This is a genomic window from Sphingomonas sp. CROZ-RG-20F-R02-07, assembly GCF_022662335.1.
GTDB lineage: Bacteria > Pseudomonadota > Alphaproteobacteria > Sphingomonadales > Sphingomonadaceae > Sphingomonas.
On the sequence record NZ_JAKNQJ010000002.1, the window covers coordinates 1 to 115,343 of the forward strand.

Sequence of the window (115,343 nt, forward strand, 5' to 3'; positions counted from 1 at the left end):
GCGGTGCGTCGCCGCGAACCGCGGGGGCGGGGGCGGCCGGGGCCAGCGGCGCCTGCGCGCTGGCGGGAACGGCCAGGGCCGTCAGCGACAGCGCGGCGATCGCAAGGCCGGAGATCATGGCTTTCATTGCTCTATCCTGTGTTATCGCCCTTGGATGGGCGCAGAACCGAAATCGCGCCGAATTGCGGCCCGAACCGGACACAGGATGTCGCAGTGTATCGGTGCGGCGCCGAACCGGTGTCGAAACGTATCATTCCGCCGATCCTGCGGCTTTCGACATGATTCGCCCGCGACGGATCGCGCGCGCTGGGGCAGATGGGCGGGATGAAGGACGATCCGCACATCGCCGTCGTGGAAGACGATCGCGAGATCGCCGCTTTGGTCGCGGCGATGCTCGGCGCGAACGGCTTTCGCGTCTCGGTCGCGCATGACGGCGCCGCGCTGCGCATCCTGCTCGGGCGGCACGGCGATGTCGCGCTCGTGGTGCTCGACCTCAATCTTCCCGGCGAGGACGGGCTGGACGTGTGCCGCTGGCTGCGCCGCACCGGCAGCATCCCGATCGTCATGCTCACCGCGCGCGGCGATCCGATCGACCGGGTGATCGGGCTGGAGATCGGCGCGGACGATTATCTGGCCAAGCCGTTCGAGCCGCGCGAGCTGCTGGCGCGGATCCGCAGCGTGCTGCGGCGCACCGCGGCGATCCCGCTCGCCGAGCCGGCGCCGTCCGCCGACTTCGCCGAGACCCGCTTCGGCGGCTGGCGGCTCGATCATGGCCGGCGCCACCTGATCGCGGCGGACGGCACCGTCGTGCCGCTGTCGGGCAGCGAATACCGGCTGCTCGTCACGCTCGTCGCGCATCGCGGCGAGGTGCTGCCGCGCGAAGTGCTCCACCGGCTGACGGGCGGCGCCGACGACGTCGCGCTCGACCGGTCGATCGATCTGCGGATCAGCCGGCTGCGCGCGAAGCTCGGCGACGAGCTCGACGGATCGCCGATCATCAAGACGGTGCGCGGGCGCGGCTATGTCTTCAGCGAAGCCGTCGAGCGATGCTGAACGGGGCCGGGCGCTTTGCCGATTCGATGGCGGGGCGCATCTTCGCCGTGCTGATCCTCGGAATCATCGCGGCGGCGGCGGTGGCGTCGCTGCTGGCGGGTCGGGAGCGCGACGCGCAGATCGCCGCGGAGCGCGCCGACCGCGTGGCGGACCGCGTGGTGGCCGCGATCGGCGCGGATCCGCCACCGCCCGGAACGCGGCGCCTGGAACGCGTCCCGCCTGGCGTTCCCGACAGCGCGCTCGCCGGCCGTCTGGCCGATCGCCTGCCGGGATGGTCCGGCGTGGCCGTGGCGCACGTCGATCCGGCGCTGTGCCCACCCGCGCCGCCACCCGCACCCCCGCCCCCTGCCGCGCCGGGCGGTGCGCCGCCGCCCGTACCCGCGCCGGCGCCGTCCGGTGCGGGATGCTATGTCGTTCGGCTGGCTGGCCGTGCCGGAGCGCCGGTCCTGCTGGCGATCGATGCGCCACCGGCCGGCCCACGCGGCGCGCCCGTCGCCAGCCGGTCGTTCCTCGTCACGCTCGGGGTCGTGGTTCTGCTGCTCGCGCTGATCGTCGCGCGCATGGCGGCGCGGCCGATCGAGCGGTTCGGCGCGGCCGCGCAGGATCTCGCCGTCGATCTCGACGCCGATCCGCTGGTCGAGAGCGGCCCCGGCGACGTGCGCCGGGCGATCGGGGCGTTCAACGACATGCAGGTCCAGCTTCGCCGCACGCTCGACGAGCGCACCTATATGCTGGCGGCGATCTCGCACGATCTGCGCAGCCCGCTGACGCGGATGCGGCTGCGGCTCGAGGCGATCGCGGATGAGGCGGTGCGCGACAAGCTGATCGCCGATGCGCGGGCGATGGAGGCGTTGATCGCGGAGGGGCTGGAACTGGCGCGCCTCTCGAACGATCACGGCGTCGCGTTCGTGCCGGTCGACATCGGCGCGCTGGCCGCGAGCCTGTGCGAGGATGCGCAGGATGTCGGGCATCCGGTGACCTTCGATCCGCCCGCGCACCGGCTGGTGGCGCCGACCCAGCCCGAGGCGCTTCGCCGCATCCTCGCCAACCTGATCGACAATGCGCTGCTCCATGGCGGCGGCGCCGAGGTCCGGCTGGAGAGCGACGGCACGGCGCTGCGGCTCCATGTGGCGGACCGCGGGCCGGGCATCGCCGCCGCCGACCTGGAACGCGTTTTCGATCCGTTCCGCCGGCTCGACGCCGCGCGGCCGAGCGGGCGCGGCAGCGGGCTGGGGCTCACGATCGCGCGGCTGCTCGCCCACCGCATCGGCGCCGCGATCGGCCTCGCCGACCGGCCGGGCGGCGGATTGACGGCGACGGTGACGATCCCGCTTCGCCGCGCCTGATCGACGCCGCGGCAATCCCAGGCGTCAGGCGGAGGCTCTGCGCCAATCGACGGCGACGACGCGGCGTCCCTGCGGCGCGCGTTCGAGCTGGACCACCACGTCGACCAGCCGATCGATATAGGCGCGCAGTTCGCTCGTATCGATCCGCGCGCCGCCCTGCAGCGCCAGCATGCCGAGCTGATCCAGCGCCCGCTTGGGACTGTCGGCATGGATCGTGGTCAACGATCCGGGATGGCCCGTATTCACCGCGCGCAGGAAGGTGAGCGCCTCGGGCCCGCGAATCTCGCCGAGCACGATCCGATCGGGGCGCAGGCGGAGCGCGGCGCGCAGCAGATCGTCGGCATCGACATGGCTTTCGCCGAGCGCGCCGCGGGTCGCGATCAGCCCGACGGCGTTCGGCTGCGCCAACAGCAGTTCGGCACTGTCCTCGATCGCGACGATCCGCTCGTGCATGGGCACCTCGCGCAGCAGCGCGTTGACGAGCGTGGTCTTGCCCGAAGCGGTGCCGCCCGACACGATGATCGTCTTGCGGCGCGCGACGGCGGCGGCGAGGAAGCCGATATGGTCGCCCGCGGCGTGCAGCCGGTCGAGCCCCGCATCGGAATCTTCCGCCGCCCGCGCGCCGACCCCGTCGAACATCGCCGTGGCGCCGAGGTCGGCGAGCGTGAAGGCGGCGGTCACCTGGCGGCGAAAGGCCATGGCGAACCCCGTGCGCGTCGCGGGCGGTGCGACGACCTGCACCCGCGTGCCGCATGGCAGTGTCGCGGAGAGCAGCGGCTCGGCGCGGCTGATCCCCTGATCGGCGGCGCACGCCATCTGCTGCGACAAATGCCACAGCCAGTCGTCGGTGAGTGCGGGTACGGCGTGCCGGTCGATCCGGCCCACGCCGCGCTCGACCCAGATCTCGCCCGCGCCATTGACGTAGAGATCGGTGGTGTCGGGCCAAGCGAGATAGGGGCGGAGTGGCGCGAGGAAGGTCGCGAGATAATCGTCGACGGCGCGAAGGGCGGTCATCGGACCGACGGCGTGCCGGAGAAATCGAGATCGCGCGCGACGAAGACCGAGATCGCGGCGCCGGGGCGCACCGAGACGGTCGGCGCTTCGTCCGCGCCGGGGATGATCGTGGGGCCGACCGTGCTGGAGAGCTGGGGCGAGTTGGTGACGATCACCGAACCGTCGCCCCGACGCGCGGCGAGGTTGACGCCCACCTGCAACGCCGATTGCAGCGTCGCGTTGAGGAAGCGGGCGAGGAAATGCGTATCCACCTTGCCCGGCATGCCCGTGCCGCCCAGCGCGTCGGCCGCGGGCGAATCGATGCGGATCGCGACGCCGTCGGGGCGGATCAGCCGCGTCCAGGTCGCCAGCACGCGGCGCCGGCCCGAGGCGGGATCGGCGCGATATTCGCCGATCAGGCGGCTGCCGCGCGGGATCAGCACGCGGCTGCCGTCGAAGCCGCGCACGTCGCGGGCGACGATCGCGCGAATCGGGCCGGGGCGCAGCGAATTGACCGGCGTTTCGAGTGTCGCGGCCAGCACCTCGCCCTGCGCGACGATCATCGCTCGGTTGCGGATCAGGCTCGCGCGCGCGCCGCCGTCTCCCGCGATCCGGTCATTGCCCGCGCCGCCGTCGGCAGGACGCCCGGCATCATAGACCAGGGCCGATCCGCCCGTGCCGATGATCGTCGCGGTGCCGGCGCCCGGCGCCACCGGTGCGCCGGGCATGGGCGTCGTCGGAAAGGCGGCATGGGTGGGCGCGCCTTCGGTTCCGCGCGGGGCGCCGCCCATCGCCGCGGCGCGATCGGAAAATGGCGCGAGGCCCGGCATCGCAGTCGGCGCATAGGCCATCGGGCGGGCAAAGGCCGCGTCGTCCTGCGGCGCCGCGCCGTGTCGGAACGGACCGTCCGCCGGGACCGACGCGTCGATGGCGGCGAGGCCGAGCGCGCGGCCGGGGTCGCGATCGAGCGAATGCGGCAGCGGCGGCGTGCGGGCCGCGGCATAGCGTTGGTCGTCCAGCGTCGCGAGGCGCAGGCGCGGCTGCGCGTTGAGCCCGAGCAGCACGACGGTGCCGAGCGTTCCCGCCATCGCCGCCATCACCCATGTGGGCATGCCGCTGCGGGGCAGCATGACCTGCGGCCGGCAATCCTCTTCGGCGAAGGGCGCATCCATGGCGTCGGGCGTGGCGGGCGCGGCGTTCATCGCCGCACCCGATCGGCACGCGGGGCGATCCGCTGCGCGCCCGCGGTCGCATGGCCGCGGCGGAAGACGTAGCGGCGCCACACCCGGTCGACGATCAGCACGTCGCCGGCATGGCGGGTGGTGACCAGCGTCTCGTTCCCGTGCTCGTCCACCGCGTAGATCGCGGGCAGGCTGGCGGCATCGGCGAAGACGAACTGGGTGCGGACGCCATTGTCGTCCATCGAGACCGGGCGGATCTCACGCGCGCCGGACAGGCGATAGCGGCCGACGGCATCCTCCTGCACCGCCGCGGCCGGCACGTTTGGGGATGGTGCGCCCGGCAGCGGCCCCGGCCCTGCCGGGAGCGAACCCGCATAATCGAAGCGGAGCTGGAAGGCGGCCTGCGGATCGCCGTCGAAGGTCGATTGCAGCAGGAAACTGTAATGGCGTTGATCGGTGACGACTTCGACATTGGTCGAAACGCCGGTGGCGAGCGGCTTGATGAAGAGATGGTCGCCGCTCTTGCTCGGCGTGACTTCCCACGCGGCGGCATTGCCGACCGCCAGGCTTTCGATCCGTTCGTCGTCGCCCAGGATGACCGTCGCGACATAGCCGGGCGCGACGCGCAGCGTGAAGACCGCGCCGGGGACATAATGCAGCACCTGCAGCCGCGGGTCGTTCTGCGCGCCGGCGGGCGTCGCGGCGAAGGCGATCGCAGCGGCGGCGAGCGCGGCCGGAGGGTGCGCGATCCTCATTGCGACACGGCCATCGGCGGCACCGCCATCGGCACGACCGGCTGGTCGCGCGGCGGCGCGGGCGGGGGCGCTTCCGCATCCACCTTGTACGAGCCGACCGCGAAGCCGAGCGGATTCTCCAGCCGGTCCTCCACCTTCATCGGCTGGCCCGAAAAGGTGAAGGCGATCGTCGCCACATAGGGGCGGATATCGGTGTTGCGGCCGTCATAGCCGACATGCGCGACGTCGAAACGGACCTGCGCGGTGCTGGGCGACAGCATCGTCACGCTGCGGATCGTCGTCGCCAGCGCGATCTCGCGGCGCACCGATGCGAGCTGGGCCGATGGCGGATGCTGGTTCATCGCCTCGATATAGCCCGACCGCGCCGGACCGGCGGACCAGAGCGCCACCTTGCGATAGGCGGCGCGAATGCCGACCGGATCATAGCTTTCGCGCGCGACCACATATTGCGCCAGCAGCGCGCGCTGCAGCGCCTCGTTCGCGGTGAGCGCTTTGGGCTGCGACAGATCCACGCGCTCGACATAGCCGGTGGTGCGATCGACCATCACCGCGACCGGCACGACCTGCTTCAGCGGCAGCAGCATCGCCAGCGACACCGCCTCCAGCGCGGCGATCGAACAAGCGAGGCCCGCGATCGTCCAGGCGATCCGGCGCGAGCGCGCCGACGCGGCGTCGCGATCGTCGGCCCAGCTGCGGGCGACATCGAAATAGGTGCTGCTCTGTTCGTTCATGATGGCAGATCCAGGCGCTTTCCGGGAACGGCCCGGCGACCGGCGGCGGATCGGCGCGCGCTGTCGATGAACTGGGTTCCGCGCCGGATTTCGACCGCTGCGCCCATCGGTGCGGGCAGCGCGGGTGCCGGCGTGGCGCGGGCGCGGGCGGGCCCGTCGCCGGGGACGAGTATGCGGGCCTGGGCGGCGCGCGCGATCGCCTGCGCGCGCGACGGGGCGAGCGGCACCGGCGCCGGGGCGGCGCGCGGAGCGGACGCGACCGCGAACGCGGGCGCAGGCGATCGCGCGTCGGCATCGGCGGCGGCGGGGCCGTGCGGCCGGATCATGCGCTCCACGCGGGCGGGAAGGTCGAGCCCCCCGGCCATGCGCTGCACCGCGACGATCAGCGCGACGTCGACCAAGGCGAAGATCCAGACGATGGCGCCCAATCCCGGCACGTCCGCGGTGCCGGCGCGCGCCGCCGCGACGACCGGGCCGGCGAGCGCCTGCAATTCCAGCGACAGCGACAGCGGGATGACGAGGCAGGCGAGCGCCGCGCCGACCAGCGCGCGCAGCCAGCCGACGAACAGCCCCTGCGCGGTCTCGAACAGCCACGCCGCCATGGCGAGCGGCCCGATCGCGAGCAGCAGGCCGAGCACGAACCGCGCCGCGATCCACGAGCCCGCACCGGTGACCGCAAGAATGCCGGCGGCGGCGTGGCGCCCCGATCCGGGCAGGCCGTCGCTGACCGTGACGGGCATTTCCGATCCGCCTGCCGCAGGCGGCCTGGCGGCGGTGTTGGCGGGCGCCGTCGCCGCGGCGGGCCGTGCGGGCGGGACGGTGTCGATCGCGTCATAGGCGTTCTGCAACCGGTCGACGAGCGATCCCGTCTCGATGCCCGCTGCGGGAAACATCACGTCGGCGAGTTCCGCCGGGCCCTGCATCGCGACGCGGTAGACGAGCCGGTCATAGGCGGGCCAGCTTGTCGCGAGCGCGATGACGAGACCGAAGCGGATCAGCAGCGCAACGGCGTCGGCAGGCAGCAGCGATCCGCCGCCGGCGAGCAGGCGATAGCCCTCGCGCGCGACCGCGATGGTCAGCAGGCCGGTGAGCGTCGCGGCGAAGAGGCCGCTGGTGGCAAGGCCGTGCCAACCGTCGCCGCTGAGCGCGGCGGTGCGGCAATCCGCCATGCCGATCAGGCTGCGGATCAGCGCATCGGGATCGACCGTGCCGCACGCGCCGCTCATGCCGCCGCATCCAGCAGGCGCGGCACCCAGGCGAGCGGATCGTCGCCCACCTCGGCACGGATCGCGTCGAGCCGGCGCACCGTGCTCTCGCGGCCCGACAGGATGGTCAGCAGGTCGCGCTCGCCCGAAAGGTCGAGCTGCGCGACGACGCTGTCGCGGCCATGTTTGACGAGGAACGCGCGCGAGCTGTCGGGCAGCATGCGGACGAGATCGAATTCGTGCCGGGTGAGGCCGAAGCCGTCGCAATAATGTTCGGGTCGGGCGCGGGGATTGGGCATGAAGATCTGGGTCGCGGCCTGCTCGACGATCGCCGAGGCGATGCGGCTGTCCAGCGCATCCTCCGCGCTCTGCGTCGCGAAGCCGACGATGCCGTTGCGCTTGCGGATCGTCTTTTCCCAATCGCGGATGCGCGCGACGAACACGTCGTCGTCCAGCGCCTTCCACCCTTCGTCGACGACGATGATCGTCGGCGATCCGTCGAGCCGCTCCTCGACGCGGTGGAACAGGTACATCATCGCCGGCGTGCGGGTGCGCGGATCGTCGAGCAGCCGCGTCATGTCGAACCCGATCACGCGCTGGTCGATGCTCAACGCGTCGCGACCATTGTCGAAGAGCCAGGCATGTTCGCCAGACCCGATCCATGGCGCGAGGCGCGCGCCGAGATCGCCGGCATGCGGGCGCGTGCCGCCGCGCAGCAATTGCGCGAAGACGCCGAGCCGGCGCAAATGGAAAGGCGCCTCCATGTTGATCGCGACCGCGCGCTCGATCAGCGCCTGGTCTTCGGGCGACAGAGGGCGGCCATCGTCGACGAGACGCCCGACCCAATCGACGAGGAAGCGGCGGTTCTCGCTGGTATCGGGCAGCAGCAGCGGGTTGAGCCCCGACGGGCGGCCCGGCCGAAGCACGTCATAGGTGCCGCCCAGCGCGCGCAGGAACGGTTCGGCACCGCGATCCTTGTCGAAGAACACGACGCGGGGGCTCAGCCGCTGCGCCTGGGCGAGCAGGAAGTTCAGCACCACCGTCTTGCCCGAGCCGGAGGGCCCGATGACGGTGAAATTGCCGAGATCGCCCTGATGGAAGTTGAAATGATAGGGCCCCGCCGCAGTCGTCTCCAGCAGCGCGATCGCCGGGCCCCAGTGGTTGCCCGTCGCCTGGCCGACGGGAAAGCTGTGCCAACTGGCGAGGCTGGCGAAATTGCGCGTCGAGATCAGCGCGCGGCGCGCGATGAACGCGTCGTTGCCGGGGAATTGTGCCCAGAAGGCGGGCTCCAGCCCGATATCCTCGCGCACCGCGACCATCGCGAGATCGGTGAGCGTCGCCTGAACGTCCGCCACCGCGGCGTCGACGGCCGCCGGGGTGTCGCCGTGAACGGCGATGGTCAGATGATGTTCGCCGAAACCCGCGCGGCCCGAGGCGACCGCGTCGCGCGCCTCGACCAGTTCGTCGCGCAGGCCCAGGGCGGCATCGTCGGCGGCGAGCATCCGGCGCAGCGTCAGGTTGAGCCGCGACAAGGCGGCGGCGCGCTCGACAAAGGCGAAGCTTTGCGTGATCGTCATCTCGATCGGCAGCCGGTAAAGCGAATCGAGCATGCCGGGCGTCGTCAGGCCCGGATAGTCCTTCACCGAGACGATCGCGGAGAAGCGCCGACCGCTGTCGCCGGTCGCGGCGAGTTCGAGCGTCTGCGCGCCGAAGCTGACGCGGCGCGCGGGCAGATAGTCGCCGACGTCGCCGTCGGGCAGGCGGACGCGGCGCTGCTCGCCATTGTAGAGCGCGGCGAGATATTCGAGCGGCTCCGATGCCGGCCCCTGCGCGGTGTCGTAGGTGTCGAGCGTGGCCGGACGATAGGCGGCGAGCGACGACACCAGCGTCTCGCGTGCGGCGTCGAGCGCGCGGATCTCGGCGACGCGGGCGGCGGCGCGCTCGTTGGGGCCGGCGACGCGGCTGCCGATCCAGCGGCCGATGCCGCGCGCGCGCGCCTCCGGGCGACGCAGGATGGCGAGATAGAGGCTGTTCGCGAACAGCGCGCGGGCCTCGCGCCGGTCGTTCCAGATCGCCTCCACGGTGTTCGAAAAGGCATCGGGAAACACGCCCGGCAGCATCGGGCGCACGCGGCGGCGCAGCACATGGTGGTAGATCGCGAAGCGCGAGGAGCCGATCGCCTGGAGCATCGCATCGCGCAATTCCTTGCGGTAATCGATCTCTTCGCTGTCGGCGGTCTCGAACAGGAAGCCGTCGAGCCGCAGCACCTGCATCAGCCGGCCATCGCGCAGCAGGATCGTGTGGCGATCGAGCTGCGCCGCATAGGGCAGCATCGATCCCGCCGATTTCTCGGCCGCGATCGCGGTGCGCCCCGGCGCTACGGGCGATAGGAGTTGCATTGCCAGAATCTGTGGTTCTTGACCCGAGGGCAGCGGCGCAGGCGCACCATCCACAGATCGATCAGGCGCGGTTCGCGCAGGCAGCCGAGCCAGCCGATCGCATGGACGATGATACCGGCGACCAGCACCAGCGGCGTGCGGAAGATCAGGAACAGCTCCAGCATCAGGATGACGTTGCCGATCACGAAGCCGAACGGCACGCCCGCCAGCATCGTCGGACGCGTCATCGCGACGAACAGGGGATCGCTGTTCAGGCCGTTCACGGGCGGCGTACCTTAAAAGCCGGTCTGGGCGGCGGACTGGATGCCGGCGACGATGCTCGCCGCGCCGAACAGGATGAAGCAGCCGACGATCACCGCGGCGCCGTGGCGCCAGTTCATCCGGCCCGTCAGCATCATCATGCCGACGAACGCCACCGCGATCACCGCCACGGCGGTCGCGACGGTGCCGAGCAGCGTGCCCTGCAACCACTGGACCGCGCCGACGATCGCACCCGATCCGGCAGGATCGCCCGTCATCTGGGCCTGGGCGGGGGCGGCGGAGGCGGCGAGAGCGGCGAAGGCGCTGCCGATCCCGAGCCACCGGCGGTGGCGCGTGCCTTCGGGAACAAGAGGATAGGGCATAGGGGTGATGATCCTCGGACGGGCGCAACCGCCAGACGGCTGCGCACCCATGATGCTAAGCTGCGATGCTTAAATGGCCGTTAAGCCGACTGATCCCGATCAAGGTAGCGGCGCGGTGACGGTGAAGCTCGAATTGGCGTGTGCGTCCGCGCTGTCGTCGTTCTGCATGATCCACAGCCCGTAATCCTTGTGCCGGATGAAATAGCCCGGCCAGGACAGGGACTCGAGCGACACCGCCGACAGGCTCGTCGCCCCGTTCAGCGACGGACGCACGCAGAAGGTGGCGTCGCGCCGATTGGCGGCGACGCCGTCATCCTTCATGAGACGGAGCTGGAAATTGGCGTGACGCAAGAAGAAGCCGGGATAGTTCTTCGACTCAAATGACACGCAGGTCGTGTCGGCGAGCCCCGGCCGGACGATGAACGACGCGTCGAGCTTTTCGCCCGCAGAACTGGCGCTGCCGATCTGCGCGATATAGCCGATGAAATTGGCATGGCGCACGAGATAGCCGGGTTGGCTCATCGCCCCCATGCTGGCCGCCGCCTGCGGCACCAGCCCGGCAGCGCTCGTGCGGAAGGTCGAATCGGCCGCCGCGCTCGCGGTGCCGTCATATTTGATCAGCCACGTCTCGAAATTCTTGTGCCGGATGAAATAGCCGGGCCAATCGAGCGATTCGAACGACAATGTCGCGGGATCGGCACTGCCGTTCAGCGCGCCGCGCGGACAGAATGTCGATCCGCGCTGCGACGCAGCGCTCGTATCGCCCAGCTTCAGCTTAACGCGAAAATCTTCGTGCTGCAGGAAATAGCCCGGGTAATTGACCGCTTCGAACGAGAGGCAGGTGGCGTCGCCACGCCCCGCGCGCACGATGAACGATGCGTCGAAGCGGCTGAGCGCATCGCTCCTGCTGGTGATCGGCGCGATCATGCCCAGGAAATTCTGATGGCGGATGAGATAGCCCGGCCACGTCGCCGGTTCGAACGCGATCGACGCGCCCAGGCTCGGGGCCTGCTTGGCGGGGACGATCTGCCCTCCCTGGGTGGGCGTCGTGCCGCTACCCGGAGCCGCCGCGCCGATCGCCACGATCGTCGCGGCCGACGGCACGCCGGCGGTGTTGACCACCGACAGCTCGTAATAGCCCGGCGGAGCGAGGTTCGGCGATGCCGGCACCGTCACGCCGATGCCGTTCGCGATCGGCGTGAAGGCGAGCTTCATGCGCCGCTGGTTGGAATTGAAACCGTGCGTCACCGCCGCGGTGGCGATCAGCGACACCTCGCGGATCGTGCCCGCGCCGCCCGTCTGCAACTGGATCACGTCGCCGTAATTCGCCGTGTTCTTCGACAGGCTGATGATCTGCGGGCGGGCGGCGAGCACCGAGCCATTGCCCTGTCTGGCGAACAGATAGGCCGGATAATAGATATCGGCGTTGAGGTTCGTGACCGGACCCGGGATGCCGCCGCCTCCGACCAGCACCGCGCCGTCGAGCAGGAGCATCGCCGACGAATGATAGCTGCGATAATTGGCGCTCGCCGCGCCGACCGTCCAGCTGCCGGTGCCGGGATCCCAGGTCTCGGCCGAATAGACGCCGGCCGCCTGGCGATCGCCCTGCCCGGTGCCGCCCGTCACGACGACGCGGCCATCGGGCAGCACGGTGGACGTGGCCCATTGGCGCGCCGCGTTCATCGGCTGCCCCTCCGTCACCTTCACCGTGCCGCTGGCGATCTGGGTGATGTCGAACAGCGTGGCGCTCGCGCTCGAGAGCGAATCATAGCCATTGTAATAGCCGCCGCCGCCGACCTGCAGGATCTTGCCCGTATCGTACATCACCGCGGTCGAGGTCGGGCCGGAATTGATCCGCGAGGTCATGCCCGGCGGCGTCTTGAAGTCGCCGATGGTGCGGATCGCGCCGTTGCCGTCCAGCCGCATTTCCCAGATCTTGTCGGTGGAGATGCCGAACAGCGTGCCCGCCGGCGACACCCATTGGCGCGGATACCACCAGCGCGCGTTCTTCGCGCCGAACGCGTCGGTGCTGTACGCGCCGATCAGGCTGCGCCATCCCTGGCCCGGCGTATAGACTTCGGGCGTCGAGGAGACGTCGTTGGCCGCGTCGGCGCGGTTGGGATCGGCGCTGGTATAGGGAGCGCCGCCGCCGGTGATGATCGCGCGGCCATCGGGCAATTTGGTCATCGTCGCGTACCAGCGCTGCGCGGTCAGGTCGTAGTCGCGCGCCGGCGTCGAGGTCTTCCAGTCGACCACCATGCTCTCGCGGCTGGAATAGCCGCTGGTGCTCGAAGCGCCGCCCGACGTGAGCAGCCGGCCATCGGACAACAGGGTGGCCGAGGAGCAGAAGCTGTCGACATTCTGGGCATTGGGCACGATCTGGAACGCGCCAGCGGCAAGGCCCTTGTGCGGATCCCAGAATACGAGCGTGCGGCCGTCCTGCACGGTGCCGCCCTGCGGCGCGCCGAGCGTGAGGATCCGGCCGTCGGGCAGCATCGCCGCATGGATCGCGACGATCGGCCATGCCGCGGTCTGCGACCACATGCCCGCTTGTGCCGCATTGGCGGGGATGGCCAGATTGGCGAGCAGCGGATCGGCAGTCGCGTCGGCGACGATCGGGTAGATCGCGGCGGGAGTCTGCGCCTGTTGCGCCTGCGCGGCCAGCGGCGTCAGCGCCGTCGCCGCGACGATGGCGGCGCGCCGCGTCAGGGAGCACAGCGACGAACGGGGGAAGGGAGCCATGGCGTAGGGGTTCCGGTGCAGAGGGGTTGGAAGGGCGTCGGAAGCGTCAGCTTCGCGTCGCGGCCAGCGTCAGCAGGTCGGCGCGCAGCCGGGCGTCGGAGAGTGGCGCACCGGCATAGCGCTGGATCATCCGGTGGCGGGCGTCGAACATCCACAACTCGCTGGAATGGAAGCCGAGGCCGCCGCCGCCGGGGCGCATCGCCGAGAAGGTGGACGTCAGCCGCGCGACATCCTGCGGGCGGCCGGTGACGAAGCTCCAATGGCGGGTGTCGGCGCCGAACCGGCGGGCGAAGCGGCCAAGCGCGGCGGGCGTGTCGTTCTGCGGATCGACGCTGACCGACAGCAGCGCGACCGTGTCGCGCAGCGCCGGGGGCAGATCGCGGTCGAACCGCGCGAGCTGCGCGGTCTGCATCGGGCAGGTCGAGCCGCAGCGGGTGAAGATGAAGTTGACCAGCACCGAGCGACCGGCGAACCGCGCTGCGGTCACCGGACGCCCGGCCTGATCGATCAGGCCGGGCAGCAGCGGCGTCAGCGTGTCGACATCGGCGGCCGCCGTCCGTGCCGCGATCGACGCGGACGCAAGTGGCAGGATGGCCGCGACGACCGCCATCAGGACGACCAATGCCACATGCATGGCGCCTCCCCGGCCATCAAGGGCGCGCGGCATGGACACGCCGTCCGGGTTCATCGATGGCGTGGGCCGCGATCCGCGACGTGCCGCTGCGATACGAGATGCCATGATGCTCATGGTAACGCCCGATGCCACGGAAGCGTTAACACGAGCTTGTCTAGACAGGGTTAAGCATTCTTCCGAAAAATGGTCTTTGCGTCGTGACCGATTCATGACACGGGGCGGCATGCTGAAATTCCGGATCAAGCGCGAAGCTGAGCAGAACATGCGTGCGGCCAAGCGGCTGGACGAGATCGTGATTTCCATCGGGGCGCTGGGCGACGAGGACCTGCTCGATCTTGCCGACATCTTCCGCCACCAGCCGGAAACTCCGATCTTCCGATGGGCCTCCACGGAGATGGCGCGGCGTAAAATAACGCTGTGATGCCGTATGTTAGGCCGATCGCCTGTTTGGCCATCGGCCGCGAGACCATCGGCGCTTCACATGCCGGAGGGAACCCGATCGCCCCGATAGCGCTTCACAGCATCTCTATCGAGGAAAGCCGATCGTGCGTGCGCAAGACAAAGAAACCACGGCCAAAATCCTTCGCGGTGCGCTGTCGGGGCTGATCGCGGGGGCTACGGCCTCGTTCGTCATGGATCGCTTTCAGGCCGCGGTCGCCGCGATGGCGTCGAAGGACGGCGATGGTGACGCGGAGCCCGCGACGGAGAAGGCGGCGGACGGGATCGCGCGGACGTTGACGGGGGGTGCGGTGCCCCAGGCGGACAAGCCGCTCGCCGGGCAAACGGTCCATTATGCGCTCGGGATCGGCCTCGGTATCGCTTACGGCATAGCGGCCGAGTTTCAGCCGGCGGTCACCACGGGCTTCGGCGCCGTCTTCGGCTTGGGGACGGCCACCGTGATGGACGAGGCCGTCGTCCCCGCGCTCGGGCTGGGACCGGCGCCGTGGAAGGCGGGGAGCGGCACCAATCTCTACGCCTATGCATCGCATCTGGTCTTCGGCGGAACGACCGAGCTTGTTCGGTCGCAGGTGGCGAGCACGCTTCGATCCTGAACGGCGGCCCCGCATCTCACGACCGTCAGCCGTCTTCGGCGCATCATCGACCAAGGAATATACCCATGACCCTGTCCCGACGCGACCTGATCGCCACCGCTGCGGCTGGAGGAACGATGCTGGCCACCAACGCGGCGGCGCAGAGTGGCCCGCAACCCGTCCAGGGCGGGCAGGGGGCACCGATCATCGGCCCTCGCAACCCGGCGCGCGAGGCCGAGGATCCGAATACGATCAGCCCGCCCAGCACCGATCATGGCACCATCCCCAACCTCAAATGGTCGTTCGCTGACAGCCATATGCGGCTGGAGGAAGGCGGCTGGGCGCGCCAGACGACGACGCGCGAGCTGCCGATCTCCAAGGAGATGGCGGGCGTCAACATGCGGCTCAAACATTATGTCGTCCGCGAGATGCACTGGCACAAGGAGGCGGAATGGGCCTTCATCCTGAAAGGCAGCGCGCGCATCACCGCGGTCGATCAGGAAGGGCGCACCTTCGCCGACGACGTGCACGCGGGCGATCTCTGGTATTTCCCGGGCGGCATCCCGCATTCGATCCAGGGCCTGCCGAGCGCCGACATCGACGGCGTCGAGTTCCTGCTGGTGTTCGACGATGGCGATTTCTCGGAAGATTCGACCTTCCTGCTGACCGACTGGCTGGCGCACACGCCACGCGACGTGCTCGCCAAGAATCTGGGCGTTACCGAGGATCAGCTCGCACCCCTGCCGAAGAAGGAGCTGTACATCTTTCCGGGCGCCCCGCCGTCGCCGACGCTTGCGGGCGACACGATGCACGGCAACGGCAAGGTGCCCGAAAGCTTCAGCCATCGCATGACCGCGCAGGCCCCGATCAAGCTGAAGGGTGGTGAGGTGCGCATCACCGACACGCGGCAATTCCCCGCATCCAAGACCATTTCCGCCGCGCTGGTTGATCTCGAGCCGGGTGCCTTGCGCGAACTTCACTGGCACCCGAACGGCGACGAATGGCAATATTATATCGAGGGCCAGGGGCGGATGACGGTGTTCGCCAGCGAGTCCAAGGCGCGCACCTTCGATTATCAGGCGGGTGACGTGGGCTATGTCCCGCGGGCGATGGGCCATTATATCGAGAATACCGGCACGACGCGGCTGCGCTTTCTCGAGGTGTTCCGTGCGCCGCTGTTTCAGGATCTGTCGCTTACCCAGTGGCTCGCGCTGACGCCGCATCAACTGGTCCAGTCGCATCTCAAGATCGATCGCGCGCTGATCGACGGCCTTCCCGCGACCAAGCAGCTCGTAGTTCGCTGAGCCTGGGCAGGGGTTGCAAGACGAGGCGGCGAGCGGCGGGCGGCAGGCGGCGGCCGCTAAAACTAAGGTTGTGGCGCGCCCATCGGCGGGCCATGCGCCACGAGGTGACCCGTCTTTCCCGTCCGTTGCCCTTCGCGCTGCTGCTCCTCGCGATCCCGACCACCGTCTCGGCGCAGACCGCGGCGACCGATCCCGCCCCCGAACCCGATATCGTCGTGCTCGGCCGCGGGCTCGACCTGCCGCCGGGGACGCCCGCTTACGGCGCGACGATCATCGATCGTGACCGGTTGACGACCGATGCGTCGGGCCGTGTCGAGGACGTGCTCGCCGATGTCGCGGGGCTCCAGCAGTTCCGCCGGTCGGACAGCCGCTCCGCCAATCCGTCTGCGCAAGGGGTGACGCTGCGGTCGCTCGGCGGCAACGCCACCAGCCGGACGCTGGTGCTGCTCGACGGCGTGCCGATCGCCGATCCGTTCTTCGGCTATATCCCGTTCAACGCGCTGTCGCCCGAGCGGCTGGCCGCGGTGCGAGTCACGCGCGGCGGCGGTACGGGGGCGTTCGGGGCGGGCGCGGTCGCCGGCACGATCGAGCTGGTGAGCGCAGGGCGCGCCGACCTGCCGCTCGTCAGCGGCGAGGCGTCCTATGGCAGCTATGATTCGCAGCAGCTCGCCGCCACCGTCTCGCCGAATGTCGGCGCGGGCTATGTCTCGCTTTTTGGCCGCTACGACCGGTCGGACGGCTTCTACACCACGCCCGCGGACGAGCGCGTCGCAGCGACGGTGCGCGCCGGCTATCGCGACTGGACGACGGGCTTCCGCGCGGTCGCGCCGATCGACGCGCAGACCGAATTGCAGGCGAGCGGCACGATCCTGCGCGACGACCGCGTGCTGCGCTTCGCCGGCGCCACGTCGTTCTCGAACGGCGAGGATGCGAGCGTCCGCCTGATCCATCGCGGCGCCTGGCAGGTCGAGGCGCTCGCCTATCTCCAGGCGCGCGACTTCGGCAACGAGGTGGTTAGTTCGACCACCTACCGCGTGACGCTCGACCAGCGCCGCACCCCCTCGACCGGGATTGGCGGCAAGATCGAGATCCGGCCGCCGGTCGGCCCCGATCACGTCCTGCGGATCGGCGTCGACACGCGGCGCGCGGACGGCACCCTGTACGAGGACGCGTATGGCGCGACCGGGCTCGTCACCGCGCGGCGCACCGCTGGCGGCGAGACGGGCACCACGGGTGGGTATGCGGAGGACGACTGGACGATCGGGCATCTGGTGCTGACCGGCGGCGGGCGGATCGATCGCTGGACGATCGATGACGGCTTCTTTCGCCAGACGACGGTGACCGGCACGCCCACGATCACCAGCGCCTATCCCGATCGCAACGGCACGATCGGCACCGGCCGCGTCGGTGCGCTGTTCCATGCGATGCCCGCGATCGACCTGCGCGCCGCGGCCTATACCGGTTTCCGCGTGCCCACGCTCAACGAGCTGTATCGCCCGTTCGTGGTGTTTCCGATCACCACCCAGGCGAACGCCAATCTGAAGCTGGAGCGATTGAAGGGCGTGGAGGGTGGGATCGATCTCCATCCGGCCGCATGGGCGTCACTGTCGCTAACCGGCTTCTACAACCGGCTGGAGGATGCGGTGGCCAACGTCACGATCGGCACCAATTTGCGCCAGCGCCAGAATGTCGATGCGATCGTCGCGAAGGGGATCGAGGCATCGGCGAGCCTCCGCCACGACGCGGTTTCGCTGACCGGGTCCTACGCGTTCAACGACAGCCATGTCCGCGCGAACGGCGTCCAGGCGCAGCTCGACGGGCTCGATCCCGCGCAGAGCCCGCGGCACGCCGCCAGCGCCACGCTCGCCTGGTCGCCGGCGGGCGGGCCGTCGCTGTCGGGAACGGTGCGCTATATCGGCCGGCAATATGAGGACGATCTCGAAACCGCGGTGCTGCCCGCAGCGACCGTGATCGACGCGGTCGCGGGCGTCCCGGTCGGCCACGGCGTGTCGGTGGTCGCGCGGGCGGAAAACCTGTTCGACGCGACCGTCGTCACACGGAATTCCGGCGGCTCCATCGACCTCGGCACGCCGCGTACGCTATGGATCGGCATACGGATCGGGAGAGCGCGATGACGGGCGATGTGGTGGCGGTGCCGGACTGGGCGGAGGAAACCGGGATCGGCGCGTCCGATTATGCCGCCCTGTACGCGCAGGCTGAAGAGGCGCCGGAGCGGTTCTGGCTGGATGCGGCGACGCGGCTCGACTGGATCCGGCCGCCGGGCGTCGCGGACGAGAGCAGCTTCGCCGAAGCCGATTTCCGCGTCCGCTGGTTCGCCGACGGCACGCTGAACGTCGCCGCGAACTGCCTCGACCGGCATCTGGCGCAGCGCGGCGCGCAGACCGCGATCGTCTGGGAACCCGACGAGCCGTCGGAGGCGGCGCGCACGCTCACCTATCGCGAACTCCACGCGGAGGTCTGCCGCTTCGCGAACGTCTTGAAGCAGGCGGGCGCGACCAAGGGCACGCGGGTGACGCTCTACATGCCGATGATTCCCGAAGCGGCGGTCGCGATGCTGGCCTGCGCGCGGATCGGCGCGGTGCATTCGGTGGTGTTCGGCGGCTTCTCGCCCGATGCGCTCGCCGGGCGGATCACCGATTGCGGCTCGACCATCCTCGTGACCGCGGACGAGGGGCGGCGCGGCGGCAAGCGCGTGGCGCTGAAGGACAATGCCGACAAGGCCGCCGCGCTCGCGCCGGGGCTGGAGCGGATCGTCGTCGTCCGCGCGACCGGCGCCGACGTCGCGATGACCGAAGGCCGCGACATCTGGTATCACGAGGCCGCCGCTACGGTCGCCGCCGAATGCGCGGCCGAGCCGATGAACGCGGAGGATCCGCTGTTCATCCTCTACACCTCGGGATCGACGGGCAAGCCCAAGGGCGTGGTCCATACCAGCGGCGGCTATCTGCTCTGGGCCAACCTCACGCACGCCTGGTGCTTCGATCCGCGGCCGGGCGAGATCTTCTGGTGCGCCGCCGATGTCGGTTGGGTCACCGGGCACAGCTATATCGTCTATGGCCCGCTGTCGAACGGCTGCACGACGCTGATGTACGAAGGCGTGCCCAACTGGCCGAGCGCCAGCCGTATCTGGGAGGTGATCGACCGCCACCGCGTCGCGACGCTGTTCACCGCGCCCACCGTGCTGCGCGCACTGATGCGCGAGGGCGATGCGCCGGTGAAGCGCACCAGCCGCGCGTCGCTGCGCCTGCTCGGTTCGGTCGGCGAGCCGATCAATCCCGAGGCGTGGCGCTGGTATCACCACGTGGTCGGCGAGGATCGTTGCCCGATCATCGACATGTGGTGGCAGACCGAGACGGGCGCGGGAATGATCGCGCCGCTGCCCGGCGCCACGCCGCTGAAGCCCGGATCGGCGACCCGGCCGCTGCCCGGCGTCTTTCCGCAGATCGTCGACAATGAGGGCGCGGTGCAGGACGGCGCGGCGGAGGGGCCGCTGGTGATCGCGCGGAGCTGGCCGGGGCAGATGCGCGGCGTGTGGGGCGATGCCGAACGCTTCTTCGAGACCTATTTCCGCACCTTTCCGGGCACCTATTTCACCGGCGACGGCGCCCGGCGCGATGCGGACGGCTATTACTGGATCACCGGGCGGATCGACGACGTCATCAACGTGAGCGGCCACCGCATGGGCACCGCCGAGGTCGAGAGCGCGCTGGTGCTGCACGCACAGGTCGCCGAAGCCGCGGTCGTCGGCTTTCCGCACGACATCAAGGGGCAGGGCATCTACGCCTATGTCACGCTCAACGCCGGTCTGGAGCCGTCGGATGATCTGCGTCGCACGCTGATCGCCTGGGTGCGCAGCGAGATCGGGCCGATCGCCGCGCCCGACGTGATCCAGTTCGCCCCCGGCCTCCCCAAGACGCGATCGGGCAAGATCATGCGCCGCATCCTGCGCAAGATCGCGGAAGGCGACGTATCGTCGCTGGGCGACACCTCGACGCTCGCCGATCCGGCCGTCGTGGACGATCTCGTCGCGAACCGCGCACGGCCCTGAGCTGCCGGCCCCGCATGAAATCGATCGACAACCGCGTCCGGCAAGCCGATCAGGACTATCCATGAACAAGGGGATGACGGCGATGAGAATTCTGGGTCTGGCATTGGTCACCTGCGCGGCGCTTTCGTTGGCGGCATGCGACAAGAGCGGCGACAAGAAGCTGGCGGACCGGGTGGAGAACCACGCCGATGCGCAGGCCGACGCCCTGCAGAACCAGGCCGCCGCGCTGTCGGCGGAGGCCAAGCAGGTCCGCAAGACGGGCGAGCGCCGCGCCGACGCGATCGACGCGGCCAACCTGAACACCGCCGCCATGAGCAACGCGCAAAAGGCCGCGATCGTCAACGGCGCGGCACCCGCGGTCCAGTGATCGCCGCCGCCGGGGCGGCCCGTCCGGCTGGCGGATCGCGGTGACCGCCCGTCTGCGCCAGCTCCTCGTCAATATCGGCGAAAAATTCTGGCTGTTGCCGGCGATCCTTGTGGTCGTTGGCATCCTGCTGGCCGTCGGGCTGGTCGATCTGGATCGCAGCGGGCTCGTTCCGCAGTGGCTGATCGAAAGCCCCTGGCTGTACAATGGCGGCGGCACCGGCGCGCGGACGCTGCTCGGCGCGGTGGCGTCGTCGACGATCGGCGTGGCGGGCACCGTGTTCTCCATCACGATCGCATCGCTGTCGCTCGCCGCCGGCCAGATGGGGCCGCGGCTGCTGCGCAATTTCGTGCGCGACCGTGGCAACCAGTTCACGCTCGGCGCCTTTCTCGGCACCTTCTCCTATGCGCTGATGGTGTTGCGCAGCGTGCGTACGCAGAGCGAGGGATCGTTCGTCCCGCACGCGTCGATGACGGTGGGCATCCTGCTCGCCTTTCTGTGCGTGGGCGTGCTGGTGTTCTTCGTCGGCCACATGGCGGGGCGGATCAACGTCGATACGGTGATTGAGCTCGTCAGCGCCGATGTGCGCCGCGCAATCGACCGGCTGACGACGACCGAGCCGGTGCGCGGCGATGCCGGTCCGGTCTTCACCGCCGCCGCGGCGAGCGTGCCCGATGGCCGGCGCGGTTATCTGCAGGAACTCGACGCCGGCCGGCTGGCGGATTGGGCGGCCGCGCACGGCGCCGCGATCCGGCTGCTCGTCCGTCCTGGCGACTATGTCTTTCCTGGCGCTGCGATCGCGCTGGTCGAGCCCGCGATCGAGGGTGCGGAACGCGCGATCCGCCATGCCACTGCGCTGGGAAGCCAGCGGGTCAGCAGCGTCGATCTCGAATTCGCGGTACGGCAGCTGGTGGAGATCGCGGTGCGCGCGCTGTCGCCCGGGATCAACGATCCGCACACCGCGCTCAGCGTGCTCGACCGGATGGGCGCGGCGTTGTGCGACATGGTGCCGCGCCACCTGCCCGACGGCGTGGTGATGCGCGACGGCCGCTCGTGCCTCGCCTTTCCCGTGGTGTGCTATGACGGGCTGGTGGATTCGATGTTCCACATGATCCGCCAGAATGCGGCGGGCAGCCCTGCGGTGCTGATCCGGATGATCGAGGTGATGACGGTGGTCGTCGGCTATGAGCGCCGGCCCAATCGCGGGGCGGTGCTTCAGCGGCATGCCGATCTGGTGCTGGCCGATGGCGAGCGCGATATCGCCAACCCGGACGATCTGGAGGAATTGCGGATGCGGCATACGCGGTTCGCGGCGATGCGCTCGGGCGGCCCCGTGGCCGTCGCGCGGGGCCGGGCATGAGCGCCACGAACGGGGGAGCACACCGATGTCGATGATCCACGGCGTGACGATCACGCCGTTCGATGCCGCCGCGATCCTGATCGTGCTGGCCGCGGTGCTCGGCTTCATCAACAACCTGTTTCTCCACCTGCCGCAATCGATCGGGCTGACGGTGATGGGCGCGGTCGCGTCGTTGCTGGTCGTGGGTCTGGATCGGCTGATCCCAGGCGGCAACCTCGGCCACGGCGTCACGCGCTTTCTCGACGGCATCGATTTTCACAAGACGCTGATGGACGGCATGCTGTCGTTCCTGCTGTTCGCGGGTGCGCTGCATGTCGATTGGCGCGAGATGCACCGGGGCCGCGCGGCGGTGATCGTGCTCAGCACGGTCGGCGTGCTCGTCTCGACGGTGCTGATCGGAACGGGATTTCACCTGCTGACCGGCGCGATCGGCTATCCCGTGCCATGGCTCTGGGCGTTCACCTTCGGCGCACTCATCAGCCCGACCGATCCCGTCGCGGTGCTCGACATCCTGAAACGCACCGACGTGACGCCGACGCTCGAGGCGACGGTCGCCGGGGAGAGCCTGTTCAACGATGGCGTGGGTGTCGTGATCTTCACGATCCTGTTCGCCGCCGCGATGGGCACCGATCCGCTGTCCGCCGGCCACGCCTCCGTGCTGTTCGTCCAGGAGGCGGGCGGTGGCGCGGTGCTGGGGCTGCTGATCGGCTGGATCGCGATGCGCGGCATGTGCCGCATCGACGATTACAAGGTGGAGGTGATGATAAGCCTGGCGGTGGTGATGGGCGGCTATGCGGTGGCGAGCCGGATCGGCGTCAGCGGCCCGGTGGCGATGGCGGTCGCCGGCCTGCTGATCGGCAACCACGGCGTGGCGCACGCCATGAGCGAGAATACGCGCGATTATCTGCTGAAATTCTGGTCGGTGATCGACGATCTGCTGAATGCCGTGCTGTTCCTGCTGATCGGGTTGGAGGTGGTGACGATCCCCTCCGAAATGCCGCTGTTGATCGCCGGTGTCGCCGCCATCCCGCTGGTGCTGCTGGCGCGCACGCTGTCGGTGTTCGGGCCGCTGATCGTGGTGAGGCCGTTCCTGTCGCTCGGGCCGCTGGCGCCGGTGACGCTGATCTGGGGCGGGATGCGGGGCGGCATCTCGGTCGCGCTCGCACTCAGCCTGCCGCATTCCGGCGCGCGCGATCTCGCGCTCACCGCCACCTATATCATCGTTCTGTTCTCGGTGATCGTCCAGGGCGGCAGCATCGAACGCGTGCTCGGTTGGTGTTCGCGGCGCGTGGCTGGAAATGCAGGGTCCGGAAACGCCGGAGCCGGCGAACCGCGATGATGCTTGCCCCGGCGGGGCCGCAGCGCCGATAAGGCGCGGATGGCCTTGTCGTTCGAAAACATCTCCCGCCGCATGGCCGGCTTCGTCGACGGCCGGTTCAGCCGGAGCCGCCAGGCGCTCTCGCGGCTCCGGCGGCGGCTGGCGACCGGGATCGGCGCCGTGGTGCTGGGGCTGGCGGCGCTCGCCTTCGCCAAGCTGGGCGATCTGGCGCAGCAGCTCTTCGGCCATCTTCTCGCGACGCTCTCCTACGGGGTGCTCCTCCTGACGCCGGCGATCTTTGCGGGCGTGGTCTATGCCACGATGCGCTGGGTGCCCGATGCGCGCGGCTCGGGCATCCCGCAGGTGATCGCCGCCGGCCGCGATCCGCAGCGCGAGGCCCTGGGGCCGCTGGTTTCGATGCGGACCGCGCTCGCCAAGGTGGCGATGACGCTCGCCATGCTGCTGGGCGGCGGATCGGTCGGGCGCGAGGGGCCGACCGTGCAGTTGAGCGCCGCGATCATGGTCGCGGTGCACCGGCTGCTGCGCGTGCCGATCGGCGCGGGCGTGCTGATCGCCGGCGGCGCGGCGGGGGTGGCGGCGGCGTTCAACACGCCGCTCGCCGGCGTCGCCTTCGCGATCGAGGAACTGGCATCGGCCTATGAGCAGAAGGTGGCGGTCCTCGTGATGGCGGCGGTGATGATCGCGGGGCTCGTCAGCCTCGGCATCGCGGGCGACTATGTCTATTTCGGCACGATGGGGCAGACGCTGGGGCTGCGCACCGTCCTGCTCGTCACGCCCGTGGCGGGGATCCTCGGCGGCGCGTCGGGCGGCATCTTCAGCCGCGTGGTGCTCGAATTCGCAGCGCCGTCGCGGGGCTGGATCGCGCGGTTGCGCAGCCGGCCGGTGATGTTCGCCGCGGGCTGCGGCCTGGTCGTGGCGGCACTCGGGCTGGTGAGCGCGGGTGCGACCTGGGGCACCGGTTACGCGGCCACCCGCCAGCTCGTCGAAAGCCACGGCCAGCCTTTGTGGTTCGGGCCCGCCAAGTTCCTGGCGGCGCTCGCGACCACGCTCAGCGGCGCGCCGGGCGGCGTCTTCGCGCCGTCGCTCGCGGTCGGCGCCGGGGTCGGCAACGTGCTGACGATCCTGTTCCCGCACGATCCGGCGGGGGCGATCGTGCTGCTGGGGATGATCGCCTATTTCGTCGGCGTCGTCCGCGCCCCGCTCACCGCGGTCATCATCATCAGCGAGACGACCGCGAGCCGCGGCCTCATCATCCCGCTGTTCGCGACCGCGCTGCTCGCCGATGTCGTCGGCGCCATGGTGTGCCCGACGCGGCTCTATCATGGCCTTGCCAAGCCCTTCCTGCGCGGCACCCCGGCCAAGCCCGACATCGCGGCCTGACCGCACGGGCGCCGGCCTATCGAGGGAACCGTCGGCGGGGCCGGACGGTTCGTCACACTCTTTCCCTGCCGGAGGACGTGCGCGGTTGATGCGGTGCCCGGCCTTCGCCTAAGGCTGTGCGCATGACCGACATTCCCAACACGCAACCCGACAGCCGCGAAACGACGATCCTCGACGCGCCCGACAAGATGGTCAAGGTGCGCGACCTGTTCGGGATCGACAGCGACATGCAGGTGCCCGCGTTCAGCGAAGCGGACGAGCGCGTGCCCGATCTCGATCCCGCCTATGTGTTCGATGCCGACACGACGGTCGCGATCCTGGCAGGCTTTGCGCACAACCGCCGCGTCATGGTGCAGGGCTATCACGGCACCGGCAAGTCGACGCACATCGAGCAGGTGGCGGCGCGGCTCAACTGGCCGTGCATCCGCATCAACCTCGATGCGCATATCAGCCGCATCGATCTCGTCGGGCGCGACGCGATCGTCCTGCGCGACGGCCAGCAGGTCACCGAATTCCGCGAGGGGCTGCTGCCCTGGGCGCTGCAGACGCCCACCGCCCTGGTGTTCGACGAATATGATGCGGGCCGCCCCGACGTGATGTTCGTGATCCAGCGCGTGCTGGAGACCGAGGGCAAGCTGACCCTGCTCGACCAGAATCGCGTGATCCGCCCAAGCCCCTGGTTCCGTCTGTTCGCCACCGCCAACACGGTGGGCCTGGGCGACACCAGTGGCCTGTATCACGGCACGCAGCAGATCAACCAGGGCCAGATGGACCGCTGGAACATCGTCGTGACGCTCAACTATCTGCCCGCCGCGGTCGAGGCGCGGATCGTGCTCGCCAAATCGGGCGAATATGACAAGCCCGACGGCAAGAAGGCGGTCGACAACATGGTCCGCGTGGCGGACATGACGCGCAAGGGCTTCATCAACGGCGACATCTCGACGGTGATGAGCCCGCGTACCGTCATCACCTGGGCGCAGAACGCGCTGATCTTCGGCGATATCGGCTTCGCCTTCCGCCTGAGCTTCCTCAACAAGTGCGACGAGGCGGAGCGGTCGCTGGTCGCCGAATATTATCAGCGCGTGTTCGGCAAGGATCTGCCCGAAAGCGTGGTGGGGAAGGCTTGAGCGCATGACTCGCGCCGAAGCCCTGAAACGACTGCGCGACCATCGCCAGGATCTCTATGCGATGGGAATCGAGCATGTCGCGATCTTCGGCTCGACCGCGCGCGACGAGGCGACGCCATCGTCGGACCTCGATCTGGCGGTAACGCTGCGCGCGGACATGCGATTGGGGTGGGATTATTTCGACCTCGATCAGCGTGTCGGGCAATTGCTGGGGGTTTCGGTGGACGTGGTGTCCGACCCCGGACGCCGACCCCGGCTGCAGGCTGCCATCGAACGCGACCGTATCGATGCTTTCTGAACGAACCGCGGATCGCCTGCGCGACATCATCGACGATGCCCGGCGGATCGGCGACTTCCTCGGCACCATGACGCTGAACGATTTCCTGGCGAGCGAGCGCACGCTTTTCGCAGTTGAGCGGCTGTTGCAGCGGATGACCGAAGCCGCCATCCAGATCGAGCCCAAGGATGCCGAGCGGCTTTCGGCGGCCTTGCCGATCGCGAAGATGCGCGGATTGGGGAATCGGCTGCGCCACGAATATCGCGACTTGGACAGGGCGGTCGTGTTCGAGATCGCTCGGGCGGAGGTGCCCGCGCTGGCTGCCGCCGCGCAACACGCGCTGGACGAGGGCTGATGGCCAACGAAACCCCTCTCGACCGGTTCAAGGCGGTACTCGGCGGAACCGCACGCGCGATCGCGGCGGAGCCCGAGATCGAGCTGGCCTTCACCGCCGACGCGCCCGCGCAAAGCGGCAAGCACATCAAGGTGCCGATGCCCGCGCGCGCGCTGCCCGCGGATCAGGTGGCGGAGGCGCGGGGCTTCGCCGACGGCTTCGCGCTGCGGCTGCGCCACCATGATGCGCCGCTGCATCTGCGCGCCGCGCCGGCCGAGGCGGTGGCCCGCGCCGTGTACGACGCGGTGGAGACGGCGCGCGTCGAGGCGCTGGGAAGCCGGGGCTATCAGGGCATCACCGCCAATCTGGCGATGGCGCTCGACGTGCGGCTGCGCGCCGACCCGATCACGCGCGCGCGGGGCCGCGACGAGGTGCCGCTGTCGACCGCGCTGGCGCTGCTCGTCCGCGAGCGGCTGACGGGCGAGGCGTCCCCCGCGGTCGCCGCGCCGGGGCTGGCGCTGGTGCGCGAATGGGTCGAGTCGAAGACCGACCTCGACGCGCTGGCGCTCGCGCTCGACGACCAGCGCGCGTTCCAGGGGCTGGCCATGAAGATGCTGGCCGATCTCGAACTCGTCGAGGGCGAGCCTGCCACCGACGACGCCGACGAGGGCGGCGACGAGGACGAGGGCAGCGAGGAACAGGCGCAGGACGACGACGCCGACGAGGGCGAGGAACAGGGCGGCGAAGGCCAGGCCGAGATGGAGGCGCGCGGCGAATCGCGCGAGAGCGACGACGAGGGCGAGGGGCAGGACACCAGCGAGGACTCGCTCGACGACATGGACGGCGAGCCGGGCGACGATGGCGAGGAGGGTGCGCAGCCGGTGCGCCCCAACCGGCCGTTCGCGGACCCGTCCGCGCAGTTCGACTACAAGCCGTGGACGACGCAGTTCGACGAGGTGATCGCTGCGAGCGAACTGTGCGATGCCGACGAACTGGCGCGGTTGCGCGGCTATCTCGATCAACAGCTCGTCCATCTGCAGAGCGCGGTGTCGAAGCTCGCCAACCGGCTCCAGCGGCGGCTGATGGCACAGCAGAACCGCAGTTGGGACTTCGATCAGGAAGAGGGTCTGCTCGACGCCGCGCGGCTGGCGCGCGTGGTGGTGAGCCCGGGCCAGTCGCTCAGCTACAAGATCGAGCGCGAAACCGATTTTCGCGACACCGTCGTCACGCTGCTGATCGACAATTCGGGATCGATGCGCGGCCGTCCCATTTCGATCGCGGCGATCAGCGCGGACATCCTCGCGCGCACGCTGGAGCGGTGCGGCGTGAAGACCGAGATCCTGGGCTTCACCACCCGCGCCTGGAAGGGCGGCCAGTCGCGCGAGACATGGCTGGCGGCAGGCCGGCCGCCGCAACCCGGACGGCTGAACGACATCCGCCACATCGTGTACAAAAAGGCCGACGAGCCGTGGCGCCGCGCGCGCAACGCGCTGGGGCTCATGATGCGCGAGGGGCTGCTGAAGGAGAATATCGACGGCGAGGCGTTGCTCTGGGCGCATGCGCGGTTGCTCGCACGGCCCGAGGAGCGGCGGATCCTGATGGTGATCTCGGACGGCGCGCCGGTCGACGATTCGACGCTCAGCGTCAATTCGGGCAGCTATCTGGAGCGCCATCTGCGCCAGGTGATCGGCTGGATCGAGACGAAGTCACCCGTCGAACTCGCCGCGATCGGCATCGGCCACGACGTGACGCGCTATTATTCGCGCGCCGTCACGATCATGGATGCCGAGCAACTGGGCGGCACGCTGATCGAGCAACTGGCCGCGCTGTTCGATACGGATTGAGGGCCGTCTGCGTAGAGTTGACGACGCTATCTGGCTCCGTTCACCCTGAGCTTGTCGAAGGGCCTGTTTCGGACAAGATGGCCCGATGGCGGAGCGGGTGCTTCGACAAGCTCAGCACGAACGGATTGGGAGATTGGATCCAGCCGACCCCCGGCCGCTCCAATCAGGGTCGGGCGGCGCGGGCGGCCTCGGCGCCGTTGGTCAGGTCCGAGGCGCTCCAGCCGCCGCCCAGCGCCTGGACGAGGGCCACCGCGGTCGTCTGGCGGTCGAGCTGCGCCTGGATCAGCGCGCGCCGGGCGGTGAGCGCGGTGGCCTGTGCGCTCACCACGTCGGTAAAGACGACGATCCCCGCGCGATACTGATCGCGCAACGAGGCTTCGGATTTGTCGGCGGCGAACGAGGCGGTGCGCAGATACGCCTCCTGCCGCGCCAGGATCTGCGACGCGATCAGATCGTCCTGCACCTCCTGAAAGGCGGTCAGCGTCACTTGCCGGTAATTCGCCACCGCCGCGTCATAGGCGGCCCGCGCCTGCGCGACGCGGGCACGGCGGGCGCCGAAATCGAGCAACGTCTGCGCCACCTGCGCGCCGAGCGACCAGAGCGAGGCGGCGGACGAGAACAGGCCGGACAACGCGTTGTTGTTGAAGCCGCCCTCGGCCGAGAGGTTAACGGTCGGGAAGAAGGCGGCGCGCTGCACGCCGATCTCGGCATTGGCGGCGGCGACCGCGCGCTCGGCCGCGGCGACGTCGGGCCGGCGCTGCACGAGCGTCGCGGGCACGATGGCGGGCACCGCGGGGACGGCGGGAGTCCAGTTCGGGCCCATCGACGCCAGGGTGAAGCTTGCCGGGTTTTCGCCGACCAGCACCGCGATCGCATCCTCATATTGCGCACGCGTCCGCCGTTCGCCCTCCAGATCGGATTGCGCGGAGGCGAGCTGCGATTGCGCCTGATAGCTGTCGGTGCGCGCGACGATGCCGGCATTGTAGCGGTTGGTCGCGATGGTCAGCGAACGCTGATAGGCGTCCGCCGTCGCCGCCAGGCTCGCGATCTGCGCATCGACGGCGCGCAGCGACAGATAGTCGGTGGCGAGTTCGCCCTCCAGCGCGAGCCGGGCATTGGCCAGATCGGCCAGCCGCGCCTGTTCGGTCAGCCGGGCGTTGCGCGTGGTGTTGGTCAACTGGCCGAACAGGTCCGGCTGCCAGGCCGCATCCAGGTTCACGCGGTAATTGGTGGTGGTGCGGCCACCGGTGGTGATCGTGCCGGTGGTGGTTCCCGTGCTCGTCGTGGTGCCCGCGCCGGTTCCCGTTCCAGTGCTGCCACTGGCGATCGTGCCGCCGGTGACGACCGCGGTGTTGCCGCCCGAATAGGTGTGGGTCACCTGGCCGTTCGCCGTCACCGTGGGGAAGAGCGCGGCACGCGCCTCGCGCGTGGCGGCGCGTGCCTGGCGAGAGGTGGCGGCAGCTTGGGCGAGCGTCTGGTTGTGCGCCACCGCGCGCGCGACGAGATCGTCGAGCGTCGGATCGGCGAAGCCCGTCCACCAGTCCGCGCGAGGCTGGTCGTCGGCGGGGCTCGCCATCTGCCAGCCGGGCGCGGTCTTCCAGGTGCCGGGCACGCCCAGCGCCGGTCGGTCATAATGCGGCGCGAGCGAGCAGCCGGCGAGGGCGCCCGTGGCCAGAAGGGCGATGGAACGGCGGAGGATCATGCGGGTCGCTCGCTGAGGCGCAGCCGCCGTTCGCGCCGCCGCGTCCGCCGCGTGGCGAGACGGTCGAGCGCGACATAGACGACGGGCGTGGTGAAAAGGGTGAGCAATTGGCTGGCGATGAGGCCGCCGATGATCGCGACGCCGAGCGGCTGACGCAATTCGGCGCCCTCGCCGAAGCCGATCGCCAGCGGCAGCGCGCCGAGGGCTGCGGCCAGCGTCGTCATCAGGATCGGGCGGAAGCGCAGCAGCGAGGCTTCGCGCGCGGCCTCCTCGGCGCTGAGCCCGCGGTCGCGCTGCGCATGGATCGCGAAATCGATGATGAGGATCGCGTTCTTCTTCACGATGCCGATCAGCAGGAACACCGCGATGAGCGCGATGATCGAGAAATCCATGCCCATGATCATGAGGCCCAGCACCGCCCCGACGCTGGCGGCAGGCAAGGTGGAAAGCACCGTCAGCGGATGGATCAGGCTTTCGTAGAGGATGCCGAGCACGAGGTAGATGGTGACGAGCGCGGCGAGGATCAGCAGCGGCTGCGATCCCTGGCTCTGCTGGAATTGCAGCGCGGTGCCGGCGAACGCGCCGTGCACGGTGGTGGGCATCGCGATCCGCGCCTCGGCGGCGGTGATCGCGGTCTGCGCGTCGGACAGCGCCTTGCCGGGCGCGAGATCGAACGAAACGGTGGCGGCCACCTCGGTGCCCTGATGGTTGACGCTGGCCGCGGTCGGCGCCTGACCGAAGCGGGCGATGGCGGGCAGCGGCACCATGTTGCGCACCGTGTTGGCGAGCGCGGAGCCGGTCGACGGGTTGCGCAGCGCGGGGTTGGTCGAGACGGTCGCGGTGGCGCTTTGGCCGGAGGCGGTGCTGGCAGTGCCGTTCGCCACCGCGACGCCCGTCCCGGTGGCGGCGCCGTTTGCCGCCCCTTGCGTCGTCAGCCCCGACGACAGGCTGCTGCCGCTGCCGCCCGCGCTGCCCGACGTGCTGGCAACGCTGGTCGTGGCCGACGCCGTGGCACCCGCCGGCACGCGGATGTCGGGCAGCGCCTGCGGCCCCTGCGCATCGGCCTGCCGCCAGCCGAGGATCACGCTATACTGGTTGATGTCTTCATAGATGGTCGCGACGTTGCGCTGGCCGAACGCATCGTACAGCGCATTGTCGACGTCGCGCGGGGCAATGCCGACGCGCGAGGCCGCATCCTTGTCGATCGTCACGAAGCTTTCGACACCGTTCTCGGCCAGATCGCTGTCGACGTTCTTCAGGACCGGGCTGGCCTCCAGCGCCTTGGTCAGCTTCTGCGACCAGGTCTTCAGGTTCGCGGTGCTGTCCGCCATCAGCGTATATTGGTAGGTCGCGTTGCCCTGCCGTCCCCCCGCGCGCAGATCCTGTACGGGGTTGAGGAACAGGCGGATGCCCTTCACCGGCTGGAGATGCTGCTGGAGCCGCGCGATCACCTTGGTGCTGGTCATGCCGTGGCGCTGGCCGATGGGTTTCAGGCCGACCATGATGAACGCGCCGCCCGCGCGATTGCCGCCGGTGAAGCCGACGACGCTCTGCACCGCGCGATCGGCCTTGATGATGCCGATGATCTGGCGCAGCTTGTCCTGCATCGCCTGGAACGACACGCTTTCGTCGGCGCGCACGCCGGCCATCAGCAGCGGCGATTCCTGCTGCGGGAAGAAGCCCTTGGGCACTTCGATATAGAGATAGACGGTCAACCCCACGACCGCGACGAGCAGCAGCAGCATGAGCCGCTTCATCTGCAGCGCCCAGTCGAGCGCGCGGGCATAGCCGCGCTCGACCCGCACCCAGCCGCGCTCCAGCCATTGCGACGCGCGGCCCGGCCGATGCTCGGGCGAGACAGTGTCGGCGCGCAGGAACCAGGCGCACAGCATCGGCGTGGTGGTGAGCGACAGCACCAGGCTGATCATCACCGCCACCGACAGCGTCACCGCGAATTCGCGGAACAGCCGCCCCACGATCCCGCCCATGAAGAGGAGCGGGATGAACACCGCGACGAGGCTGAGCGAGATCGACAGCACGGTGAAGCCCACCTCGGACGCGCCGCGCAGCGCGGCGTCGAACCGGTTCATCCCCGATTCGAGATGCCGGGTCGTGTTCTCGAGCACGACGATCGCGTCGTCCACCACGAAGCCGGTCGCGACCGTGATCGCCATCAGCGACAGATTGTCGAGGCTGAAGCCGATCAGGTACATCACGCCGAACGTGCCGAGCAGCGACACGATCGTGGCGACGGCGGGGATCATCGTTGCGCGCACGTCGCGCAGAAACGCATAGACGACGATCACCACCAGGATCAGCGCGATGACGACGGTGATCTCGATCTCGCGGATCGACGCGCGGATCGAGCTCGTCCGGTCGCTGGCGACATCCAGCCGGATGTCGGCCGGGATCTGCGCGCGGATGCCGGGCAGCTCCGCGGTGATGGCGTTCACCATCTGGATCAGGTTGGCGCCCGGCTGTTGCGTGATGTTGACGATGATCGCGCGCTTGCCGTTGTAGAGCCCCAGCGTCCGCGTGTCGGCCACGCTGTCGGTCACTGCGGCGATGTCCTCCAGCCGCACCGCGCCGCCGTTGCGCCAGGCGATCACCAGCGGGCGGTAATCCGCCGCCACGCGCCCGGCGGCGTTGGTGTAGATCTGCCACGATCGGCCGTTGGTGCCCTGCACCAGCCCCTTGGGACGGTTCGCGTTCGCCGCCTCGATCGCGGCGCGCACGTCCTCCATGGCGATACCGTAGCTGTTGAGCCGGTACGGGTTCACGTCGACGCGCACCGCGGGCAGCGATCCGCCGCCCACCTCGACGTCGCCGACGCCCGGGATCTGGAGCATGCGCTGCTGGATGATGTTCGACACCGCGTCGTACACCTGGCCCGCGGTGCGCGTATCCGAGGTGAGCGCGAGCGTGACGACCGGCTGGTTGGCCGGGTTCACCTTGCGATAAGTGGGGTTCTGCTTCAGCGTCGCGGGCAGGTCGACGCGCGCGGCGTTGATCGCCGCCTGCACCTCGCGCGCAGCGCCGTCGATATTCTTCGACAGATCGAATTGCAGGATCACGCGCGTCGAGCCGAGCGAACTGGACGACGTCATCTCGTTCACGCCCGAGATGGTCGACAGCCGGCGTTCGAGCGGCGTCGCCACGCTCTGCGCCATCACCTCGGGGCTGGCGCCCGCCAGATTGGCGGACACTGCGATCACCGGCAGGTCGATCTGCGGCAGCGGCGCGATCGGCAGCGAGAAGAAGCCCGCGATCCCCGCCAGCGCCAGCCCCACCGTCAGCAGGATCGTCGCGATCGGCCGCCGGATGAAGGGCGCGGAGAGGTTCACGGGCGGGCTTCCGGCCCGACATTGGGGGTGGCCTTCACGCCCCAGCCGCGCGCGGCGAGCCGCTGCTGCGCGCGATCGAAATAGAGATAGACGATCGGCGTCGTGAAGATCGTGAGCAACTGGCTGACCAGCAGCCCGCCGAAGATCGCGATGCCCAGCGGCCGGCGCAGCTCGGCGCCTTCGCCCAATCCCACCATCAGCGGCACCGCGGCGAACAGCGCGGCGAGCGTCGTCATCAGGATGGGGCGGAAGCGCAGGATCGCGGCCTGGCGGATCGCCGCGATCGGCGCGAGCCCCTCGTCGCGTTCGGCCGCGATCGCGAAATCGATCATCATGATCGCGTTCTTCTTCACGATGCCGATCAGCAGCACGATGCCGATGATCCCGATCACGTCGAGATCATGGCCGGTGATCCACAGGGCGAAGAGTGCGCCGACCGCGGCCGAGGGCAGGGTCGACAGGATCGTCACCGGGTGGATGAAGCTTTCGTAGAGCACGCCGAGCACGATGTAGACGCACACCAGCGCGGCCAGGATCAGCCAGAGCTGGTTCGAGAGCGACGAGGCGAACGCGCCCGCCGCGCCGAGGAAGGTGATCGTCACGCCGCGCTTCAGTTGCAGGTCGTCCACCGCCTTCTGGATCGCATGCGTCGCGGTGCCGAGCGAGACGCCGGGCGCGGTGTCGAAATTGACCGTGGCGGCGGGGAACTGGCCGACATGCGTGATGGCCAGCGGCGACTGCCCCTCGGTGATCCGCGCGACGGCGTTGAGCGGCGTCGCGCCGCCCTGTGCGGGCAGATGGAGCAGCCCCAGTTGCTGCGGATCGGTGACGAGCCCCGCGGCGGCCTCGAGGATGACGCGATACTGTGTCGTCTCGGTGAAGATCGTCGAGACGATGCGCTGGCCGAACGCGGAATAGAGCGTGTCGTCTACGCTGGAGGCGGTGATGTTGAGGCGCGCCGCGGTGTCGCGGTCGACGGTGACGACGGCGGACGCCCCCATTGCGCCCGCATCGGTGGAGATATTGGCCACCTTCGTCACATGGCCGAGCGCCGCGGCGATCCGCTTGGCCTCGGCGGTGACGTCCGCGGTGTTCGAGCCCTGCACGGCGATCCGGTATTGGGTGGGGCCGCTTTCCGCGTCGATCGTCAGATCCTGCGTCGGCTGGAGATAGAGCGTCACGCCGGGAATGCGGTCCACCGCGTCCTTCAGCCGCGCCATCAGCCGCTGCTGGTCGTCATGGCTGGTCTTCAGGTTGACGAGCATCGTGCCGGTGTTGAGCGCGGCGTTGTTGGCGCCGTCCACGCCGACGAACGACGACAGCGATTCGACGTCGCCGTCCTGAAGGATGGTCCGCGCCGCCTGGAGCTGGAGCGCGGCCATCCGGTCATAGGAGACGCCGGCGGACGCGACGATCCGCGCCTGCAACTGGCCGGTGTCCTGCGTCGGGAACAGCCCCTTGGGGATGACGAGGTACAGCCCCACCGTCAGCGCGAGCGTGGCGATGGCGACAAGCAGCGTGGCGAACCGGCGCGCGAGCACGAAATCGAGCGCGCGCTCGTAACGGCGCTCCACGCGCTCGAACAGCGCCGCCGATCGCTGCGCGACGCGGCTCGGGCGCTCGTCGCCCGGTGCCTTCAGCCAACGGGCCGACAGCATCGGCGTCAGCGTCAGCGAGACCACCGCGGAGATCAGGATCGTCACCGCCAGCGTCACCGCGAATTCGCGGAACAGCCGGCCGACGATGTCGCCCATGAACAGCAGCGGGATCAGCACCGCAATGAGGCTGACGGTAAGCGAGATGATCGTGAAGCCGATCTCGCCCGCGCCCTTCAGCGCCGCCTCGAACGGCGGAATGCCCTCCTCGATATGGCGCTGGATGTTCTCGATCATCACGATCGCGTCGTCCACCACGAAGCCGGTCGCGATTGTCAGCGCCATGAGGCTCAGATTGTCGAGGCTGTAGCCGAGCAGGTACATCACGCCGAATGACCCGATCAGGCTGATCGGCACGGCGAGCCCGGCGACGAGCGTCGCGCGCGCCGAATGGAGGAAGAAGAAGATCACCAGCACGACGAGCGCGACCGCGAGGACGAGTTCGAATTCGACGTCGTGCACCGAGCTGCGGATGCCCGTGGTGCGATCGGCCAGGATCGTGGCATGCAGCCCGGCCGGCAGGCTCTTCAGCAGTTCGGGAAGCTGCACCTTGATCGCGTCGGTGGTGGCGATGACATTGGCGCCCGGCTGGCGCTGGACGTTCAGGATGATCGCCGGCGTCGTGTTGGCGAGCGCCCCCAGCCGCGCGTTCTCCGCACCCTCGGTCACCTGCGCCACGTCCTTCAGCCGCACCGGCGCGGCGTTCTGATAGGTGACGATCAGGTTGTCGTAGTCGTCGACCGATTCGAGCTGGTCGTTGGCGTTGATCTGGTAGGATCGGTTGGGCCCGTCGAAACTGCCCTTGGCCGAATTGGCGTTGGCGTTGGTGATCGCGGTGCGGATCTGCGCCAGGCTGAGCCCGTAGCTCGACAGCTTCTGCGTGTCCGCACGGATCCGGATCGCGGGCTTCTGCCCGCCGGCCAGTCCGACCAGACCCACGCCGGTGATCTGGCTGATCTTCTGCGCCAGGCGCGTGTCGACGATCGACTGGACCTGGGTGAGCGGGATCGTGGTCGAGGTGATCGCGATCGTCAGGATCGGCGCGTCGGCGGGGTTGATCTTGGCATAGACCGGCGGCGCGGGCAGGTCGGCTGGCAGCAGCGCCTGCGCCGCGTTGATCGCCGCCTGCACCTCCTGCTCCGCCACATCGAGCCCTTCGGCGAGCGTGAACTGGAGCGTGATGACCGACGCGCCCGACGCGCTGGTCGATTCCATTCGCGCGAGGCCCGGCATCTGCCCGAACTGGCGCTCCAGCGGCGCGGTGACCGTCTGGCTCATCACCTCGGGGCTGCCGCCGGGATAGAGCGTCGTTACCTGGATCGTCGGATAATCCACCTGCGGCAGCGCGGACAGCGACAGCAGGCGAAAGCCGACGAGCCCGGCCAGCACGATCGCGACCATGAACAGCGCGGTCGCGACCGGCCGCAGGATGAAGAGGCGGGACGGGCCCATGGTGGCGATCAGCCGCGCTGACGCCGGCCGTGCCGTCCGCCGCCACCCGTCGCCGGCGCATCGCCCGGCAGCGCCACCTTCGCGCCCTCGGTCAGCCGGTCGCCGCCATCGGTGACGATCGTTTCGCCGAGCGCCAGCCCCGAGACGATCTGCGTCCGGTCGGCGCCGACGATCCCCGTCGTCACCTTGCGTTCGGTGACGGTGCGGTCCGGCTTCAGCAGCCAGACGAAGCTGCCGTCCGGCCCCGAGCGGATCGCGGCGGGCGGCACCGTGACGGCATCGGCGACGGTGTCGATGGTGAGCCGCACGTTGACGAACTGGCTGGGGTAGAGCTGGTAGCGTGCGTTGGGGAAGCGCGCCTTGCCCTTGATCGTGCCCGTGGTGGTATCGACCGCGTTGTTGAGCGTGGAGAAGCGCCCGGTGTCGAGCGTCTGTGTGCGCGTGCTGTCGAGCGCGATCGCGGGGATCTCGGCACCGGCGGCGATGCGCTTCTGGATCGCGGGCGCCTGTTGCTGGGGCAACGCGAACTCGACGTCGATCGGCTGCAGCGTCGTCACCACGACGATTCCGTTGGTGTCGCCCGCGCCGACATAATTGCCGATATCGACCACGCGCAGACCGACCCGGCCCGATACCGGCGAGACGATCCGGGTGAAGCCCAGATTGATCCGCGCCGCGTCCACCTGGCCCTGGTCGATCGCGATCGTGCCCTGGAGCTGGCTGACGAGCGCGGCCTGCGTGTCACGGTCCTGCCGCGCGATCGAATCCTGCTTCAGCAGCGTGTCGTAGCGTTCGAGCAGGACGCGCGCGTTCGCCAGTTGCGCGCGGTCGCGGGCGAGCGCGCCCTGCGCCTGGAGCAGCGTGGCGCGATAGGGCCGCGGATCGATGACCGCCAGCGGCTGGCCCTTCGCGACATTCTGCCCCTCGCGGTAGAGGATCTGGACGATCGTGCCCGATACCTGCGGCCGCACGGTGACGGTGGCGGCGGGCGTGACGGTGCCCAGCGCCTCGACCTGGATCGGCAGATCGGCCTGCGCCGCCTTGGCGGTGCCGACCGTCGTCGGCTGCTGCATGCCGCCGCCGGGCCCGCCACGCCCGCCGCCGCCACCGCCGCGCCGCCCGCCACCACCGCCCTGTCCACCCGAGTTCGACGCGCTGTTGTGCGACAGGAACACGGCGAAAGCGATGAGCAGCAACAGCCCCAGGATGCCGCCGATCCAGCTGATCGTGCGACCTCGCGCGGACAGGCGCCTTGGCAGCGGGTCCGAAACGGCGCCGGTCTGCATCGCCGACGGGTCTTGGGGATCATATTCGGTCATGCTGACTCCGTCGCCGTCGACCTGATCTTCACCGCCCGAGGCGGCACGCTGTCAAGCCGCCGCCGCTGCTTTCGTGTTGCCGTAAGGACGATCGCGTTGAACCGTGGATGAATGCCCGGCCATTCAGCGCGTGGCGGCGACCCAGGCGTCGATCTTGGCCTCCAGCACGGGCATCGGCAGCGATCCCGTGTCGAGCACCTGCGCGTGGAACGCGCGCGGATCGAACTTCGCGCCCAGCGCCGCCTTGGCCTTGTCCTTGGTGCGCTGGATCGTCAACTGGCCGATCTTGTAGGCCAGCGCCTGTCCCGGAATCGCGATGTAGCGCTCGACCTCCGCGGTGGCGTCGGTGCGCGCCATCGGCGAATTGGCGAGCATATAGTCGATCGCCTTGTCGCGGCTCCAGCCCTGCGCGTGGATGCCGGTATCGACCACCAGCCGCATCGCGCGCAGCATCTCGTCGTTGAGGCCGCCCATCCGCTGATAGGGATCGGTTTCCATTCCCAGATCGTGCCACAGCGATTCCGAATAGAGCGCCCAACCCTCGACATAGGCGGTGTTGCCGCCGAAGCGCATGAAGGCGGGCAGCGCCACATTCTCCTGCGCCAGGCTGATCTGGAAATGATGGCCCGGCACCGCCTCGTGCAGGAACAGAGTCTCCATCTCCCACATGTAGCGCGAGGGCAGGTCGTAAGTGTTGTAGTAGAACACGCCTGGCCGCGATCCGTCGGGCGTGCCCTGCTGGTAGGATCCGCCGGCGTCGGTCTTTTCCTTGTACGCGGGCACCGGGCGGATCTCGAGCGGGGTCTTGGGCGTCAGCGAGAATTGCTCGGGAATGCGCTGATACACGCGCCGCCCGATCGCCTCATAGCCCGCGCGGAGCTGTTCGGCGGATTTGGGCGCAAAGCGCGGATCGGTGCGCAGGAAGGTGAAGAACTCGGGCAGCGTCCCCTTGAAGCCCACGGCGACGCGCTGCGCCTCCATCGCCTTGGTGATGCGCGCGACTTCGGACAGGCCGAGATCGTGGACATAGGTGGCGGTGAGCGGCAGCGTGGTGTTCTGTTCGATCAGATAGGCATAGAGCCGGTCGCCGCCCGGCATGCCCGACAGCCCCACGCTGTCGCGTGCGGCGGCGAGATAGGTGCCGCTGAGGAAATCGCGCATCCGCCGTTCGGCCGGGATCACCACGTCGCGGATCTGCGCGGCATAGGCGGCGCGCAGCCGCGTTTGATCGGCGGGGGTGATGGTGGCGGGAAAGCGCTTGAGCGGGGCGTAGAAGGTCGATCCCTCGACGCCTTGCGCGATCAGATTGTCGAACTGGCCGATCATGTTGCGCACGACCAGCTTGGGCTGGACGATGCCCGCCTGCATGCCCTGGCGGAATCGGCCGATCGCCTCGTCGAGCAGCACCGCATATTGCGCGTTGCGCTTCAGGTTGTTCTCGTAATCGACCAGCGTCTTGAACGGCGCGGCGCCCTGGCCCGAAGCGAAATCGGGATAGAAGGTCTGGATGCCGTAGAAATGGTCCATCGGCCGCACGACGGTGAGCGCGACGAGATCGGGCTGGAGCCCGCGCAGGCCGATCGCGGTCTGGTTCTTGAACACGTCATAGGCCACTTGGTCGACATGGCTGAGCCGGGCGCGGTCGATCCGCGACAGTGCGGCGAGATCGCTCTCCGCGGCAGCCTTTTCGGCGGCGATCGATGCGTCCGAGAAGAAATCGCCCAGCCGATCGGCATAGCGCAGGTCGCCGCGGCTGATCGCGCTCACCGGGTTGCGCTTCAGGCTGGCCTCGTCGCTGTCGTAGAACAGCCGCTTCAGCGTCGCATCCTCGGGCCCGTCGCCCGGCAGCGGCACGGGCGGCGGCAGCGCCTGCGCGAAGGCCGGGGCGGCAGTGGCGGCGAGCAGGGCGGCGATCAACAGGCGCAAGCGGCGTTTCCCTTCGAAGGATTCGCCGTCGTTATGATCGCGGGTGGGCGCTCCGCCAAGCGGTTTGAAGCGCCGCCCTATTCTTCTGCGACGCCGGTATGCACGTCGAACTGCGTCAGCGTCGCCGGGCCGAAGGTGGTGGTCAGCGCGGTGTCGGTCGCGTCGCGGCCGCGCGCCATCAGGATGCGCCCGATCCGCGGCTTGTTGTGGCGCGCGTCGAACGTGTGCCAGGCGCCGCCCAGATACACGTCGAACCAGGCGGAAAAATCCATCGGACCGGGGATCGGCGCGATCCCGATATCGCCCAGATAGCCGGTGCAATAGCGCGCCGGGATGTTCATGCAGCGGCACAGGGTGATCGCCAGATGCGCGAAATCGCGGCACACGCCCTGCTGCTCCTGATGAGCGTCCCACGCCGTCTTGGTCGAGCGGGCGTGATGATAGCCGAACTCGATATGGTTGTGGGTGAATTCGACGATCGCCTGCACCCGCTCCCAGCCGGATTTCACATGGCCGAACAGCCCCCAGGCGGTGTCGGACAGCCGGTCCGTCTCGCAATAGCGGCTGCCGAGCAGATAGATCAGCACGTCGTCGGGCAGGTCCTCCACCGCATGCTGCACCGCATCGGGGCTCTGCAGATCGGGCTCGCCGCTGTCGTGGATGGTGAAGTCGCAGCTCAGCGTCAGGCCACCGACCGGCACGGTGACGCGCGTGCAGACATTCCCGAACGCATCGAGATAATCGTACATCGGCACATCGGGTGTCGCGACGATCCGCTGCAGCGTCCGCAGGTCCTTGTTGCGCGACGGATGGATGCTGAGCATCGCCATCATCGGCGTGGGGCTCTCGGTGTCGAAGCGGATGTCGTAGCCGGCGCGGATCAGCATGTCGCGATACTCCTGGGGGTGGGGGCTGCGGATTGCAGCGCCGGCGGATCGACGGTGATGTCGACCGATATGGTCATGTCGAGGAAGCTGCCGGGAAAGCCGCTCCAGGTGCCCGAGATCGGCACCGCCTGGTAAAGATCGCGCGCGATCGCGACGCGGATCAGCCCGCGGTTGCCGACGATCCCGTTGGTGGGATCGAATTCGACCCAGCCCGATCCGGGCAGATACACGCGCACCCAGGCATGGGTATTGCCCCCGCCGGTGCGCTGCTCGCGGCGCGTGGGGCTGTAGACATAGCCGGAGACGAAGCGCGCGGCGAAGCCCAGCGCGCGGACCGCCTCGATCATCAGCATCGCATAGTCGCGGCAGGTGCCCTTGCGGCGCTCCAGCGTCTCGATCGGCGTCTGCGTGCCCTTTTCGGGGCGCGCGACATAGGTGAAGTCGCGGCGGATCGCCGCCGTCATCGCCGAGAGCATCTCGAGCGTATCGGTCTGCCCCGACGCGCTGACGAAGCGTCGCGCCCAGGCGTCGATCCGGCGCTGCGGATCGTGATGCTGGCGCTCGATCGAACGCAGCAGATCGGGCATTTCCTCGGACGAATAGGTGAAGGGATAGAGCCGGGCGTAATCCTCGATATCGACGTCCTGCACTTCGGCGGGGCGGTGATCGAGGCGGATGCGGCTGTCGAACACCAGCTCGGCGGCGGTGCGGTCGAACGTGGCGATGGCCACCGAATTGCCGAACACGTCCTGCAGCCAGCGGATATCGGCGGGTTCTGGCGTGATCGCGAGCGTCGCGTCGACGAGATGCTGGTCATAGCTTTCGCGCGGGCGCACCATGATCCGGTGCTCGCCAAACGCCACCGGTTGGCGGTAAGTGTAGCGCGTGATGTGCGAAAGGGTGAGCAATGGCATCGGTACGTACCCCGTGAGCGACGAACCGACCGACCGGCTGCTGGGGACCGATGATGCCGCGCCGGTCCAAACAATCAACCCCAAAGGGCGATCATCGTTCCTGCTGATCGGCGATCACGCCGGCAATGCGATCCCGCAGCGGCTCGGCACGCTGGGTTTGGAGCCCGCCGAGCGCGTGCGGCACATCGCGTGGGACATCGGCATCGCCACGCTGGGCGCGTTGCTCGCCGAGACGCTCGACGCGGTGTTCGTGCGCCAGACCTATTCGCGGCTGGTGGTGGACTGCAACCGGCGGCACCAGGCGCCCGATGCGATCGCGCCGGCGAGCGACGGCACGGTGGTGCCGGGCAATGCCGATCTGACCGAGGCCGATCGCGCCCGGCGCTTCGCCGAGATCCACGAACCCTATCAAGCGGCGATTGCCGCAGAGATCGCGCGCCGCGATGCGGCGGGGCAGGCGACGATCCTCGTCTCGCTGCACAGCTTCACGCCGGTGATGCGCGGCTTCGCGCGGCCCTGGGAGGTGGGGATCCTGCACGATGCGGGAAATACCGGCTTCTCGCACGCGATGCTGGCCGCCCTGCGCGCGGAGGGCGACCTGACAGTGGGCGACAACGAGCCATACCGGATGGACCTGATCGACTATACCATTCCCCGCCACGCCTATCCGGCGCTTCGCCCCTATGTGGAGATCGAGGTGCGGCAGGATCTGATCGGCGACGCGGCGGGCTGTGCCGCGTGGAGCGAGCGGCTGGCCCGCGTCCTGACGCGCGCGGCGGGGTAGGGGGGCGTTTCCGACGATCGTTCCCCGGCCTTCGCCGGGGAACGAGACGGGGATCAGGGCCCGCCCGCCACCTGCGCGCGATAGGCCGCGACGATCTCCGCGGCGATCGCGTCCGGCGTGCGCATCGCGCCGTCGGCCATGGTGGAGACGGTGGCCCAGGCGCCCAGCATCCCGGTCGCGCCGATCGCGGTATAGTTCGCCCGCACCCGCGCCTGGAGCGCATCGTCCGCCTCGTTCTCGTCCAGCCCGCGGTCGGTGTAGGAGCGCTGCTGTTTCTGAAGCACCTGCCGGCGCGCGCGATCGAGCGGGGTGTCCAGGAAGATCGAGAGATCGGGCGCGGGCAGCGCGAACTGCACCGTCTCCAGCGCAACGATCCACCGCATCAGCGCCGCCGCCTCGTCGGCGGGCACCTTGGATGCCTGATAGACCATGTTGGATGCGATGTAGCGATCGAACACGATCACGTCGTTCTCCGCCGCCGCGCGCGCCAGGTGGTCGCGCGATTCGTAGCGGTCGAGCGCATAGAGCACCGCCGCCGCCTGGGGCGAGGCGGTGCGCGGCAGTCGGCCGGACAGCAGCTCGCCGAGCATGTGGCCGCCCATCGTTTCGGCATAGCGCGGGAACGAGATCACCGTCGCGCGCGTGCCGGCGGCGTTCAGCCGTGCGGCGACGGCGGCGGATGCGGTGGCCTTGCCGGCGCCGTCGGCGCCCTCGATCGCGAGAAGGAAGCTCATGGCCAATGCCCTAGCGCAAAGTCGCGCGCGGAACACCGTGCGGCGTGGCGATCAATCGCGCCGCCAGAGCTGCGTCTTGCAGAGGAAGCGCCCCATGAGGCAGCCCTTCACCCGGATCGTCTGCGGATCGGCGAGCGTGATGGTCGAATCGAAGCTGCGGCCCATGTCGGGCACGAACAGCGTGCCGCTCCACACATTGTGCCCGCTCGGCTTGTAATCGCGCAGCAGCGCCACGCCGATCAGCGCCGCGCCGCTGCCGCGTTTCGCATCGGCCTCGGCGGCGGCCGAGGCGCGCACCACCCATCCGCAGGTGGCGGCGCCGCAGGGGCCGGTGCGCACGGCGACGCTGTTGCTGGGATTGTGCCACACCCCGTCGATAACCGGCGCGGGCGCGGGCAGGGCGGCTGCCATCAGCAGGGCTGCGATCATCGGGGCTCTCGAACACAGGAGGGAACGCGCCGGCGCGCGTCGTCAGCCCGCCCGCCCTGCACGGACCGCGATGAACGCCGCGTGGACGGCGGATGACGAGCGCGTCACCCCTGCGCCTGCGCCTGGTGGCGCGCATGGTGGCGGATCACCTCGTCGATGATGAAGCGCAGGAACTTCTCGGAAAATTCGGGATCGAGCCGCGCTTCGGTGGCCAGCCGCCGGAGCCGCGCGATCTGGCGTTCCTCGCGGCCCGGATCGGCGGCGGGCAGGCCGGTCGTCGCCTTGTGCCGCCCCACCGCCTGCGTGACCTTGAACCGTTCGGCGAGCAGGCAGACGAGCGCGGCATCGATATTGTCGATGCTCTGGCGATAGCCGTCCAGGATCTCGTCGGGCATCGTCGGCAGCTCCCATCATGGTGATGCGCCGATGTTGCCGGGTTCGGCCGCCCCGGGCAAGCGCCGGTACGAGGCCACAAGGCTTGCCTTGCGCCGCCCCAGCCGTCAGAGGCTCAGCGCATCATGAGCGCCACGATCCACCGCCTCGACTCCCGCCAGCCGCCGTCGCTCGAGCCGATGGTGAAGCTGGTCGCCGGCGACATGAATCAGGTGAACGCGGTGATCCTGTCGCGGATGCAGTCGGACATTCCGCTGATCCCCGAACTGGCCGGCCACCTGATCGCGGGCGGCGGCAAGCGGATGCGGCCGATGCTGACGCTCGCGAGCGCGCAGGCGATCGGCTATACCGGCACGCGCCACCACCGGCTGGCGGCGGCGGTGGAGTTCATCCACACCGCCACGCTGCTGCACGACGACGTGGTCGACGGATCCGATCTGCGCCGCGGCAAGCGCACCGCCAACATCATCTGGGGCAATCCCGCGACCGTGCTGGTCGGCGATTTCCTGTTCTCGCGCGCGTTCGAGCTGATGGTGGACGACGGCAGCCTGAAGGTGCTGAAGATCCTGTCGAGCGCGTCGGCGATCATCGCGGAGGGCGAGGTGAACCAGCTCACCGCCGCGCGCCGCATCGATCTGGCCGAGGATCGCTATCTCGACATCATCGGTGCCAAGACCGCCGCGCTGTTCGCCGCCGCCTGCCGGATCGCCGCGGTGGTGGCCGAACGCCCCGAGAGCGAGGAGATCGCGCTCGACACCTATGGCCGCAATCTGGGCATCGCGTTCCAGCTCGTGGACGATGCGATCGATTACGTCTCCGATGCGGGCACGATGGGCAAGGACAGCGGCGACGATTTCCGTGAGGGCAAGATGACGCTGCCGGTGATCCTGGCGCATGCCCGCGGTTCGGCGGACGACCGGCGCTTCTGGAAGGACGCGGTCGAGGGGCGGCGTTCCACCGATGCCGATCTGGCGCATGCGGTCGGCCTGATCCGCGCGACTCGCGCGATCGACGACACCATCGCGCGGGCGCGCCATTACGGTCAGCGCGCGATCGACGCGATCGCCGGGCTCGCATCGGGCAAGGCCAAGGACGCAATGACCGAAGCCGTCGAATTCGCGGTCGCCCGCGCCTATTGATATCGAGTTCGATGACGATACCGCCACCCGTTCGCCCTGAGCTTGTCGAAGGGCCTGTCCGGAATGCGAAGGCCTATGCGGAGAGAAGGTGCTTCGACAAGCTCAGCACGAACGGTAAGGGAACCGGGGCCATCTGGCGTCGTCGATCCTAACGGCAGAAGCCCGCATGATCGTCCTCCAGATGGAGGTGGTTGCGGTGCGCGGCGTTGTAGTCGGGGCTCAGCACCGTGCCGAATCGTTTGCAGGCGGAGACATGGACCGTCTGGAGAAACCCGCGCACCTGCGGATCGGGTGAGTTCCAGTCGTTCAGGACCGTGATCCGGCGGCCGTCCTTCAGCACCACGCCGCCGAAATCCACCGCATTGGCGATCGCATGGCCCGAGCGGCGATCGGCATTGCGCACCGAGCCGACGACGTTGCGGCAGGCATAGCTGCCCATCCCCTCGACTCGCGCGATCTCGCTGCCGAGCATCTGATAGGCGGCGGGCGCCAGCGCGTTGCGCGTCCAGCTCGCGAACGCGCGCGCCTCGCCGCAGCGAAGCGCGGTGATGCCGGTGACGGGCACGCCGATGTCGATCAACTGCACCGCGCCGAACACGCCGCAGCCGGTGCCGTAATCATGATCGGGCAGGGTGCGGTAGGACACGCCCATGCGGGTGAGGTCCGCCTCGCACTGCGCGGTCTCGCGAATCGCGGGCCGCGCCGGCTGGCCACGCGTGGCGGCGGGATGCTCGACCCGGCCGCACCCCGCAACGAGGAGGGCGAGGAGCGCCCATCGCATGTCCGTTCGCGTCATGCGTGGCGAAGCATCGTTCTTCATGCGCATAGACGTAGAGAGAAGACCTGCCCGCCGACAAGCTCGGCACGGACGGGAAAAGCCACCGCTCGTCCGTGTCCGGCCATTCTGCTTGCCACAATGCTCCTGCATCCCTAACGCCGTCGACGGGCCACGCCGCCCCAACGCGGCGCGTGCTCTCTGTGAGGAGAGAGACATTGACGGATACGCTTACCGCCCCCGAATCGGGCGCGACGACGAAGCCTGCCACCAAACCGGCACGCCCCTATTTCTCCAGCGGCCCCTGCGCCAAGCCGCCCGGCTGGGACGCGGCGAAGCTGGCCACCGCGTCGCTCGGGCGCTCGCACCGTTCCAAGATCGGCAAGCAGCGGCTGCAATATGCCATCGACCTGATGCGCGAGACGCTGAAGCTGCCCGACACGCACCGGATTGGCATCGTGCCGGGCTCCGACACCGGCGCCTATGAGATGGCGATGTGGACGATGCTGGGCGCCCGGCCCGTCACCGCGCTCGCCTGGGAGAGCTTCGGCGAAGGCTGGGTGACCGACGCGGTCAAGCAGTTGAAGATCGATCCGACCGTCATCCGCGCCGATTACGGGCAATTGCCCGATCTGGCCGCGGTCGACTGGTCGAGCGACGTGCTTTTCACCTGGAACGGCACCACGAGCGGCGTGCGCGTGCCCGATGCCGACTGGATCCCCGAGACCCGCGAGGGCCTGTCGTTCGCCGACGCGACCTCGGGCGTCTTCGCCTATGACATCGACTGGGCGAAGATCGACGTCGCGACGTTCAGTTGGCAAAAGGTGCTGGGCGGGGAAGGCGCGCACGGCGTGCTGATCCTCGGCCCCCGCGCGGTGGAGCGGCTGGAAAGCTATACGCCCGCCTGGCCGCTGCCCAAGGTCTTCCGCCTCGTGTCGAAGGGCAAGCTGGCCGAGGGCGTGTTCAAGGGCGAGACGATCAACACGCCGTCGATGCTGGCCGTCGAGGACGCGATCTTTGCGCTCGAATGGGCCAAGGGGCTGGGGCCGGACGGGCTGATCGCGCGCAGCGACGCCAACGCCGCCGCGCTCGACCGGATTGTGGCGGAACGCGCCTGGCTCGGCCATCTCGCCGCCGATCCCGCCTCGCGTTCCAAGACCAGCGTGTGCCTGACCGTGGAGGGCGCGGACGAGGTGCTCATCAAGGCGATGGCGTCGCTGCTCGAAAAGGAAGGGGTGGCCTTCGACGTGGCGGGCTATCGCGATGCGCCGCCGGGCCTGCGCATCTGGTGCGGCGCCACCGTCGACACCGCGGATATCGTGGCCCTCGGCGCTTGGCTCGACTGGGCCTACGCGACCGCCAAGGCGGGCTGAACCCACCCTCTTCCGTTCGCCCTGAGCTTGTCGAAGGGCGTGTCACAAACGTTACCGTTCCGGGCATGGGCTTCGACAGGCTCAGCCCGAACGGCCTCTAGGATATTTCCATGCCCAAAGTCCTGATTTCCGACAAGATGGATCCCCGCGCCGCGCAGATCTTCCGCGAGCGCGGCGTCGAGGTGGACGAGATCACCGGCAAGACGCCCGACGAACTCGCCGCGATGATCGGCGAATATGACGGCCTTGCGATCCGCAGCTCGACCAAGGTGACCAAGGCGATCCTCGAGCACGCCACCAACCTGAAGGTGGTGGGCCGTGCCGGCATCGGCGTGGACAATGTCGACATCCCCGCCGCCTCCGCCAAGGGCGTGGTGGTGATGAACACCCCGTTCGGCAATTCGATCACCACCGCCGAACATGCCATCGCGCTGATGTTCGCGCTCGCGCGCCAATTGCCCGAGGCGGATGCCAGCACCCAGGCGGGCAAATGGGAAAAGAACCGCTTCATGGGCGTCGAGCTGACCAGCAAGACGCTGGGGCTGATCGGTGCGGGCAATATCGGCTCGATCGTCGCGGATCGCGCGCGTGGCCTCAAGATGAAGGTGGTGGCGTTCGATCCGTTCCTCACCCCCGAGCGCGCGATCGAGATGGGCGTCGAGAAGGTGACGCTGGACGAGCTGCTCGCCCGCGCCGATTTCATCACGCTGCACACGCCGCTGACTGACCAGACGCGCAACATCCTCTCGGCCGAAAACCTCGCCAAGACGAAGAAGGGCGTGCAAATCATCAACTGCGCACGCGGCGGCCTGATCGACGAGGCGGCGTTGAAGGCGGGGCTCGATTCGGGGCAGATCGGCGGCGCCGCGCTCGACGTGTTCGTCGAGGAGCCGGCCAAGGCGAGCCCGTTGTTCGGCACGCCCAATTTCGTCAGCACGCCGCATCTGGGCGCCTCCACCACCGAAGCGCAGGTCAACGTCGCGATCCAGGTCGCCGAGCAGATGGCCGATTTCCTGATGTCGGGCGGCGTCACCAACGCGCTCAACATGCCGAGCCTGTCGGCGGAAGAAGCGCCGAAGCTGAAGCCGTACATGGCGCTCGCCGAAAAGCTCGGCAGCCTTGTCGGGCAGCTGGCGCATGGTTCGATCTCGGGCATTTCGGTCGAAGTCGAGGGCGCTGCGGCCGCGCTCAACCCCAAGCCGATCACCGGCGCGGTGCTGGCGGGCTTCATGCGCGTCCACACCGATACGGTGAACATGGTCAACGCGCCGTTCCTCGCCAAGGAACGCGGGCTCGACGTGCGCGAGGTGCGGCGCGAGCGCGAGGGCGATTACCATACGCTCGTCCGCGTGACGCTCAAGACCGATGCGGGCGATCGCTCGGTGGCGGGCACGCTGTTCGGCGATCAGGCGCCGCGGCTGGTCGAGCTGTTCGGCATCAAGGTCGAGGCCGATCTGGCCGGGCCGATGCTCTATGTCGTCAACGAAGATGCGCCGGGCTTCATCGGCCGGCTCGGCACCACGCTGGGCGCCGCCGGTGTCAACATCGGCACCTTCCACCTCGGCCGGCGTCAGGCCGGCGGCGAGGCGGTGCTGCTGCTGTCGGTGGACGAGGCGGTCACCGCCGACCTGTTGACCCAGGTGCGCGCGCTGCCCGGCGTAAAGACCGCGATGGGCCTGGTGTTCTGAACCCGGCGATGCGGGGAGGATTGCGCTTGGAGCCGCTCGCGCTATCAGCCGCTTCATGACCGCACTCCTCCCCGAAGGCTTTCACGATCGCCTGCCGCCCTTCGCCGATGCGGCCGCGGCGCTCGAAGCGCGGGTGCTGGAGGCGGCGCGGCGTCACGGCTATGAACGGGTCGACCCGCCGCTCGCCGAATTCGCCGAAGGGCTGGGTTCGCGGCTGAAGGCGGGCGGGCTGCACGATGCGGTGCGCTTCGTCGATCCGGTGTCGCAGCGGACGCTGGCGATTCGGCCTGATCTCACCGCGCAGGTGGCGCGGATCGCCGCCACCCGGATGGGGCACCATCCGCGCCCGGTGCGGCTCAGCTATGCCGGATCGGTGCTGAAGCTGCGCGCCTCGCAACTGGCACCCGCGCGCGAGCTTCGCCAGATCGGCTGCGAGCTGATCGGCCTCGATTCGGTCGCGGCGGCGGGCGAGGTGGTCGGCGTCGCGGTCGCGGCGCTCGCGGCGGCGGGCACGGGGCCGGTGTCGATCGATTTCACGCTGCCCGATCTGGTCGATACGCTCGCGGCGGGGCCGTTGCCGGTGCGCGACATCGCCGGCTTGCGCGACCGGCTCGATGCGAAGGATGCGGGCGGGGTCGCCGCGCTCGCGCCCGATTATCTGCCGCTGGTGGCGGCGGCAGGGTCGTTCGCCACCGCCATGGCGCGGCTGCGGGCGTTCGATGCGCATGGCGTCCTCACCTCGCGGCTCGATGCGCTGGCGCGGATCGCGGCGGCACTGGGCGATGGCGTGCGGCTCACGCTCGATCCCACCGAGCGGCACGGGTTCGAATATCAGAGCTGGCTCGGCTTCTCATTGTTTGCCGACGGCATCGCGGGCGAAGTGGGGCGTGGCGGCACCTATACGATCGTCCACGAGAACGGCAGCGAGGAGCCGGCGACCGGCTTCTCGATCTATGCGGACGCGCTGGTGGGGCAGGCGGGCGGCGGCGAGCGGCGTCGGCTCTTCCTGCCGCTCGCTACGCCGGCCGCGCAGGCTGCGGCGCTCCGCGAGGCCGGCTGGGTGACGGTGGCGGCGCTGGAGGCGGACGATACGCCCGAAGCGCAACTGTGCACGCATGTCTGGCGCGAGGGGCAGGCAGTGCCGCTCGGCGGTTGACACGGGCGCCGGGCAGCCGCTAGGCGCGCCTCCGCAATCATTGGACACACCCGTCGCGCCGAGTCCTGTCGAAGGGCGCGCGGGTCCGCTCGGCAGGCGGAGCTTGGTACATGGCGAACGTGGCAGTCATCGGCGCGCAATGGGGCGACGAGGGCAAGGGCAAGATCGTCGATTGGCTCGCGAGCCGCGCCGACATGGTGGTGCGCTTCCAGGGCGGCCACAATGCCGGCCACACGCTCGTCGTGGGCGACAGCACCTATAAATTGTCGTTGCTCCCGTCGGGGCTGGTGCGCGGGACGCCCTCGGTGATCGGCAACGGCGTGGTGCTCGATCCCTGGGCGCTTCGCGACGAGATCGCCCGGCTCGGCGCCCAGGGCGTGGTCGCCACGCCCGACACGCTGCGCATCGCCGACACCTGCGCGCTGATCCTGCCGTTCCACCGCGACCTCGACGCGCTGCGCGAGGATGCGAGCGGCGCGGGCAAGATCGGCACGACGCGGCGCGGCATCGGCCCGGCCTATGAGGACAAGGTCGGCCGCCGCGCCATCCGGGTGTGCGATCTGGCGCATCTGGACGATCTGGGCGCGCAGCTCGACCGGCTGACCGCACATCACGACGCGTTGCGGGCGGGTTTCGGCGAGCCGCCGATCGATCGCGCGCGGCTCCTGTCCGATCTGCGCGAGATCGCGGGCTTCGTCCTGTCCTTCGCCAAGCCCGTCTGGCGCGACCTGAACGCGGCGCGCGCGGGCGGCAAGCGGATCCTGTTCGAGGGCGCACAGGGCGTTCTGCTCGACAACGATCACGGCACCTATCCCTTCGTCACCTCGTCCAATACGGTGGCGGGGGCAGCGGCGGCGGGATCCGGCATCGGTCCATCGGGCGTCGGCTTCGTGCTCGGCATCGCCAAGGCCTATACCACCCGCGTCGGCTCCGGACCGTTCCCGACCGAGCTTCACGACGATGTGGGGCAGGGGCTCGGGCAGCGCGGCCATGAATTCGGCACCGTCACCGGCCGCAAGCGGCGCTGCGGGTGGTTCGATGCGGTGCTGGTGCGGCAATCGGCCGCGGTCGGCGGGATCACGGGGATCGCGCTCACCAAGATCGACGTGCTCGACGGGATGAACTCGGTGAAGATCTGCACGGGCTATCGGCTGCGCGGCGAGACGCTCGACTATTTTCCCGCCCATGCCGCGGATCAGGCGCAGGTGGAGCCCGTCTACGAGACGATGGAGGGCTGGCAGGGCACGACCGCGGGCGCGCGGAGCTGGGCCGATCTGCCGGCGCAGGCGATCAAATATATCCGGCGGATCGAAGAGCTGATCGCGTGCCCGGTCGCGCTCGTCTCCACCAGCCCGGAACGCGCCGACACGATCCTGGTGCGCGATCCCTTCGCCGACTGACATGAAAAACCCGGCCGAGCGGGGCTCGGCCGGGTCCGTTATTTTCGTTCGCGGAGCGCGATCAGCGCGGCGGAGTCGTGGTGCCGGTCGTGCTCGTGCCGTTGTTCGAACCGGTGGCTCCATCCATCGTGCCCATCGTTCCGGTCGTGCCGCCCATGGTACCCGTGGTGCCCATCGTGCCGGTGCTCGTACCACCGCTCATCGTGCCCGTGGTCGAGCCGCCCATCGTGCCCGTGGTGGAGCTACCCATCGAGCCCTTGCGCGAGCCACGACGGCCGGTCGAACGCGTCTGAGTCGTGCTGCCGGTCGACATGCCGGTCGTTCCGCTCTGCATCGACGTGCCACCCGAAACCGAACCGGATGCCGAACCAGCGGTGCCACCGGTCGTCTGTGCCATTGCGGCGGCGGGAAGGATCAGCGCCGCAGCGCCTAAGGCCATGATGATGCGCATGTTTTCTCTCCAGGATTGACAGAAGCTCCAACGGTTGGATCGTCCGTCCGTTCCCTGGTCAGCCGCATTGGGCGCGGTGGAGGAGCGCCTGATCCGCCAGAACGAGCGCGATCATCGCCTCCACGACGGGCACGCCGCGGATACCGACACAGGGGTCGTGGCGCCCCTTGGTCGCGATCTCGGTCGCGCTGCCGTCGCGGGCGATCGTCGGCATGGGCGTGAGGATCGAACTGGTCGGCTTGAACGCGACGCGCAGCCGGACGGGCTGACCGGTCGCGATCCCGCCCGCGATCCCGCCGGCATGGTTGGCGAGGAATTCTGGGCCACCGCCCGTTCCCGGCGGCGCGGGCCGCATCGGATCGGCATTGGCCTCGCCGGACAGCGCGGCGGCGGCGAACCCGTCGCCGATCTCGACGCCCTTCACCGCGTTGATCCCCATGCATGCCGCCGCAAGCTCGCTGTCGAGCTTGGCGTAGAGCGGTGCACCCCAGCCGGCGGGCACGCCCCTCGCCTCTGCCGCGATCACCGCGCCGAGCGACGATCCGGCCTTGCGCGCATCATCGACCAGCGCTTCCCACCGCACGGCCGCCTGCGCATCGGGGCAGAAGAACGGGTTGGCATCGATCTGCGCATCGTCGAAATTGGCCGGATCGATCGCGTCGCCGCCGATCGCCTCGACCCAGGCGCGGACGCGGACCTGCGGGATCACCAGCCGGGCCACCGCGCCCGCCGCCACGCGCGAGGCGGTCTCGCGCGCGGACGAGCGGCCCCCGCCGCGGGGATCGCGAAACCCGTATTTGGCGTCATAGGCGTAATCGGCATGGCCCGGCCGATAGGCGCGGGCCACCTCGGAATAATCCTTCGATCGCTGATCGACATTCTCGATCATCAGGCTGATCGGCGTGCCCGTCGTATGCCCCTCGTACACGCCCGACAGGATGCGCACCGCATCGGGCTCGCGGCGCTGCGTCGTGAAGCGCGAGGTGCCGGGGCGGCGCCGGTCGAGCCAGGGCTGGATATCGGCTTCGGCGAGCGCGATCCCCGGCGGGCAGCCATCGACCACCACGCCGATCGCCGGCCCGTGGCTTTCTCCCCAGGTGGTGAAGCGGAAGACGCGGCCGAAGCTGTTCCAGCTCACGCCAGCGCGATGTCCGGCGCGTCTTCGGCCTTCATGCCGATGACGTTGTAACCCGCGTCGACATGGTGGATTTCGCCCGTCACGCCGCTCGCCAGATCGGAGAGCAGGTACAGGCCGGCGCCGCCCACATCCTCGATCGTGACGTTGCGCTTCAGCGGGGAATTCAGCTCGTTCCACTTCATAATATAGTTGAAGTCGCCGATGCCGCGCGCCGCCAGCGTCTGGATGGGGCCCGCCGAGATCGCATTCACGCGGATCGCGTCGCGGCCCAGATCGACCGCGAGATATTTGACGCTCGTCTCCAGCGCGGCCTTGGCGAGCCCCATGACATTGTAATGCGGGATGACCTTCTCGGCGCCGTAATAGCTGAGCGTCAGCAGGCTGCCGCCATCAGGCATCATGCGCGCCGCGCGCTGCGCCACCGCCACGAACGAATAGACGCTGATGTTCATCGTCATGGCGAAATTGTCGAGCGTGGTGTCGGCGAAACGGCCGCGAAGCTGAGTCTTGTCGGAAAAGCCGATCGCATGGACGACGAAATCGATCGTCGGCCAGGCATTGCTCAATTCGGCGAAGGTGGCGTCGAGCGCATCCATGTCGGACACGTCGCAATCGAAGAGGCGCGCGACGCCGAGTTGCTCGGCGAGCGGGCGCACCCGCTTTTCCATCGCTGCGCCCTGATAGCTGAACGCGAGTTCGGCGCCCGCGTCGGACAGCTTCTTCGCGATCCCCCATGCGAGCGATTTGTCGTTCGCCAGACCCATGATGAGTCCGCGCTTGCCCGCCATCAAACCGTTCACGCGACCACTGCCTCCATCGTTGTGCCGTGGGGCGTCTGTAGCGCCGGTTCGGGTGGTTCCGCCAGCGCCGCGTTCAGATGCGCACCGAAGACGAGGCCGAGCCCGATCAGGTAGAAGAACAGCAGCGCGACGATCACGCCCGCCAGGCTGCCATAGGTGAGGTCGTACCCACCGAGCCTCGCCAGCACGAGCGGCAGCGCCGCCGTCATCGTCACCCACCAGACCGTGGTGAACAATGCGCCCGGCCATTTGCGGCAGTTCGTTTCGCGATATTTGGCCGGCGTCACCGAATAGAACAGCATGTAGAGCGCGCCGAACATCACGAGGCCGGGGATCGCGCGCGAAATCCCGATCCACGTCGCGGCGTTCTGCGCGAACGGCAGCAGGCGATAGATGAACTGTTCGACTGCGGTGAGGATGCCCTGAACGAGGAACGACACCAGCGCCAGGATCACCGACGCGATGATGGCGAACGTCGTGCCCAGACGCGAGCGCCACAGCGGCGTCTTGCTCGTGGTGCCATAAGCACGGCGGAAGATGTCGCGGATCGTCTCGACGAAGCTTCCGACCGTCCAGAGCCCGACCAGACCGCCCAGCCACAGCAACGACCCGGTGCGCGCCGCCAGCACGTCGGCGATCGGCTTGCGCAGCAGATCGCCGACATTGGGCGGCAGCACATGGAGGAACGAGCTGACCGCACGCTGCGTCTCCGTGCTCTGCCCGAGCAGCGACAGCACCGCCGCCGCCACGATGAAGAACGGAAACAGCGTCATCAACGCGAGATAGGCGAGGTTCCCGGCATAGATGAACCCGTCATTATAGACGCCCAGACTCGTTCGCTTGAGCACCTGGAAGGCATAGCTGCCGGGCCCGATCTTCGCGAGCTGGTGATCGATCCGAGCGCGAGGGCCCCGGTTCTTGGCCCGGTCTTCCGGGGTCAGCGCATTGGGCTCGTCCATGGGCGTCAGACGCCCATGGCGGCTCTGGGGTTCCCGGCATTCGCCGGCGACCAATGTTCGACGAATTCCCGCAGCGCCGGATCTTCGCCGGGCACGTCCACCATCAGCGTGATGAGCTGGTCGCCGCGGCCACCGCCTTTCTTGTGAAAGCCCTTGCCCTTCAGGCGCAACGTCTTGCCCGATGTCGTGCCCTTGGGGATGGTCAGGTTCACCGGCTTCTCGACGGTCGGCGCGCGGATCGATCCGCCCAGCACCGCCTCGGCAAGCGTGATCGGCAGATCGAGCCGCACGTCGTCGCCGTCGCGGATGAAGAAACGGTGCGACTGCACCTCCAGCGTGACGATCGCATCGCCAGCCCCGCCGGGGCCGCTCTCGCCCTTGCCGGCCAGCTTCATCTGCGTTCCGGTCTCGACGCCGGGGGGCAGCTTCAGGTCAATCGACTTGCCGTCGCCCAGCGTCACGCGCTGCGGGTTGAGCGTCGCGGCATCGATGAAGGGCACCTGGAGCCGATAGGCGATGTTGGCGCCCTTGGGCTGCGGCCGCCGCCCGAAGCCGCCGGCGAACCCGCCGCCGCCCCGCTGGCCGCCGCCGAACAGCCCCTCGAAGATGTCACCCATGTCCGCTTCGCCGCCGCCGAATTCATAGCCCTGGCTGCGAAAGCCGCCGCCGGCACTAGCGGGCCGGCCGCCGCCGCCCTGGCCGAAGCCGAACGGCGCGGCGGGATTGCCGTCGCCATCGATCTCGCCGCGATCGAAGCGCGCGCGCTTGTCCTTGTCGTTCAGCAGGTCATAGGCGTTCGTCACCTGGCTGAAGCGCTCGGACGCCTTGGGATTGTCCTTGTTGCGATCGGGATGCAGCTCCTTGGCGAGCTTGCGATACGCTTTCTTGATGTCGGCCTCGGTCGCGCTGCGGGCGACGCCCAAGGTCTGGTACGGATCGGCCATTCTGTCCCCGTTCGGTGTGTTACGGGGATATGTAGGTCATGGGGGCGGGCGCGCCAATCCCGGCCGGCGTTTCGATCGGCGCCACGTCCACGCTGACCGTCATGTCCTGCGCCGCGGATCCCAGCACCACGCCGTCGACGGGCGCGATCTCGGTATAGTCGCGCCCCACCGCCATGACGATGTGATCGGCCGCCATCCAGATGCCGTTGGTGGGATCGAGCCCCACCCAGCCGATCGCGGGGCCGCACCACAGCAGCACCCAGGCATGGGTCGCATCGGCACCCACCAGACGCGGCTGGCCAGCCGGCGGGATCGTGCGGATATAGCCCGAGGCATAGGCGGCCGGCAGCCCCGCGCCGCGCAGGCCCGCGATCATGATCTGCGCGAAATCCTGGCAAACGCCGCGGCGCTGGACGAAGGCGTCGTGCGGGGTGGTGTCGACGAAGGTCGCATCGCCGTCATAGACGAATTCGCGCTGGATGCGCTGCGCCAATGCCATCCCCGCCTCCAGCGCGCCGCGACCGGGATCGAGATCGGGCGCACACCAGTCTGCGATGGCACGGTCGAGCGGGATGAGGGGCGAGGGGTAGAGATAGCCGGCGGGACCCGCCGCGGAGGCATCGCGGCTGAGCCGCGCCATCGCCGCGACGTCCGCCAGCGTCGGATCGTCGGGGGAGGGAATGGGGATCAGCCGATCGACCATGATTCGCGACACGCTTTCGATCGTCAGCGTGCGGACGGGCGAATCGACCACCAGCCGGGTGACGTTGGCGAGCCCGGCCTCGGCATGCGCGGGAAAGGTGTGGCCGGCCGGGTGGACGCTCAGCGTATAGGAATCGAGCCGCTGCCCCGGCCAGTCGATCGGCTTCAGCCGCAGGTTGCAGCGCGCGAACTTGACGTTGGCGCCGTAATCGAAGGTCGTGATGTGGCGAATGTCGTAGATCATGCGAGCGTCAGGCCGGTTTCGCGCAAGGGTTCGGCACCTTGCAGGAAATAGCGCCGTGCGATCGCATCCGACAGCGCGCCCAGCCGCCGTTCGATATCGCCCAGCATATCGGCATCGAGCCGGGCGGCGGTCGTGGTGGCGGGAATGGCATTCAGCGCGATGCCCTGGGCCTGTTGCGGCTCGGCCATGCCGTCGTCGTCGAGTACGGGCAATTCGGACAGGCGCTCGACGATCCGCTGCGTCTGATAGGCGAGCGCACGCGGGTTGCCGGGATCCAGCGCGACGAGATCGACCACGGGCACGCGCGCGATCCCGGTGAGGTAACGCTGGCGATAGCTGATCTGGCTGTCGGCGAGATCGAGCAGCGTGGACAGATCGTCCGCGCGGGCACCCGCCATGCCGAACAGGCGGCAGGCGCGCGCGATCGTCGTCGCCCGTTCGATCCGGCGGCCGAGATCGAGGAACCGCCAGGCCGCGGTCCGCCCCATATGCTCGGCCGAGAGCCCGGCGATCGCGGCATAGCGGCGCTGGAGCGAGCCGGCGCGGTCGAGCAGCCCCCGGTGCGTGGGAAAGGGCGCCTCGAGCAGCCGGATCATGTCCGCCGACAGCCGGTCGCGCGAGCCGTCGCCGATGGCGCGCGCGTGGCGGTTGAGCGCCGCCACCGATTGCCAAGCGCTATCCTCCATCGCGGTGCGGGCGAAGGCCTGAAGGTCGGCGCGGCGCAGCGACGGCGGGTGCGGCGCGGCGCCCGCGCCCGCGATCAGCCCGGCCAGGCGCCCCACCGTCTCGCCCGCGAGCGCCGCGCCGCCATCCGCATCGATCGAATGGCCGAGCAGCACGCGGATCGCGCCGAGCAGCGCCTCGCCGCGTTCGAGATAGCGGCCGAGCCAGAAGAAATTGTCCGCGACGCGGCTGGGCAGCGTGCCGGGATTGCGGCGGATGTGGAGCGAGTCGCTGGCGGGCAGCAGCGAGACGGGCGCGACGGGTTCCGGCCCATGGACGCACACATCGGCGGACCAGGTGCCTTCGCCCATCACCGCGGCGCGGACATCGGCCAGCGCGCCGATCCGCGCGAAGCCACCGGGCAGCACCGTCCAGCCGCCATCGGCCCCGCGCGCCGCGAACACCCGGAGCGTAAAGGGGCGGGCAGCGAGCGCATCCTCCACGACGACGGGCATGGTCGAGAGATGGACCATTTCCTGCCCGACATAATCCTGCGGGCGCCGGGCCATATCCGTGAGCAGCGCCGCGCGCGCATCGCCCGTGATCTCGGCCCCCGGCACCGGCAGTCCGCCCGGCAGGCCGAGTGGCGCGGCGGCGAAGGCGGGGCCGATCAGCAGCGAATCGAAGTCCTCGCGCACCCGCGCCGCCTCGTGCGGCTGGCCGCACCACCAGGTCGCGATATTGGGCAGGCGCAGATCCTCGCCCAGCAGCCGCTTGGCGAGCGCGGGCAGGAACGCACCGAAGGCGGGCGCTTCCAGGACGGCAGAGCCCGGCGCGTTCGAGATGACCGCGTTTCCGGCCGCATAGGCGTCGATCAGCCCCGGCACCCCGATCTGCGAGCGCGAATCGAACGCCAGCGGATCGAGCATCCGCGGATCGACCCGGCGCCACAGCGCATCGACGCGCTTCAGCCCGGCGATGGTGCGGACATAGAGCTTGTCCTCCAGCGCGGCGAGATCGGCGCCCTCGACCAGCAACAGCCCCAGATAGCGCGCGAGATGCGCCTGTTCGGGATACGTCGGGTTGTAGCGGCCGGGCGTCAGCAGCCCGATCCGGGGATCGCTGCGCTTGCACAAGGCGGCGAGCCCTTCGCGGAAGGCGGCGAAGAAGGGCGCGTGACGCTGCACGTTCAGCCGCGCCTGCAAGCCGCCGAGCGTGCGCCCCAGCGCCAGCCGGTTTTCGAGCGTATAGCCCGCGCCGGCGGGGGCGCGCAGATGATCGGCCAGCACGAACCATTCGCCGGTGGGCCCGCGGCCGAGATCGATCGCGACGAACTGCAGGTGCCGGCCGCCCGGCGGTTCGATCCCGACCATCGGCCGCAGGAAGCCGGCGCTGCCGGCGACGAGCGCGGCGGGCAGCAGGCCGCGTTCGACGAGGCGGGCGGGGCCGTAGAGATCGGCGATCACCGTCTCCATCAGTTCGGCGCGCTGGATCACGCCGCGCGCGATCGCGTTCCACTCCCCGGTGCCGATCAGCAGCGGTACCGGAGAGACGGGCCAGGGCCGTTCGTCCGCCTCGCCGACGATGCGGAAGCCGGTGCCGATATCGGCGGCGTGGCGCTGTACGCGTTCGCGGGCATGGCCGAGATCGTCCGAGGCGACGCTCGCCAGTTCCTCGAACATCGCGGGCCAGGCGGGATCGTCGCTGCCACCGAGCACGTCGCCGGCATGCGCGTGGGTGCGATACTCCGCGATCCAGCGGCGGGCGTGGACGCTCGCGTCGAACAGGGGGGCGGGATCGCTCGCCATCGCCAATGCTTGTCCGATCCCCGTTTGCACCCCGCCTTTGCTGGACGGTTCATCGGATCGAGGCAACCGTGAAATGCGCGCGCGCTACAGGTCGGGCAGGGTCTGGTCCGCGACGCCCCATCCGGCGAGCGCCGCGGAGGCCGCCCGCGCGATCAGTTCGTCCGCGTCGGTCACATGGTAGCGCGCCGCGGTGTCGAGGTCGCGCAGCTCGGTCCAGGAGACCGGCGCGGCGACGGGCGCTCCGGCGCGTGCGCGCGCCGAATAGGGCATGATCGCGGTGGCGCCACGCTGGTTGCGCAGCCAATCGATGAAGATCCGCCCCTTGCGCTTCGCCTTGGCCATCACCGCCACGAAGCGTTCGGGCTCGGCACCCGCCAGCGCGCGGGCGAACCGGTCGGCGAAATCCTTCACCTGCGGCCATTCGGCCTCGGGCGTCAGCGGCACGACGACATGGACGCCCTTGCCGCCCGACAGCATCGGGAAACTCGCCAGACCGATCTCTGCCAGTTGGTCGCGCAGATGCTCTGCCGCCGTCTTCGTTTCGCCGAAGCCCAGCCCCTCGTCGGGATCGAGGTCGAACACCATGCGATCGGGCCGTTCGAGCGCGGCATTGGCCGAGCCCCAGCCATGAAATTCGATCGATCCCATCTGAACGCACGCCACCAGCCCGTCGGCATCGTCGACATAGAGGTAATTCTCGGTCGATCCGTCCTTTTCGCGGATCGGCACTTGATGGACCTGTTCGCCGAAGCTGCCGGCATCGTGCTTCTGGAAGAAACAGGCGCGGCCACGCCCCTGCGGGCAGCGGACCAGGCTGACCGGCCGGTTCGCGACCCAGGGCAGCATGATCGCCGAGACCTGCGCGTAATAATCGGCGAGCATGCCCTTGGTGATATCCGAATCGGGAAAGATCAGCCGGTCGCGGCTGCTGACCTTCACATGGATCTCGGGCGCGGTATCGACCACAACGGGCGTCTCTGCCACCACCGCGTCCGCCGGCTTGTCCGCGCGCAGGCCGAGAAAGCTCGAATGGCGCAGCACGCCGTCGGGCGTAGTTTCGGCAAAGGCGACTTCGGCGACCATTTCGGGCTTCACCCAGCGCGCGCCGCGCACCGCGGCCTTGGGCGCCTTCACCGTCGGCGTGTCGGCGGCGACGGCGTCGAGCCGTTCACGCAGATCGTCCATGGTCGCCTGGTCGAAGCCGGTGCCGACTTTGCCCGCATAGACGAAACCGTCCTCGCCCTTCACGCCCAGCAGCAGCGACTTGAAGCCGCGCTTCTTGTCGGATGGTAGCCAGCCGACGATCACGAATTCCTGCCGGTGCGTGCATTTGGTCTTCAGCCACGCGGTGGTGCGCTTACCGACATAGGGCGCGTCGGCGCGTTTCGAGACCACGCCTTCCAGCCCCTCGCGACACATCGCTTCGAAAAGCTTCTCGCCCGCGCCGACGATGTGGTCGGCGAACTGGATGCGCTCGCCGCCGGGGATCAACGGGCGCAGCCGTTCCTTGCGATCGAGATTGGCAAGCGGCGTCAGATCCTCGCCATCCTGCATCAGGATATCGAAGGCGAAGAACGTCATGTCGCCCGCGTTCGCGATCGCGTCCTTCAGCGTCGAGAAATCGGGTTTGCCGTCCTTATAGGCGACGATCTCGCCATCGATCAGCGCGGTCCTCGCAGGGAGCGCCGCGGCGGCCTCGGCGATCGCGGCGAACTTGTCGGTCCAGTCTAGCCCGGTGCGGGTGAAGACCTTCGCCTTGCCGTCCGCGATGGCGATCAGCGCGCGATAGCCATCATATTTCACCTCGTGCAGCCAGGCCCCGCCGGCCGGCACCGCATCGACGAGCGTGCAGAGCTGAAGGTCTCGGAAGAGGGGCGGCACGGCATCATCCCCGGCATGCTCGAGCCGGGTGGCGCGCTTGGGCTTGCGCGACGGTGATGGCGAGGCAGGGGGCGCGGCCTTGCCCTCCGCGATCTCCGCCATGGTACGGCCGGTGGACACGCTGGTGAGCGCATCCTCGACCAACAGGTCGGTGCCGCCCGCGTCCGCATCGGCGACCTTGCGCAACAGCCAGTTCTCGCCGCGCTCCTTGCCGCGCGGTTTCAGGCGGACGAGGATCCATTCGCCCTTCATCCGCTCGCCTTCGAGGATGAAATGAAGATGGCCCTGTTCGATATCCTTCGCGCTCTTGCCCGCGACCGGTGCCCAGGTGCCGCGATCCCACAGCATCACCGTGCCGCCGCCATATTCCCCGGCCGGGATCGTGCCCTCGAACGTCGCATAGGAGAGCGGATGATCCTCGGTGCGCACGGCCAGACGCTTCTCGTCCGGGTCGAGGCTCGGGCCGCGCGTGACCGCCCAGCTTTTCAGCACGCCGTCCACCTCCAGCCGGAAATCCCAGTGGAGCCGGCTGGCGTCGTGCTTCTGCACGATGAACGAATTGCCATTGCCGGGCGCGAGCGTGCCCGCGGGTTCGGCGGTCTTCGCGAAATCGCGCTTGGCGTTGTAGCGCGCGAGCGGATCGGGCTTGGCGTCAGGCACGTTTCTTGGCCGGTGGCTTCCGGGCGGCGGGCTTCTTTTCGGCCGGCGCCTTGTCCGCCGGCGGCTTTGCGGCGGTCGGCTTCCTGGCTGGTGTCTTGTCGGCCGTGGCGCCGCCCATCGACTTCTTCAGCGCCGCCATCAGGTCGACGACGTTCGATCCCGATTTGGTCTCGCCCTTGTCCTCGATGATCGTCTCGCCCTTGGCCTTGCGCTTGCGCTCCACCAGATCCTTCAGCGCATCGACATAGCGGTCGTGAAACTCCTGCGGGTGGAAGGCCGCGGTCTTCTTGTCGATCAGCGCCTGGGCAAGATCGAGCAGCTCGGGATCGGGCTTGTCGTCGGGGATCTCGCGGAAATAGCCTTGCGCCTTGTGCACCTCGTCGGCGTAGCGCAGCGTTTCCAGGACCATGCCGCGCCCGCACGGCTTCAGGCTCACGACATATTCGCGGCCGCGCATCGCGAGCTGGCCGAGCCCGACCTTCTTCGACTGGCGCAGCGCCTCGCGCAGCACGATGAACGCCTCCTCCGCCAGATCGTCGGCGGGGACGACGAAATAGGGCTTTTCGTAATACAGCACGTCGATCTCGCTCGCATCGACGAACTGGGTGAGTTCGAGGGTCTTTTTCGATTCGAGCTTCACCGCGTCGATCTCGTCCTGCTGGAGCAGGACATATTCGCCCTTCGAGACTTCATAGCCTTTCATGATCTCGTCGGTGTCCACCGGGCCCACGCCCGTCACCACCTTCTCGTAATGGATCGGCTGCCCCGAGGGTTCGTGGATCTGCTTGAAGGAAATCGCCGCGCCGGATTTGGTCGCCGAATAGATCTCGACCGGGATCGACACCAGCGCGAGCCGGATCTGTCCCTGCCAGTAAGCGCGCGCGGCCATGCCTGTTCCTCGTTGCGGATCCGATTCAATCATCGGCAGCGGGAGTCGTTCCGCCGGTTTCGCCGGGCACGCGATCCCGCTATGGGGCGGCGATGGCCGACGATCCCTTTGCGCTGTTCGATAGCTGGTTCGCCGAAGCGAACGCGAGCGAACCCAATGATCCCAATGCGATGGCGCTCGCCACCGTCGGTACGGACGGCCGCCCGTCGTCGCGCATGGTGCTGCTGAAGGGGCATGGCCCCGATGGTTTCGTGTTCTACACCAATCGCGAAAGCCGCAAGGCGGGCGAGTTGGCGCAGAATGCCGAGGCGGCGTTGCTGTTCCACTGGAAGTCGCTGCGCCGGCAGATCCGGATCGAAGGATCGGTCGTGCTGGCGAGCGACGCCGAGTCGGATGCCTATTTCGCCTCGCGCGGGCGTGATTCCCGGCTCGGCGCCTGGGCATCGGACCAGTCGCGGCCGCTTGACGCGCGCGAGACGTTCGAGGCGCGGTTCGCCGCGATGCAGGCGCGATTCGAGGGGCAGGACGTTCCCCGGCCGCCGCATTGGGGCGGCTACCGCGTGGTTCCCCGCGCGATCGAATTCTGGCAGGATCGCGCGCACCGGCTGCACGAGCGCCGGCTGTTCACGCGCACCGATACGGGCTGGAACGAGGGATTGCTGTTCCCATGACTCAGGACGAACGCAGGAAGGTGATCCCGCTCGCGACGCGCGCCGCGCTGGCGAGCGTTGCGATGGCGACCGCGCTGCTCGTGCTGAAGGGCGTGGGCGCGTGGTTCACCGGGTCGATCGCGATGCTCGGGTCGCTCGCCGATACCGGGCTCGATCTGCTCGCCAGCCTCGTCACGCTGTACGGGGTCCGCCTCGCCGCGACGCCCGCCGATCACGACCACCGGTTCGGCCATGGCAAGGCGGAGGCGCTGGCGGCGCTGTTCCAGGTGGGGCTCATCACCGCCTCGGCGGTGGGCATCGCGTGGCGCGCGATCCTGGCGTTCGGCGAGAATACGCCCACCAGCGACGCCAATTTCGGCATCGGCGTCTCGGTCGCGGCGATCGCGGCGACCGCGGTGCTGCTCTGGTATCAGCGCCAGGTGATCCGCCGGACGGGATCGGTCGCGATCCTGGCGGACAACGTCCATTATCAGTCCGATGTGGCGCTGAACGGATCGGTGATCGTCGCGCTGGTGCTCGATCAATATCTGGGCTGGCACAAGGCCGATCCGGTCTTCGGCATCGTGATCGCGCTGTGGCTCGCCTGGGGCGCGTTCCAGGCGTCGTCGAGCGCGATCGATCAGTTGATGGACAAGGAATGGCCCGAGGATCAGCGCATCGCGTTCCTCGACGTGGCGGCACGGCAAGAGGGACTGAAGGGCATTCACGATTTCCGCACCCGCCGTTCGGGTGCGCATGATTTCGCGCAGTTCCACATGGAGGTCGATCGCGATCTGACGGTGGGCGCGGCGCATGATCTGGTCGAGGCGGTCGAGCATAATCTGCGCCGCGCCTTTCCCAAGGTGGAAGTGCTGATCCACCTCGATCCCGAAGGCCATGTCGATACCGACAATCCGCTGATCGAGGCGGACGTGACCCCCCATTGGTTCGGGAAGCGAATCTGATGCGCATTCCCTTCACCCAGATCGATGCGTTCGCCGATGGCCCGTTCGGCGGCAACCCCGCGGCGGTGATGCCGCTGGCCGCATGGCTGGACGATGCCGTGCTGCTGGCGATCGCGGCCGAGAACAACCTGTCGGAAACCGCCTTCCTCGTTCCCGCGGACGGGACGGAGGCGGATTTCGAGCTGCGCTGGTTCACACCCGCGGCCGAAGTCGCTCTATGCGGCCACGCCACCTTCGCCAGCGGCCATATGGTGCTGTCGTCCGATCCCGCGATCGATCGCGTGCGCTTCGCGACGCGGCGCACCGGGATCCTCGAAGTGGCGCGAGACGGCGCCGGCTATCGGATGCGGCTGCCGGCCTGGGCCCCGTCGCCGCGGCCACTCGACTCGATCGTCGCCGCACTCGGCCTGGCGCCCGAAGCGGTCGAGGCGACCTTGTGGCACGAGAAGGGCTATGCGCTCGTCATCGTCGGCGACGAAGCGCGCGTGCAGGATTGCGCGCCCGACATGCGCGCGCTGGCGGCCGAGGGCGGGATCGTGGCGATCGTCGCTGCGGCAGGCGCCGGTGGCGCCGGCGCGACCGACATCGTGAGCCGGGTGTTCGTGCCCGCCTTCGGCATCGACGAGGATCCGGTGACGGGCTCTGCCCATGCGGTGATGGTGCCCTATTGGGCGCAGCGCCTCGGCCGCGGCCGGTTCACCGCGTTCCAGGCGAGCGCGCGGGGTGGCCGGCTGACCTGCACGCTGGCGGGCGACCACGTGATCCTCGGGGGCACGTGCGTCACCGTGATCGAAGGCGCGTTCCTGCTGCCTTAACGCCCCGGCTTGCGACTCCGGCCGCGCGTCATCGGATCGGGCTTTGTCGGCTTCACCCAGCCTTCGGGCGGTGTCATCCGCTGCTGGCTGGTGCCGAGGCCCATCGCGCCCGGCTGTTGGCGCGTAAGGCCGGCGGTGTCGGCCGCGCTATCGTCGGCGCCGCCGCGCAACAGGCTGATCCGGTCGCGCAGCCGCTGCGCCTCCTCGAAATCGAGCCGCGCGGCAGCGGCCTCCATCGCGGTGCGCAGCTCCTCGATGGTCATGCCGCGATCCGCGCCGCCTCGGTCGCCGCGATCCAGCCGCCGCCGAGCACCCGTTCTTCCGCATAGAGCACCGCGGCCTGGCCCGGGGCGACGCCATATTCGGGCGCGTCGAACACCACCCGGTCTCCCACGAGGCGCGCGGGCACGGGCTTGGCCATCGAGCGCACCTTGGCGGTGAGCGGCCCCATAAAATCGCCGCCCAGCCAGTTCATCCGCTCGATCCGCGCCGCGCCGACCGCCAGTGCGGCACGCGGGCCCACGACGACGCGCCGCGTCTCGGGTTCGAGCCGTACGACATAGAGCGGTTCGGGCGTGCCGCCGATCTCGAGCCCGCGGCGCTGGCCCACGGTGAAGTGGATCAGGCCGCGATGCTCGCCCATCTTGGCACCGGCGAGATCGACGATGTCGCCCGTGGTGTCGATGCCGGGCCGCAGCTTCTTCACCAGCCCGGCATAATCGCCGTCGGGGACGAAGCAGATATCCTGGCTGTCCGGCTTGGCCGCGACGCCCAGGCCGATCTCGGCGGCGATCTCGCGCACCCGCGTCTTGGGCAGGGCGCCCAGCGGAAAGCGCAGATAATCGAGCTGCGCCTGCGTCGTCGCGAACAGGAAATAGCTTTGGTCGCGCGCCGGATCCGCGCCGCGGTGGAGTTCGGCGCCGTGCTGGCCCTCGATCCGGCGGACATAATGGCCGGTGGCGAGGCAATCGGCCCCCAGATCGCGGGCGAGCGCCAGCAGATCGGTGAATTTCGGGCCCATATTGCACTGGACGCAGGGGATCGGAGTGCGCCCGGCGAGGTAATCGTCCGCGAACGCGTCGACCACCTGCGTGCGGAAGCGCGTTTCATGGTCGAAGACGTAATGGGCGATGCCCAGCCGGTCGCACACCGCGCGCGCATCGCGGATGTCGCGCCCGGCGCAGCACGATCCGGCACGCCCCACCGCTTCGCCATGATCGTAGAGCTGAAGCGTGACGCCGATCGTCTCCGCGCCCGTCGCATGCGCCAGCGCGGCCACCACCGAACTGTCGACGCCGCCCGACATCGCCACCACGATGCGCTTGGTGCCCGCCGCGGGGCCGAGCTGGAAATCCACCTTGTCCATGATGCGAACGCTCTACAGCAGGCGGCGCGGCCATGCAAAATCGCGTGGGTTCACGAAGCGTTGCACCGGGCTTTACCCCGCCTTCACCCCCTCGCGCCTAGAGCGGCGATCCCGAACATGACGATGGTGCCCGCGCGTTGGATCTGAGCTTTCCCCGTTTCGACAAATCCCGCGAGCTCGGCACGTGCGAGCTCGCGGTGCTGCGCGGGGATCTGTCGGTGCTGCTGGTGGGGATCGTCGCACGCCAGGTGTCCAGCCCCACCGCGGGGATACAGGCGCTGTTCCTGCCCGACCCCGACTCGCGGCTGTTCGCGCCGCTGGACGGCGCGTTCAACGGCCAGATGGCCCGGGCGCTCATTCGCTGGAAAGACGGATGAAGACTGCGTTTACCCAAGGATTTCAGGCGATCTTCAAGCCCGCCCGTTATCGCCGAGCATGGAATTTGGAAGGGGTTTCCGGCCCCATCGAGGTTGAAGAATGATCGAGAACCAGAAAATTCGTCCTGCCAAGGTCATCGGTCCACTGGGTGAGGAGCTGACGCTCGACTCACTTCCGCCGCCGTCCACCACGCGTTGGGTGGTACGCCGCAAGGCCGAGGTGGTGGCCGCGGTGAATGGCGGGCTGCTCTCGGTGGATCAGGTGTGCGATCGCTATGGTCTCACGCCCGAGGAGTTCGCCGGATGGCAGCGCGCGATCGATCGATCGGGCATGCCGGGGCTGCGCGTCACGCGCATCCAGCACTACAAGTCGCTCTACGAACGTCAGCAGAAATACTGAGGCCGCGCATTAACGAAACGCACACGGAACAATTGCGCGAGCTCGCGAGTCTCACTCCCATCGCCCGGCTTACGGGTTCAACGGAGGGAATGCGACATGGGTATCATCATCTGGCTCATCGTGGGTGGCGTCGTGGGCTGGCTGGCCAGCCTAGTCATGCGCACCGATGGCCAGCAGGGCATCCTGCTCAACATCGTCGTCGGCATCATCGGGTCGGTGATCGCGTCGTTTCTGTTCGGTGGCGGGATCAACCAGGTCATCACGATCACGACGTTCATCTATTCGCTAATCGGCGCGATCATCCTGCTCGCGATCGTCAATCTCGTGCGTCGCGGCACCGTCCGCTGACACCATAAGGTTCGTCACGAAAAAGGGCCGTCCGGGCGACCGGGCGGCCCTTTTCTCATTGGGGCTCAGTCGAGCAGGAAGCGCACCGACAGCGTGACGGTCACGTCCTTCTCGCCGGCGGCGATCGGCGTGCTGTCCTTCATCGCCATCGTCCGCATCATCGCCATCGGCGGGTTGCCGCCGCCCGCATTCTCGCCGTTTTCGGCAATAGAGATCATTCGCACGACATGCAGCCCGGCGGCGCGCGCATAAAGGTCGGCGCGGGCGCGGGCGCGCTTCACCGCATCGGTGCGCGCCTCGTCGAGTGCGGCATCGGGCTGGTCGATCGAGAGATTGGGACCCTCGATCTGGTTCGCGCCTTCGGCCACCAGCGCATCGAGGATCGCGCCGGCCCGCGCCACGTCGCGGAAGCGGATCGTGACGCCGTTGCTGGCCTGATAGCCGGTGACGACGGGGGGCTGGTTCTCGGCATAGCGATATTGCGGATTGAGCGAGACGTTGGCGGTCGCCACGTCGCGCGGCGCGACGCCCGCCTTCTTCAACGCCGCCAGCACGCGCGTCATGCGCTGGGCATTGTCGCCGAGCGCGGCGGCGGCGGCGGCCGCCTGCGACACCACGCCCGCGTGGATCGTCGCCACGTCGGGCACGCGCATGGTACGCCCCTCTGCGGTCACGTCGAGCAGCGTGCCGGCGGCGGGAACGAGCGGCTCGACCGTCGCCGGCCCCTGCGCGGAGGCGGCGCCGGCGAGGGGCAGGGCGGCAAGCGCCGCGAGCAAGGCGGGTTTCAGGGCAGGCATCGTGTATCTCCCGGTCACGACAGAATGTTGCGTCGATAGCGCCGCTCGTGCCCCGGAGCCAGCGAACCGATCCTGAACGGACGCTTCACCTTGCGGAAAGCGCTGCTTTCGCACACACCCGCCTTCGAGTGCGCGGGGGCCACTTGAGCATAGTGACTTATTGGGCTAACACAGCTTGAGGCCGGGTGGCTGGCGGGACGGGGATGGGCAGGCGATGAATTACGAACCGCGGCAGATCGGTGGCGAGGAACAGATGGCGCTGCCGGACTATACCGCGCCGCGCAGGGGCCGGCGGACGGGGATCATCGCCGTCCTCGTCGTGCTGGCGATCGCGGTCGCGTGGTTTGCGATGCATCGCAAGGCGCCCGTGGCGGCCAAGCCCGGCGAGCAGGTGCCCAACGTCTCGGTCGTGGTGCCGGGCCGTTCCACGATCGACCGCACGATCTCCGCGAACGGCACGCTGGCCGCACGCCGCGAGATGCCGGTGGGCGTGGCGGGCGAGGGCGGCGCGGTGACGCGCGTGCTGGTCGAGCCGGGCACCTGGGTGCAGGCCGGGCAGGTGCTGGCCACGGTTGATCGCTCGGTCCAGACGCAGACGGCGAGCTCGATGCAGGCGCAGGTCGCGGTGGCCCGAAGCGATCAGGTGATCGCGCAGGCCGAGCTCGAGCGCGCGCAGCAACTCGTCGATCGCGGCTTCATCTCCAAGGCCGATCTGCAGCGCAAGGTGGCAACGCGCGACGCCGCGGCGGCGCGGGTGGCGGTCGCGCAGGCGTCGCTTCAGGAAACGCGCGCGCGCAACGGCCGGCTCGATATCCGCGCGCCGGCCGCCGGGCTGGTGCTCACGCGCACCGTCGAATCGGGGCAGGTGGTCAGTTCGGGTTCGGGCGTGCTGTTCCGCATCGCACAGGACGGGCAGATGGAGATGCGTGCCGCGCTCAGCGAATCGGATCTCGCCGGGCTGCACGTCGGCGCCCGCGCCACCGTGACGCCGGTCGGCAGCACCCAGGGCTTTCCGGGATCGGTCTGGCAGGTCTCGCCGGTCATCGATCCGCAGACCCGCCAGGGGATCGCGCGCGTCGCGCTCGCCTATGCGCCCGAACTCCGTCCCGGCGGCTTCGCGGCCGCCACGATCGTCAGCGGCGCCAATGTCGCGCCGCTGCTGCCCGATTCGGTGCTTCAGAGCGACGACAAGGGCAATTTCGTGTATATCGTCGGCGCCGGCGACAAGGTGGAGCGCCGCAACGTGCGCGTCGGGCCGGTGTCCGATGCGGGCGTGACGATCCTGTCGGGGCTGAACGGCACCGAGCGGGTGGTCGTCTCCGCCGGTGGCTTCCTGGCGCCCGGCCAGCATGTGAATCCCATCGTCGAGAAGGCGCACTGAGCATGAGCTTTCGCAACATCTCGGCCTGGGCGATCCGCAACCCGGTGCCGCCGATCGTCCTGTTCCTGGCGCTGACGCTGGCGGGCATCCTGAGCTTCATGCGCATGGACGTGAACGACCAGCCGGACATCGATTTCCCGGTCGCGATCGTCATCATCAGCCAGCCGGGCGCCGCGCCCACCGAGCTGGAAACCCAGGTGACTCAGCGGATCGAGGCCGCGGTGCGCTCGCTCCAGGGCATCGACGAGATCGACTCGACAGTGACCGAGGGCCAGTCGCAAACCGTGGTCCAGCTCGCGATCGGCACGCCGATTGACCGCGCGGTGAACGACGTGCGCGATGCGATCGCGCAGATCCGCGGCAACCTGCCCGAGGGGATCCTGGAGCCGCAGGTGTTCCGCGCGAACACGACGGGCAACGATCTGGCGAGCTATTCGGCGGTCGCGACCGACATGACGGTCGAACAGCTCAGCTGGTATATCGACAACACGGTGGCCAAGGAGCTGCTGTCGGTGCCCGGCATGGCCGAGGTGGACCGCAACGGCGGCGTCAGCCGCGAGATCCGCGTGATCCTCGATCCGCTGAAGCTGCAGGCGCAGGGCCTGACCGCGAGTTCGGTCAACGCGCAGCTTCGCGCGGTGAACCTGAATGCCGCGGGCGGCCGTGCGCAGATCGCGGGTTCCGAACAGTCGGTCCGCGTGCTGGGCAACGCGCGCAACGCGAACGATCTGGGGATGACTCAGATCAACGTCGGCAATGGCCGCACCGTGCGCCTGTCCGACCTGGGGGTGGTGCGCGATCTGTTCGCCGAACGCCGCAGCCGCGCGGCGGTGGACGGCCGCCAGGCGATCAGCTTCGATTTCCAGCGCGCCAAGGGTGCCTCCGACGTCACCGTGTTCAACGAGGCAGTGAAGAAGCTGGAGGCGCTCGAGAAGCGCAATCCGTCGGTCCACTTCATCCAGCGCCAGAACAGCGTGAAGCGCACCGAACAGCAATATGACAGCGCGATCGAGGCGATGATCGAGGGCGCGGTGCTCGCCGTCATCGTCGTGTTCCTGTTCCTGCGCGACGTGCGCGCCACCGCGATCTCGGCGCTGGCGATCCCGTTGTCGGCGATCCCCACCTTCTGGTTCATGGATCTGATGGGCTTCACGCTCAACCAGATGACCTTGCTCGCGCTGTCGCTGGTGGCGGGCGTGCTGGTCGACGATGCCATCGTGGAGATCGAGAACATCGTCCGCCACATGCGGATGGGCAAATCGGCCTATCAAGCGTCGATCGACGCGGCCGATGAGATCGGTCTCGCCGTCCTCGCCACCACCATGTCGATCGTCGCGGTGTTCCTGCCCGTGGGCCTGATGCCGGGCGTGTCGGGCCAGTTCTTCAAGAATTTCGGGCTGACGGTCGTCGCCTCCGTGCTCATGAGCCTCGCCGTCGCGCGCCTCATCACGCCGATGATCGCGGCCTATTTCCTGAAGGCCCACGGGCAGGCCAGCCATGGCGAGGGGCGGCTGATGGACGGCTATATGGCCACGCTGCGCTGGACGCTGCGCCGCGGCGCTCCGGCCGGCGCGGTCGCGGGCTTCGGGCGCCGGTTGCTGGCGCGCGCGCGCGACCATCGGCTGTGGGTCGCCGGCTTCGGCGTGTTCGCCTTCCTGATGACGGTGGTGATGTTCGGCGTGCTGCCGATGACGTTCCAGCCGTCCACCAACGAGGATACCTCCACCGCGACGATCGAGATGGTGCCGGGCACCACGCTCGACCAGACCGATGCGGTGGTGACGCGCGTCGCCAACATGCTGCGCGCGCGCAAGGATGTGGTCGAATCGGTCTATGCCCGCACCGGTTCCAATGGCGCGGTGAACACCGGCCGCGTGACCGCCACGCTGAATGACAAGCGCACGCTGACCAGCACCGAGTTCGAACGCAGCATGGCGCCACAACTCGCCGCCATCCCCGATGCGCGCGTCGCATTCCGCTCGCAGTTCAGCTTCGGCGGCAGCAGCCGCGATCTGAACGTGACGCTGGGCGGCGACGATCCTGTGCTGCTCCAGAACACTGCCAACCGCATCGTCGCCGAGATGGCGAAGCTGCCGACGGTCACCGCCCCGCGCGTCAGCGGCAATCTCCAGCGGCCCGAGATCGTCATCAAGCCGCGTTTCGACCTGGCGGCGAATCTGGGGGTGACGACGCAGGCGCTCTCCACCGCGATCCGGATCGCCACGCTGGGCGATATCGACCAGAACAGCGCGCGCTTCTCGCTTTCGGATCGTCAGATCCCGATCCGCGTGGCGCTCGACGAGAATGCGCGTTCCAGCCTGTCGACGATCCAGAACCTGCCGGTGCAGACCGCGACCGGCGGGTCGGTGCCCCTGAGCCTCGTCGCGGATATCGGCTTCGGTTCGGGGCCGACGAAGATCGACCGCGTGAACCAGCAGCGCCAGATCTCGCTCGGCGCGGATCTCGCACCCGGCGTGGTGACGGGCGTCGCGCAGAAGCAGATCCATGATCTGCCCGCGATGAAGAACCTGCCGCTGGGCGTGACCGAACTGACGCTGGGGCAGAGCAAGTGGCAGGCGGAAATGCTCGTCAACTTCCTGGTCGCCGTCGTGGCGGGCACGTTCCTCGTCTTCGCGGTGCTGGTGCTGCTCTATCGCCGCGCGCTGCCGCCATTCGTCAACATGGGCTCGCTGATGCTGGCGCCGCTGGGCGGCCTGCTGGCGCTGTGGGCGACGGGCAATCCGCTGTCGCTGCCCGTGTTCATCGGGCTCCTGATGCTGCTCGGCATCGTGGCGAAGAATTCGATCCTGCTGATCGACTTCGCGCTGGAGGAGATGAACAAGGGCGTCGACGTGCTGAGCGCCATCCTCGACGCCGGGCACAAGCGCGCGCAGCCGATCGTCATGACGACCGTGGCGATGGTGGCGGGCATGATCCCGACCGCGCTGTCGCTCAGCGGCGACGGATCGTGGCGCGCGCCGATGGGCATCACCGTCATCGGCGGCCTGCTGCTGTCGACGTTGCTTACGCTGCTGATCGTGCCGGCGACCTTCAGCCTCGCGGTGGGGATCGAACGCTTCGTAGGGCCGCGGCTCGGCCGACGCCTGCTCACCTATCGTCCCGGCGACGATGGTTCGCGGGTGATCGAGGGGCCTGCGCATCCCGGCGCGATCGGCTTCCACGATGGCCCGCATCCCGCCGAATGATCCGGTTCGATCGGCGTCCGTCCTGAACAATCCCGCCGCTGGGGGATTGTCCGGGGCATGACCATGCCTGCCCGATCCGCCAGCGAAGCGCCCCCCGCCGGGCTGGTCCGGATGCGGATCATCGCGACCGGATTGCTGATCGCGATGGCCGCGCTGTTCCTGCTGGCGCGCGGGCTCGACGCGCGCCATCCCGGCTGGGGCCCGAGCTGGGGCTATGTCCGCGCCTTTGCCGAAGCCGCGATGGTCGGCGGCCTGGCGGACTGGTTCGCGGTGACCGCGCTGTTCCGCCACCCGCTCGGGCTGCCGATCCCCCACACCGCGATCGTGCCGCGCAACAAGGATCGGATCGGCGACACGCTGGCGCAGTTCCTGCGCGCCAATTTCCTGATCCCGGCGGTGATCGCCAGGCGGATGCGGCGGCTCGACGTGGCGGGCGCCATCGCGCATTGGCTGACCGATCCGCCCGAGGGCGCTGGCGGACGTTTTCGCGGCGGCGCGTCGCGGATGGTGGCGCAGGTGCTGGAGGGGCTCGATCCGGCGCGGCTGGGCGGCATGGTGAAGGGCGCGGTCGTGACGCGGCTGCGCGAGACCGAGGCCTCCCCGATCCTCGGCCAGTTGCTGAAGGCGGCGATTGCCGAGAACCGCCACGCGCCGATGCTGGAGGCGGCGATCCGCTGGGGTGCCGCGACGCTGCGCGAAAACGAGCAGCTCGTCCGCGCGATGGTGCATGATCGCGCCGGGTCGATCCTGCGCTGGACGGGTCTGGACGAGACGGTGAGCGACAAACTGATCGCCGGGCTCGACAAGCTGCTGGACGACATGGCCGCCGATCCGCAGCACCCGCTCCGCCAGAAGGCCGAACTCGGGCTCGATCGGCTGGCCTGGGATCTGCAATATGACCCGGCGATGCGCGAACGCGTCGAGGGGATGAAGGCCGCGGTGATCGACAATCCCGCCATGCAGCGCTGGATCGAGGGGCTGTGGGAACAGGGGCGCCGTGCGCTGCTGGCCATCGCCAACGATCCCGAGGCGGCGATGGCGGGGCCGATCGGCGCGCTGCTGCGGCAGGTGGGCGACACGCTGCAACACGACCCGCGGCTGGGGCCGACGATCAACCGCTTCGTCCGCCGTGCCGTCGTGGGCATCGCCGCGGACTATGGCGACGGCATCGTCCGGCTGGTGTCGGAGACGGTGCGCGGCTGGGATGCCCAGACGATCACGCGACGCCTGGAAAATGCGGTGGGGCGCGACCTGCAATATATCCGCGTCAACGGCACGCTGGTGGGCGGCCTGGTCGGCGTCGCGATCCATGCGGTGGACGTGCTGCTTTAGCGCAGGTGACGTCAGGGCGATCCAGCCTCTCGGTCCATTCGTGCTGAGCTTGTCGAGGCACCTTGTCTGCCGTCGAGCATGTGCGTGTGGAACAGGCCCTTCGACGAGCTCAGGGCGAACGGATCGCGGTGACGGTATCAAACGCTAGCGACGGGCGGATCGATGCGACGGTTCGGTTCGTCCTACGCCGCATCCACCTTGCCGATCCCGCGACTTTGACGCAAAGGTGATGGCGATGAGCGCGACAGCCGATTTCAAGCAGGACGGCACGGGCGGCGGAACGTTGCGCTTCAGCGGCAACCTCTCGCTCGCCTGTATCGGCGATCTGCCGCAACGCCTCGAGGCGCTGGACGGCACCGTCAAGCGTGTCGACCTGTCGGGCGTCGAGCGGATCGACACCGTCGGCGCCTGGGTGGTCCACCGTTTCGCCGCGCGCCACGACGCCACGGTCGAGGGGCTGGGCGAGGATAGCCGGCATCTCATGGACCAGGTGGTCGCGGCCGATCAGCCGGTGGCGATGCGCCCGCAGCATGTCGGCGCGTTCGTGCGCGTGCTGGGCGAGATCGGCAACGCGGTGGCGCTCACCGGGCGCACCTTGCTCGGGCTGCTCGGCTTCCTCGGCGCGACCAGCCTGGCGATGGGGGCGATGATCCGCCACCCGCGCCGCTTCCGCTTCAACGCCGTGGTCCAGCAGTTCGAGGTGGTCGGCGTGGCTGCGCTCGCGATCATCGGCCTTATGAGCTTTCTGATCGGCGTCGTCATCGCGCAACAGGGTGCGGTGCAGCTGCGCCAGTTCGGCGCGGAGGTGTTCACGATCAACCTGGTCGGCCGGCTGACGCTGCGCGAGATGGGCGTGCTGATGACCGCGATCATGGTCGCCGGGCGTTCGGGCTCGGCCTTTGCGGCGCAGCTCGGAACGATGAAGCTGACCGAGGAAATCGACGCGATGCGTACGATCGGCGTGTCGCCCATGGAGGCGCTCGTCGTTCCGCGCACGATCGCGGCGATCATCATGATGCCGCTGCTCGGCTTCTATGCCTCGATGGTGGCGCTGGTCGGCGGCGGGCTGCTGGTGTGGATCACCATCGGCGTCCCGCCCGTCACCTATGTGCAGCGCATCCGCGAGGTCGTGCCGATCACCGATCTGTTCATCGGGCTCATCAAGGCGCCCGTGTTCGGCGCGATCATCGCGATCGCTGGCTGTTTCCAGGGCATGCAGGTCGAGGCCAACGCCGAACAGGTCGGCCTGCGCACCACGTCGGCGGTGGTGCAGGCGATCTTCCTCGTGATCGTGCTCGATGCCTTTTTCGCGGTGTTCTTCACCTGGGTGGGGTGGAACTGATGCCGCAGGTGGGCAAGGGTTCGGACGAGATCCTCATCTCGGTCAAGGGGCTGAAGAACCGCTTCGGCGAGCAGCTCGTGCACGACGGCGTCGATCTGGACGTGCGGCGCGGCGAGATCCTGGGTGTCGTCGGTGGCTCGGGCACGGGCAAATCGGTGCTGATGCGCTCGATCATCGGGTTGCAGACGCCCGAGTCCGGCGAGATCACGGTGTTCGGCGAACATATCATCGGCCGCGAAGCGACCGAGGCGACCGACGTGCGCAAGCGCTGGGGCGTGTTGTTCCAGGGCGGCGCGCTGTTCTCGACGCTGACCGTCGCCGAAAACGTGCAGGTTCCCTTGCGCGAATTCTACCGCGAGCTCGATCAGGCGCTGCTCGACGAGATCGCGTCGTACAAGGTGGTGATGACGGGCCTGTCAGCCGATGCGGGGCCGAAATATCCCGCCGAGCTGTCGGGCGGCATGAAGAAGCGCGCGGGGCTGGCGCGCGCGCTGGCGCTCGATCCCGAACTGCTGTTCCTCGACGAGCCGACCGCGGGCCTCGATCCGATCGGCGCGGCGGCGTTCGACACGCTGACGGAGTCGCTCCAGAAGACGCTGGGGCTGACCGTCTTCCTCATCACGCACGATCTCGATACTTTGTACGCGATCTGCGACCGGGTGGCGGTGCTGGCGGACAAGAAGGTGATCGCGGTCGGCACGATCCCGGAATTGCTCGCGCTCGACCATCCGTGGATCGAGGAATATTTCAAGGGGCCGCGTGGCCGCGCTGCCGTCGCCACGCAGGAGGCGCATGCGCGTGCCGACGAAGAGGCCGCCCGGCACCCGACCGAGGTGCAGGTCAACCAAACCGCCGAGGATCGCGCGCCTGCGACCTATGCCGAAGACAATGCACCCGAGAACCGCCGCGCGGCTGCCGGGAAGGAAGCAGGGGCTAGCTGATGGAAACCCGTTCGAACCATGTGCTTGTAGGGGCCATCGTGCTGATCCTGCTCGCCGTGCTGGCGCTCTTCACCGTCTGGATCGCGCATCTGGGCGGTTCGTCGGAGAAGGAGTATGACATCTTCTTCAAGACGTCGGTCGATGGCCTCGCCAAGGGTTCGGCGGTCACCTTCTCGGGCGTGCCGACGGGGCAGGTGAAGGAGATCGCGCTGTGGAAGCCCGATCCCCAGTTCGTGCGCGTGCGCGTGACCGTCAACAACGATACCCCGATCCTCCAGGGTACGACCGCGACCATTTCGGGCGTGGGCTTCACGGGCGTCAGCCAGGTGTCGCTCGACGGCGCGCGCAAGGGTGCGGCGCCGATCGGCTGCCCGGAAACCAATCCGCAGCAGCTCTGCCCGTACGGCGTGCCCGTGATCCCGACGAAGCAGGGCGGCCTGGGCGCGATCCTCAATTCGGCGCCGCAGCTTCTCGAGCGGTTGTCGACGCTGACCGAGCGGCTGACGGGCATGCTGTCGGATCGCAACCAGGCGTCGATCGCCGGCATTCTCGACAACACCAACCAGTTGACCAAGGCGCTGGCGAACCGCGGTCCCGAGATCGCCGCCACGCTGGCGCAGACGCGAGTCGCGATCCAGCAGGCGGGCGACGCCGCCCAGAAGATCGGCCAGCTGGCCGAGACGAGCAACGGCGTGCTGACCGATGACGTGAAGCCGGCGATGCAGAACCTCAACCAGGCGATCGCATCGGCCAAGCAGAGTGCCGACACGCTGAACGCGGCGGTGGGCGATGCGCGGCCGGGGCTGCAATCCTTCTCGAAGCAGACCATCCCCGAAGTGGGTCAGTTGGTTCGCGACCTGCGGATCATGGCCGAATCGCTCTCCTCCGTCGCCAACAAGGTGGATCAGCAGGGCGCGGGCTCGCTGATCGGCCAGCAGAAGCTTCCGGATTATAAGGGCAAATGACGATGAAGACGCCGTTCCTCCTCCTCGCTGCCCTGCCCCTCGCCGGCTGCATCAGCTTCGCCGCCAAGCCGCCGCCCTCGCTGCTGACGCTCAGCGCCGATGCGAGCGTTCCCGTCGGGCAGGACCAGAGTTCGGGCACCGCCAAATCGGTGACGATCCAGGTGCCGTCGGTGCCGCAGAGCCTGGCGACCGCGCGCGTGCCGGTGCAGGCAACGCCCACCTCGATCGCCTATGTGAAGAACGCGCTCTGGGCCGAGCCTCCGGCGCGGCTGTTCGCTCGGCTGCTGTCGGACACGATGACGGCGCGTACCGGGCGGGTGGTGCTGTCCGGCGCGCAGTCAACGATCGATCCGGGCGCACGGCTGAGCGGCGAATTGCGCAGCTTCGGGCTCGATGCCGCGACGCAGAGCGCGGTGGTGGTGTTCGATGCGTCGCTGATCCGCGTGAACACGACGACGATCGAAAAGCGGCGTTTCGAGGCGCATGTGCCGGTGGGCGCGATCGACGCGACATCGGCCGCGCCCGCGATCAGCCAGGCGGCGAATCAGGTCGCGGTGCAGGTCGCCGACTGGGTAGGGCGGTAAGCCCGCCGCTCCGCCCGATGCGGAGCGGCCGCCCGGCGCGGCTCAGCGGTTCATGACGCTCCGTACGCCCTGAGCCGGTCGAAGGGTCTGTTCCGCAAGCAAAGGTCCGCCCACGAAGAGCGTGCTTCGACAGGCCCGGCACGAACGGGTTTGCAGACCGATCGGACCAACGTCACACCCGTTTAACCCAGCCCCTCGAGCTGCTCCGCCAGTTCGAGCCAGCGCATCTCGGCCGCATCCTTCTCGGCGCGGGCGGTTTCCACCGCCTTGGTCAGCCGCACGAAACCCGCATGATCGCGCGTGTAGAGATCGGGCTTGCCCAGCGCCGCCTCGTCGCGGGCGATCTGCGCGTCGAGCGCCTCGATGCGCGCGGGGAGCTGGTCGTAATCGCGCTGGTCCTTGTAGCTGAGCTTGGTGCGCGCCGGGGGTGGTGGAGCGGCCGGGCTGGGCTTGGCCGAGGCGCGTTTCGCCTCGGTCGAGGGCTTGCGGCGGCGTTCCCAATCCTCGTAGCCGCCCGCCACCACATCGACCGTGCCGCTTCCGTCCAGCCCCAGCGTGATCGTCACGGTGCGATCGAGGAAATCGCGATCGTGGCTGACGATCAGCACGGTGCCGTCGTAATCGGCGATCACCTCCTGCAACAGGTCGAGCGTCTCCAAGTCGAGATCGTTGGTCGGCTCGTCGAGCACCAGCAGGTTCGACGGCCGCGCGAACTCGCGCGCCAGGAGCAGCCGCGATCGCTCGCCGCCCGACAGCGACCCGATCTTCGCCTCGACCATGTTCGGATCGAACAGAAATTCCTTCAGATAGCCGTGGATGTGCTTCTTGGTGCCGAGCACCTCGATCCAGTCTCCGCCATCGGCGACCACCTCGCGCACCGTCTTTTCCGGCGCCATCAGGCTGCGCTGCTGATCGATCACCACCGCGTCGAGCGACTTGGCGAGCTTGATGCTGCCGCCATCGGGTTCGATCTCGCCGGTGAGCAGCTTGAGCAGCGTCGATTTGCCCGCGCCGTTGCGGCCGACGATCCCGATCCGGTCGCCGCGCGTGACGCGCAGGGTGAGGTCGCCGATGATCGTGCGGCGCGACTCCCCGGCGCCGAAGCCCTTGGTCACATGCTTGGCGTCGATCACCACCTTGGATTTGGCGTCGTCGGTGCCGGTGACGAGATTGGCCGATCCTTGCGGCCCCATCATCGCCGCGCGTTCGGCGCGCATCTCCTTCAATTGCGTCAGGCGGCCTTGGTTGCGCCGCCGCCGCCCCGTGACGCCGCGCAGCAGCCAATGCTCCTCGATCTTCAGTCGAGCATCGAGCCGCTCGGCCTGGCGCGCCTCTTCGGCATAGACCTGCTCGGTCCAGGCCTCGAACCCGCCGAAGCCGATCTCGGCGCGGCGGATCGCGCCGCGGTCGAGCCACAGCGTCTGGCGGGTGAGGCGGGTGAGAAAGGTGCGATCGTGGCTGATGACGACGAAGGCGCCGCGGAAGCGCTTCAGCCAATCCTCCAGCCATTCGATGGCGGCGATATCGAGATGGTTGGTCGGCTCGTCGAGCAGCAGCACGTCCGGGTCCTGCGCCAGCGCGCGGACGATCGCCGCGCGCCGCCGCTCGCCACCACTGGCGGATGCGGCATCGCGGGACAGGTCGATGCCGAGCTGGTCCGCGATCGCGTCCGCCTCGTGAGGCAGGGGCGCATCGGCGCCTCCCATGACATAATCGCGCAGCGTCGCGACGCCGCGCAGATCCGGCTCCTGTTCGAGCATCACGATGCGCGTGCCGGGTACGACGGTGCGGCGGCCCTCGTCCGCATCGACGCTGCCGCCGATCAGCTTCAACAAGGTGGTCTTGCCGGCGCCGTTGCGGCCGATCAGCGCGAGCCGGTCGCGCGGGCCGATATGGATGTCGAGGTGGCGAAAGAGCCAGCCGGAGCCCTGAACGATGCCGAGGTCTTCATAGGATAGAATGGGTGCTGCCATGGCCGGGCGGCCTAACGATGTAGCGACGCGAAATCGAGGCCTAAGCGCGGCCGGACGGGCAAGGGCGCGCGGCTTCGCGTTCACAGGCTGTTCAATGCGGCATGGCTATGCCACCTCTCATGACGATGCCCATCGCCCTCCTTCTTGCGCTGACCGCGCAGCCGATGCCCGAACAGGCACCGGACCAGCGCCATAGCGACCAGATGCGCGCCTTCGAGGCACGGCGGGAGGGGCGGCTGCTGCCGCTGCGCGAGATCGAAGGGCGCGTCGTGCCCACGATGCGCGGCGCGCAGTATCTCGGCTTTGACTTCGATGCGGGGGCCGGCATTTACACGCTGAAGTTCCTGCGCAATGGAGCCGTGATCTGGGTCGAGGTCGATGGCCATTCGGGGCAGATCGTCGGCCGCACCGGCCGCTAGAATTCCATGCAATCCGGGAGAGACACATGCGCGTTCTGATCGTCGAGGACGAGCCCCATCTCGGCCAGCAGTTGAAGGCCACGCTGGAGGGTGCAGGCTATGCGATCGATCTCGCCACCGATGGCGAGGAGGGCCATTTCCTCGGCTCCACCGAAAGCTATGACGCGATCGTGCTGGATCTGGGCCTGCCCGAGATCGACGGACTGACCGTGCTCGATCGCTGGCGCAAGGAGGGCCGCACCGCGCCGGTGCTGGTGCTCACCGCGCGCGACAGCTGGTCGGACAAGGTCGCCGGGCTCGACGCCGGCGCGGACGATTACGTCGCCAAGCCGTTCCAGACCGAGGAGCTGATCGCCCGGCTGCGCGCGTTGATCCGCCGGGCGAGCGGCAACGCCTCGTCCGAGCTGACCGCGGGCGACGTGCGGCTCGACACGCGCAGCGGCAAGGTGACCAAGGCCGGCGATCCGGTGAAGCTGACGGCGCAGGAATACAAGCTGCTCAGCTATCTGATCCACCACAAGGGCAAGGTGGTGAGCCGCACCGAGCTGATCGAGCATATCTACGATCAGGATTTCGACCGCGATTCGAACACGATCGAGGTGTTCGTGACGCGCATCCGCAAGAAGCTCGGCCAGGACGTCATCACCACGATCCGCGGCCTTGGCTACAGCCTCGAAGATCCCGACGCGTGAGCGCTGCGGTGGGATGACGGGCGTGGACGAGGCGCGATCCTCCGCGCGCACCACGGGCTCGCTGTCGCGGCGCATGATCCTGATCGCGGCGGCGTGGATCGCGCTGTTGCTGTCGGGCGGGGGCTTTGCGCTCGACCGGGTGCTGGCGAGCGCCGTGACGCGCAATTTCGACGACCAGCTCGAATATGTCCTCACCGCCCTGATCGTGTCGTCGGAGATCGGCCCGGACGGCGAGGTGATCTTCAACCGCGAGCCTGCCGACCAGCGTTTCCTCGAGCCGTATTCGGGACTCTACTGGGAGGTGTCGGCGACGGGGCGAGAGCCGTTCCCGTCGCGCTCGCTCTGGGATCGGCGGCTCGGCTATGGCGGCCCGCATACCGATCGCAGCGTGCATTCGTACGACAGCGACCAGTTCGCCGGCGAACGGCTGCGCATCCTCGAACGCGACGTGACGCTGCCGGGCTCCAAGGTGAAATGGCGCTTCCAGGTGGCGCAGACCCGCGACGGGCTGGACGCGCAGATCGCGGCGCTTCGGCGGACGCTGGTGCGCAGCTTCGCCCTGCTGGGCCTGGGGCTGATCGTGCTGGCCGCGCTCCAGACCTTCTATGGCCTATGGCCGCTCCGCCGGGTGCGCGAGGAGATCGCGCGGATGCGGGCGGGTCAATCGAGCCGCATCGGCAGCGCCATGCCCATCGAGGTGGCGCCGATGGTTGAGGAGCTGAACGCGCTGGTGGCGCATAACGAGCGCCAGGCGGAGGAGGCGCGGCGTCATGCGGGCAATCTCGCCCATGCGCTGAAGACCCCGCTGACCGTGCTGATGAACGCCGCGACCGCGCATGCGGACGATCTGGACGAGACGGTGATCCGCGAGACGCGGACGATGCGCCGCCAGGTCGACCACCATCTCGCCCGCGCCCGCGCCGTCGGTCGGCGCGGCTCCGCGCACAGCCGTGCCGAAGTGTGGCCGAGCCTCGAATCGGTCGAGCGCGCGGTGGGGCGGCTGTATCGCCATGTCCGCATCGACGTGGACGGGCCGCGCGACCTGTCGGTCCATGTCGAGCGGCAGGATCTCGACGAGATGCTGGGCAATCTGATCGAGAACGCCGCCAAATATGGCGGCGGCAGCGTATTCGTGACGGTGGGCGCCGAGGCCGGATTTGTGGAGTTCCTCGTCGAGGATGACGGCACCGGCATCCCTGAAGAGGAGCGGACGCGGATCTTCGATCGCGGCGCGCGGCTGGATACGAGCAAGCCCGGCACCGGGCTCGGCCTCGCGATCGTCCGCGACGTGGCGGAGATCTACGAGGGCACCGTCAGCCTGGAGGAGAGCGAGGATCTCGGCGGGCTGCTCGTGCGACTGAGGCTGCCGGCAGCGCCCTGACGCAAGCCGCTCAGGCCGCCTGACGCAAGTCCTGCATCGCGGCGGCGGCGATCGACAGGCTGTGCTTGCGGGCGTCATGATCGTAGATCGCGCTCGTCAGCATCACCTCGTCCACGCCGGTGCGCGCGACGAAGGCGCCGATCTCACGCGTGACCTTGGCCGGCGCCCCGATCGCGGAGCAGGACAGCACGTGATCGAGGATCGCATTGCCCTGCGCGCCGAGACTCTCACGATAACCCGCGACGGGCGGCGGGAGCTGGCGCGGATTGCCGGTGCGAAGTGCCACGAACGCCTGCTGCTGCGAGCTGGCCAGCAGTTCGGCCTCCGCGTCGGTATCCGCGGCGAAGACGTTGAAGCCCGCCATCGCATAGGGTCTGGCAAGCTGCGCCGAGGGGCGGAAGTCGCGGCGATAGATCGCCAGCGCCTGATCCAGCACATCGGGCGCGAAGTGCGAGGCGAAGGCATAGGGCAGGCCGAGCGCGGCGGCGAGCTGCGCGCCGAAGGTGCTGGAGCCGAGGATCCACATGTCGGGCCGCGCACCGGCGCCCGGCGTCGCGACGATCCCGGTCTGGCCGTCGTCGGCGAAATAGCTTTGCAGTTCGAGCACGTCCTGCGGGAAAGCGTTGGCGTCGGTCTCCAGCGTGCGGCGCATGGCGCGAGCGACGCGCTGGTCGGAACCGGGCGCGCGGCCGAGGCCCAGATCGATCCGGCCGGGGAACAGCGCGTCGAGCGTGCCGAATTGTTCGGCGATCGTCAGCGGTGCGTGGTTGGGCAGCATGATCCCGCCCGCGCCCACGCGGATGCTGCGCGTGGCGGCGGCGACATGGCCGATCACCACCGCGGTGGCCGCACTCGCAATCCCCCGCATGCCGTGATGCTCCGCGCACCAATAACGGGTGAAGCCGAGGCTTTCCGCGTGAACGGCAAGGTCGGCGGCTTTGGCGAGGGCCTGTCCCACGGTGCCGCCTTCGACGACGGGGACGAGATCGAGCAGAGCATATCGGGTCATGGAGCGAAGATGGGGAGGCGACCGGGCAAGGTCCAGTGCGCCCGGCCTCGCGGGCCTCAGAACCCCAGTGCGTAGCGGACGGCCAAGCCATAATCGGGTGCGAGCGCGGCGACGTTGCCGGGATCGCGCCGCCAGAACAGGTTGGTCTGGATCGAGCCGGCATAGAGCGGCCGGCTATAGCGCGCCTCGACATCGACTTCGCGGCCGGTGGGCGAGAGGTTCAGCCGCTCGGTTGTCCATCCCGTCACCGCGGCGCTGGCATAATCATAGGCGGTGGGCAGCGCCAGATCGAGCCCGCCATGCGCGACGCGGAGCGGCTGCGCCACGCGCAGGCCGACGCTGTCATGGCCGAAGACGCCATCCTTGCCGATATCGGCCGCATAGGAATCGGTCCGCAGCGCTCCACTGCCCGGCAGGTCACTGCGCAGCGCGGCGCCGGTCCAGCCCTGACGCATCGATCCGCCGAGCGACCAGCCGGCGCCCATGTCGAAGCGGGCGGCGGCATCGACGAACCAGCTCGACGCATGTGCACCGCCCAGGCCGCTGCCGAAGCTCGCCCCCAGCACGGTGTCGTGCTCGTCCAGCCGACTGGCGGTGACCAGCATGGCGAGCGCGCCGAAATGCCGGTCGAGCGACAGGCCATACCGCGCATAGCCGGTGCGCCGCCACCGCTCGGCACCCGCCAGCACGTCGACGTCGCGCGGCGACAGCACCGCGCCCGTCTCGCCCTCCACCGATACGCCCCAGGCGCCGAATTGCTGGCGCAGCGCGCTCGCGCCCTTCGCTGCGGTGCCGAAGCCCGTGCCGTCGTCGCGGGCGACCAGAAAGGCGGGCGAGGATTGGCCGGCGAGTTGGGCTGTGATCCCGCTTGCGCCGCTCGCGAAGGCGAAGCCGAACGCGGCGCCGCTGCCCAGCCGCTGAGTCACGGTGCCGGCGATCGCGCGCGCCATCTGCGCGTCGGTGCTGGTGAGCGTGGTGCGTTCGATCCCGACATCGCCGTTGATGCGCGGCGCGAGCGTGAGCGAGACGGTCATGCCGTTGGCGCTCATGCCGACATTGCGCTGGGTCGATTGCAGCATGGCCGCCAGGCCGCGCTGCGGCTGCGCGCGCCGGAGCGTCTGTGCGAGATCGAGCGAGAAGGCGCGGCTATAGCCATCGAGGATCACCGCACCCAGCGCGCCCGAGGTGGCATCGCCCATCGGCGCGGAGAGCGTGCCGTTCACCGCGGTGGAGACCGCCTGTTTCGATCCGGCCACGCGCACCGTGCCGGCGGGCTGGAACGCCTTGGTGAGATCGAGCACGCCCTGGCCGTAGATCGGGTCGACTCCCGCATCGCCGGCGTCGCGTGCGGTGGAGAAGAGCAGGTTCACGATCTGCGCGCCGGTCAGGTTCGGAAAGGCCTGCGCGAGCAGCGCCACCGCACCCGCGATCTGCGGCGTTGCGAACGACGTGCCCGACCAGAGATAGGCGGTGCCGGTCTGGTCGGGCGCGCGGACGCGCTCGCCCACCGCGGCGAGATAATGTTGCGCGGTGTCGCCCGCGCGGTTGCTGAAGCTGGAGATCGCATCGGCCCCCGCGGTCGCGCTGCTGTTCGCGCCAACCGACCCCGCCACGATCACGAGATTGCGCGATACCGCGGCGTTGTTGGCGAACTCGGCGGAAGCCTCGGGATTGGCGGTGCCGTCATTGCCCGCCGCGATCACGATCACGATGCCGGCCGCGGTCGCGCGGTTGATCGCGGCGATCAGCGCGTTCGAGGCAGCGTCCGCGCCGCCGAGCGAGATGTTCACGACCCGCGCGCCGTTGGTGCGCGCCAGATCGACGCCGCGCGCGATATTGTCGTCGTTGAACGAACAGTTGCTCCCGTCGGTGCTGGTGCTCGCCGCCGCCGATGTGCAGGTGCCCGGCGTGTCCGCCCGCAGCACCAGCACGGTCGAGTCGAACGCGACGCCTTCGGTTCCCGTGCCGTTCATTCGCCCAGCGAGCGTGAACGCCACCGCCGTCCCATGGCCGCTTGCGTCGACGATCCCCGAACCTCCGGCGACGTTTTGCGAGGCGGGCGAGATCCGGTCGCCGAATTCCGCGCTGCCGGTGTCGATGCCGCTGTCGATCACGGCGGCGACCACGCCCTTGCCGGTCGCACCGGCGTTATAGGCGGCCAGCGCGTTCATCGACGTCGCGCCCACGGTCGCGCGATATTCGGCGGTGTCGTAGCTGGTCGTGGCGGTGGGGGTCGGCGTCGCGGTTGGTGTGGGTGTGGGTGTGGGTGTCGGGTCCGGGGTGGGGGTCGAGACCGGGGTCGGTGTGCTGTTCACGCCACCGCCACCGCCGCAACCCGCGAGCATCACGCTCGCGCCGATCGCCGCCGTGTGCATCCACCACGCCCTGATTCGCGCCATGCCCCGTCCCCTACGCCCCGCCGCCCTCACCCCGGGCGGCACCGGCACGTCATAGCGTTCATCGGTTTGCCGTCCGTTAAGCACGGCCATCATGCGCGCTTCTTGCCGCCGAGGATATGCCTGCCTACAGCCGGCGCGTGATCGCCGCGCTCGCCTCCATCCGCACCTGGATCTTCGATCTGGACAACACGCTGTATCCGGCGCGCGCCAATCTGTTCGCCGGGATCGATGCGCGGATGACCGCCTTCATCGCGAATCGGCTGGGTGTCGATCCCACCGCGGCGCACCGCATCCAGAAAGGCTATTTCCTCGATCACGGCACCACCCTGTCGGGGCTGATCGCCGAGCACGACGTCGATCCGCACGAATTCCTCGCCTATGTCCATGATGTCGAGATGGGCATGCTGGAGGAGGACGCGCCGCTTGCTGCCGCCATCGCCCGGTTGCCTGGCCGCAAGCTCGTCTTCACGAACGGCGATACGCCTTATGCGATCAGGGTGCTCGGTCGCCTTGGCCTCGGCGAAAGCTTCGAGGCGATCCACGACATTCACGCCATGGGGCTCGTGCCCAAACCGCACCCGAGCGCCTACGCCGGGCTGTGCGCCACCCTCGCGATCGACCCCGCCACGGCGCTGTTCGTCGAGGACATGGCGCGCAACCTAAAGCCGGCCAAGGCGATCGGGATGACGACGGTGTGGATCGACAACGGCTCCGAACAGTCCGCCGATCCCGATCGCAGCTATATCGACCATATCGTCCACGACCTGCCGACATGGCTCCACCAGATATTGGAACCCGCATGACCGACCTCGCCACCACGATCGATGCCGCCTGGGACGACCGCGCGAGCCTGGGTCTCGATACGCAGGGCCCCGTGCGCGACGCGGTCGAGGCGGCGCTCGCGTTGCTCGATTCGGGCGAGGCGCGGGTCTCGGAGCCGGACGGCGATGGCTGGCGCGTCAACCAGTGGCTGAAAAAGGCGGTGCTGCTGTCGTTCCGCCTCAACGACAATGCGCTGGTCGAGGGTGGTGCGGCCGGGGCACCGGCGTTCGACAAGGTGCCCTCCAAATTCGCCGGCTGGGGCGATGCCGAATTCCGCAACGGCGGGTTTCGCGTCGTGCCGGGCGCGGTCGTCCGCCGCGGTGCCTTCATCGGCAAGGGCGCGATCCTGATGCCCAGCTTCGTGAACATCGGCGCGCATGTCGGCGAGGGGACGATGGTCGATACCTGGGCGACGGTCGGCTCGTGCGCGCAGATCGGGCGCAACGTCCATCTGTCGGGCGGCGCGGGTATCGGCGGCGTGCTGGAGCCGCTGCAGGCAGATCCGGTCGTCATCGGTGACGGCGCGTTCATCGGCGCGCGCGCCGAGGTGGCCGAGGGCGTCCGCGTCGGCGAGGGCGCGGTGCTGTCGATGGGCGTGTATCTCGGCGCATCGACGAAGATCGTCGACCGCGCGACGGGCGAGGTGTTTCGCGGCGCGGTTCCGCCCTATGCGGTGGTGGTGCCGGGTTCGATCGGCGGGGGCGACGGCAAGCCCGCGCTCTATTGCGCCGTGATCGTCAAGCGCGTCGACGCGCAGACGCGCAGCAAGACCAGTATCAACGAACTGTTGCGGGATTGACGGCTCGACAGCGGGGAGCCGGCTGCTTATCGAACGCGCAAACAGCATGAGGGGAACGCCATGACCGCCGCCAGCCAGGTACTCGACCGAGTCCTCGTGCTCGAAATGGTCCGCGTGACCGAGGCGGCGGCGATCGCCGCTTCCACGCTCGTCGGGCGCGGCGACGAGAAGGCGGCGGATGCGGCGGCGGTCGAGGCGATGCGCGAGGCGCTGAACTCGCTCTACATGGACGGCACCGTGGTGATCGGCGAGGGCGAGCGCGACGAGGCGCCGATGCTCTTCATCGGCGAGAAGGTGGGCTCCGCGATCGGCAAGGGCCCCAAGATCGACATCGCGCTCGATCCGCTGGAGGGAACGACGATCTGCGCCACCGCCGGGCCGAACAGCCTCGCCGTGCTGGCGATCGCCGAAGAGGGCGGCCTGCTCAACGCGCCCGACGTCTATATGCACAAGATCGCGATCGGGCCGGGCTATCCCGAGGGGCTGATCGATCTCGACCGGACGCCGACTGAGAATGTCGTCGCGCTGGCCGCCGCCAAGGGTGTGGCGCCGGGTGACATCATCGCCTGCGTGCTGGATCGTCCGCGTCATGCCGACCTGATCGCCGAGCTGCGCGGGCTGGGCTGCGGGATCATGCTGATCGGCGACGGCGACGTGGCGGGGGTGATCGCGACGACCGATCCCGAGACGACGATCGACATCTATATCGGATCGGGCGGCGCGCCCGAGGGCGTGCTGGCCGCCGCGGCGCTGCGTTGCGTCGGCGGGCAGTTCAAGGGGCGGCTGATCTTCCGCAACGACGACGAGCGCGCGCGCGCCGCCAAATGGGGCGTCACCGATCTCGACAAGCAATATGACCTGACCGAGCTGGCTCGCGGCGACTGTATCTTTGCGGCGACCGGCGTGACCGACGGGTCGCTGCTCGCGGGCGTGAAGCGCAAGGGCGGCAAGATGACGACCGAAAGCGTCGTGATGCGCGCGTCGTCGGGCACCGTGCGCTGGGTGAAGGGCGAACACCGGATCTGATCCGGCGTGCTTGCCGGCGCGCTGCTGATCGTCGCGCTCGGCGCGCTCGGGTGGTTCCAGCGCGGCGACCGGCGCGAATTCGCATTCTTCAAGGCGCTGGCGGCGAGCGATGCGCGTCAGCAGCGGTTTCGCCTGTGGATCGTGAAGGCGGCGATCGCGTTCGCGATGCCGGCGTTGGTCGGGCTTGCATGGCTCGGGCGTCTGGACGCGATCGCTCTCCTTCCGCCGGAGTTCGATCCGCTGCGCGCGGCACTGCCGTCCTTCCATCATGGCACCGGCTCCTTTTTGTGGGGCATGGTCGGCGGGGCCGCGGTGGGCGGTGTCGGCGTGGCCATATGGGCGGCGGTGCGGCGGGGGCGGGGGCGGGGGATGCCTGGGCCGATCGGCGATACCGCCGCGCTGATGCCGCGCAACCGGGCGGAGATCGGCCATGCGGCGCTGCTGTCGATCACGGCGGGGATCACCGAGGAACTGGGGTTCCGGCTCTATCTGCCGCTGCTCGTCGCGCTCGTCACCGGCAGCGCGGGGCTGGGGTTCGGGGTCGCGACGGTCCTGTTCGCGGCGATGCACCGCTATCAGGGCTGGGCCGGTATTCTTGCGACGGGCGCGATCGGCGTGCTGCTGGCGGCGATCTATCTGGTGACCGGAAAGCTGTGGGTGGCGATGCTGCTCCATATGCTGATCGATCTCAACGGGCTGGTCCTGCGCCCGCTGCTCGGCGGCGCGGGGCGGGTCAGCGCTTCAGGCGCCAGCCCGTCTTGAAGATCCACGCGATGATGGCGAGGCACAGCGCCAGGAAGCCGGCCGTCACCGCGAGGCTGAGCCCCACGTCCACATCGCCCTTGTCGAAGAAGCTCCAGCGGAAACCGCTCACCAGATAGACGACCGGATTGAACAGGCTGACCGTCCGCCAGGGCTGGGGCAGCATGTCGATCGAATAGAAGGCGCCACCCAGAAAGGTGAGCGGGGTGATGAGCAGGGCGGGCACGAACGACAATTGCTCGAACCCGTTCGCCCACACCCCGATGATGAAGCCGAACAGGCTGAACGCGATCGCGGTGAGCAGCAGGAACGCGATCATCGCCCCCGGATGCGCGATCCGCAGCGGCACGAACAGCGAAGCGGTGGCCAGGATGATGAGGCCGAGGATCACCGATTTGGTCGTCGCCGCGCCGACATAGCCCAGCACCATCTCCATCGCCGAGACGGGCGCCGACAACAGCTCGTAGATCGTGCCGGTGAATTTGGGGAAGTAGATGCCGATCGAGGCGTTGGCGATGCTCTGCGTCAGCAGCGACAGCATGACGAGGCCGGGCACGATGAAGCTGCCATAGCCGACGCCGCCCACCTGGCTCATCCGGCTGCCGATCGCGCCGCCGAAGACGATGAAATAGAGCGAGGTCGTCAGCACCGGCGTGACGAGGCTCTGCCACAAGGTGCGCAGCGCGCGCGCCATTTCGAAGCGATAGATCGCCCAGACGCCATGAAGGTTCATCGCACCCGCTCCTCGACCAGATCGACGAAGATGTCCTCGAGGCTCGACCGGCTGGTTTCCAGATCGTCGAAGCCGATGCCAAGCTCGCCCATCCGGCGCAGCAGCGAGGGGATGCCGGTATGCTCGCCGCGCGCGTCGAAGGTGTAGCGCAGGCGGCGCCCGTCATCGGCCAGCGCCAGATCCCAGTCGCCAAGACCTTCCGGCACCGCCGTCATCGGCACCTCCAGCCGCAATTCCAGCGCACGCTTGCCGAGCTTCGTCATCAGCGCGCGCTTCTCGTCCACCAGCAACAGCTTGCCGCCCGCGATGACACCGACGCGATCGGCCATCTCCTCGGCCTCTTCGATATAATGCGTCGTCAGAATGATCGTGGTGCCGCGCGCGCGAAGCCCGTGCACGAGCTTCCACATGTCGCGCCTGAGCGCCACGTCGACGCCCGCCGTGGGTTCGTCGAGGAACAGGATCTCGGGCTCGTGCGCCAGCGCCTTGGCGATCAGCACGCGGCGCTTCATCCCGCCCGACAGCGTCATGATCTTGGCGTCGCGCTTGTCCCAGAGCGAGAGGTCGCGCAGCACCTGCTCGATATAGGCGCTGTGGCCCGATCGTCCGAACAGCCGCCGGCTGAACGTGACGGTGGCGAGCACCGTCTCGAACATGTCGACGTTCAGCTCCTGCGGCACGAGCCCGATCCGCCGGCGCGCGGCCTTGTAGTCGCGGATCGCATCGTGCCCGTCGACCGTGATCGTGCCCGACGACGGCGTGACGATCCCGCAGACGATGCTGATGAGCGTCGTCTTGCCCGCGCCGTTCGGCCCCAGCAGCGCGAAGATCTCGCCGCGCGCGATCGCCAGATCGACCGTGTGGAGCGCGGTGGTGCCGCCGTCATAGGTCTTGGAAACGCCGGCGATGCGGAGGATCGGTTCGCTCATCTTGTCCCCCGTGCGGCGGCGATCGCCGCCTCGACCGTCTCGATCGGCAGCGCACCGGCCAGCACCTGATCGCCTACCACCCAGGCGGGCGTGCCCGCCATCCCCAATTGCCGGGCGAGCGCCAGATTGGTGCGGATCGCCTGCGTCACGGCGGGGGTGGAGCCGGCCGTCGCCAGCGCCTGCGGATCGAAGCCCGCGGCCCGCGACGCGGCGGCGAGGCTGGCCGGCGTGATCGGCCCGGCGGCGTAGAGCGTGTCGTGGAACGGCTTGAACTTGCCCGCCAGCGCCGCCGCCACCGAAAGCTGCGCCGCGGTGCCGCTCTGTTCGGACAGCACGGGCAGGTCGCGGAACACCACTTTCAGCTTCGGATCGCGCGCGACAAGTTGCTGGATCATCGGCAGGCTCGCGCGGCAATAGCCGCAATTATAGTCGTAATATTCGACGAGCGTGACGTCGCCCTTGGGGTTGCCGATCCAGGCATCGCCCACCGGCGTCACGATCTGCGCGCGGTTGGCGGCGATCACCTGGCCCGCGTCGTTCGCGCGCAGCTTCTCCATCGCCTCGGGGATGATCTGCGGGTTGGCGAGCACATAATCGTGGACGATGCGCTCGGTGCGCGCGCGCTGATCGGTACGGTCGTACGCGAGCAGCGCAAGGCTGCCGCCGATCGCGCCGAGCAGGGCGGCGGTGAGGAGAGGCCAGGATTTCATCGGCGTTTCTTGTACTTCTTGGGATTGTCGTCGAATTCGTTCTGCGCCGCGGTGGCGATGTCCTGCGCGCGGATCCAGTCGGTCGAATTGGGCGGCAGGTTGGCCAGCGCATCGTGCGCGCTGCGGTTGGCGGTGCGCAGGTCGCCCGTCAGGCTCGCCTGTTCGGCGGTGGCGAGCGCGGCGCGCGCGCTGTCGCCGCTGGCCTCATAGGCGGTGCCGAGCTGATACCAGGCGAAGGGATTGTCGTCGTCGCGCCCGACGGCGGTGCGCAGCACGCGGATCGCCTCGGGATAATTGGCGCGCTTCTCGGTCGCGATCAGCGCATGGCCCAGCGTCGTCGCGATCAGCGGATTGTCGTGGCTGCCCGCGACCGCCGCGCGGAGCGGCGCGAGCGATTCCTGCGGCTGCCCGGCCTCGAGCAGGATCTGACCCTGGATTTCGAGAAAATAGGGGTCGGCCGGATCGGCGCGGACGAGCGCGTCCGCCTCGGCGGCGGCTCTGTCGGGATAGCCGGCCTTGTGATAGGCATAGGCGCGCGCATAATGCGCATAGATCGTCGTGTCGGTCAGCGGATAGTCGCGCAGCGTCCGTTCGGGGCTGAGCACATAGCCTTCGAGCTTGGCCTTCACCCGCTTGAAGCGCTCCTCCAGCGGGCGGTCGGGCGGGTTGTTCCACGCCGGCGACGCCTGAAGATCGGCAGACAGCGCCTGGATGCGATCGCCCGACAGCGGGTGCGTCTGCATGTACGGATCGATGTTCTTCAGGCCATAGGCATATTCCTCGTTCTGCAATTTCTTGAAGAACGCCAGCATGCCCTTGCCCGAGATGTTCGCGCCGCGCAAAAAGCGTGCGCCGGTGGCGTCCGCGGTCGATTCCTGCACGCGGGAAAAGGCGAGATATTTGCCCAAAGCGGCGGACTGGCCCGCCGCCATGATCCCGGCGCCCGCATCGCCGCTGCCCGCCGCCATCGCGGCGAGGCCCAGCACCATCGACAGGATCTGGATGCCGAGCGCGGGCCGCGTGCCGCCGTCGGACAGGATGACATGGCCGTCGGCGACATGGCCCAGCTCGTGCGCGATCACGCCCTGCACCTGATTGGCGTTGTCCGCCGCCTGGAGCAGGCCGGAATTGACATAGACGGTCTGCCCGCCCGCGGTGAAGGCGTTGATCGCGGGATCGTTCAGCAGCACGACCTTGGCGTTGCGCGGCGACAGGCCGGCGGCGACGATCAGCGGGTCCGCCATCTGCTTGAACATCGCCTCGGTCTCGGCATCGCGCAGGATCGACTGGGCGGCGGCGGGCTGCGCGGCCAGCAGGAACGCGGCGGCGCAGGCCGCGACGATGCGGCGGATCATGCGGTTTCGCCGATGGCGAAGTGGAGGAAGTGGAGGCGTGCGCGCCGGTTTCCACTTGCCCCGCCAGGGACGGTTCCCGCGTGGGTGCGGCGGGCGGAGGACGGGGCGGCCATGCCGCGCATAGCAGCAGATTTCGGCGATGTAGGACAGCGGGAAATGGCGGGCGTCATGGCGGGGAAGGCTGGATCATGGCGCGTGAATGGCCCGTGAAGCGGGCGTGTCGTGTACCCCCACTTGTACCCCGGCGAAGGCCGGGGAACAGGTGGGGGACGCTGCTTGGCAAAGCGTGGCGCCTGTCATCGGCCTCCCCCACCTGGGCCCCGGCCTTCGCCGGGGAACAGGGTGGGGGAGAGCCAAGGCCACATGCCCCGGCCGGGCCCTCCCGCGCCGAAGCGCGGGAGGGTAGGGCGGTCACGCGCCGAAGGTGCGCTGCCACCAGCCGCGGCGGGGCTGTTCGCCCGCGCCGGTTTCGGCGGGTTCGGCCTCCGCGGGCGCCTCGGGGGCGACCTCGGGTTCGGCCTCGGTCTGCGGCGAGAGCGCGGAGACCGGCGCACCTTCGTCGGCGGCGTCGGCGATCGGCGTCTCGGCCTTTTTGCGGCGCGTGCGCTTGGGCTTCGCCGCTTCGTCGACGACGGGTGCCGCCTCGGTCGCGGGCGCTTCGACCGGCTCGGCCGCGGCCTTGCGCGGGCGACCGCGCTTGGGCTTGGGCGCCTCGTCGGCCGGTGCTGCCTCGATCACCGGTGCGGGCGCGGCGGCACGGGCACGCGGACGGCGGCGCGTCTTGGGCGCCTCCGCCTCGGGCTCGGTCACCGTCTCGGGCTCGGGCTCGGGCTCGACTGGTTCGGGCGTCGCCGCCACCGGGGTCGGCTCGGCCTCGACGGGCGTCGCATCCTCGGCGAGCGCGTCGATCGTCACCTCTCCGGCGATCTCGGCATCTTCCGAGCGCGGCGCCTGCTCGCGCGCGTCGTCGCGGCGACCGCCACGGCGACCGCGACGGCCACGACGGCGGCGGCCTTCGCCTTCGCCGGCGGGCTGTTCGCCACCGTCACGGGCTGGTGCCTCGGCGGCTTCGTCCTCGGCCATGTCGGTCGCGTCGCCCGTATCGAGCGCGGTGCCCTCGGCCTCGTCGCCTTCGCTCTCGGCGTCGGTCCCTTCGGCGCCCTCGCCCTCGCCCTCGGGACGCGCACGGCCGCGACGGCCGCGACGGCGGCGGCGCTTCTTGCCGCGCGCATCGTCGCCCTCGCCACGCTCGTCGCGACGTGCGGTCTCGCGCGGCTCGCGGGCGTCCTCGACGGGCTCGTCGTCGGCCTCGACCTCCTCCTCGTCGAGCTCCAGCTCCTCGGGATAGTCCTCGTCGTCATCCTCAAGGATGAGCGCCTCGATCTTGGGGGCATGCTCGGGCGGCGGGCCGCTGGCCTCGACCGACATGCGCGCGCCCTCTTCCTCGCGGTCGGGCACGATCTCGACGACCACGCCATAGCGGTCCTCGATCTCGGCGATGTCGGCACGCTTGCGGTTGAGCACGTAGATCGTCGCTTCGTGGCTCGCGCGCAGCGTCAGCACCGAGCCGCGACCGCGGGCGGCCTCGTCCTCGATCATGCGCAAGGCCGACAGGCCTGCCGACGAGGCGGTGCGGACGAGCCCGGTGCCCTCGCAATGCGGGCAGGCGCGCGTGGAGGCTTCCAGCACGCCGGTGCGCAGGCGCTGGCGGCTCATCTCCATCAACCCGAAGCTGGAAATGCGGCCGACCTGGATGCGCGCGCGATCGTTCTTGAGCGCCTCCTTCATGCACTTCTCGACCTTCCGGACGTTGGAATTGTTGTCCATGTCGATGAAGTCGATGACGACGAGGCCCGCCATGTCGCGCAGGCGGAGCTGGCGGGCGATCTCGGTCGCGGCCTCCAGGTTGGTCGCGGTCGCGGTCTGCTCGATATTGTGCTCGCGCGTCGACCTCCCTGAGTTGATGTCGATCGACACCAGCGCCTCGGTCGGGTTGATGACCAGATAGCCGCCCGATTTGAGCTGCACCACCGGGTGGTACATCGCCGAGAGCTGCTCCTCGACGCCGGCGCGCTGATAGAGCGGCACGGCATCGGCATAATGCTTCACCTTGCGCGCATGGCTCGGCATCAGCAGCTTCATGAATTCGCGGGCGTGGCGATAGCCGTCCTCGCCCTCGACGATCACCTCGTCGATATCCTTGTTGTAGATGTCGCGGATCGCGCGCTTGATGAGATCGCTGTCGCCATAGACGAGCGCGGGCGCCGCCGACTTCAGCGTCTCCTCGCGAATGCCGTCCCACAGCCGCGCGAGATAGTCGAAGTCGCGCTTGATCTCGACCTTGGTGCGCTGCAGCCCGGCGGTGCGAACGATGCAGCCCATCGAGGGCGGCAACTGCATGTCGGCCATGATCGACTTCAGCCGCTTGCGATCGCCCGCGTTGCTGATCTTGCGGCTGATGCCGCCGCCATGGCTGGTGTTGGGCATCAGCACGCAATAGCGGCCGGCCAGCGACAGATAGGTGGTGAGCGCCGCGCCCTTGTTGCCGCGTTCCTCCTTCACGACCTGCACCAGCAGCACCTGGCGGCGGCGGATCACGTCCTGGATCTTGTAGCGGCGGCGCAGGTTCATCCGGCGCTCGCGCAGCTCCTCGACCGCCTCGCTGTCGGCCGACTTGCCGCGGCGCTTGGCCGCGGGCGTGCCGTCCTGGCCCTCCGAATCATGGTCGTGCTCGTCATGATCGGGCTCGTCCTCGAACCCGTCCCCGTCACCCTCGTGATCGTCGCCGTCGTGATCGTCGTCATCCTGCTCGGCGCGCAGCGCGGCCTCTTCGGCGGCGTGCTCGGCCTCTTCGCGCAGGAGCGCGTCGCGATCCTCCTTGGGGATCTGGTAGTAATCGGGATGGATCTCGCTGAACGCGAGGAAGCCGTGGCGGTTGCCGCCGTAATCGATGAACGCCGCCTGGAGCGACGGTTCGACGCGGGTCACCTTGGCGAGATAGATATTGCCCTTGAGCTGCTTGCGCTCGGCGCTCTCGAAATCGAATTCCTCGATCCGGTTATTCTTGACGACGGCGACGCGGGTTTCTTCCCGGTGGCGCGCATCGATCAGCATGCGTGTGGTCATAATGATGTCTCCACGCGCGCGCCGGGCCGTGGGGCTGCCGTCGCGCGCGATGATGTGGTGCGGCGGAGCTGGGCTCCGTCCCGCGGATGAGCGAAGATGCCTCTGTCCGCCGCGCAGCCTCGGGCAAGCGGCCCGGAAGCGCCCGCGCGACGACGACCCGTCCGGCGAAAGCCGGTCGGTCGGTCGAGCGGGGGGAATGCGTCATGCGTACGTCAACCTGGTTGGCGCCGCCCGAAACAGGGCGGCCCGTCGGCACCGGCGTGTCGCCGGCCGCAATCGCGCGAGCGATCAGGCGGAAGAACGACACATGGGTGCAACGACCTGACTAGCATCGCGCTCGCACAATCGCAACCGGCGGTAAGTTGCCGCATTGCCGGCAAAAACATGCCGAATTGCCGGTTAACCGGTTCGGGAAAGGCCCTCTTCGCGCCTCGCTGCCTATTCCGTGGCTCGACAACGATCAAAGGCTCGAAAGGGGTTCCATGGTTTTTCGCTGGACCGACCGGCCTGCGGCGCGGCATCTGCGCCGGGTGGCTGCGTTGTTCGCCTTGCTGTTCGGCTGGTTCGGCGCGCTGCCGTCCTTCGCCGCGACGATCGAGCGCGTCGCGGTGCGCGGCGGGCGGGTGATCGTCGACTTCGATTCGCGCGTCGACCGCGCGACCACCATGGTGGTGGACGGGCGCAACCAGATCGCGATCGACGTGGGCGACGCCGCGCCCGGCGCGGCGGCGACTGGCGCGGGGATCGTCAGCCGCGTCCGCCAGACGCGCACCGCGGACGGTACGCGCATCCTGCTCGATCTCGCCAAGCCCGCGATCGTCTCGGACGGTGGGTTCGACAGCGCCGGGCGTGAACTCACCCTGTCGCTCCAGCCGGTCGATGCCGCCGCCTTCACCGAAGCCGGGATCGCCGGGCCGCTGAACTTCTTCCCCTTCCGCTGGGGAACGCGGCCGGGTGCGCGCTACAAGGTGTCGGTGCCGGTGCCGCCGGCGGCCAAGGCGCCGCCGCTGCCCCGCGTGGCGGGCGACGACACGCGGCCGCTCGTCGTGATCGATCCCGGCCATGGCGGCGTCGATCCCGGTGCGATCGGCCCGTCCGGGCTGCGCGAGAAGGACGTGACGCTGCGCGTCGCCAAGGCGATCCGCGACGAATTGCTGGCGAGCGGCCGGGTGCGCGTGGCGCTGACCCGCGACGACGACCGCTATCTCGTGCTGCGCGAACGCTATGGCATCGCGCGGCGGCTGCACGGCGATCTGTTCATCTCGATCCATTGCGACAGCGTGGGGGCAGGCGATGCGACCGGCGCGTCGGTCTACACGCTGTCGGACGTGGCGTCGGACAAGGAGGCCGCCCGGCTGGCCGCGCGCGAGAACAAGGCCGACATCATCTCGGGCGTGAACCTGGGCGACGCGCCGGCCGACGTCTCGTCGATCCTGATCGACCTGACGCAGCGCGAGACGATGAACTCGTCCGCAGGCTTCGCCCGGCTGCTGGGGCGCGAGGCCAAGCCGCTGATGCCGCTGAAGGCGAATTTCCACCGCATGGCGTCGCTGATGGTGCTGAAGGCGCCCGACATGCCCTCGATCCTGTTCGAGACGGGCTATATCTCGAACCCCGCCGATGCGAGCTTCCTCGACAGCGCCGATGGCCGCCACCGGATCGCGGAAAGCGTGACCAACGCGGTGGAGGCGCATTTCGCGCGGCGCATGGCGGCGAAATAGGCTAGCCGCGGGGCGGGCGCCGGCCCGGTGCCCATGGGGTGACCTTCGCCGGGCAGAGCCGGAAGGTCGAGCCCGATATGGCGAATGCCCGTCGTGAACGGACCATCAGCCGCAGCGTTTCGGTGCTGCGCGTGCCCGGCCCCACGCCCACCCCGATGCAGGAATTGGCCAGCATGTAATGCGCGCCATGCCGCGCCAGCACGCGGATGCGGCAGGCATGCGAATGCGGATCGCCCAACCCCACGCCGTCATAGCTGCGCATCACCGCGAAGGGCGGATCGGCGCACGGGGTGCCGGCCTCGACATAGATGCCGTGCGCGAGCGGCAGCGGCTCGGCAAGCGCCGCCGCGGGCCCTTCCAGCGCGCCGAGCGTGAAGGCGAGGGTGAGGACGAGGTGTGACGGGCTTCGCATCGGATGAGTCCTTTTCCGTGTATCTGACCCCCATCGATCGGTGCTTTCAAGCCTGCGCGAACCTGCTAGATGCGGGCGCCAGTCCATGGCGTCCGAAGCTCCTCCTCCCGCACGATCCCGGCTCCGCCGCGCCTGGGGGCGCTGGTGGGTGAAGCTGCTCGTCATCGTCGCGGCGCTCGCCGCGATCGGCTATGCGCTGCTGTGGGTGATCGTCATCCGCCACTTGCCCTCGGTCGATTCGCTGCGCGCCTATGAGCCGCCGCTGCCGACCAACGTGCGCGGCATCGATGGCACGCCGATCCACAGCTATGCCCGCGAACGCCGCGTCGAACTGGGCTATGCCGAATATCCGCCGCTGCTGATCCGCGCCTTTCTGGCAGCGGAGGACAAGTCGTTCTTCGAGCATCACGGCGTGGATTTCACCGGCCTTGCCGGCGCGGTGATCGACTATACGTCGAAGATCGGCACCGGCCGGCGGGCACGGGGTGGCTCCACGATCACCCAGCAGGTCGCCAAGAACCTGCTGATCGGCAACGAATATTCGCCCACCCGCAAGTTGAAGGAGGCGATCCTCGCGATCAAGATCGAGGACACGCTGACCAAGCCGCAGATCCTCGAACTCTATCTCAACCAGATCGCGCTCGGCCGGAACGCGTTCGGCGTCGAGGCCGCGAGCCACGCCTATTTCGACAAGGAACTGACCGAGCTGGATCTGGCGCAGCTCGCCTATCTGGCGATCCTGCCCAAGGGGCCGTCCAATTACGATCCGGTGCGCAACGCCGATCGCGCGCTCGTGCGGCGCAATTACGTGCTGGGCGAGATGCTGAAGAACGGCTTCATCACCCGCGCGCAGCATGACGAGGCGGTGGCGGAGCCGCTCGGCACCGTGCTGCGGCGCAAGCCCAAGTTCGAGGCGGTGGGCGGCTATTTCGTCGAGGAGGTCCGCCGCCAGTTGATCGACAAGTTCGGCGAGACCGCACGCGACGGGCCGTACGGCGTCTATCAGGGCGGGCTGTGGGTGCGCACCTCGCTCGACACGCGGTTGCAGGATCTGGCCGCGCAGGCGCTGCGCGACGGCCTGCTGCGCTACGATCGCGGGCGCGGTTGGGCGGGGCCGATCCGCCATGTCGAGATCGACGGCGACAATTGGCTCCAGCCGCTGCTCAACACCAATATCGGGCTCGATTATTCGGACTGGCGCGCCGCGATCGTGATCGCGCGCGATCCCGAGGGCGCGCGGATCGGCTTTGCCGACGGCCAGACCGGCACGCTGCCGCGCTACGCGGCGCAGATGCCGGTGCGCGGGCGCGGCGGCAGCGCGTTCGGCGCGATCAAGGCGGGCGACATCATCGCGGTGGCGCCCGAGGGCGGCGCCTGGGCGCTGCGCGCGGTGCCCAAGGTCTCGGGCGGCTTCGTGGTCGAGGAGCCGGGCACCGGCCGCGTGCTGGCGATGCAGGGCGGCTTCGACAACCGCTTGCAGGCGTTCAACCGCGCCACGCAGGCCGAGCGCCAGCCGGGTTCGACGATCAAGCCGATCATCTATTCCGCCGCGCTCGACAACGGCATGACGCCCGCGACCATCCTGCTCGACGCGCCGTTCTGCGTCTATCAGGGCGCGCGGCTCGGGCAGAAATGCTTCAAGAATTTCGGCAACGAGGGCGGCTCCGGCCCGCACACCATGCGCTGGGGCATCGAACAGTCGCGCAACCTGATGACGGTGCGCGCCGCCGCCGCGACGGGCATGCCCAAGGTGGTGGAGCGGATCAAGGCGATGGGGATCGGCAGCTTCCCGCCCTATCTCGCCTATGCGCTGGGTGCGGGCGAGACGACCGTCGCGCAGATGGTGAACGCCTATTCGATCCTGGAGAATAACGGCCGCGGCAACACGCCGACGCTGATCGATTTCGTGCAGGACCGCCACGGCAAGGTGATCCTGCCCGAGAACTGGCGCGCCTGCGACGGCTGCAACGCGCCCGACTGGAACGGCAAGGCGATGCCGCGGCCGCCGTCGCACCTGCGCCAGGTGATCGACGCGATGACCGCCTATCAGATGGTGCACATCACCGAAGGCGTGATCCAGCGCGGCACCGCGGTGACGCTCGCCGATCTCAACCGCCCGATGTTCGGCAAGACGGGCACCAATTCCGGCCCGACCGACGTGTGGTTCGTCGGCGGCACGCCGCAGTTCGTGGGCGGCCTCTATATCGGCTACGATCACCCCGTGAGCCTCGGCGGCTATGCGCAGGGCGGCACGATCGCGGCGCCGATCTTCAAGCAGTTCGCGATCAAGGCTTATGAAGGGCTGGAGAAGATCCCGTTCCGCGCGCCGCCGGGCATCCGCATGGTGCGGATCGATCGGGCGAGCGGCCGGCCGGTCTATGGCGCCTGGCCGGACATGAGCGACCCCCGGCCGGCGGTAATCTGGGAGGCGTTCAAGCCCGAAAGCGAACCGCGCCGCGCGGCGCGCCGCGAGGCGACGCCGGGCGCGACGCCCACCGCCGCGCCGCGCGCCAAGGCGGCAAGCGACAGCGATTTCTTGCAAAGACAGGGCGGAATCTACTAGCGCCCATTCCTATATAGCGTGGTGACCCGCCACATCGACGTCATCCCCGCGCACGCGGGGACCCATCTTCCCCGGTCCCTCGATCGAACGGTACGAGATGGGTCTCCGCTTTCGCGGGGATGACGGCAAAGGAGATTACCGATGCGCGCCGAAGCGCAGGCCCATGTCGACACCATCAACGATGCGCTGGCGCTGCTGCGCCGGTTCCTCGATTGGGACCGCGCGCTGCGCCGGCTCGACGAGCTGAACGCGCGCGTCGAGGATCAGGCCCTGTGGAGCGATCCCAAGGCCGCGCAGGAGGTGATGCGCGAGCGTCGCCGGCTGGACGAGGCGATCACCGCGACGCGCGCGATCGAGAGCGAGCTGGCCGACACCGTCGAGCTGATCGAGATGGCGGAGGCCGAGGGCGATACCGCGATGGAGACGGACGGCGTCGCCGCGCTCGCCGAGCTCGCCGCACGGTCGGACCGCGACAAGGTGAAGGCGCTGCTGGCGGGCGAGGCCGACGGCAACGACACCTATGTCGAGGTGAATGCGGGCGCGGGCGGCACCGAGAGCCAGGACTGGGCGGGCATGCTCAGCCGGATGTATTCGCGCTGGGCCGAGCGCCACGGGCTGAAGGTCGAGCTGATCGACCAGCATTCGGGCGAGCAGGCCGGGATCAAATCGGCCACGCTGCTGCTGAAGGGCGAGAACGCCTATGGCTATGCCAAGACCGAAAGCGGCGTGCACCGCCTCGTCCGCATCAGCCCTTATGACAGCGCGGCGCGGCGCCACACCTCGTTCGCGAGCGTCTGGGTCTATCCCGTCGTCGACGACAATATCGAGGTCGAATATAACGAAAGCGACCTGCGCATCGACACCTATCGTGCGTCCGGCGCCGGCGGCCAGCACATCAACACCACCGATTCGGCGGTGCGCATCACGCACATCCCGACCGGTATCGTGGTCCAGTGCCAGAACCAGCGATCGCAGCACAAGAACAAGGCGGAGGCCTATAACCAGTTGCGCGCGCGGCTCTACGAACGCGAACTCGCGATCCGCGAGACCGCGGCCAATGCCGAGAATGCGGGCAAGACCGATATCGGCTGGGGCCACCAGATCCGCTCCTATGTGCTGCAGCCCTATCAGATGGTGAAGGACCTGCGTACCGGCGTCGTCTCCACCAGCCCGTCCGACGTGCTCGACGGCGATCTCGACGCCTTCATGGCGGCCGCGCTGTCGCAGCGCGTGACGGGCGAAGTCGCCGATGTGGAGGACGTGGATTAAGTGCCGGTCGCGCGTTTGCCCCTGTCCCCGCCTCGAACGCGCTTTCCGCTCCGGACGCGGCACGGGGTGGCCGTGGCGATCGCCCTTCTCCTCGCCGCGTGCGACGGCTCCAAGCCGCTGATCCACCACGAACCCGAGCAGCCCGGCCCCTTTCCCGCCGCCGATCGGCCGGTCGCGGGGATCGTCTCGTCGCGCTGGTCCACCGAGGAGGATCGCGACCGGCTGAACGAGGCGCGCGAGGTGATGGACAAGGGTGGCGTGGCGCGCGGCATGACCGTCGCCGATATCGGTGCGGGCGAGGGCTATTACACGATCCGCCTGGCCGCCCGCGTCGGCAAGACCGGCCGCGTGCTGGCCGAGGACATTTTTCCCGCGGTGCGCGATACGCTGGCGGAGCGCGCGGCGCGCGAGCGACTCGACACGGTCAGCGTGCGGCTCGGCGAGCCCGACGATCCCAAGCTGCCGCCCGCCAGCTTCGATCGCGTGCTGATGGTGCACATGTATCACGAGATCGCGCAGCCCTATGCGTTTCTCTGGCACCTGCGCCCGTCGCTCAAGCCCGACGGGCTCGTCGTCGTGGTCGATGCCGATCGCCCGACGCAGAATCACGGCACGCCGCCCGCCCTGCTGAAATGCGAGTTCGCCGCGGTCGGCTATGCGGAGGTGGCCATGAAGGACATGCCGTCCGCCGGCGGCTATCTCGCCACCTTCCGCGCGGTCGGCCCGCGCCCCGCGCCCGCCGCGATCAAGGCCTGTCGCCTGGGCTGAGGGCGTGGCTTCACCCTACAGCATCCCCATCGCGCGCATGCTCGTCGCCGCCTCGCCCGCCAGCACCAGATGGTCGAACAGCACGACCCCCACCGCGTCGAGCGTCCGCGCGAGCAGGCGGGTATAGGCGTGATCGGCGCCGCTCGGCTGCGGATCCCCGCTGGGGTGGCCATGCACCAGCACGACGCGCGCCGCGCCGAAGCCGATCGCGTCGCGCACCACGGTGCGCAGCGGCACGACGAGATGGCTCCGCCCGCCGGCGACGTGACGCAGCGCGAGAAGCCGCCATTTCGGATCAAGATACGTCACCGCGGCGATCTCGCGCGGCGCCCGGCCGATCCCGGCGAAGCGGCGGGCGAGCGATTCGGCGTCGAACGGGGCGGGCGGCGGCGTCACGCACCCGGGTGCCCGCCGGCCCCGGTCCGCGCACGCGCAACCGCCTCCGTTCCGGCGCTTGGCGGATCGCGATCGCCCGCGTAGGCAGGCGGCCATGCGCCAATATCTCGATCTCATGGACCGCGTGCTCTCGACCGGCGTCGAGACGATGGACCGCACCGGCACCGGCACGCTGAGCGTGTTCGGCGCGCAGATGCGCTTCGATCTGGCGCAGGGCTTTCCGGTGCTGACCACCAAGAAGCTTCACCTGCGCTCGATCATCGTCGAGCTGCTGTGGTTCCTGCGCGGCGACACCAATGTGCGCTGGCTGCAGGAGCGCAAGGTGGCGATCTGGGACGAATGGGCGGATGCAGAGGGCGATCTCGGCCCCGTCTACGGCAAGCAGTGGCGCGACTGGGTGGCGGCGGACGGCCGCCATGTCGACCAGATCGCCGAGCTGATCGCGCAGATCCGCACGAACCCCGCCTCGCGCCGCCAGATCGTGACGGCGTGGAATCCGGGCGACCTGCACGCGATGGCGCTGGCGCCGTGCCATTGCCTGTTCCAGACGCATGTCGCGAACGGCCGGCTGAGCCTGCAGCTCTACCAGCGGTCCGCCGATATCTTCCTGGGCGTGCCGTTCAACATCGCGAGCTATGCGCTGCTGACGCACATGCTGGCGCAGCAATGCGGGCTGGAGCCGGGCGAGTTCATATGGACCGGCGGCGATTGCCACCTTTATGCCAACCATCTGGAGCAGGCGCGGCTGCAACTGACGCGCGATCCCGGTGCCTTGCCGCGGCTGGAGATCCGGCGCCGCCCGCCGTCGATCGATGCCTATGACTATGAGGATTTCGTCCTCCACGATTATGTCGCGCAGGCGCATATCAAGGCGCCGGTGGCGGTGTGATCGTGCTTCACGTCGCCCGCGCGGACAATGGCGTGATCGGCCGCGACGGCGTGCTGCCGTGGCGTATCCCCGCCGACCTGAAGCGCTTCAAGGCACAGACGATGGGCCGGCCGATGGTGATGGGCCGCAAGACGTTCGAGAGTTTCCCCGCGCTGCTGCCGGGCCGGCGCCACATCGTGTTGACCCGCGACACGGGATGGCGCGCCGAGGGCGCGGAGGTGGCGCATTCGGTGGCCGAGGCGCTGGCGCTGGTGGGGCCGGACGCGGCGGTGATCGGCGGCGCGGAAATCTATGCGCTGCTGCTGCCGCATGCCGCGCGGATCGAACTGACCGAGGTGCATGCCGCGCCCGTGGGCGACACGGTGATGCCGCGCTTCACCGGTTGGCGCGAGATCGCGCGCGCGGATCATCCGGCGGAGGGCGATCGCCCAGCCTATAGCTTCGTCACGCTGGAGCGCTAACGCGCCGCCTCAGCCGAGCGCCGCGCGCACCCGCGCCGCGACCGCATGGCCGTCCTCGCCCGCCTGCCGCATCGCCGCCAGCGACGGCGCGCCGGTGCGCTTGGCGAGGCGCACGCCGTCCGGGCCCGTCATCAGCGGATGGTGGTGATAGCGCGGCGTCGGCAGCCCGAGCAGCGCCTGCAACAGCCGGTGGACATGGGTGGGGGCGAACAGATCGTCGCCGCGCACCACGTCGGTCACGCCCTGCGCGGCATCGTCTACCGTCACCGCGAGATGGTAGCTGGAGGCGGCATCCTTGCGCGCCAGCACCACGTCGCCCTGCGCGAGCGGATCGGCCGCCACGGTCTCGCCATGGTCCGTCCAGATCAGCGGCCCCGCGCGCGTGTGCGCCGCCGCCATGGCGAGCCGCCACGCATGCGGCCGTGCGGGATCGGGCGCGACTAGCTCGCGGCAGGTGCCCGGATAGACCGCCACGGCGCCGTGCGGCGCGGACGCGCTGGCCGCGATCTCGGCACGGGTGCAGAAACAGGGATAGACGAGGCCCCGCGCTTGGAGCGTTGCGAGCGCGTCGTCGTAAAGCGCGGTGCGCTGCGACTGGAACGACAGGCCGTCCCATGCGAGCCCCAGCCAGGCCAGATCGTCGAGGATTCCGGCGACATGCTCGGGGCGCGAGCGGGCGCCGTCGATATCCTCGATCCGCAGCAGGAAACGCCCGCCGCGCCCGCGGGCGAAATCATGCGCGCGGATGGCGGAGGCGGCGTGGCCGAGATGCAGCCGCCCCGTCGGGCTCGGCGCGAACCGCGTGACGATGGCGCCATCCGCCCCTTGACCCGCCATCCCGGCCCGTGCTGTCATGCCTCTGTCATCGCGATCGGCCATGCCGCGTGCAAGGCCATGATGTGGGAGGAGCCGTGTTTCATCCCGACCTGATCCGCCATCCGGAGGGCTGTCCGGCGCTGGTGCTGAACGCCGATTACACGCCGCTGTCCTATTATCCGCTGTCGCTCTGGCCATGGCAGACGGCGGTGAAGGCGGTGTTCCTTGATCGCGTGGATATCGTCGCGCATTACGAGCGCGAGGTGCACAGCGCCAATCTGGCGATGAAGCTGCCATCGGTGATCGCGCTGAAGCAGTTCGTGCGCCCCTCCGAATTTCCCGCCTTTACCCGCTTCAACCTGTTCCTGCGCGACCGTTTCGCCTGCCAATATTGCGGCCATCACGGCGATCTCACCTTCGATCACGTCATCCCCCGCGCGCAGGGCGGCCGGACGACCTGGGAAAATGTCGTCACCGCCTGCGCGCCGTGCAACCTGCGCAAGGGCGGCCGCACCCCTAAACAGGCATCGATGCCACTCTACGTCACCCCGATCCGGCCGACGAGCTGGCATCTGCAGGAACATGGCAAACGCTTTCCCCCGCACTATCTGCATGGCACATGGCGCGACTGGCTCTATTGGGATGTCGAGCTGGAGGCATAGGCGCCGCTGGGCGGTGGGGGACGGGCGAATGCGGTGGACGACGATCGCGGTGCTGGCAGGCGCGATGCTGATCGCGGGTTGCGGGCCGACGAAGAAGGAAAAGCGCGCGATGGCGGATGCCCGCGCGGCGAACTTCGTGCCGCCCTCGGTTACCTCGCGCGCCGATTTCGGCCGCCAGATGGAACGCCGCTTCCACGAACTCGATCACAATGGCGACGACGTGCTGACCCCCGACGAATATCCCCGCCGCGACTCGAAGCTCGCCGGGCTCGACCGCAACCATGACGGGCGGATCACGCAGGGCGAGTTCAGCGAGGGCATGATGGCGCGCTTCGACAAGGCCGATCTCAATCACGATTCCGCGGTGACCTCCGACGAGCGCGCGGTGCTGGCGAACGAGCGCTAGGGCGCGGCGACGCGAATCGATCCCGCCTCGAACCGTTCGTGCCGGGCGTGTCGAAGCATTCCCAGGGCCGGTGGGCGTCCGTGTGTGGAACAGGTCCCCTTTGTCGGAGATCGGTACAGGCTTCGACGAGCTGAGGTCGAACGGCGTGAGAGACGCCACCACCACAGGTCGGCCCTCGCCAATCCGCGATTGACCCGGATCGCGCGGCATCGCAGCATGCGGGCATGACCATACGCCCGCCGATCGCCAACAATCCCGATGTCCGCTATCTCGGTGCGCTGCTCGGCCGCGTGATCCGCGATCATGGCGGCGAGTCGCTGTTCGAGGCGACGGAGGCGATCCGCAAATCCTCCGTCGAGCGATACCGCGACGGGGCGGACGGCGCGCCCGCACCCGACGTCGCGCTCGGGCGGCTCGGCCTCGACGAGACGCTGGCGTTCGTTCGCGGCTTCATGCTCTTTTCGATGCTCGCCAACCTCGCCGAGGATCGCCAGGGGATCGCCGCCGAGGAGGGCGCGACGCTGGCCGCGGCGCTCGATCGGCTGGCGGGCGAGGGGATCGACGGCGACGCGGTGCTCGACCGGCTGGGCCATGCGCTCGTCGCGCCGGTGCTGACCGCGCACCCGACCGAAGTGCGCCGCAAGAGCATGATCGATCACCGCAACCGTATCGCCGAGCTGATGCTGGTGCGCGATGCGGGCGCCGAGACGACGCCCGAGGGCGACCTGGTGGACGACGCGATCCTGCGCCAGATCGCCCTGCTGTGGCAGACGCGCGTGCTCCGCCGCGAGAAGCTGGTCGTCACCGACGAGGTGGATACCGCGCTCAGCTATCTGCGCGACGTATTCGTGCCGGCGCTCCCCGCGCTCTATCAGCGCTGGGATCGCGCGCTCGGCCGTCGCAGCCCCAGCTTCCTCAAGCCCGGAAGCTGGATCGGCGGCGACCGCGACGGCAACCCGTTCGTCACCGCCGATTCGCTGAAGGTGGCGCTGGCCAAGGCGAGCGAGGCGGTGCTCGTCTCCTATCTCGATAGCGTCCATGCGCTGGGCGCCGAACTGTCGATCGCGTCCGCCGATGTCGATGCCGGCGTCGCGGCGCTGGCCGAGGCGAGCGGCGATGCCGCGCCCAGCCGCAGCGACGAGCCCTATCGGCGCGCGCTGTCGGGCATCTATGCGCGGCTGGCGGCGACTCACGTCGCGCTGACCGGCCGGCTCGCGCCCCGGCCCGGTGCGCTCAAGGGCGAGCCCTATCCCGATCCGGCGGCGTTCCGCGCCGATCTGGCGACGATCGCGCATGCGCTGGCCGCGGATGGCGGCGCGCTGTCGAGCGGCGGAGCGCTCGGCCGGCTGATCCGCGCGGTCGAGATCTTCGGCTTCCACCTCGCCACGCTCGATCTGCGGCAGAATTCGGCGGTGCACAAACGCGTCGTCGCCGAATTGCTGAAGGCGGCGGGGGTGGAGCCGGACTATCTGGCGCTCGACGAAGACGCGCGCGTGCGGCTGCTGCGCGCCGAACTCGCCAGCGCCCGGCCGCTCGCCAGCCCCTATATGGACTATTCGGACGAGACGCGGGGCGAACTCGCGATCGTGCGCGCGGCGGCCGAGGCGCATGCGCGCTATGGGCCGGCCTGCATTGCCAACTACATCGTCTCGATGGCCAAGTCGGTGAGTGACCTGCTCGAGATCAACCTCCTGCTGAAGGAATTCGGCCTCTACCGGCCCGGCGATCCGGCGAGCGCCGCGATCATGGCGGTGCCGCTGTTCGAGACGATCGAGGATCTGGAGGCGGCGCCCGAGGTGATGGCGGCATGGTTCGCGCTGCCCGAAATGGCCGCGGTCGCGCGCGCGCGGGGCCATCAGGAGGTGATGATCGGCTATTCCGACAGCAACAAGGACGGCGGCTATCTCACCTCCACCTGGAGCCTGTCGAAGGCGTCGACCGCGCTGAAGCCGGTGTTCGAGGCGGCGGGCGTGCGCATGCAGCTCTTCCACGGCCGCGGCGGCGCGGTCGGGCGGGGCGGGGGCAGCGCGTTCGCCGCGATCCGCGCGCAACCTGCGGGCACGGTGCAGGGCCGCATCCGGATCACCGAACAGGGCGAGGTGATCGCCGCCAAATACGGCACCCGCGAAAGCGCGATGACCAATCTGGAGGCGATCGCCGCCGCCACGCTGCTCGCCACGCTGGAGCCCGAGCCGCTGTCGCCGTCCGAAAGCGCGCGCTTCGCGGGCGCGATGGACATTCTGTCGGCCACCGCGTTCCATGCTTACCGCGACCTCGTCTATGGCACGGAGGGCTTCCGCACCTTTTTCCGCCAGATGACGCCGATCGCCGAGATCGGCAGCCTGAAGATCGGCAGCCGCCCCGCGAGCCGCACCAAGTCCGACCGGATCGAGGATCTGCGCGCGATCCCCTGGGTGTTCAGCTGGGCGCAGGCGCGCGTGATGCTGCCGGGCTGGTACGGCGTCGGCGCGGCGCTGGCCGCGTTCCCCGACAAGGGGCTGCTGGTGGAGATGGCTGAGGGCTGGCCGTTCTTCGCCGCCTCGCTGGCGAACATGGAGATGGTGCTGGCGAAATCCGACATGGGGATCGCCGCGCGCTATGCCGAGCTGGTGGAGGATCCCACGCTGCGCGGGATCTTCGGCACGGTGCGTGACGGGTGGCAGGCGACGCATGACGGCTTGCTCGCCGCGACCGGCCAGACGCGGCTGCTCGCCAAACATCCGCAGCTCGAGGCGTCGATCCGGCTGCGCCTGCCCTATATCGAGCCGCTGAACCTGCTCCAGATCGAACTCCTCAAACGCCACCGCGCGGGCGAGGAGGATCCGCGGATCGGCGAGGGCATCCTGCTGTCGATCAACGCCATCGCGACGGCGCTGCGCAACAGCGGGTAGATCGTCGCCGTTATCGGGAGCGGTTCACGCGGAGGCGTGGAGGCGCCGAGTTTGGGTCGCGCCGCTGGCAGGATGTTCGACAGCTTTGCGTCTTGGCATCTTTGCGCAAAACAGCGTGTCCGCGACCCATCCCCCGCCGCCGCCAGGATCGAGCCGGTTCAGCCACCGACCGGCGATCCGGCCTCGAGAAACGGTGCCGCTATATCGGGCCGGACGCGCAGCAATCGGCCGCTGGCGCGGTCGATCAGCACCCAGGTCGTCACCGCCTCCACCTTGGTGCGACCGTCCGCGCCGGTGAAGCGCATGTGGCGGTCGTAGCGGGCGCCCTGGGGCGGCTTGTCGACCCAGGTTTCGGCGGTCACGCTTTCGCCCGCGGCGATGTTGCCGCGGTAATCGATTTCGTGCCGCGTCACGAGCCAGGCATAGGCGGCCTTGTGCTCGGGCGGCGCGACCGCCTCCCAATGCGCCGTCGCCACGTCCTGGATCCAGCGCACCCACACCGCATTGTTGACATGGCCGAACACGTCGATGTCCGCCGCCGTCGCGGTGATGGCCATGGCGAAGCGCGGCCGCACCGTCATCCCGCGATGCCCATCTGCCACAGCACGAACGCATGCTCCTCCGCGGCCTCGCGCAGGCTCTCGAACCGGCCCGACTTGCCGCCATGGCCCGCGCCCATATTGGTCTTGAGCAGCAGCACCGTGTCGTCGGTCTTGGTCGCGCGCAGGCGGGCGGCCCATTTCGCGGGCTCCCAATAGGTCACGCGCGGATCGTTGAGGCCGCCCGAGATGAACAGCGGCGGATAGGCCTGCGCGCGGACATTGTCATAGGGGCTATAGCCGCGGATGCGATCGAACGCGTCGGCGTCCTCGATCGGATTGCCCCATTCGGGCCATTCGCCCGGCGTCAGCGGCAGCGTGTCGTCGAGCATGGTGTTGAGCACGTCGACAAAGGGCACATCGGCGATCACCGCGCCCCAGAGTTCGGGATCGGAATTGACCACCGCGCCCATCAGCTCGCCGCCCGCCGAGCGGCCCGCGATCGCGATCCGGCCCGCGCTGGTCCAGCCGTCCGCGACCAGTCCCTTGGCCACGTCGACGAAGTCGTCGAAGGTATTCTGGCGCTTCTCCAGCTTGCCGTCGAGATACCATTGCTGGCCCAGATCGTCGCCGCCGCGGATATGCGCGATGGCATAGGCGAAGCCGCGATCGAGCAGTGAAAGCCGCCCGGTCGAGAAGCCAGGCGGGATCGCATAGCCGTACGCGCCATAGGCATAGAGGAACAGCGGCGCGGAACCGTCGCGCGGGAAGCCTGCGGGATAGACGATCGACACCGGGATCTCCGTCCCGTCGCGCGCCGCGATCTTCAGCCGCTCGGTGGCGTAGCGCGACGCGTCATAGCCGCTGGGGATTTCCTGCACCTTCAGCACGGTCTTCTCGCCCGTCGCCACGTCGTAATCATAGACGGTGCCGGGCGTGACCATCGATTCATAGCCGAGCCGCAGCACGGGCATGTCATATTCGGGATTGTCGCCGAGGCCCGCGGCATAGCTCGCCTCGGGAAAGTCGATCGACCGGCCGAGCGTCGGGTCCTCGTAACGGTGGATGGCGATCCGGTCCAAGCCGTCCTCGCGGCCCTCGACCACGAAATAGTCCTGATAGCATTCCACGCCCGTCATGTAGAAATGCGGGGAGGGCGGGATCAGCTCGGTCCAGGCGCCGGGCTCTTCCACCAGTGCGGTGCACAGGCGGAAGTTCGGATCGGTGTCGTTGGTGTGGATGAACAGCGTGCCGTCATGCTCGTCCACGTCATATTCGCGGCCCTCCCGCCGCGCCGAGACGAGGATCGGCGTCGAGAGCGGCTCGTGCGCGGGCAGCAGATAGAGTTCGCTCGTCACGTGATCGCTGGTCGCGATGACGATCCATTTGCGCGAGCTCGTCTCCGCCACGCCGACGCGGAAGCCCTCGTCGTCCTCGTGGAAGATCTCGATATCCTCCGCAACCGGCGTGCCGAGCCGGTGGAAGCGGACATTGTCGGTGCGCCACTGATCGTTGGCGAGGCCGTAGAGAAAGCCCGCATCGTCCGCGGTCCACACGATCTCGGACAGCATGCCGGGGATCACCTCGGGCAGGTGCTCGCCCGTCTCGAGATCCTTCACGCGCACCTCGAACCGCTCGGCGCCGCTGTCGTCGATCGCATAGGCGAGATAGCGGCCGTCATTGCTGACCGAAAAGGCGCCGAGCCGGAAATACTCGTGCCCCTCGGCCAGCGCGGGTTCGTCGAGCAGCAGCTCGTCCGCGCCCCCCAGGACAGGCTTCCTCCACCATTGGCGATATTGGCCGCCGGTCTCGAACGCGGTCCAGTAGAGCCAGTCGCCATCCTTTTGCGGGACGGAGCGTTCGTCTTCCTTGATGCGGCCCTTCATCTCTTCGTAGAGCGTGTCGACCAGCGGCCGGTGGGGCGCCATCATCGCCTCGAAATAGGCGTTCTCGGCCGCCAGATAGGCGAGCACGTCGGGGTCGTTCACCTCTGGATAGTTCGGGTCCTTCAGCCAGGCATAGGGATCCTCGATCGTGCGGCCATGCACGGTGAAGCGGTGGGGGCGGATCGCGGCGACGGGGGGCGTGGGATCGGTCATGCGCGGCTTGTAGCGGCGGACGAAGCGGGGGGACAGGGCGCGTGCGCCGCCCCGCTCACACCGGCTGCGGGCGCATGAGCGGCGCGTGGCGATCGACCAGGATCGCGCTCGCCGCGTTCAGCCCGATCACCTCCACCGCGATGCCGTGCCGCCGCAATTTGCCGACCACATCCTCCAGCGCGCCCACCGCGGTGACGTCCCACAGATGGGCTTGGGCGAGATCGATCCGCACCTGCCTCGCCGTGTCGCGCAGGTCGAAGCGGTCGGCGAAGATGTCGGCGCTGGCGAAGAAGATCTGGCCCGACACACGGTACAGCCGCGTGTCGCTGGCGGGATCGTAATCGACCGCGACCTGCATCAGCCGCGTCACCTTGAACGCGAAGAACACGCCGCTCAGCAGCACGCCGACGGCAACGCCCGCGGCCAGATCGTGCGTCGCCACGGTGACGAGCACGGTCGCCACCATCACGATGCCCGACACCTTGGGATGCCGCGCGAGATCGCGGAGCGATCCCCAGGAGAAGGTGCTGATCGAGACCATCACCATGATCGCCACCAGCGCGGCCACCGGCACCTGCGCAACCCAGGGGCGCAGCGGCACCATGACGACGAGCAGGAAGACGCCCGCGACCAGCGTCGACAGCCGCCCGCGCCCGCCATAGCGGACGTTGCCGACCGTCTGCCCGATCATCCCGCACCCGGCGATACCGCCGAACAGCCCGGCGGCGACGTTGGCGAGGCCGAGCCCGGTGCATTCGCGCGCCTTGGAACTGGTCGTCTCGGTCAGGTCGTCGACGACGCTCGCCGTCATCATCGATTCGAGCAGCCCGACCGCCGCCATCGCCAGCGCATAGGGCGCGACGATGGCGAGCGTTGCCCAGGTGGCGGGCAGATGCGGCAGGGCGAAGGACGGCAGCGATCCCGGCAGCCGCCCGAGATCGGCCACGGTGCGCAGCGGCATCGGCACGGCGACGGCGATGCCGGTCAGCACGACGATGCAGACGAGCGGGGAGGGGATGGCCGTCGTCAGCCGCGGCAGCAGATAGATGATGGCGAGGCCCAGCGCTATCATCGCATAGCTGTGCCAGTCGACGCCCAGCATCTGCGGCACCTGCGCCGAGAAGATCAGGATGGCGAGCGCGTTGACGAACCCGGTGCGCACCGAGCGCGAGACGAAGCGCATCAGGATGTCGAGCTTCGCCAGCCCGAACACGATCTGGAACACGCCCGCCAGCAGCGTGGCGGCGAGCAGATACGGCAGGCCATGCGCATGGACGAGTGCGGCGGCCACCAGCGCCACCGATCCCGCCGCGCCCGAGATCATCGCCGGCCGGCCGCCCGCGAACGCGATCACGATGCCGATGACGAACGAGGCGAACAGCCCCACTTGCGGATCGATGCCCGCGACGAACGAGAAGGCGATGACCTCTGGGATCAGCGCAAAGGTGCCGACCATGCCGGCAAGGATGTCGATCCGGGCGGCGCGAACGCCACCGAACCATTCGGCGCGATACCGGGCGAGAGAAGAAGAGGTCATGAACAGATATCCGCATTGACCGCACAGACGGGCATCACGCGCGGCGATGCGAGGCAGGACTGGGCGGGTTGCGTTGTCCGGCGGATCGGCGGCCGGAAGAGCCACCCGGATTTGCACCGGGTCCAGGCGAATGCCCCCCATTAGGCGCAAACCCGCCGCCGCACAACGGCGGGGCGCCAACACCATCCATTATGATCGACGATGAGCGGGGGCGTCGCGCGAGCGCCGCAATTCGACCACCATCCTCGGGTCTCCTCATGATCGAGCGGGGGGAAGACCGATGACGGCTCGACGGCAACGACGCATGTGCTGCACCCTGGCCGCCGCAGCGGTCGCCTGGCCCGCCATGGCGGCGGCGCAACAGGCCGCGCCCGTTCCGCCGCCGCCACCCGACGCGTCCACCGCCGGCGAAGACATCGTCGTCACCGCCGAGCGTGTGCGCGGATCGGCGATCGGCACCGACGAGCCGGTCGCGGTGCTCAACCAGGCGGCGATCGCATCGCTGGGCGCGACGAGCCTGGGCGAATTGCTGAAGCGCGTGAAGGGGCTGACCACGTCGGCCGACGGCAGCGATCCCGTGTTCCTGCTGAACGGCCGGCGGCTGTCGGGGTTCGAGGAGATCCAGACGCTGCCGCCCGAGGCGATGGAGCGCGTCGAGATCCTGCCGGAAGGCGATGCGGCGCGGTTCGGCTTTCCGCCCACCGTGCGGGTGACGAACTTCATTACCAAGAAACGCTTCCGTGCGGTGGCGGCGCATGAGGTGAGCGGCACCGCGACCGAGGGCGGCGGCGGCGCGAACTATGCCGAGCTGGTCTCGACGCGGATCGACCGCGATCGCCGCACCTCGCTCAGCCTGTCCTATTTCCGCCAGAACCCCGTGCTGCAAAGCCAGCGCGCCATCGTGCCCGACCCGGCGACGCCGTTCGCGATTGGTGGCAACGTCACCGGGCCGAACGGCGCGCGCATCGATCCCGCGCTCGATGCGCTCGCGGGCGAAACCGTCACCGTGGCGGCGGTGCCGGCGGACGCGGGCGCGCGCGGATCGCTGGCCGGTTATGCCGCCACCGCGAACCGGCCCGCCGTCACCGATATCGGCGCCTATCGTTCGTTGCAGCAGCAGATGGACACGCTGCGCGCGGAGGGCACGATCGCGGCGCCGATCGGCCGGACGATGACCGGCTCGCTCAACCTGGCGGCGGAGGCGCAGCACCAATCCGGGCTGAACGGGCTGGCGACCGCCGCGCTCGACGTGCCGCCGGGTGGTGCGCTGCCGTTCGCGCAAGACGTCGTAGTCGACCGCTATATCGCCGGCGGCGTGCTGCGCCAGCGCAACACCAGCCTCAACCTGCACGGTGCGGGCACGCTTCAGGGCAGCATCCGGCGCTGGACGTGGAGCGTGACGGGCGGGTACGACCGGGTCGACGGCGACGCCTATTCCGAACGCGGCGTGCCGCTCACCGCGCTGCAGGCGGCGATCGCCGCCGGCGGCGATCCGCTCGCCCCGATCGACCCGGCGTCGCTGGGGCAGCGCATCGCGGATACCAGCCACACGGTCACGGGAACGCTGACCACCAAGGCGGTGGCCAACGGGCCGCTCGTCCATCTGCCCGCGGGCGATGCGCTGGTGACGCTGTCGGCGGATTACGCCCGATCCACCAGCGACGGCACGCAAGCGGGGCTGGCCGATCCGGCGCTGCGCTTCGGCCGCACCACGGGGGGCGCCAGCGTCAATGCCGACGTGCCGATCGCATCGCGCAACACCCTGTCGTTCATGGGGCAGTTGACCGCGAACGGCATGATCGGCGTGTCCGACGTGTCGAACTATGGCCGGCTGACGAGTTCCAACTACGGCCTCACCTGGACGCCAACCCGCGTCCTCCAGCTCGCCGCATCGGTGAACGAGGCGCAGACGCCGCCCGCGATCGCGCTGCTGTCCGCGCCCACGCTCGTCACGCCCAACACGCCCTATTTCGATTTCCTGACCGGAACGAGCGCGCTGGTGACCACGGT

General features: G+C 69.0%; 98 protein-coding genes and 1 other annotated feature (1 of these 99 running past the window's edge). Of the genes, 51 read left to right on the plus strand and 47 right to left on the minus strand.

Annotated elements, in window-relative coordinates:
• Positions 1–324: 324 nt before the first annotated feature.
• A complete protein-coding gene (locus tag L8H00_RS03915) occupies positions 325–1,053 on the plus strand; it encodes a response regulator transcription factor (protein ID WP_242095938.1) in 729 nt (242 codons plus the stop codon).
• A complete protein-coding gene (locus tag L8H00_RS03920; protein WP_242095939.1) occupies positions 1,047–2,399 on the plus strand; it encodes an ATP-binding protein in 1,353 nt (450 codons plus the stop codon). Before L8H00_RS03915 ends, L8H00_RS03920 begins: the two co-directional genes overlap by 7 nt.
• Positions 2,400–2,423: 24 nt before the next feature.
• Here L8H00_RS03920 and virB11 read toward each other — a convergent pair whose 3' ends face one another.
• From virB11 to L8H00_RS03970, 10 genes are all read right to left on the minus strand, one after another.
• Positions 2,424–3,413, minus strand: a complete 990-nt coding sequence (gene virB11, locus L8H00_RS03925; RefSeq protein ID WP_242095940.1) for a P-type DNA transfer ATPase VirB11 — start codon at positions 3,411–3,413, stop codon at positions 2,424–2,426.
• Positions 3,410–4,594 carry a TrbI/VirB10 family protein gene (locus tag L8H00_RS03930; protein ID WP_242095941.1) on the minus strand — a complete coding sequence of 395 codons (1,185 nt, stop codon included), beginning with the start codon at positions 4,592–4,594 and terminating at the stop codon, positions 3,410–3,412. Before L8H00_RS03930 ends, virB11 begins: the two co-directional genes overlap by 4 nt.
• On the minus strand, positions 4,591–5,328 hold the full coding sequence (locus L8H00_RS03935) for a TrbG/VirB9 family P-type conjugative transfer protein (protein WP_242095942.1): 738 nt from the start codon (positions 5,326–5,328) through the stop codon (positions 4,591–4,593). Before L8H00_RS03935 ends, L8H00_RS03930 begins: the two co-directional genes overlap by 4 nt.
• Positions 5,325–6,059, minus strand: coding sequence for a VirB8/TrbF family protein (locus L8H00_RS03940; protein WP_242095943.1), 735 nt, complete (start codon positions 6,057–6,059; stop codon positions 5,325–5,327). The genes L8H00_RS03935 and L8H00_RS03940 overlap by 4 nt, the downstream gene beginning before the upstream one ends.
• Positions 6,056–7,285 carry a type IV secretion system protein gene (locus L8H00_RS03945; protein WP_242095944.1) on the minus strand — a complete coding sequence of 410 codons (1,230 nt, stop codon included), beginning with the start codon at positions 7,283–7,285 and terminating at the stop codon, positions 6,056–6,058. Before L8H00_RS03945 ends, L8H00_RS03940 begins: the two co-directional genes overlap by 4 nt.
• Positions 7,282–9,663 carry a VirB4 family type IV secretion system protein gene (locus L8H00_RS03950; protein ID WP_242095945.1) on the minus strand — a complete coding sequence of 794 codons (2,382 nt, stop codon included), beginning with the start codon at positions 9,661–9,663 and terminating at the stop codon, positions 7,282–7,284. The genes L8H00_RS03945 and L8H00_RS03950 overlap by 4 nt, the downstream gene beginning before the upstream one ends.
• Complete coding sequence (locus L8H00_RS03955) at positions 9,642–9,926, minus strand: VirB3 family type IV secretion system protein (RefSeq protein WP_242095946.1); 285 nt, start codon at positions 9,924–9,926, stop codon at positions 9,642–9,644. The genes L8H00_RS03950 and L8H00_RS03955 overlap by 22 nt, the downstream gene beginning before the upstream one ends.
• Positions 9,927–9,938: 12 nt before the next feature.
• Positions 9,939–10,286 carry a TrbC/VirB2 family protein gene (locus tag L8H00_RS03960; RefSeq protein ID WP_242095947.1) on the minus strand — a complete coding sequence of 116 codons (348 nt, stop codon included), beginning with the start codon at positions 10,284–10,286 and terminating at the stop codon, positions 9,939–9,941.
• A gap of 99 nt (positions 10,287–10,385) precedes the next feature.
• The gene (locus tag L8H00_RS03965; RefSeq protein ID WP_242095948.1) at positions 10,386–13,028 is read right to left on the minus strand and encodes an AbfB domain-containing protein; all 2,643 of its coding nucleotides are present in this window, start codon (positions 13,026–13,028) and stop codon (positions 10,386–10,388) included.
• Positions 13,029–13,074: 46 nt separating this feature from the next.
• Positions 13,075–13,656, minus strand: coding sequence for an SCO family protein (locus tag L8H00_RS03970; RefSeq protein ID WP_242095949.1), 582 nt, complete (start codon positions 13,654–13,656; stop codon positions 13,075–13,077).
• A 37-nt stretch (positions 13,657–13,693) separates the two neighbouring features.
• On the opposite strand from L8H00_RS03970, the gene L8H00_RS03975 reads away from it, so the two are divergent.
• The 13 genes from L8H00_RS03975 (at position 13,694) to cobT (ending at position 28,091) form a co-directional block, all read left to right on the plus strand.
• Complete coding sequence (locus L8H00_RS03975; RefSeq protein WP_242095950.1) at positions 13,694–14,083, plus strand: hypothetical protein; 390 nt, start codon at positions 13,694–13,696, stop codon at positions 14,081–14,083.
• Positions 14,084–14,207: 124 nt separating this feature from the next.
• Entirely contained in the window at positions 14,208–14,714 is a 507-nt protein-coding gene (locus tag L8H00_RS03980; RefSeq protein WP_242095951.1) for a DUF1440 domain-containing protein, read from the plus strand.
• Between the two features lie 65 nt (positions 14,715–14,779).
• Positions 14,780–15,997 carry an oxalate decarboxylase family bicupin gene (locus tag L8H00_RS03985; RefSeq protein WP_242095952.1) on the plus strand — a complete coding sequence of 406 codons (1,218 nt, stop codon included), beginning with the start codon at positions 14,780–14,782 and terminating at the stop codon, positions 15,995–15,997.
• A 152-nt stretch (positions 15,998–16,149) separates the two neighbouring features.
• Positions 16,150–18,132 (plus strand): TonB-dependent receptor, encoded by a 1,983-nt coding sequence (locus tag L8H00_RS03990; protein ID WP_242096265.1) that lies wholly within the window; start codon positions 16,150–16,152, stop codon positions 18,130–18,132.
• On the plus strand, positions 18,129–20,066 hold the full coding sequence (acs, locus tag L8H00_RS03995; RefSeq protein WP_242095953.1) for an acetate--CoA ligase: 1,938 nt from the start codon (positions 18,129–18,131) through the stop codon (positions 20,064–20,066). The genes L8H00_RS03990 and acs overlap by 4 nt, the downstream gene beginning before the upstream one ends.
• Before the next feature lie 82 nt (positions 20,067–20,148).
• Positions 20,149–20,433 carry a hypothetical protein gene (locus L8H00_RS04000; RefSeq protein ID WP_242095954.1) on the plus strand — a complete coding sequence of 95 codons (285 nt, stop codon included), beginning with the start codon at positions 20,149–20,151 and terminating at the stop codon, positions 20,431–20,433.
• A gap of 40 nt (positions 20,434–20,473) precedes the next feature.
• Positions 20,474–21,790: a DUF2254 domain-containing protein gene (locus L8H00_RS04005; protein WP_242095955.1), complete on the plus strand. Its 1,317-nt coding sequence runs from the start codon at positions 20,474–20,476 to the stop codon at positions 21,788–21,790.
• Positions 21,791–21,815: 25 nt separating this feature from the next.
• Positions 21,816–23,129 carry a sodium:proton antiporter gene (locus L8H00_RS04010; protein WP_242095956.1) on the plus strand — a complete coding sequence of 438 codons (1,314 nt, stop codon included), beginning with the start codon at positions 21,816–21,818 and terminating at the stop codon, positions 23,127–23,129.
• 72 nt (positions 23,130–23,201) lie between these two features.
• On the plus strand, positions 23,202–24,509 hold the full coding sequence (locus L8H00_RS04015; protein WP_242095957.1) for a chloride channel protein: 1,308 nt from the start codon (positions 23,202–23,204) through the stop codon (positions 24,507–24,509).
• Between the two features lie 122 nt (positions 24,510–24,631).
• Positions 24,632–25,636: a cobaltochelatase subunit CobS gene (gene cobS, locus L8H00_RS04020; RefSeq protein WP_242095958.1), complete on the plus strand. Its 1,005-nt coding sequence runs from the start codon at positions 24,632–24,634 to the stop codon at positions 25,634–25,636.
• A gap of 4 nt (positions 25,637–25,640) precedes the next feature.
• Positions 25,641–25,934, plus strand: coding sequence for a nucleotidyltransferase domain-containing protein (locus tag L8H00_RS04025; RefSeq protein ID WP_242095959.1), 294 nt, complete (start codon positions 25,641–25,643; stop codon positions 25,932–25,934).
• Complete coding sequence (locus L8H00_RS04030; protein WP_242095960.1) at positions 25,924–26,268, plus strand: HepT-like ribonuclease domain-containing protein; 345 nt, start codon at positions 25,924–25,926, stop codon at positions 26,266–26,268. The genes L8H00_RS04025 and L8H00_RS04030 overlap by 11 nt, the downstream gene beginning before the upstream one ends.
• Complete coding sequence (cobT, locus tag L8H00_RS04035; RefSeq protein ID WP_242095961.1) at positions 26,268–28,091, plus strand: cobaltochelatase subunit CobT; 1,824 nt, start codon at positions 26,268–26,270, stop codon at positions 28,089–28,091. Before L8H00_RS04030 ends, cobT begins: the two co-directional genes overlap by 1 nt.
• Positions 28,092–28,254: 163 nt before the next feature.
• Here the strand turns inward: cobT and L8H00_RS04040 are convergent, their stop codons facing one another.
• The 7 genes from L8H00_RS04040 to L8H00_RS04070 form a co-directional block, all read right to left on the minus strand.
• Positions 28,255–29,793, minus strand: a complete 1,539-nt coding sequence (locus L8H00_RS04040) for an efflux transporter outer membrane subunit (protein ID WP_242095962.1) — start codon at positions 29,791–29,793, stop codon at positions 28,255–28,257.
• A complete protein-coding gene (locus L8H00_RS04045; RefSeq protein ID WP_242095963.1) occupies positions 29,790–33,137 on the minus strand; it encodes an efflux RND transporter permease subunit in 3,348 nt (1,115 codons plus the stop codon). The genes L8H00_RS04040 and L8H00_RS04045 overlap by 4 nt, the downstream gene beginning before the upstream one ends.
• The gene (locus tag L8H00_RS04050) at positions 33,134–36,244 is read right to left on the minus strand and encodes an efflux RND transporter permease subunit (RefSeq protein WP_242095964.1); all 3,111 of its coding nucleotides are present in this window, start codon (positions 36,242–36,244) and stop codon (positions 33,134–33,136) included. Before L8H00_RS04050 ends, L8H00_RS04045 begins: the two co-directional genes overlap by 4 nt.
• 8 nt (positions 36,245–36,252) lie before the next feature.
• On the minus strand, positions 36,253–37,563 hold the full coding sequence (locus tag L8H00_RS04055; RefSeq protein WP_242095965.1) for an efflux RND transporter periplasmic adaptor subunit: 1,311 nt from the start codon (positions 37,561–37,563) through the stop codon (positions 36,253–36,255).
• A gap of 123 nt (positions 37,564–37,686) precedes the next feature.
• On the minus strand, positions 37,687–39,489 hold the full coding sequence (locus L8H00_RS04060; RefSeq protein WP_242095966.1) for a DUF885 domain-containing protein: 1,803 nt from the start codon (positions 39,487–39,489) through the stop codon (positions 37,687–37,689).
• Positions 39,490–39,566: 77 nt separating this feature from the next.
• Positions 39,567–40,376, minus strand: a complete 810-nt coding sequence (locus L8H00_RS04065) for a transglutaminase family protein (RefSeq protein ID WP_242095967.1) — start codon at positions 40,374–40,376, stop codon at positions 39,567–39,569.
• Complete coding sequence (locus L8H00_RS04070) at positions 40,370–41,290, minus strand: transglutaminase family protein (protein ID WP_242095968.1); 921 nt, start codon at positions 41,288–41,290, stop codon at positions 40,370–40,372. The genes L8H00_RS04065 and L8H00_RS04070 overlap by 7 nt, the downstream gene beginning before the upstream one ends.
• A gap of 13 nt (positions 41,291–41,303) precedes the next feature.
• Between L8H00_RS04070 and L8H00_RS04075 the strand changes: the two genes are divergently transcribed.
• Positions 41,304–42,074, plus strand: a complete 771-nt coding sequence (locus L8H00_RS04075) for an N-formylglutamate amidohydrolase (protein ID WP_242095969.1) — start codon at positions 41,304–41,306, stop codon at positions 42,072–42,074.
• A gap of 53 nt (positions 42,075–42,127) precedes the next feature.
• Here L8H00_RS04075 and L8H00_RS04080 read toward each other — a convergent pair whose 3' ends face one another.
• From L8H00_RS04080 to L8H00_RS04090, 3 genes are all read right to left on the minus strand, one after another.
• Complete coding sequence (locus L8H00_RS04080) at positions 42,128–42,808, minus strand: thymidylate kinase (protein ID WP_242095970.1); 681 nt, start codon at positions 42,806–42,808, stop codon at positions 42,128–42,130.
• Positions 42,809–42,859: 51 nt separating this feature from the next.
• Positions 42,860–43,237, minus strand: a complete 378-nt coding sequence (locus L8H00_RS04085) for a DUF2147 domain-containing protein (protein WP_242095971.1) — start codon at positions 43,235–43,237, stop codon at positions 42,860–42,862.
• Between the two features lie 104 nt (positions 43,238–43,341).
• Positions 43,342–43,632, minus strand: coding sequence for a chorismate mutase (locus tag L8H00_RS04090; RefSeq protein WP_242095972.1), 291 nt, complete (start codon positions 43,630–43,632; stop codon positions 43,342–43,344).
• Positions 43,633–43,755: 123 nt separating this feature from the next.
• Between L8H00_RS04090 and L8H00_RS04095 the strand changes: the two genes are divergently transcribed.
• Positions 43,756–44,769, plus strand: a complete 1,014-nt coding sequence (locus L8H00_RS04095) for a polyprenyl synthetase family protein (protein ID WP_242095973.1) — start codon at positions 43,756–43,758, stop codon at positions 44,767–44,769.
• A 148-nt stretch (positions 44,770–44,917) separates the two neighbouring features.
• On the opposite strand, the gene L8H00_RS04100 is transcribed toward L8H00_RS04095, so the two are convergent.
• Entirely contained in the window at positions 44,918–45,550 is a 633-nt protein-coding gene (locus L8H00_RS04100) for an extensin family protein (RefSeq protein ID WP_242095974.1), read from the minus strand.
• A gap of 212 nt (positions 45,551–45,762) precedes the next feature.
• Here L8H00_RS04100 and L8H00_RS04105 point away from each other — a divergent pair, with 212 nt between their 5' ends.
• The 4 genes from L8H00_RS04105 to L8H00_RS04120 all read left to right on the plus strand — a co-directional run bounded on the left by L8H00_RS04105 (position 45,763) and on the right by L8H00_RS04120 (position 51,161).
• Positions 45,763–46,917, plus strand: coding sequence for a phosphoserine transaminase (locus L8H00_RS04105; RefSeq protein ID WP_242095975.1), 1,155 nt, complete (start codon positions 45,763–45,765; stop codon positions 46,915–46,917).
• A 110-nt stretch (positions 46,918–47,027) separates the two neighbouring features.
• Positions 47,028–48,605 carry a phosphoglycerate dehydrogenase gene (gene serA, locus L8H00_RS04110; protein ID WP_242095976.1) on the plus strand — a complete coding sequence of 526 codons (1,578 nt, stop codon included), beginning with the start codon at positions 47,028–47,030 and terminating at the stop codon, positions 48,603–48,605.
• A gap of 55 nt (positions 48,606–48,660) precedes the next feature.
• Positions 48,661–49,761, plus strand: coding sequence for an ATP phosphoribosyltransferase regulatory subunit (locus L8H00_RS04115; protein WP_242095977.1), 1,101 nt, complete (start codon positions 48,661–48,663; stop codon positions 49,759–49,761).
• A 110-nt stretch (positions 49,762–49,871) separates the two neighbouring features.
• On the plus strand, positions 49,872–51,161 hold the full coding sequence (locus tag L8H00_RS04120; protein ID WP_242095978.1) for an adenylosuccinate synthase: 1,290 nt from the start codon (positions 49,872–49,874) through the stop codon (positions 51,159–51,161).
• 61 nt (positions 51,162–51,222) lie between these two features.
• Here L8H00_RS04120 and L8H00_RS04125 read toward each other — a convergent pair whose 3' ends face one another.
• The 9 genes from L8H00_RS04125 to L8H00_RS04165 all read right to left on the minus strand — a co-directional run bounded on the left by L8H00_RS04125 (position 51,223) and on the right by L8H00_RS04165 (position 62,300).
• Positions 51,223–51,612 (minus strand): hypothetical protein, encoded by a 390-nt coding sequence (locus tag L8H00_RS04125; RefSeq protein WP_242095979.1) that lies wholly within the window; start codon positions 51,610–51,612, stop codon positions 51,223–51,225.
• Positions 51,613–51,670: 58 nt separating this feature from the next.
• Positions 51,671–52,750 (minus strand): chorismate synthase, encoded by a 1,080-nt coding sequence (gene aroC / locus L8H00_RS04130; protein WP_242095980.1) that lies wholly within the window; start codon positions 52,748–52,750, stop codon positions 51,671–51,673.
• Positions 52,747–53,538, minus strand: a complete 792-nt coding sequence (gene fabI / locus L8H00_RS04135; protein ID WP_242096266.1) for an enoyl-ACP reductase FabI — start codon at positions 53,536–53,538, stop codon at positions 52,747–52,749. Before fabI ends, aroC begins: the two co-directional genes overlap by 4 nt.
• Positions 53,539–53,546: 8 nt before the next feature.
• Positions 53,547–54,509 carry a YihY/virulence factor BrkB family protein gene (locus L8H00_RS04140; protein ID WP_242095981.1) on the minus strand — a complete coding sequence of 321 codons (963 nt, stop codon included), beginning with the start codon at positions 54,507–54,509 and terminating at the stop codon, positions 53,547–53,549.
• 5 nt (positions 54,510–54,514) lie between these two features.
• Positions 54,515–55,453, minus strand: a complete 939-nt coding sequence (locus L8H00_RS04145; RefSeq protein ID WP_242095982.1) for a DnaJ C-terminal domain-containing protein — start codon at positions 55,451–55,453, stop codon at positions 54,515–54,517.
• Positions 55,454–55,472: 19 nt separating this feature from the next.
• Positions 55,473–56,399, minus strand: coding sequence for a transglutaminase family protein (locus L8H00_RS04150; protein WP_242095983.1), 927 nt, complete (start codon positions 56,397–56,399; stop codon positions 55,473–55,475).
• The gene (locus tag L8H00_RS04155) at positions 56,396–58,870 is read right to left on the minus strand and encodes a circularly permuted type 2 ATP-grasp protein (RefSeq protein WP_242095984.1); all 2,475 of its coding nucleotides are present in this window, start codon (positions 58,868–58,870) and stop codon (positions 56,396–56,398) included. Before L8H00_RS04155 ends, L8H00_RS04150 begins: the two co-directional genes overlap by 4 nt.
• An 84-nt stretch (positions 58,871–58,954) precedes the next feature.
• The gene (ligD, locus tag L8H00_RS04160) at positions 58,955–61,411 is read right to left on the minus strand and encodes a DNA ligase D (protein ID WP_242095985.1); all 2,457 of its coding nucleotides are present in this window, start codon (positions 61,409–61,411) and stop codon (positions 58,955–58,957) included.
• The gene (locus L8H00_RS04165) at positions 61,404–62,300 is read right to left on the minus strand and encodes a Ku protein (RefSeq protein ID WP_242095986.1); all 897 of its coding nucleotides are present in this window, start codon (positions 62,298–62,300) and stop codon (positions 61,404–61,406) included. The genes ligD and L8H00_RS04165 overlap by 8 nt, the downstream gene beginning before the upstream one ends.
• Positions 62,301–62,392: 92 nt before the next feature.
• Between L8H00_RS04165 and pdxH the strand changes: the two genes are divergently transcribed.
• The 3 genes from pdxH to L8H00_RS04180 are packed head-to-tail and all read left to right on the plus strand — an operon-like array spanning position 62,393 to position 64,730.
• Positions 62,393–62,971 (plus strand): pyridoxamine 5'-phosphate oxidase, encoded by a 579-nt coding sequence (gene pdxH / locus L8H00_RS04170; RefSeq protein WP_242095987.1) that lies wholly within the window; start codon positions 62,393–62,395, stop codon positions 62,969–62,971.
• Complete coding sequence (locus L8H00_RS04175; protein ID WP_242095988.1) at positions 62,968–63,915, plus strand: cation diffusion facilitator family transporter; 948 nt, start codon at positions 62,968–62,970, stop codon at positions 63,913–63,915. The genes pdxH and L8H00_RS04175 overlap by 4 nt, the downstream gene beginning before the upstream one ends.
• A complete protein-coding gene (locus tag L8H00_RS04180) occupies positions 63,915–64,730 on the plus strand; it encodes a PhzF family phenazine biosynthesis protein (protein WP_242095989.1) in 816 nt (271 codons plus the stop codon). Before L8H00_RS04175 ends, L8H00_RS04180 begins: the two co-directional genes overlap by 1 nt.
• Here L8H00_RS04180 and L8H00_RS04185 read toward each other — a convergent pair.
• Together L8H00_RS04185 and mnmA are read right to left on the minus strand one after the other, a co-directional pair.
• On the minus strand, positions 64,727–64,993 hold the full coding sequence (locus L8H00_RS04185; protein ID WP_242095990.1) for a UvrB/UvrC motif-containing protein: 267 nt from the start codon (positions 64,991–64,993) through the stop codon (positions 64,727–64,729). The genes L8H00_RS04180 and L8H00_RS04185 overlap by 4 nt on opposite strands.
• Entirely contained in the window at positions 64,990–66,096 is a 1,107-nt protein-coding gene (gene mnmA, locus L8H00_RS04190; protein WP_242095991.1) for a tRNA 2-thiouridine(34) synthase MnmA, read from the minus strand. The genes L8H00_RS04185 and mnmA overlap by 4 nt, the downstream gene beginning before the upstream one ends.
• Before the next feature lie 137 nt (positions 66,097–66,233).
• On the opposite strand from mnmA, the gene L8H00_RS04195 reads away from it, so the two are divergent.
• From L8H00_RS04195 to L8H00_RS04205, 3 genes are all read left to right on the plus strand, one after another.
• Positions 66,234–66,473, plus strand: coding sequence for a hypothetical protein (locus tag L8H00_RS04195; RefSeq protein ID WP_242095992.1), 240 nt, complete (start codon positions 66,234–66,236; stop codon positions 66,471–66,473).
• 100 nt (positions 66,474–66,573) lie between these two features.
• Positions 66,574–66,873: a DUF1153 domain-containing protein gene (locus L8H00_RS04200; RefSeq protein ID WP_242095993.1), complete on the plus strand. Its 300-nt coding sequence runs from the start codon at positions 66,574–66,576 to the stop codon at positions 66,871–66,873.
• A 96-nt stretch (positions 66,874–66,969) separates the two neighbouring features.
• Complete coding sequence (locus L8H00_RS04205; RefSeq protein ID WP_242095994.1) at positions 66,970–67,221, plus strand: GlsB/YeaQ/YmgE family stress response membrane protein; 252 nt, start codon at positions 66,970–66,972, stop codon at positions 67,219–67,221.
• Positions 67,222–67,286: 65 nt separating this feature from the next.
• Here L8H00_RS04205 and L8H00_RS04210 read toward each other — a convergent pair whose 3' ends face one another.
• Complete coding sequence (locus L8H00_RS04210; RefSeq protein ID WP_242095995.1) at positions 67,287–68,018, minus strand: SIMPL domain-containing protein; 732 nt, start codon at positions 68,016–68,018, stop codon at positions 67,287–67,289.
• A gap of 214 nt (positions 68,019–68,232) precedes the next feature.
• On the opposite strand from L8H00_RS04210, the gene L8H00_RS04215 reads away from it, so the two are divergent.
• The 7 genes from L8H00_RS04215 (at position 68,233) to L8H00_RS04245 (ending at position 77,769) form a co-directional block, all read left to right on the plus strand.
• Positions 68,233–69,399, plus strand: a complete 1,167-nt coding sequence (locus L8H00_RS04215; protein WP_242095996.1) for an efflux RND transporter periplasmic adaptor subunit — start codon at positions 68,233–68,235, stop codon at positions 69,397–69,399.
• A gap of 2 nt (positions 69,400–69,401) precedes the next feature.
• Positions 69,402–72,605 (plus strand): efflux RND transporter permease subunit, encoded by a 3,204-nt coding sequence (locus tag L8H00_RS04220; protein ID WP_242095997.1) that lies wholly within the window; start codon positions 69,402–69,404, stop codon positions 72,603–72,605.
• A gap of 57 nt (positions 72,606–72,662) precedes the next feature.
• Positions 72,663–73,937: a DUF445 domain-containing protein gene (locus tag L8H00_RS04225; protein WP_242095998.1), complete on the plus strand. Its 1,275-nt coding sequence runs from the start codon at positions 72,663–72,665 to the stop codon at positions 73,935–73,937.
• Between the two features lie 235 nt (positions 73,938–74,172).
• Positions 74,173–75,279 (plus strand): ABC transporter permease, encoded by a 1,107-nt coding sequence (locus L8H00_RS04230; protein WP_242095999.1) that lies wholly within the window; start codon positions 74,173–74,175, stop codon positions 75,277–75,279.
• Entirely contained in the window at positions 75,279–76,220 is a 942-nt protein-coding gene (locus tag L8H00_RS04235; RefSeq protein WP_242096000.1) for an ABC transporter ATP-binding protein, read from the plus strand. The genes L8H00_RS04230 and L8H00_RS04235 overlap by 1 nt, the downstream gene beginning before the upstream one ends.
• Positions 76,220–77,185, plus strand: a complete 966-nt coding sequence (locus L8H00_RS04240) for an MlaD family protein (RefSeq protein WP_242096001.1) — start codon at positions 76,220–76,222, stop codon at positions 77,183–77,185. Before L8H00_RS04235 ends, L8H00_RS04240 begins: the two co-directional genes overlap by 1 nt.
• A gap of 2 nt (positions 77,186–77,187) precedes the next feature.
• Positions 77,188–77,769, plus strand: a complete 582-nt coding sequence (locus L8H00_RS04245) for an ABC-type transport auxiliary lipoprotein family protein (RefSeq protein WP_242096002.1) — start codon at positions 77,188–77,190, stop codon at positions 77,767–77,769.
• A 182-nt stretch (positions 77,770–77,951) separates the two neighbouring features.
• On the opposite strand, the gene L8H00_RS04250 is transcribed toward L8H00_RS04245, so the two are convergent.
• Positions 77,952–79,742 carry an ABC-F family ATP-binding cassette domain-containing protein gene (locus tag L8H00_RS04250; RefSeq protein WP_242096003.1) on the minus strand — a complete coding sequence of 597 codons (1,791 nt, stop codon included), beginning with the start codon at positions 79,740–79,742 and terminating at the stop codon, positions 77,952–77,954.
• A 119-nt stretch (positions 79,743–79,861) separates the two neighbouring features.
• Between L8H00_RS04250 and L8H00_RS04255 the strand changes: the two genes are divergently transcribed.
• Genes L8H00_RS04255 through L8H00_RS04265 form a run of 3 tightly spaced genes read left to right on the plus strand, consistent with a single transcriptional unit; the run spans position 79,862 to position 82,234 of the window.
• A complete protein-coding gene (locus tag L8H00_RS04255) occupies positions 79,862–80,161 on the plus strand; it encodes a hypothetical protein (protein WP_242096004.1) in 300 nt (99 codons plus the stop codon).
• Between the two features lie 26 nt (positions 80,162–80,187).
• On the plus strand, positions 80,188–80,853 hold the full coding sequence (locus L8H00_RS04260; RefSeq protein ID WP_242096005.1) for a response regulator transcription factor: 666 nt from the start codon (positions 80,188–80,190) through the stop codon (positions 80,851–80,853).
• A 13-nt stretch (positions 80,854–80,866) separates the two neighbouring features.
• Positions 80,867–82,234: an ATP-binding protein gene (locus tag L8H00_RS04265; RefSeq protein ID WP_242096267.1), complete on the plus strand. Its 1,368-nt coding sequence runs from the start codon at positions 80,867–80,869 to the stop codon at positions 82,232–82,234.
• A 10-nt stretch (positions 82,235–82,244) separates the two neighbouring features.
• Here L8H00_RS04265 and L8H00_RS04270 read toward each other — a convergent pair whose 3' ends face one another.
• Both L8H00_RS04270 and L8H00_RS04275 read right to left on the minus strand, forming a co-directional pair.
• Positions 82,245–83,243 carry an LLM class flavin-dependent oxidoreductase gene (locus tag L8H00_RS04270; RefSeq protein ID WP_242096006.1) on the minus strand — a complete coding sequence of 333 codons (999 nt, stop codon included), beginning with the start codon at positions 83,241–83,243 and terminating at the stop codon, positions 82,245–82,247.
• A gap of 56 nt (positions 83,244–83,299) precedes the next feature.
• Positions 83,300–85,642 (minus strand): S8 family peptidase, encoded by a 2,343-nt coding sequence (locus L8H00_RS04275; RefSeq protein WP_242096007.1) that lies wholly within the window; start codon positions 85,640–85,642, stop codon positions 83,300–83,302.
• A 137-nt stretch (positions 85,643–85,779) separates the two neighbouring features.
• Between L8H00_RS04275 and L8H00_RS04280 the strand changes: the two genes are divergently transcribed.
• The 4 genes from L8H00_RS04280 to L8H00_RS18935 are packed head-to-tail and all read left to right on the plus strand — an operon-like array spanning position 85,780 to position 89,051.
• The gene (locus tag L8H00_RS04280; RefSeq protein WP_242096268.1) at positions 85,780–86,445 is read left to right on the plus strand and encodes a pyrimidine 5'-nucleotidase; all 666 of its coding nucleotides are present in this window, start codon (positions 85,780–85,782) and stop codon (positions 86,443–86,445) included.
• Positions 86,442–87,263 carry a 2,3,4,5-tetrahydropyridine-2,6-dicarboxylate N-succinyltransferase gene (gene dapD / locus L8H00_RS04285; RefSeq protein WP_242096008.1) on the plus strand — a complete coding sequence of 274 codons (822 nt, stop codon included), beginning with the start codon at positions 86,442–86,444 and terminating at the stop codon, positions 87,261–87,263. The genes L8H00_RS04280 and dapD overlap by 4 nt, the downstream gene beginning before the upstream one ends.
• Positions 87,264–87,323: 60 nt before the next feature.
• Positions 87,324–88,289, plus strand: coding sequence for a class II fructose-bisphosphatase (gene glpX, locus L8H00_RS04290; protein WP_242096009.1), 966 nt, complete (start codon positions 87,324–87,326; stop codon positions 88,287–88,289).
• A 6-nt stretch (positions 88,290–88,295) separates the two neighbouring features.
• Positions 88,296–89,051 carry a CPBP family intramembrane glutamic endopeptidase gene (locus tag L8H00_RS18935; protein WP_242096010.1) on the plus strand — a complete coding sequence of 252 codons (756 nt, stop codon included), beginning with the start codon at positions 88,296–88,298 and terminating at the stop codon, positions 89,049–89,051.
• Here the strand turns inward: L8H00_RS18935 and L8H00_RS04300 are convergent.
• The 5 genes from L8H00_RS04300 to L8H00_RS04320 all read right to left on the minus strand — a co-directional run bounded on the left by L8H00_RS04300 (position 89,023) and on the right by L8H00_RS04320 (position 95,892).
• Positions 89,023–89,784 (minus strand): ABC transporter permease, encoded by a 762-nt coding sequence (locus tag L8H00_RS04300; RefSeq protein ID WP_242096011.1) that lies wholly within the window; start codon positions 89,782–89,784, stop codon positions 89,023–89,025. The genes L8H00_RS18935 and L8H00_RS04300 overlap by 29 nt on opposite strands.
• Complete coding sequence (locus L8H00_RS04305; RefSeq protein WP_242096012.1) at positions 89,781–90,713, minus strand: ABC transporter ATP-binding protein; 933 nt, start codon at positions 90,711–90,713, stop codon at positions 89,781–89,783. The genes L8H00_RS04300 and L8H00_RS04305 overlap by 4 nt, the downstream gene beginning before the upstream one ends.
• Positions 90,710–91,423, minus strand: a complete 714-nt coding sequence (locus L8H00_RS04310; protein ID WP_242096013.1) for a DsbA family protein — start codon at positions 91,421–91,423, stop codon at positions 90,710–90,712. The genes L8H00_RS04305 and L8H00_RS04310 overlap by 4 nt, the downstream gene beginning before the upstream one ends.
• Positions 91,420–92,778: a M48 family metalloprotease gene (locus L8H00_RS04315; protein ID WP_242096014.1), complete on the minus strand. Its 1,359-nt coding sequence runs from the start codon at positions 92,776–92,778 to the stop codon at positions 91,420–91,422. Before L8H00_RS04315 ends, L8H00_RS04310 begins: the two co-directional genes overlap by 4 nt.
• Positions 92,779–93,189: 411 nt before the next feature.
• Positions 93,190–95,892 carry a ribonuclease E/G gene (locus L8H00_RS04320; RefSeq protein WP_242096269.1) on the minus strand — a complete coding sequence of 901 codons (2,703 nt, stop codon included), beginning with the start codon at positions 95,890–95,892 and terminating at the stop codon, positions 93,190–93,192.
• 494 nt (positions 95,893–96,386) lie between these two features.
• Between L8H00_RS04320 and L8H00_RS04325 the strand changes: the two genes are divergently transcribed.
• On the plus strand, positions 96,387–97,625 hold the full coding sequence (locus L8H00_RS04325) for an N-acetylmuramoyl-L-alanine amidase (RefSeq protein WP_242096015.1): 1,239 nt from the start codon (positions 96,387–96,389) through the stop codon (positions 97,623–97,625).
• 1 nt (position 97,626) lies between these two features.
• Here L8H00_RS04325 and L8H00_RS04330 read toward each other — a convergent pair whose 3' ends face one another.
• Positions 97,627–98,037 carry a hypothetical protein gene (locus L8H00_RS04330; protein WP_242096016.1) on the minus strand — a complete coding sequence of 137 codons (411 nt, stop codon included), beginning with the start codon at positions 98,035–98,037 and terminating at the stop codon, positions 97,627–97,629.
• 85 nt (positions 98,038–98,122) lie between these two features.
• Here L8H00_RS04330 and L8H00_RS04335 point away from each other — a divergent pair, with 85 nt between their 5' ends.
• The 3 genes from L8H00_RS04335 (at position 98,123) to L8H00_RS04345 (ending at position 102,637) form a co-directional block, all read left to right on the plus strand.
• Positions 98,123–100,600, plus strand: coding sequence for a transglycosylase domain-containing protein (locus tag L8H00_RS04335; protein WP_242096017.1), 2,478 nt, complete (start codon positions 98,123–98,125; stop codon positions 100,598–100,600).
• A gap of 141 nt (positions 100,601–100,741) precedes the next feature.
• Positions 100,742–101,869 carry a peptide chain release factor 2 gene (gene prfB, locus L8H00_RS04340; protein ID WP_242096018.1) on the plus strand — a complete coding sequence of 376 codons (1,128 nt, stop codon included), beginning with the start codon at positions 100,742–100,744 and terminating at the stop codon, positions 101,867–101,869.
• Between the two features lie 66 nt (positions 101,870–101,935).
• A complete protein-coding gene (locus L8H00_RS04345; RefSeq protein WP_242096019.1) occupies positions 101,936–102,637 on the plus strand; it encodes a methyltransferase domain-containing protein in 702 nt (233 codons plus the stop codon).
• Between the two features lie 15 nt (positions 102,638–102,652).
• Here L8H00_RS04345 and L8H00_RS04350 read toward each other — a convergent pair whose 3' ends face one another.
• Complete coding sequence (locus tag L8H00_RS04350) at positions 102,653–103,033, minus strand: JAB domain-containing protein (protein ID WP_242096020.1); 381 nt, start codon at positions 103,031–103,033, stop codon at positions 102,653–102,655.
• Between the two features lie 94 nt (positions 103,034–103,127).
• Between L8H00_RS04350 and L8H00_RS04355 the strand changes: the two genes are divergently transcribed.
• Positions 103,128–103,922 carry a thymidylate synthase gene (locus L8H00_RS04355; RefSeq protein ID WP_242096021.1) on the plus strand — a complete coding sequence of 265 codons (795 nt, stop codon included), beginning with the start codon at positions 103,128–103,130 and terminating at the stop codon, positions 103,920–103,922.
• Positions 103,919–104,383, plus strand: coding sequence for a dihydrofolate reductase (locus L8H00_RS04360; RefSeq protein ID WP_242096022.1), 465 nt, complete (start codon positions 103,919–103,921; stop codon positions 104,381–104,383). Before L8H00_RS04355 ends, L8H00_RS04360 begins: the two co-directional genes overlap by 4 nt.
• A 9-nt stretch (positions 104,384–104,392) precedes the next feature.
• Here the strand turns inward: L8H00_RS04360 and gluQRS are convergent, their stop codons facing one another.
• Complete coding sequence (gluQRS, locus tag L8H00_RS04365) at positions 104,393–105,220, minus strand: tRNA glutamyl-Q(34) synthetase GluQRS (RefSeq protein WP_242096270.1); 828 nt, start codon at positions 105,218–105,220, stop codon at positions 104,393–104,395.
• Between the two features lie 74 nt (positions 105,221–105,294).
• On the opposite strand from gluQRS, the gene L8H00_RS04370 reads away from it, so the two are divergent.
• The 3 genes from L8H00_RS04370 (at position 105,295) to ppc (ending at position 109,158) form a co-directional block, all read left to right on the plus strand.
• On the plus strand, positions 105,295–105,861 hold the full coding sequence (locus L8H00_RS04370; RefSeq protein ID WP_242096023.1) for an HNH endonuclease: 567 nt from the start codon (positions 105,295–105,297) through the stop codon (positions 105,859–105,861).
• 28 nt (positions 105,862–105,889) lie between these two features.
• Positions 105,890–106,267: a hypothetical protein gene (locus L8H00_RS04375; protein WP_242096024.1), complete on the plus strand. Its 378-nt coding sequence runs from the start codon at positions 105,890–105,892 to the stop codon at positions 106,265–106,267.
• Between the two features lie 224 nt (positions 106,268–106,491).
• On the plus strand, positions 106,492–109,158 hold the full coding sequence (ppc, locus tag L8H00_RS04380) for a phosphoenolpyruvate carboxylase (protein ID WP_242096025.1): 2,667 nt from the start codon (positions 106,492–106,494) through the stop codon (positions 109,156–109,158).
• Positions 109,159–109,316: 158 nt separating this feature from the next.
• Here the strand turns inward: ppc and L8H00_RS04385 are convergent, their stop codons facing one another.
• The 3 genes from L8H00_RS04385 to L8H00_RS04395 are packed head-to-tail and all read right to left on the minus strand — an operon-like array spanning position 109,317 to position 113,333.
• Positions 109,317–109,739 carry an acyl-CoA thioesterase gene (locus L8H00_RS04385; RefSeq protein ID WP_242096026.1) on the minus strand — a complete coding sequence of 141 codons (423 nt, stop codon included), beginning with the start codon at positions 109,737–109,739 and terminating at the stop codon, positions 109,317–109,319.
• Positions 109,736–111,796 carry a S9 family peptidase gene (locus tag L8H00_RS04390; RefSeq protein ID WP_242096027.1) on the minus strand — a complete coding sequence of 687 codons (2,061 nt, stop codon included), beginning with the start codon at positions 111,794–111,796 and terminating at the stop codon, positions 109,736–109,738. The genes L8H00_RS04385 and L8H00_RS04390 overlap by 4 nt, the downstream gene beginning before the upstream one ends.
• A 55-nt stretch (positions 111,797–111,851) precedes the next feature.
• Positions 111,852–113,333, minus strand: coding sequence for a SulP family inorganic anion transporter (locus L8H00_RS04395; RefSeq protein WP_242096028.1), 1,482 nt, complete (start codon positions 113,331–113,333; stop codon positions 111,852–111,854).
• Positions 113,334–113,404: 71 nt separating this feature from the next.
• Positions 113,405–113,460: a sequence feature (sul1 is cis-regulatory element that is thought to sense ions involved in sulfur or methionine metabolism; They are found in Alphaproteobacteria), on the minus strand.
• 177 nt (positions 113,461–113,637) lie between these two features.
• Here L8H00_RS04395 and L8H00_RS04400 point away from each other — a divergent pair.
• Positions 113,638–115,343, plus strand: partial view of a TonB-dependent receptor plug domain-containing protein gene (locus tag L8H00_RS04400; protein ID WP_242096029.1) — the 5' portion only. It continues 841 nt past the right edge of the window; 1,706 of the gene's 2,547 nt are visible here — the first part of the coding sequence; the start codon lies at positions 113,638–113,640; its stop codon lies beyond the right edge, outside the window.

Bases quoted from the DNA above. Each gene is read 5' to 3' on its own strand.
- L8H00_RS03915 (WP_242095938.1), top strand. From the start codon at position 325: ATGAAGGACGATCCGCACATCGCCGTCGTGGAAGACGATCGCGAGATC.
- L8H00_RS03920 (WP_242095939.1), top strand. From the start codon at position 1,047: ATGCTGAACGGGGCCGGGCGCTTTGCCGATTCGATGGCGGGGCGCATC.
- virB11 (WP_242095940.1), bottom strand. From the start codon at position 3,413: ATGACCGCCCTTCGCGCCGTCGACGATTATCTCGCGACCTTCCTCGCG.
- L8H00_RS03930 (WP_242095941.1), bottom strand. From the start codon at position 4,594: ATGAACGCCGCGCCCGCCACGCCCGACGCCATGGATGCGCCCTTCGCC.
- L8H00_RS03935 (WP_242095942.1), bottom strand. From the start codon at position 5,328: ATGAGGATCGCGCACCCTCCGGCCGCGCTCGCCGCCGCTGCGATCGCC.
- L8H00_RS03940 (WP_242095943.1), bottom strand. From the start codon at position 6,059: ATGAACGAACAGAGCAGCACCTATTTCGATGTCGCCCGCAGCTGGGCC.
- L8H00_RS03945 (WP_242095944.1), bottom strand. From the start codon at position 7,285: ATGAGCGGCGCGTGCGGCACGGTCGATCCCGATGCGCTGATCCGCAGC.
- L8H00_RS03950 (WP_242095945.1), bottom strand. From the start codon at position 9,663: ATGCAACTCCTATCGCCCGTAGCGCCGGGGCGCACCGCGATCGCGGCC.
- L8H00_RS03960 (WP_242095947.1), bottom strand. From the start codon at position 10,286: ATGCCCTATCCTCTTGTTCCCGAAGGCACGCGCCACCGCCGGTGGCTC.
- L8H00_RS03965 (WP_242095948.1), bottom strand. From the start codon at position 13,028: ATGGCTCCCTTCCCCCGTTCGTCGCTGTGCTCCCTGACGCGGCGCGCC.
- L8H00_RS03975 (WP_242095950.1), top strand. From the start codon at position 13,694: ATGGACACGCCGTCCGGGTTCATCGATGGCGTGGGCCGCGATCCGCGA.
- L8H00_RS03985 (WP_242095952.1), top strand. From the start codon at position 14,780: ATGACCCTGTCCCGACGCGACCTGATCGCCACCGCTGCGGCTGGAGGA.
- acs (WP_242095953.1), top strand. From the start codon at position 18,129: ATGACGGGCGATGTGGTGGCGGTGCCGGACTGGGCGGAGGAAACCGGG.
- L8H00_RS04000 (WP_242095954.1), top strand. From the start codon at position 20,149: ATGAGAATTCTGGGTCTGGCATTGGTCACCTGCGCGGCGCTTTCGTTG.
- L8H00_RS04010 (WP_242095956.1), top strand. From the start codon at position 21,816: ATGTCGATGATCCACGGCGTGACGATCACGCCGTTCGATGCCGCCGCG.
- L8H00_RS04015 (WP_242095957.1), top strand. From the start codon at position 23,202: ATGGCCGGCTTCGTCGACGGCCGGTTCAGCCGGAGCCGCCAGGCGCTC.
- cobS (WP_242095958.1), top strand. From the start codon at position 24,632: ATGACCGACATTCCCAACACGCAACCCGACAGCCGCGAAACGACGATC.
- L8H00_RS04025 (WP_242095959.1), top strand. From the start codon at position 25,641: ATGACTCGCGCCGAAGCCCTGAAACGACTGCGCGACCATCGCCAGGAT.
- L8H00_RS04030 (WP_242095960.1), top strand. From the start codon at position 25,924: ATGCTTTCTGAACGAACCGCGGATCGCCTGCGCGACATCATCGACGAT.
- cobT (WP_242095961.1), top strand. From the start codon at position 26,268: ATGGCCAACGAAACCCCTCTCGACCGGTTCAAGGCGGTACTCGGCGGA.
- L8H00_RS04040 (WP_242095962.1), bottom strand. From the start codon at position 29,793: ATGATCCTCCGCCGTTCCATCGCCCTTCTGGCCACGGGCGCCCTCGCC.
- L8H00_RS04050 (WP_242095964.1), bottom strand. From the start codon at position 36,244: ATGGGCCCGTCCCGCCTCTTCATCCTGCGGCCGGTCGCGACCGCGCTG.
- L8H00_RS04055 (WP_242095965.1), bottom strand. From the start codon at position 37,563: ATGACCGAATATGATCCCCAAGACCCGTCGGCGATGCAGACCGGCGCC.
- L8H00_RS04065 (WP_242095967.1), bottom strand. From the start codon at position 40,376: ATGCTGATCCGCGCCGGCTACGACATCCGCTTCGACACCGAGAGCCCC.
- L8H00_RS04070 (WP_242095968.1), bottom strand. From the start codon at position 41,290: ATGCCATTGCTCACCCTTTCGCACATCACGCGCTACACTTACCGCCAA.
- L8H00_RS04080 (WP_242095970.1), bottom strand. From the start codon at position 42,808: ATGAGCTTCCTTCTCGCGATCGAGGGCGCCGACGGCGCCGGCAAGGCC.
- L8H00_RS04085 (WP_242095971.1), bottom strand. From the start codon at position 43,237: ATGATCGCAGCCCTGCTGATGGCAGCCGCCCTGCCCGCGCCCGCGCCG.
- L8H00_RS04090 (WP_242095972.1), bottom strand. From the start codon at position 43,632: ATGCCCGACGAGATCCTGGACGGCTATCGCCAGAGCATCGACAATATC.
- L8H00_RS04095 (WP_242095973.1), top strand. From the start codon at position 43,756: ATGAGCGCCACGATCCACCGCCTCGACTCCCGCCAGCCGCCGTCGCTC.
- L8H00_RS04100 (WP_242095974.1), bottom strand. From the start codon at position 45,550: ATGCGATGGGCGCTCCTCGCCCTCCTCGTTGCGGGGTGCGGCCGGGTC.
- serA (WP_242095976.1), top strand. From the start codon at position 47,028: ATGCCCAAAGTCCTGATTTCCGACAAGATGGATCCCCGCGCCGCGCAG.
- L8H00_RS04115 (WP_242095977.1), top strand. From the start codon at position 48,661: ATGACCGCACTCCTCCCCGAAGGCTTTCACGATCGCCTGCCGCCCTTC.
- L8H00_RS04120 (WP_242095978.1), top strand. From the start codon at position 49,872: ATGGCGAACGTGGCAGTCATCGGCGCGCAATGGGGCGACGAGGGCAAG.
- L8H00_RS04125 (WP_242095979.1), bottom strand. From the start codon at position 51,612: ATGCGCATCATCATGGCCTTAGGCGCTGCGGCGCTGATCCTTCCCGCC.
- fabI (WP_242096266.1), bottom strand. From the start codon at position 53,538: ATGGCGGGCAAGCGCGGACTCATCATGGGTCTGGCGAACGACAAATCG.
- L8H00_RS04140 (WP_242095981.1), bottom strand. From the start codon at position 54,509: ATGGACGAGCCCAATGCGCTGACCCCGGAAGACCGGGCCAAGAACCGG.
- L8H00_RS04145 (WP_242095982.1), bottom strand. From the start codon at position 55,453: ATGGCCGATCCGTACCAGACCTTGGGCGTCGCCCGCAGCGCGACCGAG.
- L8H00_RS04150 (WP_242095983.1), bottom strand. From the start codon at position 56,399: ATGATCTACGACATTCGCCACATCACGACCTTCGATTACGGCGCCAAC.
- L8H00_RS04155 (WP_242095984.1), bottom strand. From the start codon at position 58,870: ATGGCGAGCGATCCCGCCCCCCTGTTCGACGCGAGCGTCCACGCCCGC.
- L8H00_RS04165 (WP_242095986.1), bottom strand. From the start codon at position 62,300: ATGGCCGCGCGCGCTTACTGGCAGGGACAGATCCGGCTCGCGCTGGTG.
- pdxH (WP_242095987.1), top strand. From the start codon at position 62,393: ATGGCCGACGATCCCTTTGCGCTGTTCGATAGCTGGTTCGCCGAAGCG.
- L8H00_RS04175 (WP_242095988.1), top strand. From the start codon at position 62,968: ATGACTCAGGACGAACGCAGGAAGGTGATCCCGCTCGCGACGCGCGCC.
- L8H00_RS04180 (WP_242095989.1), top strand. From the start codon at position 63,915: ATGCGCATTCCCTTCACCCAGATCGATGCGTTCGCCGATGGCCCGTTC.
- L8H00_RS04185 (WP_242095990.1), bottom strand. From the start codon at position 64,993: ATGACCATCGAGGAGCTGCGCACCGCGATGGAGGCCGCTGCCGCGCGG.
- mnmA (WP_242095991.1), bottom strand. From the start codon at position 66,096: ATGGACAAGGTGGATTTCCAGCTCGGCCCCGCGGCGGGCACCAAGCGC.
- L8H00_RS04200 (WP_242095993.1), top strand. From the start codon at position 66,574: ATGATCGAGAACCAGAAAATTCGTCCTGCCAAGGTCATCGGTCCACTG.
- L8H00_RS04205 (WP_242095994.1), top strand. From the start codon at position 66,970: ATGGGTATCATCATCTGGCTCATCGTGGGTGGCGTCGTGGGCTGGCTG.
- L8H00_RS04210 (WP_242095995.1), bottom strand. From the start codon at position 68,018: ATGCCTGCCCTGAAACCCGCCTTGCTCGCGGCGCTTGCCGCCCTGCCC.
- L8H00_RS04215 (WP_242095996.1), top strand. From the start codon at position 68,233: ATGAATTACGAACCGCGGCAGATCGGTGGCGAGGAACAGATGGCGCTG.
- L8H00_RS04220 (WP_242095997.1), top strand. From the start codon at position 69,402: ATGAGCTTTCGCAACATCTCGGCCTGGGCGATCCGCAACCCGGTGCCG.
- L8H00_RS04225 (WP_242095998.1), top strand. From the start codon at position 72,663: ATGACCATGCCTGCCCGATCCGCCAGCGAAGCGCCCCCCGCCGGGCTG.
- L8H00_RS04230 (WP_242095999.1), top strand. From the start codon at position 74,173: ATGAGCGCGACAGCCGATTTCAAGCAGGACGGCACGGGCGGCGGAACG.
- L8H00_RS04235 (WP_242096000.1), top strand. From the start codon at position 75,279: ATGCCGCAGGTGGGCAAGGGTTCGGACGAGATCCTCATCTCGGTCAAG.
- L8H00_RS04240 (WP_242096001.1), top strand. From the start codon at position 76,220: ATGGAAACCCGTTCGAACCATGTGCTTGTAGGGGCCATCGTGCTGATC.
- L8H00_RS04245 (WP_242096002.1), top strand. From the start codon at position 77,188: ATGAAGACGCCGTTCCTCCTCCTCGCTGCCCTGCCCCTCGCCGGCTGC.
- L8H00_RS04250 (WP_242096003.1), bottom strand. From the start codon at position 79,742: ATGGCAGCACCCATTCTATCCTATGAAGACCTCGGCATCGTTCAGGGC.
- L8H00_RS04255 (WP_242096004.1), top strand. From the start codon at position 79,862: ATGACGATGCCCATCGCCCTCCTTCTTGCGCTGACCGCGCAGCCGATG.
- L8H00_RS04260 (WP_242096005.1), top strand. From the start codon at position 80,188: ATGCGCGTTCTGATCGTCGAGGACGAGCCCCATCTCGGCCAGCAGTTG.
- L8H00_RS04265 (WP_242096267.1), top strand. From the start codon at position 80,867: ATGACGGGCGTGGACGAGGCGCGATCCTCCGCGCGCACCACGGGCTCG.
- L8H00_RS04270 (WP_242096006.1), bottom strand. From the start codon at position 83,243: ATGACCCGATATGCTCTGCTCGATCTCGTCCCCGTCGTCGAAGGCGGC.
- L8H00_RS04275 (WP_242096007.1), bottom strand. From the start codon at position 85,642: ATGGCGCGAATCAGGGCGTGGTGGATGCACACGGCGGCGATCGGCGCG.
- dapD (WP_242096008.1), top strand. From the start codon at position 86,442: ATGACCGACCTCGCCACCACGATCGATGCCGCCTGGGACGACCGCGCG.
- glpX (WP_242096009.1), top strand. From the start codon at position 87,324: ATGACCGCCGCCAGCCAGGTACTCGACCGAGTCCTCGTGCTCGAAATG.
- L8H00_RS04300 (WP_242096011.1), bottom strand. From the start codon at position 89,784: ATGAACCTTCATGGCGTCTGGGCGATCTATCGCTTCGAAATGGCGCGC.
- L8H00_RS04305 (WP_242096012.1), bottom strand. From the start codon at position 90,713: ATGAGCGAACCGATCCTCCGCATCGCCGGCGTTTCCAAGACCTATGAC.
- L8H00_RS04310 (WP_242096013.1), bottom strand. From the start codon at position 91,423: ATGAAATCCTGGCCTCTCCTCACCGCCGCCCTGCTCGGCGCGATCGGC.
- L8H00_RS04315 (WP_242096014.1), bottom strand. From the start codon at position 92,778: ATGATCCGCCGCATCGTCGCGGCCTGCGCCGCCGCGTTCCTGCTGGCC.
- L8H00_RS04320 (WP_242096269.1), bottom strand. From the start codon at position 95,892: ATGCTGATCGATGCGCGCCACCGGGAAGAAACCCGCGTCGCCGTCGTC.
- L8H00_RS04325 (WP_242096015.1), top strand. From the start codon at position 96,387: ATGGTTTTTCGCTGGACCGACCGGCCTGCGGCGCGGCATCTGCGCCGG.
- L8H00_RS04330 (WP_242096016.1), bottom strand. From the start codon at position 98,037: ATGCGAAGCCCGTCACACCTCGTCCTCACCCTCGCCTTCACGCTCGGC.
- L8H00_RS04335 (WP_242096017.1), top strand. From the start codon at position 98,123: ATGGCGTCCGAAGCTCCTCCTCCCGCACGATCCCGGCTCCGCCGCGCC.
- prfB (WP_242096018.1), top strand. From the start codon at position 100,742: ATGCGCGCCGAAGCGCAGGCCCATGTCGACACCATCAACGATGCGCTG.
- L8H00_RS04355 (WP_242096021.1), top strand. From the start codon at position 103,128: ATGCGCCAATATCTCGATCTCATGGACCGCGTGCTCTCGACCGGCGTC.
- gluQRS (WP_242096270.1), bottom strand. From the start codon at position 105,220: ATGGCGGGTCAAGGGGCGGATGGCGCCATCGTCACGCGGTTCGCGCCG.
- L8H00_RS04375 (WP_242096024.1), top strand. From the start codon at position 105,890: ATGCGGTGGACGACGATCGCGGTGCTGGCAGGCGCGATGCTGATCGCG.
- ppc (WP_242096025.1), top strand. From the start codon at position 106,492: ATGACCATACGCCCGCCGATCGCCAACAATCCCGATGTCCGCTATCTC.
- L8H00_RS04385 (WP_242096026.1), bottom strand. From the start codon at position 109,739: ATGACGGTGCGGCCGCGCTTCGCCATGGCCATCACCGCGACGGCGGCG.
- L8H00_RS04390 (WP_242096027.1), bottom strand. From the start codon at position 111,796: ATGACCGATCCCACGCCCCCCGTCGCCGCGATCCGCCCCCACCGCTTC.
- L8H00_RS04395 (WP_242096028.1), bottom strand. From the start codon at position 113,333: ATGACCTCTTCTTCTCTCGCCCGGTATCGCGCCGAATGGTTCGGTGGC.